The sequence below is a fragment of the Synechococcus sp. UW179A genome (assembly GCF_900473965.1).
Classification (GTDB): domain Bacteria; phylum Cyanobacteriota; class Cyanobacteriia; order PCC-6307; family Cyanobiaceae; genus Synechococcus_C.
Window position 1 is genome coordinate 165,180 of sequence record NZ_UCNJ01000025.1, and the last position, 115,343, is coordinate 280,522.

Consider the following 115,343-nt stretch of genomic DNA (forward strand, 5'->3'; position numbering starts at 1 on the left):
CTGGTGTTTGAAGGCGAATTGTTGCCGCCGTGACCGCGCAGGAGTCACGTCTTGACCTGGAGCGTCGTCGCCGGCTTGGGATGGTCGAAGCCGTTTGGGGTGAACACAAGAGCGTGGATCAAATTGTGGCGATCTTGTTGTCCATGCAGACAGCCGGGGAGCTCGCTCTGGTGACAAGGGTTGATGCAGCAAAAGCGGCTGCCGTTCAGGAACGCTGTCCTGCTGTTGAGGTTCATGGCCAGGCGGCCTGTCTCACCCTCGGTGAGATCCCAGCCACGAGGCATGCCGCTCAGGTGGCAGTTCTCAGTGGTGGGACCAGTGATCGTCGCGTGGCTGAGGAAGCCGCTCTGGCTCTGAGCGTTCATGGGGTTGCCAGCGAGTCTTTCCTGGATGTGGGGGTTGCTGGTTTGCACCGTCTGCTGGATGTGCTGCCTGATCTCACACCGATGTCGGTGCTGATTGCCTGTGCGGGGATGGAGGGAGCTCTGCCAACGGTGCTAGCAGGTCTTGCCCCTCAGCCGGTCATCGGTGTGCCGGTGTCTGTGGGCTATGGGGTTAGTGCGGGAGGCAGGGCTGCTCTCGATGGCATGCTCGCCAGCTGTGCTCCAGGTCTGAGCGTTGTGAACATCGACAACGGCTATGGCGCTGCGATGGCGGCTTTGCGCATCCTCAAGGGAGTGGATTCTCAGGACTGAGAAGGATGCGGCGGGCTGGGTAACAGCGGTTGCGCCGGTTCACTGGGGTCGATGTCCAGCATCGTTTCCACCCACAGCCGCATCGATCGCGGCAAAAGGTTTTGCTCGTAGCGATGCAGCGCTTCAACCAACACGGTTGAGTTGACCCAATGAGGTGATCGTGCGCGCATCGTTGCTGAGCGACACGCGAAACTTGGATGCAGGTCGCCCTCTCAGCAAGTGGGGACAATTCAGGTTCCGGATTGTTGTCGGTTGAGTCGCTTAGCGGCTTCGATCGATCAAAGGTGCTGGAGATTCGGATACGCCGTGACTAGCTCATCAGCGCTGAGAACATCGCCGACGCCATCCGGCTGCCAGATCACCTCAAGGGCCATCAGATCGCTGGATGCTGTGGAACCAAGAATGCGCAATGACTCCCGAAGCTGTTCGCCGTTATCTGCCTGCTTCAGTTTCACCGCGCTGCGGCTGGCCACCAGCACAGTGACAACGATGAATTCACTGGTGGCGTCCGCATCGCCGCGCGATGCGAGGTCGCTGCCGGCGGATTGAACACCACCCACATTGGTGGTGAGTTCTTCGCGCAGCTTGCTGCGCTCGGTCATCGACAGTCGGTTGAAGGTTGATTCCGCTGCGTTGAATGGCACACTGCCAGACTCAACGTTGGCGTAGACCCACAGATCGGGCTGACGCAGAAGTGCAAGTGTGGTGTCCTGCAGCACCCGTTGCAAACCGCTGGAGCTGCTGGTGTCAGCGCTACTGGCGAGTTGACGCAGATCGCTCTGTAGGTCTTTGGCGCTGGCAAGCAGACCGATCTGGAGCTGCAGCAGAGACACTGGGCCCATTGCAATCTCACGAGGACGCTCGTAGCCGCCCATCGCTGGACGACCAGATCCTGCTCCAGCGCCACGGAAGGCATTCACAAGGACTCCAACAAACGCCATCAGGACCATGAAGCCCAAGAGACCGCCACCACCGAATCCGAAGAACGGAATGATGAAGGGGAATCCAATGCCACCGCCGTAGCCACGGTTGTAACCACCTCCCATACCGCCACCGCGGTATCCGCCGGTGCGGGGCATGGAGGGTGCCCGGAAACTGCCGCCCCCAATCCGCCCGCCGCGTGCTGCGTCACTCGGCAGCGGATGAAAGATCAGCAGCCCAATCATCAGCACCGGCACCATGAGGCCGGAAAGCCAGCGTCGCAGCTGAACCAGGGTGGAACGTTTCGGCAATTGGGCCAAAGTGGCGTTGAAGACTGAGTCGATCCTAGGAACCCCCGCCAACGATGGTGACGATCTCGAGGCTGTCACCGTCGTTGACCTGCTGCTCTGCCCAGCGATCAGGGGTGAGGATCAGTCCGTTGAATTCCACCACCACCAACTTGGGGTGATGGCCGAGCGCTTCAACCACATGATCAAGCCGGTTGAGACCTGCTTTGAGCTGGCGCTGTTCGCCGTTCACCGTGAGCTGCATGGGCTGAACCGAGATGAATGAAACCAGACCATCAATGTTGAAGATCAGCTGAGCAATTCCAACAGCTGCAGACTGGCGGCAGCTGGATTATTGGCCCCCATGATTGCGCTCACCACAGCAACACGGGACGCGCCTGCAGCCAGCACCTCGGCAACGTTGCTGCTGTTGATGCCACCTATGGCAAACCAGGGAACTCTGGCTGAATCCTGGGCTTGCCGCACCCAATCCAATCCTGCCGGCTTCCGATCAGCCTTGGTGGCGGTGGCATAGACAGCACCGACCCCCAGATAGTCGGCACCCTCCTCCTGGGCCACGAGCAGTTGTTCGAGTCGGTGGGTGCTGCGACCAATCAGTTTTTCGGGACCCATCAACTGACGTGCCTCTGAATAGGGCACGTCCCCCTGGCCAAGATGCACCCCATCGGCATTCACGAGCAATGCCAGATCAATGCGGTCGTTGATGACCAGTAGTGCCTGGTGGGCCTGGCACAGCCCGGCAAGCTGACGTGCTTCTTGCAATCGCAGAGCATCAGCTCCGTGCTTGCGCCGGTACTGCACAAGCGAGACGCCTGCTTGCAGGGCTAATTCCACCCGATTCAACATCTCAGCACTTGCCTCTTTCCCGCCTGGATCGGTAATCAGGCAAAGCCGTGCGCGTTCCAAGCGCTGCTGCCGTTGGGTTTGCCCGCAGGCCTCCAAGATGCGCACTTCATGGTCGTAGAGCGCATAACGAACGAGCGCAGCTGTCTGGGCCAGTTCGGTATCACCAGTGCGCGCGAATTCTTCAATCACCCGTAAGGCTTCTTGGACCCTGCTGGCATTGGCTTTCAAGATTTGGGTGCTGTCGGTACGGTTCTGCTGAGCGGGATGACTCAGCCCTGCAGCCGTATCGGTGGCCGTGGAACGTGCCTGTCTGTAGCAGTCGGCGTGCAGTTGTCCCAGCTGTTGTCGCCAGTCCTTGAGCGGCACCACCAGGTCTTGTCGGTCCAGTCCGAAACGACACCAGTCCTCGATCACCCGCAAGCCTTCCCGGGCTCGGTCGAGGTTGGCATCGATCAGCCTGGCGATACGCGTGTCAGTGCAGGGGGCGACGGGCATCGATTCCATGGCACTGTGGGCAGGATCTCATGTCTGGTGTGGCGATGGAGAACGGTGGATCAGAAAGCACGATGCACGTTCTGGTGTGGGGCATTGGTCTTCTCGGTGGCATCGGCGTTTTCATCGTGTGGGGCTTGACCAACGCCTATCCAGCGGTGTCTTGAAGCCGAGCTCTCGCCTGCTGGGCATCACGACTGATCTGGGCACTGAGTTCCTCCAGGCTTGAGAAGCGTTGTTGGCCGCGCAGGCGCTCCACGGGTTCCACCCGCAGAATTCGGCCCACCAGTTCGCGGCTGGCGTCGAGCAGATGCACTTCCACCGCTGAAGGCGATGCTGGATCCACAGTGGGTTGAGGGCCGAGGTTCATCACGGCAGGGAGTGCAAGCGTCTCGTCGTCGACCCAGGCTCGCGCGGCATAGACCCCCAATCCCGGCAGGAATTTTCTGCCATCTACTTGCAGGTTGGCGGTAGGCCATCCAAGCTTTCTGCCGAGGCCGCGGCCTTGAACCACCTCGCCTTGGAAGCGGTAGGGCCGTTGCAGGAGTTCACTGGCTGTTGTGAGGTCGCCCTCTGAGAGTGCCTCACGGATCCGACTGCTGCTCATGCGACCACCAGGGTCTTCCAGAATCGGCAGCACGCTCACCATCACACCAGCGGCCTCCGCCAAGCTGGTTAGCGTGTCAGCCCCCCCCTCGCGTCCTCGCCCAAAACGGAAGTTGGCGCCAATGGCGATGTGACGTGCCTGCAACGTGCCAACCAGAATCTGATCAACAAATTCGGCAGCACTGAACTGGGCTAGTTGGCGGTCGAAGGGAACCAGCACCAACTGCCTGATGCCAAGTGGTTCGAGCAGATGCAGCTTTTCGTCAGGCAGATCCAGGCGGAGTCTTGGTTCGCCATGCAAAACCTCGCGCGGGTGTGGCCAGAAGCTCACCACCGTGGGGACTCCACCTGCCGGGTGCTGGCACACGGCTTCGATGACCCGCCGGTGGCCAGCATGTAGCCCATCGAAGCTGCCCAACGCCAGGGCGGTGGGCATGCGGGCCTCCTCAGGGGAGCAGAGAGGAATCAACGGGCCGTGCACGGTGCAATGGTTGATGGCAAGTTTGGACGACAGACCTCCTCGCCCGCATGGCCGATCGGCTCGACTTCCAGCTGCTGGCCCTTGGCCTGCGGCGCACTGCCTGGATTCGTTTCTGGATTCAGACCGCTCTCGGTGTGGTGGTGGTGGGGGTGCTGTTGTTCAACAACATCGGCGGCAGCCTGTCCCGCAATGCAGATCGGGCCGTTGGCTTGAGCCCGGGCCTGTCGCTGACCACGCTTTCGTTTTTAGTCCTGTTATTCAGCCTTTGGCAAGGGTGGTTGATCGTGCGTCTTGGCCGTGCGCTCGATAGTGGCGCCCGCCCCAGTCGCGGCGAGGCCAGCCGTCTGCTCAAACGCGGAATCCTGGCTGACCTGCTGGGGTTGGTGTTCGCGTCGATCGGGTATCAATCATTGGCCGGAGCCCTGTTTGTTCAGGCGTCGTCGCAAACACCTGGTATTGCCATCGGTGGTGCTGGTGCAGCAGAAAACCTGGCGATCACTTCACTGGAGATGCTCTCGGTGTTGAGCAACACCCAGGTGCTGTTCGCCCATCTGATCGGCTTGCTGTTCTCCCTCTGGATGCTGCAGCGGATCTACCGGACCCGTTGACCATCAATTTCAACCTGTGGCAGGCCACTGAGTGATCCACGCCAGAACAGTTCCGGTTCAATCGGTGTGAGCGAGGGTGAATTGCTTCCGATCTGGGCTACATCCGTGGGCCAGTCGCGGGGACCATCGCCCCCTGACTTCAGGTCTTCAACCAGTTTCCCCGCCAGCCAGTAATACGAACGACCCTGCGGATCTGTTCGCGGACTGAACTGCTCCCTGTATCGACGAATCGACAGCCTGGTCCAGCGCATGGGGCCCATGGTTTCAGGCTTGCAAGGGGGCAGGTTCAAGTTGAGCAGCAGATTGCTAGGCCATCCCTCCCGCAGCGCTGATTCGGCCGTATCCATGGCGAGCACAGCGGCCCCCTCGAATTCCCGCCATTTGAAGCAGGCACTGCTCACCGCCATGGCCGGACGGCCTTCCAGGGTGCCTTCCAACGCCGCTGCCACGGTGCCTGAGCAGAAGATGTCGGTGCCGAGATTCGGGCCGTGGTTGATCCCCGACAGCACCAGGTCCGGCGGGGTCTCTAGCAGTTCGCAGATGGCCAGTTTCACGCAATCGGCAGGGGTCCCACTGCAGGCCCAGGCTGTAATGCCCTGGCCGAACAGCTGGTCGGCCCGTTCAGCTCGGATCGGGTGCTGAAGGGTGATGCCATGGCCGGTTGCCGAGCGTTCTTTGTCGGGACAGACCACGGCCACCTGATGGCCTCGGGTCGCGGCGGCCAGGGCCAGGGCCTTGATTCCGTCGGCGAAGATGCCGTCGTCATTGCTGATCAGAATCCGCAGCGGGGCCATGGGGTTGCGTACCGGTGGGGCGAACCTAGTCGTGATCACTGCTTACAGTCAGCTGTCGTGATGTCAAAGCCTTGAGCGCCACCGTGTCCCTGCAGCAGCTCACCGACCAGCTAGAGGCGCTTGAAGCTGAGGCTGCTGAAGCGATCTCTGCAGCGGCTGATGCTGAGGCCCTTGAGCAGCTTCGGATCGGATTGCTCGGCAAGAAGGGTCGCCTCTCAGGAGTGCTGGGTGCCATGGGCAAGCTTCCTGGTGAAGAACGGCCCTTGGTTGGTCAGCGCGCCAACGTGCTCAAATCCCAGGTTCAAACTCTGCTGAGCGACCGACTGCAGGCGGTGAAGCAGGCGGCGATGGAAGCCCGGATCGCGTCTGAGACCCTCGATGTGACCGCTCCTGCCCAGGGGATTCCCATGGGTCATCGCCATCCCCTGGTCACGACCACCGAGGAGATCGTTGACCTGTTCTGCGGCCTTGGATACCAGGTGGTTGAAGGCCCTGAAGTGGAAACCGATCACCACAACTTCACTGCTCTGAACATCCCGCCGGATCATCCCGCCCGGGATATGCAGGACACCTTTTACCTCAAGGACAATCTGCTGCTGCGCACCCACACCTCGCCGGTGCAGATTCGTCACCTCGAAAACCATGCGCCGCCGGTGAGGATTGTGGCGCCTGGTCGTGTTTATCGCCGGGATGCGGTTGATGCCACCCATTCGCCGGTGTTTCATCAGGTGGAGGTGCTCGCGATTGATGAGAACCTCGATTTCAGCCATCTGCGCGGCACGGTGATGGCTTTCCTCAAGGCATTTTTCGGGGATCTGCCCGTGCGCTTTCGCGCCAGTTATTTCCCGTTCACGGAGCCGTCTGCCGAAGTGGACGTGCAGTGGCGCGGCCGCTGGTTGGAAGTGATGGGCTGCGGCATGGTTGATCCCGCCGTGTTGGAGGGTCTGGGTTTGGATCCCGAGCGTTACAGCGGTTTTGCCGCTGGTGTGGGAGTGGAGCGTTTCTGCATGGTGCGCCACGGAATTGATGACATTCGCCGTCTCTACACCAGTGATCTTCGTTTTCTGGAGCAGTTTTGATCAGGCTGCAGTAACCCCTGCAGACGATTGATGTTCGACTTTGCGCGTCGCTCTGCGGTCGCTGATCCCGTTTATTCCGTATTGGCGGCTCAGCGCTGACGCTCTTTCGCACAGGGCTCAACATGCGGGAACTGTTTTCGCTCGGCGTCAGGCATGTCCGTGCTCTCTGTTTTCGACGGTTCCACGCGGGCGGTGGAGATCGTGCGGATCGTCAGTCGCCATGAATGGTCATTTCTATCCCAGTTGCTGCGCCGCGGTCATGCCGCTGAGACGCGTCTGCCGTTGCCCTCAGTGCTGTGCAATCTGCTCACCGAGCTCGGGCCTGTTTATGTGAAGTTGGGCCAGCTGCTGAGCACGCGTCCCGACCTGCTGTCGGATGACTACATCGAGGCTCTCAGCCGGCTTCAGGCCAATGTTCCTCCGGCGGCCTGGCCAGAAGTGCGTGAACAGATGGCCCAGGAGCTCGGTTCCGACGTCAGCTCGGTTTTCGGCAGTTTTGAGGAAGAACCCATTGCCGCAGGCAGTGTCGGCCAGGTGTATCGCGCCAATCTCCAAAACGGGCCGAAGGTGGCGGTGAAAGTGCTGCGGCCTGGTATCGAATCCCAAGTGCAGGAGGATGGTCGTCTGTTGCGTAAAATCGCCGCAATGGCGTCGGCGACCGCGCTCGGTGGCCAATACGACTTCGTGGGGCTTGCCGACCAAGTCCTCGAAGCTCTTGGTCGCGAGCTGGATTTCCGGATTGAAGCTGAAAACACACTTCGGCTACAGCGCTGCCTGGCGGCTTCCAGCTTTGTGCCCAATGGAAAGCTGAGGCTTCCAAACGTGGAGGAAAACCTCTCCGGTCAGCGGGTGCTGGTGCTCGAGTGGATTGATGGTGACTCGATCCTGACTGCAGCAGCGAGACAGTTCCTTGAGGCTGGTCCAGGCATTGCCTCCACCACCAGCGCCATGCTGGGTGCCTTTGTCGAGCAGTACTTCGTTGAGGGTTTCTTTCATGCCGACCCTCACCCCGGCAATCTCAAAGTTCAGGCTGATGGCACGGTGATCCTGCTTGATGCCGGCATGGTGGGTCAGTTTGATCCACGCACCCGCAGCAACCTGCTGGATCTGGTGCTGGCGCTCATCAATCAGGATGCTGCGCGCGCCACTGATCTTCTTGAGCAGATTGCGCCGCCTGCACGTGGCGTGCGGGTGGATCGCCAGCAGCTGCAGCGACAGCTCGATCAGTTGATTTCTCGCAGTTTTTCCAAGCCGCTGCAAGAGCTGAATTTCGCGCTGTTCTTGGCGGAGCTGCTGCAGTTGGCCAACCGCACAGGTCTCTGTGTGCCAGGCACTCTGGGATTGTTTGTGAAGTCGGTCACCAATTTGGAGGGCGTGGGCTGTTCGCTCAATCCCGCATTCAGCTTCACCGGTGAGATGCAGCCTCTTGTGGCCAAACTGCTGGCGAGATCGGTGATGTTGCCGCAGCAGCGTTTGATGCAGTTCGGCCTTGACCTGCGCAACCTCTCAATTGACTCACCCAGACAACTGAGTCAGTTGTTGCGTCGTTTTAGCAGTGATGAGCTGTCATTCGCCCTGCAGATCGAGGGCCTCGAATCCCTGCGCAGAACCCTGGATCGTTTGTCGCGACGGGTGTCTTTGGCGATTCTGGTGGCGGCTCTGCTGCTCAGCGCCACACTGATGGCCACCCTTGCTCAACAGCAGCTGCTGCGCAACGTGAGTGAGGCGCTATTCATTGTTGCGACCGTGTTCGGGATCTGGTTGATCGTGTCACTGCTGAAACCCAGCAGACGCTGATCAAAAAGTCTCCACACGCGTGTTAAGGCAGGATCCTTCTCATAAAGTGATCGCAACGTTGCATGTAGCGATCGGTGCCCCGTGTCGGACTGATCGTCAATGACGGCAAGCCGCTGGCGGTAGAAATCGCGGGCAAAATTCATTCGCGTCTTGAGCTGGTTGGTCACGAGGTGATCCGTGCCAGCAGCTCAGGCGGGATGGTTGGGTTCGCGAATCCCGATCAGCACCTACGCATGCTGGGGTACAACGCCTGCGTCCCAGAGGGCTTTGATCACTCGATGGTCTTGGCAATCGTGCTGGGTGGCGACGGCACGGTGTTGTCCGCAGCGCGTCAGACCGCTCCTGTGGGAGTACCGATTCTCACCATCAATACAGGACATCTCGGCTTCTTGGCAGAGGCTTATCTCGATGATCTGGATCATGCTCTGGATCAGGTACTCACCCAGCAGTGGACCATCGAAGAGCGGGCCAATCTGGTGGTGAGTGTGATGCGCGGTGATCAGCGCCGTTGGGAAGCGTTGTCACTCAATGAGATGGCGTTACACAGGGAACCGCTCACGAGCATGTGTCATTTCGAGATCGCCATCGGTCGCCATGCTCCTGTGGATATCTCTGCCGATGGAGTGATTTTGTCGACCCCGACGGGGTCTACCGCCTATGCACTCAGTGCCGGGGGACCGGTGATCACGCCGGACTGCCCGGTGCTGCAGCTCACGCCGATCGCTCCCCATTCGCTGGCTTCAAGGGCGTTGGTGTTCAGTGATGCTGAGCCTGTCACCGTTTTCCCCGCCACACCTGAACGCCTGATGATGGTGGTGGACGGCTGTGCAGGTTGTTATGTGTGGCCGGAAGATCGTGTTTTGATTCGCCGCAGTGATCATCCCGTTCGCTTTGTGCGTCTCAGGGACCATGAGTTTTTTCAGGTTCTACGCAACAAACTGGGCTGGGGGTTGCCCCATGTGGCCAAGCCCGATCGTTCATGACCGTTGTGCATGGCTCCATGGCAGGCAGCTTTCAAGATGCCGTTGTTCTGCTGGTTGGCCCCGAGGCGGCAGCACTGGCGGAACGTCTGAGGGCTTCGGGATACGCTCCGATTAACTGGACCGTTGGTGCTGAAAGCGATCTGGTCAACGGTTCCGACCCAGCCCCGGTTGCTGCGATCCTGGCTAGCGACCAGGGATCAAGGGTTCTCGAGCTGCGCTCTCGTTTTGAGGCACTGCCGATTCTGATCGGAGTGAGCGACGACAGTATTGCCGCCCGGGAGTCGGTGTTGGCCTTCGGTGCGGATGATTTTTGGTTCACTTTCAGTGCCCCGAGCGATTTGCTGCAGCGGTTGCGCTTGCATCTTTCGATTCAATCCCGCAGTGCACTGAGACCTCCGCTGCTGCAGCTCGCTGATCTCAGCGTGGACATCAGTTCCAGGCAGGTGCGTCGCGGTTCTCGGTCTCTTGTCCTCACGGCCAGGGAATATGCGCTCTTGGTGCTGTTGCTGGAGGAGCGGGGCAGGGTTGTGAGCAGAGATCGCATCCTCCGGGATGTCTGGAAGGATGACCAGGGTTCCTCCAGCAACGTGATCGAGGTGTATGTCCGTTACCTGCGCCAGAAACTCGAGGAAGGCGGGGAGCCTCGTTTGATTCATACGATCCGTGGTCGGGGCTATTGCCTCAACGACGGCTTCCCGAGCCTGCGCCACATGTGATGGATCAGCCACCTCTGCCTCCTCAGATCTTGCCGATCGAAGCGCGTTGGTGCCTGGAGCAGCGCCCTGCGAGTTGTATTGCTCTGGAAGTGGCTGATCAGCCTGAAGAGCAGCGGAAGGGACTCATGCAGCGCCCTGCCCTGCCGCCCCTCCGAGGGATGTGGTTTCCGGCCCGATCGGCTCAGCCGCTGCGTTTTTGGATGCGTCATACCCTCGCTCCCCTGGACATGGTGTTTATCCGTGACGGCAGGGTGCTCGACATCGCAGCCAACGTGCCGATTTGTGCGGCATTGCCTTGTCCTTCCTATTGGGCTGATGCTGATGGCAATGGTCGAGCGGATTTTGTTGATGGCGTGATCGAAATTGGCGCGGGTGAAGCACTGCGCTTGAACATTCGTTCGGGCGATGCAGTGACGATTGAAGCAGTCAGCGCCAATTAACGTCGCTCTCATAACTTTATCTGCTGAAAATCGCGGAAATTGATGAACTCAGAATCCCTGAGTCATGACTGCTTGATAAGACGTGGAAACAGCTGTTCTTTTAACCGAACCTTGGATGACGGTTATCCTCCCTTTAGGGATGGATGTCGGGGCAATAGACCAAAAAAGTCCTTTGAAGAGGCGGTGATGAACACACTAAAAATTCAATCCTCGACTCAGACGAACCTCGAGGCGGCTTTCGGTGGTGAAAGCATGGCGAGCCGCAAGTATCTGTTCTTTGCCGATGTTGCGAAAAAGCTCGGTAATCAGGAACTGGCGCGTTTGTTTCGAGAGACTGCAGCACAGGAAACAGAACATGCATTTGCACACTTTCGTCTGTTGCATCCAGAACTGGTGTTTGACAATCCTGAGGACCTCAGTGAGGACTTCAAACAGATGTTGCTAGCCCGATGCCTCGAGTTGGCGATTGAAGGTGAAGTGTATGAATACACCACGATGTATCCAGCATTTGCAGCTGAAGCTTTTCAAGATGAAGATCATGCTGCAGGTGAGGAATTCCAAGAGCAGGGTGAAGAATCAAAAGAGCATGCAAATATGTTCCATTCAGCTGCTAAGAACTTTGGACTCCTAACTGCGATTGAAAAACATCACGCTGAACGCTACGGAGTGGCTCTTTCTGCACTGAAAGGTGATGGAGAGCCTGGCGAGTCGGAGCAACCAGTATCCAATCAATGGATCTGTAAGAAATGCTCGATGATTTATGATCCTGTCGCTGGTGATCCTGATTCAGGCATTGCTCCAGGTACGCCATTTGAAGCCATCCCTGATGATTGGAGTTGTCCAATCTGCGGTGTTACAAAAGCAAGTTTTGTTCCTTATCGCACTGCTCAGTTGAAGGCTGCTTGAGTTTCCTTGATGTTGAGAGCCGTTGATGATCCTGCTGGTAGCTGGCAGCTCCAGCAGAACGGCATTTATCAGTTGTACTCTTTTGGCGGATGATGCAGCTTTGGCTCAGCAGAGCTATGTTTAAACTGCTTGGAGTTGTAAAAAATGATCTCCTGTTATCTGCAGAAACTTGTTGCTCAAATCAGATCAAAGCCCAATGAAGAGTGGCTTCATCTCAAGGATGTGATTGAGTCTGGTGGTAATGCGGGTCTAGAGGCCTGGCTCAAGGAAGTAGCATCTCTTGCATCAGATCTTGAAACCAATTTCGAATCTGCCTCCAGAGGCAAGAAGACCAAGTACTGCCTTAAAAAAGTTCAGGCTCTTGAAGATCGCTACAGAAGACAGGCTGCCGCTTATAAAAAAGCGATTGATGTTGGTCTGATTCATGACAACAAACTGCCAAGGCTTTACAGCTCGAACATGACCATGTTGATTAATCGTTACGCGCGCTAGAGATAGTGGGTTTTGGCGATTGACACTTCGATTGATAACAATTAAAGGCAGCCCCGCTTCATGTGATATTGGCTATTGTGATAAATCATGCTTGTGCGGCTTGCGGTCCGAGCAATTATCTGCCAAAGCGCCTAAGTCATGATATCTCCCATGTCATCCTTTTTCTATGAGGCGGATGACCATTATTGCCGTGAGGTTGAGCAATGGTGGCAAGAAAGGATTCGATATTTGATCGGTAATGGCCAGGCTTATGATGCTGCAGCTCTGTTTGAGGATTTTGAACTTGAACGAAAACTGACGATTGTTAAGCCTGAAAGTGATGAAATCAGGTGAGCGTCTTCGGCTTTTTGATGAGAGCTGATTGATATCAAGTCAGGATTTGCTGATTAAAGAGTCTGATGCAGTTGTCAAATATTATGGGTGTCGCGATTGATTGGCCGAAGAATCGCTGGGATAAATGTTGCTTGATATTATTGATTGGAATGGGTTCTCAAAGGTTTAGGTGCTCTCTTTGGTAATTTGTTTTTCACTGCGATTTTAGAAGTGAATTGGCTTATTCATCACTTCTGTATGGCTTTTTGGGGTGCCGGTCTTTGGCTTGTTTGATCTGATTGTGCATGCAGTTATTGCGCATTCTGGCTTGTCCGCTGATTGAGCCCAGTTGAGCTAGGGCCACAGCTCCACCCAGGACAACCAAGGTCTTGAGTCAAGGTCGTTGAAGCGTTCTTCCAGTCAGGATTCCAGTTTCTTGCCTGCTGCAAGCGCCGTTCCCTGGTTCACCATGCTGCCTCAGTGTCAGTCCAGCCGTATTGCTTGAGCTGGAACCACAGAGCAACGGCGTCTTCATATCTCATGCTTCGCCGGGTTTTCAGAAGAGCGGGCTCATCGCCAGGCATGGGTCTCCCATTGTCCACAACGACTCCTGCATTCAGTGCCCAGGCTTTTGGATCTCTGTGAAACCTGGCGTACCAGCATCCTTTTGGATCCTTCAGCCATCCATCCATCGCTTTTTGCCCTCAGCGGTCAGCACTGATAGTAATAGTACAGGCGTACTGTTTCTAGTTCTTGTGGGGTTCGCAGAACGCATCGATCCCGCTAAGACCGCCGTTGTAGTTGTCTGGGGCCTCTGCATTGATGCCAAGTCGTTTCCAGTAACCAGCGAAGTGCTCCAAGCTCTCATAACCATTAGGGAAAGGGTTAACGAGCTATTCAAGGCAGAGGTCTCGTTTCGACTAGCAGCCAGCGATCAGTAGAGAGGCAGTGGTAGTGGCTGTGATGGTGGAGAAGCATTTCATGGTTGTGATTGCGACATCAGCGGTACTGGTAACCCTTCAATACAGAGCTCTGAATGTTTTGCACCCATCCGGCGATGACCGCAGTGCCCACCAGTCGGAGCAAAGCTCGGTGTCAAGGTTTTTGAATCGCTTTAGCTGCTTGAAAGCAAAAAAGACAGTAAGCGCGAGTGCCCAGGCTGAAGATTTGACTTTGCCAAGGGCATTGCTTGGAACTTTGAATGAAGCCAGCAGGCCAAAGACAGTATGAGTCGTGAGTTGGCTTGTGAGTGATCACCCTGTTCTGAGCTGTCTTGATATCAATCCTCTAGACGGATTCCTGATTCTCTAAAATTGATGAGGATTGAGTCAGAATATCGCGCACGTATTTTGACCAACTCATGCGTGATCAGTGCTTTTGGATGACATTCTTTGTACATATGATCGGCCTTGGCTTTGTCGTCGAGTCAGATATCCTGCGTCCGCTTTGATTGGGCTGTTCCCACCCCTATGAATACTGCTGAATATCTAACGGTGCAGTTGCTGTTCCCCCTGGCCGTTACAGAAAGGGATGTCTGAGCCTGTATCAATGCCTCTCCTTCATGCATTGGTTCAGACATGCTTCTGATGCCTGGTTTCCATCGTCCTATGTGATTGTTTGGGCTTGGAGTAGATGCATTGAACGCTCTTTGTTTGGGAAAGCACAGCTGGATAGTCAATGGAATGCCGGCTCAAGATTCAGGCATCGATGTTGTCTTTCGGGATGGATCGATCATCGGTGTCTATGAGCAGATCTGCGTTGCTCGATCCAGAAGAACGAGTCTTTGTCTTGATCAAGCTTTTATGGAACAGTTTGTATCGGAAGTGATGACCCGATCACTTGTCGCTCTGTTCGGAATAGAACTGGTTATGTCGAACTCCTGTAAGTTCCTTGACATGACCTTCACATGGATCTGCACATCAGCGTGCTCCTGAAGGCAGTGGCCGAGGCGCTGGGTCTGGATCAGTTGCTGAATGCTTGGCATCCACTTAAAAGCAACCGAGACGGTGATGGTCGGTCATTCAGGTTTATAGGCATGCCCAAGCAGGATCCTGGAAGCCAATCTGACTCGGAAAGAATCAGTCCAGTGACCTTTGTCAGCCATCGAGATGACTTCCTTGATGAAATAGGTGTTTGCCTCTTTCTTTGTCATCTTCTGTGCTCCAGCTCACATCTGTCTTACACGAGGTTCTGCTGGTCATTCAAGGGGTTGACGTCAATGCGTCTTGCTGTTGTGCTTTAAGGCTTCTTGTAAAGCCTCAAAGCGCTCTCTGAACGTTAAAAAAGATCCTGGTAGAGGTTAATCAGAGTCCATCAGGTAAGAAACTTCATCAACTTATGGTCTGTGGCTTCTTTTGAGAGCTTTCCTTGTCCTGCTCGGTTATGAAGTGTGGGTGCTTCCAGCCGATGCCGATCCATCAGGGCTCACTAGGTCGCCTCGTTTAAGGGCTCCGTGTGCTGATAAACCTTTTCTTGGTCATGGCAAATCAGCGGATGTCAGCCAAAGAATCTCATCGGTTGATAGAACTTGATCATGCATGTATGGGACAGGATTTTATTGTTTTAGAGATTCATCTAAGAACTCACTTTCGGGGTTGCCAAGCCACTTCAGCCAAGGTCCAGCCATCGCCAAGGTCCAGCCATGTGACTAGAGGTATTAATTGCTGAGAAAATGTGGATTGCCATTGCACTCGCTTACAGCGACAGCATGGGAGTGAGGCTCCGCCAACCCTTTCGCCATCAGTGCCTTCTTGCTGATGGACACACAGCGGTTGTGGTCCCTGGACTGCTGGGCCACCTCATTGAAAAGAAGAAGAAAGGCTGCTCCACCAACCGCAAGCAACAGGATCAAAACATTCATCTCTGACACCCTTCGGATCATGTTCCCAATGTCCTGACGCTCCATAAGCGTTCATAGCCTGATCACCAGGTGGTGTCACAGGATGTCCAGCCATAGCTTTTGAGCTGAAACCACAGAACAACGGCGTCTTCGTATCTCATGCTTCAACGACTCTTGAGGAGGGTCTGCACGTCACCTTCCCTTGCTCGTTGGTAGCGAACGACTAATCAACAGATGGCGAAAGAAAAATGACAGATCAGGACTAAGCACTTGAGCAGCGCTCCCTGAAGATCAATAAAAGGGGCCTTAGGGCTTTCAGCGTCCTTGGAGGTAAGTCATAGGGCTTCAGAAATTTCGGCTGGGTCTTGGGGGATCAAACCAAATGGCTGATCTACTTTGGTATGCCTGCATCTCACAACAGAAAGGACTGCTCCCCTTGAGCCATGGCGTCATAGGCTTCCGCGAGGCTGATTCCCAGTCGGGCGATGGCGTCGGGGTGATCTTATCTGCCTTGGCAAATACGTTTTAAATGTGGGCTATCAGGCCATTTTGTACTAGCTGTTCTCCATGCTCCCCAATGCCATGGTCCCCAATTTCCTTGATCACTTTTTAAGCGCTTATAGTTTCTCCATCCCATGCTGCCGTCTCGACAATTCCAAAGATATTGACTTTTTGTGATTTCCAAATATTCGTAACGGGGCTCTCCCTTTTCGGATACTCTATCTGTAACTACAATGTCACCTTTTCTTGATACAATGCGGTCGTAAGTACATACGTCTTCGAAGCAAAAGTCGTCTTTTATAAATCCTTCGGGAGTGTTTGTCCGCCAAGCACGTGGTGCAGCTGAGCCAGGCATTGTTCCTAATCGTTCGTCTGCTGCGATTGGCTGAAATGCTGTACTAACTGCCAATCCAAATACCAGCAAAAAATAGACTCTCAAAAGTTTCATCTCAGGGAAAAATTGTTAATGGTCTTTTTAAGGGCTTTGCTCTCATCTATAGCTGTCATCAGTTCGTTAGCCCATCCTCTGAGCAAGAATGTGGGTCACTAGATCAGCGTTGACCACACAGATCAGGCCAAAGTCTCATCGCGTTGTCGTGATCTCTTGTGCCTAGTGACTCTCTGTAGGTCTTGCCATCGTCTGTTCTTTAGACGGCACACCTGGAGCCCTCTGATCCGTGAAGCTGCCTAGGTCTAACTCGCTTCCTTCCTGTAAGGATTCAGAAAAGCACTTCCTTAAAACTCAATTCTCCTGAAAAGCCTTACTAGCAGAGCAATTCAGTGGATATCAGCCAAAGAATCCTTTGGATTGCAAAAACAGGCCAACGGCCAGCAGTGGACCGAATCCAGCGATCAGCAGTGTGATTTTCATCCGCAGGGGTGACACCTGCTTCTCCTTCTGCACCGGCATTGATCTCGATCGGGATGGTCTTGATTCTGCTTGTCAGCTTTGGCTTTTGGTGCCACTGAGAATCAGCACTGGGTTCATGGGCGCCATTCGGGTGCCATCGGCCAGAGGTTGTCCGCGATAGGCCTGTTGCTGACTGATCTGGATCAACCAGCGGGCGTTGTCCAGGATTGGCCGCAGTTCCGCCAGTGCTTCAACGTTGGCCATTGGAATCACCACCACCCCACCTGGGTTCATGCGATCGATCACAGCCTGGAGCAGCTCAGCTCGTTGGCGACCACCTCCGCCCAGAAGCACGCGATCAGGTTTCGGTATCTGATCAACAACAGTGAGGGCATTGGCTTCGATCACGTCTGCTGGTTTCACACCCAGGCGTTTGGCATTGGCCTGAATCAGCGTGCCGCCGCCGCTGCGCTGCTCCACGGCAAACAATTGCAGTTGCGGCCGGAGCCTCAGTGCTTCCAACCCCACGCTGCCGGTGCCAGCGCCCAGATCCCAGAGCACTCCTTGTTGTGGCAGCTGTAGATCAGCCAGCAGCTGGATTCTCACTTCACGCTTGGTCATCAAGCCAGGACGGTCCTGGTGTTGCAGAAAAAGGCCGTCGTCCAGACCGAACAGGGGTAATGACTCTTGGATCGGGTCGGCTGTTGGCTCTGCCACCAACACAACCAGGTGCAATGGATTGAGGTCTGAGGGGATTGGCTCAGCTGCACTCAGACGCTGCACTCGCTCATCACCATGGCCCAGCGCTTCAAAGAGCCACAGTGCATAACTGGCCTTCAGCCCGCTGCTGCTGAGGATGCGCCGCACTTCTTCAACCCCGCCGCGCTTGGGATCCGTCAGCACAGCCAGGGCTGATGGGCGTTTCTGCAGCCGCTGAATCAATGGGGCTGAATCACGCCCATGCAGGCTGATCCATTCCGCGTTCTGCCAGGGCATGCCCAGCCTTGCAAAAGCCAGTTGCAGTGATGAGGGGCCTGGATGAAAGCGCAGACTCTCTCGCCCCACACGTTCGATCAGGATCCGGCCGATCCCGAACCAGAGCGGATCGCCACTGGCCAGCACCACACCTCGTTGGTCTGAGCCGAGAGCTCTCAGGCTCTGGCAGAGGCTGATCGGATCGTCGCTGTTGATGCACCTTGCTGAGGAGCAACGTTCCAGCCACTGCTTCAGTGCTGGTTGCATCCTTTGTGGAGCAGCGATCAGATCGGCTTGTCGTACCAAGGCCTGGAGTGCTTCTGGCAGCGAGTCAGGGGCACCGGCATCGGTACCGATCACATCAATCATGGTCTTATTCTCACGCCAGTGCCGAGCCTCTGCAGTTCAGAGCTCGGTGGCAGTCTTCACCACAGAAGCGGCCCAGGCCCCGGTCGCTGAGGCCATTTCACTGACATCAGTCCGTGCAGTGTGATCCCTTGCTGTTGTGCTGGTCTCTCATTGTTCCCAGAACGATGGCTGACATTGACTGCGGAGTGTATTGCTGCTGCTTTTTATGGTTTTGGGGAACAAATACTCAATCACTTCTCCCAGATACATTTTGGTCTTCTGCACAGCAACAATTGATCAAGGTTGACTGAAAGTTGCCTGCATTATTCTCCCAGATTTTGTGGCGTAATGGATCTGAGATTAATTCAATTCCTGTCTGAATGTCGCGATGAAGAGCATGAAGCGATTGATCGTTGGTTCCATGCTTTTCAGCCAATCTCAATGACAATGGCCGGTGCGATCAGTTTTGCAAGAGACACCACACGCTTGGCTGAGCTTCTCGGAACAACCGAATCTGCTGCCCATAACGCTTGATCAGTAATCATTTGATCAGCGTTAAGTTGATGGCTTGATGCTTGCCATGTTGAGCATGGCCGTAGTGGTCAATTGTGCCCCAAGCGTCCGCATCAATCACTACTCGCCATCGATGCATTCAACTTTAAGTCAATGTTCTGAATTCTTATAATAAGCTTTTGCGATTGATCTCGAATGACATCGAGTCGAGTCGATCGGATTTCCAGTGTTCACTGGTGGTTGCCTCATAAAGATATTGGTGTGATGTTGAGACAAGCTCACTCCACGTTTAGTGATGATTTTCAGGGCGAAGAAATTCAAGAAATGATGGAAAAATGGGTTGAAAATGTCTGCCGATTGTCAGAGGGAGATATGCGTGATCTTCTGAGCCTGGTAAAAGAATTTTCCCTGGATTAAAGGCGTATTCATTGTAATTCAGATTTTTATTTTGAATCATCAGGGCGCTAGCAATGCTGATGCTGATGACTCATGTCGTCAGGCCTTGCGTTGCCGGCGACCAACAGCATTGCTAGTAGGTCCTTAGTTCCTACAACGACTGTCTGTGAGCAAGTCTTTACGCCGCGGAGCCTCGCTTCTTTTTGCTTCAGCTATGGGATGCGCTGCCTTGGCAGGGCTCAGCGGCCAAGCGGGTACCGTCAGGTTGGCGTCGAGCGGCCAGAGCTGCCCTGAAGCTGCTATTGAACAGACCGCCACGGTGGTGACTCCGGTCACGAAGGCCAACTATGCCTTTGCGGAAACCGAAGTGATCCTTGCCGATTATGTGCGCAAGATCGCCAAAGGCACCTGTAGTGATGGCGTTGGTGTGTTCTTCCACCAAAAGACGGCCCAGGATCCAAAAGAACGTTCGATTCTGCGGCCCAATTTCGACACGCTCTATTCCTTCGCTGTGCTGGATCTCAACAGTCCGGCCACTGTGGTGTTGCCCGACACCGATCGCTATCAGATTCTCGAGGTCGTAGATGATGAACACTGGATTCCGCTGATCAGTGATCAGCCGGGGAGCTACACCCTCACTAAGGACTCTATGGGTAGTCGTTATGTGTTCGCCTTCGTCCGGACTCAGGTGAACATGCAAGATCCCGAAGATCTCAAGCGGGCAGCAGCTGTGCAGGACCAGATCAAGCTTGAGCAGAGCGAGAAGGGGTCTTTTGTTGTGGGTCATAAGTACGACATGAAGCAAATTCTGGCCTTGCGAGCTGACTACAACGCGCGACGGCAACCAGAGGGGATCACATCGGAAATGGCTTTTGGTAAGAAAGGGCAGATCAGTCCTGAAATGCGTAACTTCGGGGTTGCCATCGGCTGGGGTGGCCTCCCCAAGGAAGGCGCTGTTTATCCATTCCCAAAGGTGGTTGATTCGACAGAACCTCAGACGCTGACTCTGAAAAACGTTCCGATTGATCCGCGGGCGTTCTGGTCAGTGACTATTTATGATAAGGATGGGTTTTCTGTTGGTGAAAAATATAATATCAACAGTGCTTTTGCTAAGCAGAATGAGCAAGGCGAGTATGTGATTCATCTTGGTGGTGATAAAAATCAGGACAATTATCTTGATATTTATCCGGGATGGAATGCTGCGATTCGCATCTACTCACCAACTAAAGCATACTTTGATGGTTCGTGGACTTCTCCTCAATTCGAACCTGCAAAATGAATGATCTCATAAGGCTTTGCGTCATAGCTTTTTTCTTCTATCGACGCAGTTTCTAGTGAGTTGGGCCCTTGTTACTGGTGGAAAAACCAGCTAACTCAGCGCGTGTGGGCTTGGTCCGCACGCGTTTTTTGTGGCTGTGTGCAATCGGTTGAAAAGCGGCAAAGATCTGTCTGATCCCATTTGGGCGAATTTCTTTTTGCTGCGCAGTCGCATCACCTGATTTTCTTTAAACAAAAAAAGAACGCTCCGTATGGCAGTCAATGAAAGGATTTGCGAGCAATCTGCGCAAAAAATCTTCCGCTGTTTTTCTTGCTTCAGCTTTTGCTGCCAGTTTGTGTGCGCCAGTTCTGGCCCAGAGCACGGCCAACAGCTCTGGTTCTGTCCCCAAGGGTTACACCACTCCCATTCCCGCTGAGCTGTTCACGCCTGATCAGGTCGAGACCAGTGTTGGCACATTTCGTTTCTTCGATGGCATGCCGGATGCCGCCACGGTTGATGCCAGTTTTGACTACCTCAAATTCATCCGCGCCTATGAAACGTTTCTCACGCTGATGCCGGCCGCCAGCATCGAGATGATGCGTGTCGGCCATGCGCAGCAGGGGGTCGACGACTACACGAAGGTCATGTTGATGGCCCCGCTGAATTCCAACCCTCTGTTTCTGACCGGAAATACCGATACGGTGTATGGCTCCGCCTTCTTCAATCTGAAGGACACGGGGCCGATGGTGATTGAAATCCCAGCCGGCCTCGGCCCTGGCACGATCAATGACGCCTATTTCCGATTTGTGGCCGATACAGGTGCTCCCGGCCCAGATCGGGGCAAAGGCGGCAAGTATCTGATCCTTGGTCCCGACGACGCAGAGCCCGCGAACACCGAGGGCTATTTCGTGTTTCGTTCACCCAGCTACTCCAACTGGTTGATCATGCGTGCTTTTCTCGATGATCAAGGCAAGCCTGATCAGGCGGTTGCCAACTATGAAAATGGCGTACGTCTTTATCCCCTCTCACTGAAAGACAACCCTCCGGCGATGACTTTTGTGCAAGGAGGCGATCTCGTCTTCAACACGGTGCATGCCAATAATTTCCACTTCTTTGAAGAGCTGAACACGGTGATTCAGCGTGAACCGGTCGATCTGTTTGACCCAGAACTGCTCGGACTGGCTTCGGCGATCGGACTCGAAAAAGGCAAACCCTTCAATCCCAGTGCTGAGGATCGCAGGATTCTCGAGGAAGCTGTGCAGGTTGGAGTCGCCTATGTGCGCTCCGACATGGGTAAGCCTCGTAATCGCGACGTCTACTTCTATGAGGACAAGCAGTGGTTCAGTCCTTTTGCCGGCGGGAGCCATGAATGGCTGATCGATGGCGGCAGGGGCGGCAGAAACCTTGATGCCAGAAGCAACTTTTTCTGGGGTTACACCGTCAACACCCCTGCCATGGTGCTCAAGATGGTCGGTGCCGGATCTCAGTACGGGGTGGTGGCGACTGATGCTGATGGCCTCTATCTCGATGGCAGTAAGAACTACAAGTTCACGGTGGATGCCAACGTGCCTGCCAAGGATTTCTGGTCGATGGTGGTCTACGACCCCCAGACGCGCTCTGAATTGCAAACGCCCCAGATGCTGCCCAGCAAAAACAGCAAGCGCAATAAAGACATGGTGGTGAACGCCAATGGCAGCATTGATCTCTACTTCGGTCCCACTGCACCGCAGGGCAAGGAAGCTAACTGGATTCAGACCATTCCCGGTAAGGGATGGTTTGGAATTTTCCGTTTTTACGGACCGCTGGAGCCTTGGTTCGACAAGACCTGGCAGCTCAACGACATTCAGCCTCTCGGTTGAGACCTGAACCCATCAACACCACGATTCATTCTCAACCATGACTCCTCTGACTCGTTTCCCATCCGCTGTCCTTTCCGCATTGTTGCTTGCCTGCAGTGGTTCAGCTTTGCAGGCCGCTGATGTCGTCCCCAAGGGCTACAACACCACCATTCCTGAGGATGTATTGACGCCTGACAGGGTGAAGACCCGGATCGGTACATTCAATTATTTCGATGGTTTCCCCGACGACGACACCATGGCCAAGGCCCGCCGTCAGGTGGATCTTGGCCGTGGCGTGCAGACCTTCCTGAACTTCATGCCGGCGGCATCGCTCGAGATGCTCTACGTGGGGCACCGTGATGGCTACGGCATGCGTGAGAACCGGGATATTGGCTTGTTTGAAGAGCTGATGAGTTCCAAATCACTCTGGCTAACCGGCAATACCGACACGGTTTACGCCACTGCCTTCCTGGATCTCTCCAATGGTCCCATCGTGGTTGAGGTGCCGGCTGGCACGGGCCCCGGCACGGTCAATGATGCCTTCTTCCGCTTTGTGGTCGATATGGGTGGCCCCGGCCCCGATAAAGGTAAGGGCGGAAAATATCTGATTGTTGGTCCAGGGCAAGCAACCCCGGCCAACACCGATGGCTATTTTGTGGCCAACACTCCAAGCAAGATCAATTGGTTGATCCTGCGTGGTTTTCTGGATGAGGAGGGCAAAACAGACACCGCCAGAAATGCTTTCAAGGGTGGTTTGAAGGTTTATCCCTACGCAGAGCGTGCCAATCCCCCTGCCAACAACTTCAAAAACCTCACGGATTGGGAGACGAACACTATCCATGCCAACAACTTCAAGTTCTATGAGGAGCTTGATGAGGTGATTCAACGGGAGCCTTCCGATCTGTTCTCGCCTGAGCTGCTCGGTATGGCATCGTCGATCGGGATTGAGAAAGGCAAGCCGTTTAACCCCTCGCCTGAGCAGCAAGCTTTACTCACTGAAGCCGTCGCTATCGGGAATGCCACGGCGCGTTCGATTCTGTTTGGACCTAAGGATCCCAAGAACTACATCTACCCCGGCAAGGCGGGTTACTGGCAGACCGGTTTCCCCGGGGGTAGTCATGAGTACCTGGTGAATCAGGGCAATGGTGGTCGTGACATGGATGGCCGCACGTTGTTCTTCTATCTGGCAACGGTGAACACACCGGCCATGGCTCTGGAAATTCCGGGTGTGGGGTCTCAGTACGCCTTCAGTTCAAGGGACGGTAGTGGCGCCTATCTCAACGGTTCCAACACCTACAAACTCAATATTCCGGCGAATCCGCCAGCAGAGAAATTCTGGTCGTTTGTGGTCTATGACCCGCAGACCCGTTCGATGCTGCAGAGCGGCGACATGCCCTATCCCAGCAAAAACAACAAGCGCAACGCTGACATGGTGAAAAATGCTGATGGCAGCATTGATCTCTACTTCGGCCCGCAAGCACCTGCTGGGATGGAGGCTAACTGGGTGAAGACCGTTCCTGGCAAGGGATGGTTCGGCATTTTCCGTCTCTACGGCCCGGGGCAGGAGTGGTTTGATCGCACCTGGAAACTTGGCGATATCGAAAAGGTCTGACCTTGTCTCGACCTCAAACACTGTGCTGATTGATTTGGGGCGGGTTCCTTCCGTTCGACCTCATTTAGGAAGACCACTGACTGATTTTTGGAGTCGTGATCATGAAGACTGTTGATGTTGTGGTGATCGGTGGTGGTTTCGCCGGCGTGACCACTGCCAGGGATTTGCAGAAGCGTGGATTCAAGGTGCTTGTGCTTGAGGCGCGCGATCGTTTGGGTGGTCGCACCTGGAGCACCGATCGCAATGGGTTCCATGTGGAGCTTGGTGGCACCTGGATTCACTGGACCCAACCTTTTGTATGGGCCGAAAAGGAACGCTACGGGCTTGAAATTCAGGAAACCCCCGGTTGTGTTGCCGAGCGGGTAGTGATCAAGGTGGATGGGAAGGTTCAGGAGTTGCGCGAAGATCAACTTGGTGAGTTTGTCTCAGGGTTTGAGCAATTCTTCGCTGAAGCTCAACAGGTGTGGGAGCGCCCCTACGACTCCCATTACAACTGGCCCGCGATTGAGCAACGTGATTCCTTGAGTGTGGCCGATCGTCTCGCTGCTCTGGATCTCACGCCATTACAGCGCACCAGTATTGGTGGCTTTCTTGAGATTCTGTCGATGAATCAGCCGGAGAATGCCTCCTATCTGGAGATGATGCGCTGTTGGTCGCTCACGGGGTGGAACTATTCCCTGTTCAATGACTCAGCAGCCCGCTACAAACTCAAGCGTGGCACTGGCGCACTGGTGCAAGCGATGGCCAGTGATGGTGGCTTTGATGTGATGCTCGACACCACAGTGGCATCCGTTCAACAAACGGCCAACGGGGTCACGGTGACGACGGCAGCTGGTGAGCAGGTGAGTGCCAAGCGCGCTGTGGTCACCGTGCCGCTGAATGTGCTTCACAACGTGGCGTTTGATCCACCGCTGAAGCCAGTGAAAGTGGAGGCTTCAAAGCTCAAGCATGTGGGCGGTGGAGCCAAGGTGTTTTTTGAGGTTGAAGGAGATCCAGGTGCGGTGATGACTCTGGCCAGATCAACCGACTCTGATCTGATTGGCAGCTTCACCTATCAGCGTGGTTATCAGCATTCTGTGTTGGCTGGTTTCAGTTTGGAGCCGGATGCACTCGAACGATCAGTTGCTGATTGGCAACCTGTTCTTGAGGAGTTTGTGCCCGGTATTCGGCTGCTGTCGACCTTTGGGCATGACTGGGGTAGTGATGCTCTCTCCCAGGGGAGTTGGTGCACGTATCGACCAGGCACCTTTGTGCGCTTCGCTGATGAACTGCCTAAGCAAGACAACAATCTATTTTTTGCCTCAGGTGATCATGGCGAGGGTTGGCGCGGCTTCATCGAAGGCGCCATTTCCAGTGGGTCCAAAACCGCAGTGTCTGTAGCAGCGAGCCTCAACCACTAACGACTCCTATCTTTTTAGCAACGACAATCAATCAAACAGCCAGCGCAGGCCTAGGTTAACTCCGCTCTGATAGGAACTGTAGCCATTATTTTCTCTACCTCCTTCAAAATAAGCAATTCCAAAGTATTTATAGGAAAGTGAAATTTGTGCAGAATTTCCAAGTGCATAAGCAATCCCGGCCTGGGCTGTTCCACTAAGATCCTCACTGCCACTGAGTCCAAACCCGCCTGCATCGAGATAAGCGAAAGCTTGCCAATCTTCGCTGATTGCGTAAGTGCCAAACATTCCCACCATTGGCTGTACCCAAGTGTTGCCCCAGCTCACATTTGACGATTTTTCGAGTTCTCTAGAGTTTGATTTATTGACTCTGACTCCTTCAACAGTTACATCTGACTTGCCTTTGATATTAAAATCTGTCGATAGATTTGCATCAATAAATCTTGCGCCCACTAAACCCAGGAAGCTTGTGCTGCCTTTTTTCATGCGTGGTTTTTGGATTGCACCAGCTCGGTACCGCATCGCAAGGTCAAAAATTGTTTGACTGGCATCAACGTCAACGTCTAAATCTCCTTGAATACGAATAGTGCTTTTTCGAAGTGGTGAAGCAATGCCTAGCTTGTTTCGTAACGGGTTTTGTGTTTCTAAAAAGGATGATCTTGAAGTGGATGAAGATATGGTTGCATAATTGATTGCAGCTAAAACTCCCAATCGACCGTATTCAAATTGAGCTTTTAAAGTCAACGCTTCATCGATTGACTTGATCACATCCGAAAGGGGAAGGTCTACCTTTGTTGTGTTGCCATCAATTGTTGATGTGCTGCGTGTTATTGGAGGTAAGAAAGCGTAAAGGTCGAGATAAACACGCCAACTGTCTTCTTCGTCTTCTTGCTGCGAGGCGTCAGTTGCTTCTTCGCTGGCCTGACTAAGCACAAGGGGCGTCATCAGGCCAGGCTTGCTTTCAGCGACTACGTCGCTGGGAGTCATCTTTTGGTTGACGTCAGATGTGCTGGATTCAGCTGTGATCACGTCTTCTGATGGTTTTGCAACTGCCTCAGCGCAAAGTGTGCTCAGTGTTGCGATGAGAGCTAGGGGCAGGAGGCGTGTCACGGAGCCGGATGAAGAATGGCTGAAACGTAGGTGGCGTACGCCCTTGATGCATGTAAATCTGATCCCATTCGTGCTGAATTTTGTTGAGTGGGCTTGGCTTTTCCTCTAAATGCAATAAAAAGCATACGTTTTGCACTTTTTCGATGGCTGCGCGTTCTTTGAAATGTATCGGACCTGCGTGGCTGCTTGCATTTGCTGCTCTTTTAGTCCCTTCAACTGTTGAAGCTCAGGAACAGTCTCGATTCCTGGTTGATGAGGCAGTTGAATTTGATTTCACCCCTCTGGTGTTGGGTGAGCTTGAAATTGCACAGGCCCCATCAGACTCACAAGAGCCTGGTACCGATAATCAACCGGTTACGGTGACTCCTGGGGAGTCAGCTTCTGCTGAGGACGCCTCGTTGGCCAAGGCGGCACAGAATCCGATCGCCAGTTTGATCAGTCTGCCCATTCAATGGAACAGCACTCCCGGTAGCCAATGGGCTCCGAATTTGCTTGATCCGAGTGCCAAGCACAATCAGACTCAGAATGTTGTCAATGTGCAGCCCGTTGTTCCCTTCAAGGTGAGCGATGGGCTGACATTGGTCACCCGAACGATCGTTCCTTTCATCTCTCAGCCATGGGCACGTGGAACCAATATCCAGGCCATGGGTGATATCAATCCTTCGGTCTTTTTCGTACCGACTCTGAAGGGGAACTTCACTGTCGGGGTGGGACCAACCCTGATTATCCCCTCGGCGACCGACTCCAGGCTGGCGTCGGGTCGTTGGAGTGCAGGTCCTACGGGTGTTTTGGTTTATAGCAAAGGTAAAATTGTTGCCGGTGGTTTGATTAATAATGTTTGGTCATTTGCCGGAGGAGGTAGAAGCGATGTCAATAAGATGTTGATTCAGCCTTTCCTGAATTACAACTTGCCGAAAGGTTGGTATCTCACCAGTTCGCCAATTATTACCGCCAATTGGATGAATGAAGATAATAAAGGTTGGATGGTTCCTATTGGTGCTGGCGTGGGCCGTGTTTTTAAACTCGGCACTCAGCCTATCAATACCTCGCTCAGTGCTTATTACAATCTTGTCAAGCCTGAGATTGCTGGTGAAACCCTCGCCGGAGACTGGACCTTCCGGCTTCAAGCACAATTCCTATTCCCAACTGGTGGTTGAATTTACCTGAATATTTGACTGTTCGATCACTAGGCATCTTGTTGGAGTCATAGTGACTCAAGCAGGGTGCTTTTCTTTTGAAGAGGATTTAAGTCTGCTCACAAAATGTGATTTTTGCTGCTCTCTGATCTTTGCCTCAATACCCTGATTTCATTGATTGACTGACATGACTGACCAGCGCGATCAAATGATCACGATCCCTGCGGGTGAATATGCGATTGGATCTGATTCTTTTTATCCGGAGGAGGCCCCGGTTCGTTCAATCGAGATCCGCTCATTCTTGATCGATGTTGCTCCGGTGACCAACGCCGAGTTTGCGCGTTTCGTGTCGGAGACCGGCTACGTCACTGTCTCGGAAAAGCCACCCGATCCGGTGCTGTATCCGAATCTTCCGCCGGATCAGCAGAATCCGGAATCGGCAGTGTTCATTCCGCCGCCACCATCTGTTGATCGCAATCAACCGATGTCGTGGTGGGCCTTGATTGAAGGCGCCGATTGGCGCCACCCCCAGGGCCCTGATACAGGTATTGACCACCTGATGGATCACCCCGTGGTGCATCTCGCCTACGACGATGTGCTGGCCTATGCCCATTGGGCCGGCAAACGTTTGCCCACCGCTGAAGAGTGGGAGGTTGCTGCTAGAGGTGGTCTGGTGCAGCAGAGCTACTCCTGGGGTGAAGAGATGATGCCAGATGGTCAGTGGCTGGCCAATGTCTGGCAGGGTCCGTTCCCCTGGACGAATGAGCAGACGGATGGGTGGTTCTGGACGTCCCCGGTGGGCTCATTCCCACCTAACGGCTACGGACTGGTCGACATGTGCGGCAATGTGTGGGAGTGGACTTCCACACTGTTCCCAGTACCCAAGGGTGAACAGGAGAGACGAATCATCAAAGGTGGATCCTTTCTCTGTGCTGAAAACTATTGCCATCGTTTTAGGCCGGCGGCATTGATGGGGCAGACCACCGATACGGCCACCTGTCATATGGGTTTCCGATGTGCAACCGATTCAGCCTGAGGAATTGGCCAGCTGGTCGCGAATCATCAATAGGCCAAGAACCACGTGAATGAGAGCACCGGCCCAGACCGCTGCCCCGCCCGATAGTTCCTGTGAGCCCAGGATGATGAGAAGCACTGCGGCGCTGCAGTTGTAAACCAACAGTCCACGTTTTGCTGGTAACGGACAGGGGGATCCCCAGCAGGCCACGCCCAGTCCGATCAGCGCCAGGCCGTACAAACGTGTCAGTTGTTCGCCAGCATCGCTTGCTGGCGAGCTGAATAGCTGTTGCATCACGATGGCTGGTAGTAACAGGAGAGTGACTCCCGTGATCAGTTCAATCGCGCTGGCCAGGCGGTAGAGCGTGGAACGAACAGGCAAGGCGTCTTCCTCAGCCAATGGTTTGCAGGAAAGCTAGGCAACCCTCGTTCGGCCAGCCGCAGATGGCTGATGGTCTGCGACATCAGCGACTCCGCTCGGTCTGTTGGTCCCAATTGTGCAGATCTGTGCTGCGACTAATTCGCCACCCCAAACCCGCAGCTAGCAGAGGGTGTTGAGGTTGTTGTCATGTTCTTTTGTGAGTCACGCCTATGTAGAGGCTCCTCAAGCCGTCAGTGCACGCTGAGTTGAATGTGAGGCATTCATTGGCCTCTACGCCTGTTCACTTTTTCATTCGCTTTTTCCGCATGCTTGATCAAGTCAAAGTGTCCAAGCTGATCCGCCACCTAGCTGTGGGTAGTGGATTGCTGTTGCTCTCTGGCCTTTCCACCTCCTGCACGGATCAGAAGCAGGCGTTAGGCGGAAACCTGGATCGCACGAATTTACCGATTGCTGAGCCAAAACCTGAAAAGGTCACCAAAGTGCTGCCGGCCGATGTGCCCATGCCCAAGCAATGGGAGGTCGCGGCACCAGCCGATGCCCCCAATGTGGTGATCATCCTTCTTGATGATGTGGGTTTCGCTGCACCCTCCGCCTTCGGCGGTGCGGTGAACATGCCGACGGCGGAAAAGCTGGCTGATAATGGTTTGCGCTACAACAAATTCCACACCACTGCCCTCTGTGCGCCGACCAGGGCGGCTTTGAAATCCGGACGCAATCACCACAAGGTGAATATGGGGTCGATCCCAGAGATCGCAACTGGTTATGCGGGTAATTCCACCGTGGTTCCCGACTATGCCCAGCCGGTTGCCGAGATTCTGAGATTGAACGGCTACAACACCGGTGCCTTTGGCAAGTGGCATGAAACGCCTGGTCGTGAGACTACGGCAGCCGGCCCTCAGACCCGTTGGCCAACGCGGCAGGGATTCGAGAAGTTCTACGGCTTTGTTGGGGCCGAAGACAACATGTGGGATCCAACGATCCACGATGGTGTCACCGTTGTGGATGCACCGAAAAAAGATGGGTATCACTTCACCGAAGACATGACCGATCAGGCGATTGGTTGGATGCGGCAGCAGAAATCCATTAAGCCTGATAAGCCGTTCTTTATCTATTACTCATCCGCTGGTTCCCACTCCCCTCACCATGTGAGCAAGGAATGGATTGCTAAATACAAAGGTAAGTTCGACGAAGGCTGGGATGTTCTTCGAGAGCGCAATCTTCAGAATCAGATCAAGGCAGGGATTGTTCCTGAGGGCACTCAGATGGCTGAAGCGCCAGACAGTATTCCCAAATGGGACAGCCTCACGCCACAACAGAAAAAAATCTATGCGCGTCAGGCCGAGGTTTTTGCTGCCTTCACGGAGTATTCTGATTATGAAGCCGGTCGTTTGATCCAGGCGATCGACGATCTTGGTGAGCTTGATAACACATTGGTGATCTATATCACCGGAGACAACGGCGCCAGTGTTGAAGGGGATAGGACTGGTCAGTGGAATTGGAACCACTACCTCAATGGAGTTGAAGAAACGCCTGACGAACAGGAGGCCAAGCTTGATGAGTGGGGCGGGCCTACCACCTATCCCATGTATCACATGGGCTGGGCGATCGCCTTCAACTCACCCTTTGCTCTCTCCAAGCAAGTGGCCGGTGATTTCGGTGGAACACGCAACGGTACGGTGATTCATTGGCCGAAACGCATTAAACAAGGTGGTGGTCTACGCACACAGTTTTCGCACGTAAATGATGTGGCCCCAACAATTCTTGAGGCGGCCAATCTGCCGATGCCCAACACAATTAATGGCATTGATCAGATTCCAATGCAAGGAACCAGTCTGATGTATACCTTTGATGCTCCTGATGCCAAAGAAAAGCACAATACGCAGTATTTTGAGGTTATTGGCAACCGAGGCATCTACCACAACGGTTGGATGGCGCGAACCACAGTGATGTATCCCTGGATGGCGCCGGAAAGAATGAATCCAGTTGCCGACGATAGTGGTTGGCAACTTTATGACACCACCAAGGATTTCAGCCTCTCGAATGATCTCGCTGATCAGGAGCCGGAACGCCTTGTGGCCATGAAGAAGAAGTTCATCGAAGAGGCCACTGCAAATCAGGTGTTGCCGCTTGATGATCGTCTTCTCGAGCGTCTAGTACCTTCTGTTGCCGGTCGGCCGACACTTTTGGGTGATCGGACGTCCATGGATTTGTATCCCTATGCCTGGAACATGGTCGAGGATTCGATCCTTAATGTGAAGAATACCTCCAGCAGCATTACGGCTCAGTTGGACATCAAGCCTGGCCAGAAGGAGAGTGGCGTGATCTTCTCCCAGGGCGGTCGCTTTGGTGGCTGGTCTCTCTATGTGGAGAATAATGTGCCTGCCTACACCTACAACTATATGGGTAAGCCTTACACCTTTACCAGTAATGAGCCATTGCCAATTGGTCAGTCTGAACTTCGCTTTGAGATCGACTACGACGGTGGCGGTGTTGGCAAAGGCGCCGATGTGCGGATGAAGATCAACGATAAAGTTGTTGCCCTTGGTCGACTTGACAAGACCATCGCATCACGTTTCTCCATTGATGAAGGTGCTGATGTTGGTCTTGATCGTGGTTCGGCGGTCACCGTCAAGAACATCGGACCCCAGCGTTACAGCGCCTATGGCGGACAGATTGACAAGGTCACGCTTGAGATCTATCCCAAGGAGACTGATGCCAAGAAGATCTGATTGAGTCGATCATCAGCTGTTGGATGGTGATGTTGTTCCTCTGAGCAGTATCACCATTTTTTATGAGTTGTGAGTGTATGAATTGTGATTTGCAGCGTTGGCTTGTTGTCATGAATGAGAGGGCTGTGGTGTCTGTGCAATCTCTCTTTTGGTGGCCGTCTGCTCTGGTCAAGCAAAGTGTTGCTGATCAGCTGCTTCGGATTACTGATCCGATGTTTCAGCGATTGGTTCTCTTGGCACTATGCGTTTCAGCTGTGCCGGGGTACAGAACAACGTTGGATCTGTATCGAAGGGCCTTTAAAAGCATCCAGCTCTTCATCAAGTATGTCTCAAAGATCCACGCAGCATCATGGTCTTGATGGCTTGTGGTGGGATCAATGCGGTTGATTGCGTTGGTAAGTTTTCAAGCGATGGCTGATCCAGCCAGGCCCAACCAGGCCGAGAATGATGATGGTGAGTGTTGTGGTGAGACGACTGGAGAGAGTTCTTGCTTCTTCCAGTCCGTTGAACACAAACGCAATGGCGACCAGAACACCGAAGACTCCTGTGAACGTTCCACTGAGGGACCTGAGCAGGTCACCGATCGAGCGGCCCTCAACAGCATCAGGGTCGATGCCGACATGGCGACCGGCCAGAACACCTGTGATGCCCAGAATCACGATCAGAGCTAGTCGCTCCCAGGCTGAGTAGGCAGATCCAGTTTCGCCGGCTCGCTGCATCACATACACCATCGAGGATGCTGTTCCTAGGAAGCTGCCGGAGCAAAGCCCGATGCTGCCCCACCACTGCGCTGGTGTTTTCAGGCGATTGCGCAGCCTGCTCAGCAGGATCAAGAAGATGCAGCTGACCGTGACATCTGCGAGCAGCGGCAGACTCAGATTGATGGCGTAGCCAACCCCGGCGCCGAGCAGCAAAGCAGCCATATCGGCTCCCTTGCGAGGGTTCTGTTTCAGCAGCAGCTTCGGATCTGATGGGGTTTTCATGGACTCGCTCTAAGCGTCTCCTGTGATCTGATCCTGGTTTGCATTGGCTTGACGCCATTTCATGAACGGTGCCGTACCCACGGCCGTCACGACGACGTACCCAACCACAGCCGCTTTGATGTCAATTGCGTTAGGAGCCATGCCTTGAATGATGAGCAGGGCAAGGCCTGGATTTCGCATAGACAGCACCAAAGGAAGTGTGCTGCGTTCATCGTGGTCGTTTCCTGCAACGACATATCCAAGCCCAATGCCGACCCAGGTGAGGATGAACATCAGTAAGGCTCCTCTGAGGTTGCCGATCAACATCGGCGTCACTTTCGGCAATGCCACGAACAGGATCAGGGCCAGCAGCACCAGTAAGAGGATGCTTGCGCCTTTCTGAATCACCGGATTCCAGCGTTCAGCCCACTCCTTACACCAACGCCGCAATGACACGCCCACAAGCAACGGAATCAGTTGCACGGTGAAGACCTGGAAGGCGACGTCTCTGGCGGACACGCTCCAGATCGTCTCCCCCGATTCCAACGGCAGCTGAGTGACCCACAGCGGCACACTGATAATGGCTGCACAGGCTGACCAGAACTGCAACCTTGTTGCCAGTTGAGGGTTTTCCGCCAGCTTCCTGCTCTTCAGAGCGATCATCGGCGCGCTGGGACAGATTGCCATCAGCATCACCGCTGTAGTGATGGCAGGAGACAGACCTTGTCCGAGTGGGGTCCGCAGCAGCAGCAAAGCCGCCAGTGGCAGGACCACGCAGGTTGCCAATAACACGCGCACGATCAGTGCTGGTCTGTGTTTCAGCAAGTCGAACTGCAGGCTGGGCAGATTCAGGCCCAGAGACACCATGATGAAAAACAGGGCCAGTGAGATCAGCAGTGACATGGAAAGAGAGAGAGATTTGACGGTGACGCGGGAGAAGCCGTCGGCTCAGATAAACCCAGCGAGGAGTAAGAAAAATGCAATTACCCCGATCACTAGCACAGCGGTTGCTGTAGCAATCGAAAGCGATGGCTCATCGCGGTAGAGGTATGGGTCATTGCGCAAGCGGACCAATTCACGTTTGTGCTGCCTCATGGCAATCAGCAACGTGAAAATGCCAACCCCGATGAATCCCATCGACATCAGTTGCACACCCATGTCGTTGCTGGAGTTGGCTTCGCCTCCTGCATCGCGAATGGCGCTGATGATTTTGTCGAGACCGAATCCAAAACTGATCAGAGCCAGGGCTGTGCGAATCCAGGCCAGGGTTGTGCGCTCAGCTGCGGCGCGATTTCGGGTTTTGGCCAGCTCCGTATTGGTATTGCTCATCCGTGTGGGAAGGGCTGACCGCTGTCGACAGGGTAGAAATTGCCGTGATTGACGTCAGCCTGAACTGCTCCCGATTGTGCTGGATTGCAGCGTTTTGCGATTCACCAACTGTTGATCGTTGTCTTTGCCATTCACAATCACCCCAAACGGCAAGCAATTATTGATGGAATGGGCTGAACATCTTCTGACGCATTCAGCCGAAGCATTGCGCTTGATCCTTGAGTGCCTGTCGGTGCTTTCTGTTGGGGTTGGTTTGATTGCGGTGTTCAGTCGCGGCGGGCCGCTGCGCTTACGGGCCATTCCACCTCATCTCATGCAACGGGGACCGCTCACCGCAGCACGCCTGACCTTCGGTGGATGGGTGGCTCTTGCGCTGGAGTTTCAGCTTGGCGCCGATGTGGTGCAGACCACAATCAGCCGCGAAGCATCGGCATTGATTCAGCTGGGAGCTGTGGCATTAGTGCGTACATTCCTGAATTACTTTTTAAGCCTGGAGCTCAAAGAAAAAGAGCAGACTCCTTGATGAAGTCTGCTCTGAATCAGGAATTCGGTTGAAATATCTTAATCAAATTGTCTTGGATTGTTCTCCCTGCCAATACAGGATTAGCTGACTTATTTGAGATACTCAACCTGCATGGTGTGGATTGTTCCGTTGAACTTAAACGGTGCACGCTCCCGGTAGTCCAGGGAAACCGGGGATCCGAGAGCCTGACCAACATCAAGACAGTCATTGGCGGTGAATAGCAGTGCTGCCGGTCTGGGCACAATGCCCTCGAGGAGTCTGTTGCCATTGAGGGTGCACTTGATTGACAGCGGACCCCTTGGATTGTCGTCGGTGTGTTGGGTCACGATTTCCAGTTTGTGGCGACCGGCCGGCAGCGGCTGAGCGGAGCTCAGCTTGGTGCGTTCGATCAGGAACAAGTTGTATTCATAGGTGAGAATTCCTTCATCCATGAATGCGGTGAGACCGCCTGAATTGGCACCCAGCTTGTAGAGCACACCACTGGCATGCTCAGGTGTTTCCATGTCAAGGACCACCCTGTTGTTAAGAGCTCCGAGTCGTGGTGCGCAGCCCTCTGGAATTCTGGTAATCGTGCCTGGTAATACCCAGGACGTTGCAACGGGGGCTACCTTCATCTCGGGGTGGAAGATTGTCGTCCAAAGTCCACCGCCAATCGGTAGATTCTTGTATTTGGCCGATTCCACCAAGAACAGATTTTTGAGCGCCTGCAGTTTCTCGGGATGTTGATCCGCGATATTCCTGCTCTGGCTCCAGTCTTCCTCTAAATTGTAAAGCTCCCATTCGTCAGTGTTCGGCGACCAGGTGAGGATGTCGGGGTCGACACCCTTCACCCAGGGCAGGCGAGGTCCTACGGCGCCTGCCATCCATCCTTCGTGGTAAATGGATCGTGATCCAAAGATGTCGAAGAACTGGGTTGTTAGTTGACCCGGTGCATCAGGAGCATTGAACGCATAGGCAAAGCTGGTGCCGTGAATCGGATCTTGCGTGACGCCATTCACTGTCTTGGGTGGCGTGATTCCCACCAGCTCGTAGATCGTTGGCACCAGATCGTTGCAGTGGTGGAACTGCGACCGCGGTTTGGGATCTGGCTTGATGCCCTTCGGCCATTTGATCGCCATCGGATTACGAGTGCCGCCGAGGTATGACCCCATCAGTTTCAGGCCTTGGTAAGGCGTGCTGCCGGCCCAGGCCCAGCCTGCGTGATACATATTGTCGACCAGCGGGGAGCCAAGGGCATCCAGTCCTCCGAGTTCATCGAGCACTTTGATGTGCTCATCGATCTCTGTGCCAATCGAGTTCTGTGCAAGTAGCTCTGAGATGGTGCCATCTTGCCCCTCGCCTGAGGAGCCGTTGTCTCCCCAGATGTAGACCACCAGCGTGTTTTCCTCGTATCCAAGCCGTTCAACCTCAGACAGGATGCGACCAACCTGATGATCAGTGTGTTCGCCAAAGCCTGCCAGCACTTCCATCAGACGCGACTGGAAGGGTTTCTGGTGATCAGGAATGGAGTCCCAGGCCGCCATCCGTGGATGGCGAGGTGTGAGCTGTGCATTTTCCGGAATCCAGCCTTTAGCTTTGGCATTCTTGAAGGCACGCTCGCGATAGGCATCCCAGCCATCGTCGAATTTGCCTTTGTACTTATCCGCCCACTCCTTATTGACATGGTGGGGACCATGCAGGGCTCCGGAGGCCCAATACATGTAGAAGGGCTTGTCGGGGCGGAGAGCTTTATGCGTTTGCAGCCAGTTGATCGCGTCGTTGGCCAGGTCTTCGCTGATGTGATATCCCTCCTCTGGGGTGCTTGGTGGCATCACCACCGTGGTATTACGCACCAGATGCGGTTCATATTGGGAGGCCTCACCTGCCAGGAAACCGTAGAAGTATTCAAAGCCGAGTCCGGTTGGCCAGTTTTCGAAAGGACCCGCAGCAGTGATTTCAGTGGCTGGTGTGTTGTGCCACTTACCCCATGCAGCTGTGGCGTAGCCGTAGTTGCGTAGAACATCGGCCTGCATTGCACAGCTTTTTGGAATCTTGCCTGAATAGCCGTCCCAGTCGTTCGTTAATTCAGTGATCTGGCCGTTGCCCACGAAGGTGTGGTTGCGACCGGTCAATAGGGAGGCGCGTGTTGGTGAACACATCGCTGTAGTGTGGAAGCGATTGAAGCCAACGCCGGCGTCTTTGACCGCCTGAAGCGTGGGCGTGTGAACATCTCCTCCTAGGCAATCCGGTAGTGCGGGGCCGGCGTCATCAATTAGCACCACCAGGATATTGGGTGCATCGTCTGGAAGGTACTTGGGATCAGGCAGTGGGCTGTACGTCGACTCCTGCATCGTCGTTCCAGCCTTGCTTCCCGACGGTTTGGCGGGAAACGGCAGGATCGAACCATCAACGGGTTGGCTAGTGCTCATGGAGAGAGGGGTGCAGTATCGATGCCATCCCTTTGTTGATAGCGGCCTGATTGTTGCCTGCCTCTGGTTGGCTGGTCAGGTGTGCACAAACGGGACCTGAAACAACTGCTACTGGTTCGCTGATTTCAACCAGGTTTCACTGGGGCTTTCGGCAAAAACTTGCTGATAGGCTTTGGCGAAATGACCTCGACTTTGAAAACCGTAGTGTTGGGCAATCTCTGAGATCGTTCGAAATCTTTTGTCTGCGCGTGCATCTGGCGAACGCAGAATCCAATTCACTTGCTCGAGTCGCACCCGTTTCATCATCTCCATTGGCCCCATGCCGAATGATTCTTTAGTGCCTTGGATTAATGTGCGCCTTGATGCGAAAAGTGATTCGCTAATTTGGTCGAGATTATAGTCTTTATCTGTATTTTTGAAGCCCCAGGATACAAATTCTCTAACTAATCGTTGTCTTGGTGAAGGCGTATAGGATAAATATTTGGAGCTTATTTTGTTAGAAATTGCTTCCAAGAATGAGCCGTACAGATGATTTGTTGTTTGCCTGCGTTGCTGGGGTGTAAGTGGTTGGCACTCAAGAAAATGTTGAAACTTTTTTCGGAGCTGAGCATGCAGCAAAGGGTCGATTTGCAGCGCATTATTAGTTTCTAGTTGTTCGATGATGTCTTCGGAATCGCAGTGACCTAGGAATGCGTTGAAGCGACTTGTTGAAAGAATTGCCAGATAAATTGTGGAATTAGCTGAAAGTTGAAAATGCGATTCGATTTGCCCTTGGCGAAAGCCGTTAAGTGAATATCGTGCGATCGGAATATTGAAAAGCCGACACTCTTCTGCCAGGCCTGTGGCCTCCAGGCAGAAGCTCATGCAGTCGGGGCCCCTCTCACCATTCAGCAGCAAGTGCTGATTGGTTTGCAGCTCGATTAGAGCCATGCTGCCTAGGTTGGCGAGCCTGAAGCGCCCCTGCAGACGCCCCTGGCTGAGTTGAACCGCGTCAAAGGTTTTGCCAATCAGCTTGAACAGTTGTTTGAGCTCGCTGGCGGAATGAAAGGGTAAATCCAGGCTCTGCTGAGGCTGAGCACCTCCAAGCTGATGGCTCTTGGCTCCAGTGCTGGCAATGATTGTGGCCACATCTTTGCAGAAGTCGATAGCAATTTATACCTTTTTCAGTGGTTAAACTGAAATTAGTGAACGTTCGTGTATGACCGATGCGTCGCGGCGTTGATCGACAAGTAGCCGGTGGCTGTATCACGCCCCGCACGCTGGCTGCAGCTCTGGTGATGACTCGACCTGCGCCGAATCGATTGTTTCGGGGTCTGCAGCTCGGCTTAGGCGGATTGTTGCTTTTTCCGTTCGCCTGGTTGCAGTCTGTGTTTTGGGGTCGTGCCCTGAAGCGTCTTGACTTACCTGATGATCCGGTCATCGTGATTGGCCACTGGCGCAGCGGTACCACCTATCTCCATCAGCTGATGGCTGCAGATCCTGGTGCGGCTACTGCCAGGAATGCACTTACGGTGGCTCCGCAGGTATCTCTGCTACTGAAGCCGTTGATCATCGCTGTTCTCAATCGCCTGATGACGGCAACACGTCCGATCGATGCTGTGCCCTGGAGTGCTCTGGATCCACAAGAGGACGAAATCGGACTGGCTCGTCTCACTATTGACACCAACATGGCTGGAGTGGCATTTCCTCAGGATTACCTCAGGCATTTTCATCGCTGTGTCCTCTCAACCACCCGAGACTTTCAGCGACAGCTGTTGCACTTTGTTCGTCTTACCTGGGCCCATGATGGGGAGGGAAAGCGACATTTGTTGATTAAAAATCCAACCCACACAGCACGGGTGACCTTTTTGTTGGATTTGTTCCCGAAAGCACGTTTTGTTTTGATGAAACGAGAGCCTGTTGATGCAGTCCGATCTTTGACGTTGGTGAAGCAGAAACTTGCCGATCTGGTCGGTCTGCAGCCGGCACCTGATCAGCAGCGGCAGGTCGAAGAAACGGCGATGGCCCATCGTTTGTTGTTGGAAGCCTTTGAATCCGCCCGTCCACAGATTCCCGCTGGTCAGCTGGTGGAGGTGAACTATGGCGAACTGGTGGACTCACCGATGAACACTGTTGAAAGGATTTACCGCGAACTTTCCATTGAAGGCTGGGATCAGGCTTGTGATGCTGTGCAAGCCAGGGTGGAACGTGCGCAGACCTATAACCCTTGCCAGGTGCTGTTGGAGCCCAAGGCGGAGAAGCGTCTGCAGGAGCTGATGGCACCTGCAAACGCCTCAACCACCGATTAGCCCTTACTGGCCAAAGGCCACCTGACAGGCGGCATTCAGCAGCTGGGCTTCGTTGCCGTTGTTGGGCGTTCCACCGTTGATGGTTCCTTGCCGGCAATCGGCATAGAACCTTGCTGTGGAGTTGCCGTCATCGGCCTCGAACGTCACCGTGTCGCCGGTGGCGGTGACGCTGGGGTAGTAGAGGGAGTACTCCGAGTCGGGCACAACGATGTAACTCACTTCGTTGCTCTGGGCTGTGTTGACCAGACTGTTGATCACTCCGAAGGTGGCCATGCTTGCCACGCCCCAGGCGGCTGCCCGGCCTGGGTACCAGCCCCAGTTGTTGTAATAGGAACCGCCGTACCAACCGCTGTTCCAAGGGCGGTTGTTGTACCAGTTGTTGCCGCTGTACCAACCGTTCCCGTAGCGATCCCAGTTGTTGACCGCTTTGCGCCGATTATCTGAGCGGGTATTGAACCGATCGTTGCGATTGTTCTGGCGTGTGTCGAAGCGATCGTTGCGATTGTTCTGCCGGTTTGAGCTGTTGTTCCGCACCTGACTTTGGCGATCGCTCCTGGTGTTCTGACGGTTGCTCTGGCGGTTCGTGCTGTTGGTGCGAGCTTGACCTTGGCGACTGCTTCGGGTGCCCTGCCGGTTGCTCTGACGACTTGCGCTGTTAGATCGGGCCTGACCTTGACGGTTGCTCCGCGTGGTCTGCCGGCTGCTCGAACGGCTACCTGAGCGACTGCCGCTGTAGTTGCTGAAGCCAGTGCGGGCACCACTTCTTGAACTGCTGCGTGAACTGCTTCTGGAGCTGCTGCGGGAACTGCTTCGAGAGCTTCCCCGTGAGCCGCCACGCGAACCACCGCCACCGCCGCGACGCTGGGCCAGCTGGATGCTCTCACTTGTGCTTGTGGTGGCTGCTGATTCAGTGCCGATGGCTGCTAGCCCAGCGGCTGGTTGCAGTGCCAGAACCAGGCCCAGCAGGCCAGCGAGACGATGTCTGGAGGATCGGCGAATATTGATTGTCATTGTCTGATTGCCTCCTTCAGTCGATCACAGCCGTTGTCGAAACACGCCACATCCACGCGGCCATTGGCAGCGAAGACCATTCCCACCTTGGTGCGGCCCTGCATGGCATCACCGCTGCCGACCAACACATCGGCGAGATACTTGGGATTTTTCACACAAAAGGCGTCGTTGTTGAAACAGAGCTCCTCAGTTCTGAAATCGATCGTGGCGTTCTTCACCGAGCTCCAAGGTGTCGTGTCGCTGGCTCGGCCTTCAATACGCACATAGGGATCGTCGATCACGCGATAACTCACGGTCTTGGATCCAAATTGGTGAACGTATTCAGTGGTGTCGTCGACATTGGATGCCACGACTTTGCAGGAGTAGGTTTGACCTGCGCTTCTGCAGGTGGTCTCCAGGCTGTAAAGCTCCTGGGCCACCGCTGCGGATGCGCTGAGGCTGCCGAGCAAGACCGTCAGGCCCGTCAGCACCCTGCAGCGAAAGAAGCTGTGCATGGGTGTAGGGGGTCGCGGAGGATTGCAATCCTCCATTTCGACACCATGACCATGAATTGATCAGCAGGCCGTGGTTCTGCCTGATCGGGATCAGCTCGGTTTTTCGGAGGTAACTTGACGCTATTGATTCTTCCCTCTGTTGTGCTCCGCCCCCTGGTTGTTGCGTTGGTGCTGTCACTGTCGTCTGCCGGTTCTGTTCAGGCCCTGGAGGATTGCAGCCTGATTAAGAGGCTGATGAACACACTCGGCGCCTCGATGGCTCGCAATCGGATGTTGATCGCGGCTTCGCAACAGACTGGAGAAAACAAAGCCCAGGCCGAGCAAGCGAGTGAATTGCTTTCGCGTCAGACCCGCAATTACAGGGATTTGAGGGAGGATTATGAACGCAACAGGTGTGGTCGTGACTGGGAATGATGCACAGATAGAGCGCCGTCAGCGACTGCATGAGCTGCTTCTGGCACTCATCGCTCGCCAGGAGGATTTGGAGCTGATGGATGCTGATGGCCCTTCCGGATTGACCAGCTGCGGCGCTGGTGAGGGGCCAGAGGAAGCGGCGCGCTGGTTGGACCGCAACAGACGTGTGTTGCAGCACTACCAATCGCTGGTGCGCACGGCGGTGACGATGGATGCCCTGCTAGACGCCGAGCAGGTTCTGCCCTCCAGGGAGATCTGAGCCATCTGCGCAGAACCATCAGAACAGTGCCATCTGCTGAGAAGGATGGTTGTGGCAACGGCTGGGACGTGCGTTGATCAAACCGCATTCACCATTGCCATTCCGGGATGTTCCTTCTGGCATTGAGCACAGACCGTTCAGGTCTGGCAGGCTGGGGCGACTTTCCGCCTTTCCATGGCTCCGCTTGGACTGACTGCTCTGCGTTCGCTGCTGCGCCGCAGGTCCCGTCCTGAATCCTGGAGTGCACCACAAGCCAGCTGGAGCAGGCCCTTTGGACTGGGTTGGGATCAGCCCTACACCGTCCGTTATGCCAGCAATCTCGATGACGGTCCCAATCACGGCATGCCCCTGGGTGGCTTCGGGGCTGGCTGCATCGGCAGGGCTCCGGATGGCAATGTCAACCTTTGGAATCTCGATGGTGGCGAGCACTGGTTTGGGGTGCTTCCCGACTGTCAGTTCGCCCTTTTTGAGAGCAATGGCAGCAGCCAACGTGCCCATGCTCTGGCGGTGAAGCCGCAGGCGGATGCCTCTAGACCGGAAGCGGCTGATCCACTTCAGGCCTGGGACTGGTACCCCGCCAGCACGCAGGAGCGCAGCACGGGCACCTACGCCGCCCGCTATCCGCTCAGTTGGACGCAGTACGACGGTGTTTACGACGCCGATGTGCGTTGTGAGGCGTTCAGCCCGATTCTTCCCGGCGATTACCAGCGCACCAGTTACCCGGTGGCGGTGTTCGTGTGGACCTTGCGCAACCCCACCAAGAATCCTCTTGATCTCTCGCTGATGCTGAGCTGGCGCAACAGCTGCGGTTGGTTCACCAACACCGATGCCTCGGCTGAAGTGCATTTCCGCGATGACGGCAGCCCGGAGCACAACTATGCCCCAGCGATCGGCCGAACCGAGGGGCAACGCAACCGATATGTGGATGAAGGCAAGCTGCGGGGAGTGCTGCTTGAGGGCAATGTCTCTGCACCGATCGCTGAAGGCGAAGGGCAGTGGTGCATTGCAACAGTCGAGCAACCTGGCGTGAGCATTCAACGCTGCAGCCGCTGGAACCCTGCAGGTGATGGCAGTGAGCTGTGGAACAGCTTCAGCGATGACGGCTCGATTCCCAACAGCAACAATGATCGGCACAGTGGCAATGATGATCCGCTCAGCGCAGCTCTAACGATGAGTTGTCAGTTGGCTCCCGGGGAGAGTATCGAGATCCCCGTGGTGATCAGTTGGGATCTACCGGTTACGGCCTTTGCGACCGGCAGTAAAGCCCTGCGTCGTTACACCGATTTCTTTGGCACTGGTGGCAACCAGGCCGCGGCAATTGCCGCCGAAGCACTACGTGACTGGAAGCAATGGAGGGCTCAGATCGACGCCTGGCAGCAGCCGGTGCTGCAGTGCAGTGAGCTGCCAGAACCCTTACGGATGGCGCTGTTCAATGAGCTCTATGACCTCTGCAGTGGTGGCAGCCTCTGGAGTGCGGCATCACCGGAGGATCCCCACGGTCGTTTCGGCGTACTCGAGTGCCTCGACTACGCGTGGTACGAAAGCCTGGACGTGCGCCTGTATGGCTCCTTTGCTTTGCTGCAGCTTTGGCCGGAGCTGGATAAATCGGTGCTGCGCAGTTTCGCGCGGGCCATCCCTGCGGCGGATGCCACCCAAAGGCCGATCGGTTGGTATTTCACCCAGGGCAAGGGCCGGGTGGAAGCTGATCGCAAGGTGAAGGGCGCAACCCCGCATGATCTCGGTGCGCCCAACGAGCAGCCCTGGGATGCCACCAACTACACGGCCTATCAAGACTGCAACCTTTGGAAGGACCTTGGCAGTGACTTTGTGCTGCAGGTGTGGCGTACCTACAAGCTGGCCCCCAGCGGCGAAGATCTGAGTTTTCTTGCGGAGTGCTGGCCAGCTGCCGTGGAGGCGCTGCGCTATCTCAAAACCTTTGATGTGAATGACGATGGACTGCCCGATAACGGTGGAGCACCCGATCAGACCTTCGACGACTGGCCCTTGAAGGGTGTGAGTGCCTATTGCGGTGCACTCTGGATCGCTGCGCTGGAGGCCGCATTGGCCATTGCTCAAACGCTGCAGCTCAAAACCGGTCTGGAGACCTCCGCTGAGCAGCATGAGTTCGGCGCCTGGCTGGAACAATCGCGCAGCAATTTCGACAAGCTGCTCTGGAACGGCGAGTTTTACGACATCGATGCCGAAAGTGGCACGCCAGTGGTGATGGCGGATCAACTTTGCGGTGATTTCTATGCCCGTCTGCTCGGCCTAGAGCCCGTGGTGAGTGAAGCCAACAGCCGCAGCACGCTCAAGGCAGTGAAGGAAGCCTGCTTTGAAAAATTTGAAGGCGGAACCCTGGGCGTAGCTAATGGTCTGCGCCGTGATGGCACGCCGTTAGACCCCAACGGTACCCATCCGCTTGAGGTGTGGACCGGCATCAATTTCGGCATTGCCAGCTATTTCCAGCTGATGGGTGAAGGGCAAACAGCGGAAGCAATCTGCTCAGCGGTGGTGAATCAGGTGTATGCGGGTGGGTTGCAGTTCCGCACACCGGAAGCGATCACGGCTGTGAACACCTTCCGTGCCTGCCATTACCTGCGAGCCATGGCGATCTGGGGATTGTGGGCAACGCACACGAATTGGCAGGTGATTCCCGGGGCTCAGCGCGGTTGAGGATTTAAACAGCATCGAGACTTTGCTTGTGGAAATTGATGGATTTGAGCAATGCTTGCGTTGTTGGCTTCGTTTTAAGCAGCTTGCGAAGTTATCTGGGCGATGTAATTGCGTGCCATCGTTAAGTGCAGAGAAACTGCAGGCAACATATCGATATAACGAAAGAGTCCCGTGCGTCCGCAAAAAGTGATGTTGGCTTCGGCAGCTGCAAGTGTTTGATAACGTTTGAGCAATTGTTCGGAATCTTTTGTCTTAACCGGGTAGTAATATTCGCCTGGATTCTGTTCAACGCTGCAGGGTTCTTCAAAAGTGATTTGATGAGGGCCAGTCTTGTTGTCTGGGGAGTTGGGGAGCAAAGACCATTGCGTGACACGCGTGAATCGACCATCATCTGTGAAGTTGATCACGGGAGCTGATTGCTGGCTATTGGTGTTGCTTTGATGGAATAGGATTGACCGATAGGGTAAGCGGCCAAAGCAATGGTCGAAATATTGATCGATTGGTACTGAAAGGAAACAGTGCTCGTAGTTTTGTTCCATTGTTTTGCAGAATGTGCGCTTCAGCTCCACTTGGATTAGTGGGTGATCCAGCAGCTGTTCAAATAACGACGTATAGCCGTGGCTAGGTAGTGCTTGAAACGTGTCTGTGAAATAACGATCATCGCGAGTTGTGCGAACAGGCAGTCGAGCGCCGATTCCAATGCCGAGCTTGCTTGCATCAACACCCCACATTTTGCGCGTATAAGGCCGAAAGAATAAATTTGCTAGTTGTTCTCCAACATTTGCCAGGAATAGTTGATCGGAATTAGTAGGCTTGATCTTTGTTTGGCGTAATGAGTCCAGAAAGGTTTGAGTTTCATTGTCATTAGATAATTGAATTTTGAAGATGTCTTCTAAAGTTGTGCGGTTGACCGGTAGAGGTGTCGTTTCTCCGCTTGGAAGTAAGGCGCGAACTCGATGTTCATAGGGAGTCCAACAGCAGAAGCGGCTTAGGAAGGCAACAGCCTCTGAATTTTTATTGCCATGAAGAAGATGCGGGCCATAGCGATGAATGCGCTCGCTCTGCTCATTCAGTTCATCAAAAGCGTTGCCCCCGATGTGGTCTCGCTTGTCGATTAAATGAATGGGTATGCCATTTTCTGCAAGAACTCGTGCAATTGTCGCGCCAGCAAAACCGGCACCAACGACTAAAACTGTCATTCAGCTAGCCACCGCATGTTCCAGTTGTGCGTGATCTTGCTCGTTGACAGCAAATCCCATTGCCAGCATCAATCTCTGTCGCACTAACAATTCTTCTTCCTTGCTCTTTAGTCCGTTGCTGAATCGTTGCTCCACCGAGCCCAAAGGGCGCAGATGACTCATCGGAGCACAATCGATGGCAGCAAATCGCCAATCGCCCAACTCAGCCGCGCACAACGGCAATGCGAAGCGGTCATAGCCGTAGGCGGATTTTGTGGAAACAAGAAATGGCATGGATAGGTCTAAAAGATCGCGGCGAATGAAAGGTGCTTGGTTTTCGACAATCGGCAATCTGTGCAGTGATGTGCAAGCACGCTGCCTTAACCAGGGATATTCACGGCTGCTGGGGCTGTTGAGGCTCAAGGCAGGCTGCGCTGCCAACAGATGATGCATTCGAGATAATGCCAGTACTGTATTGATATCGCTTGTTCTCAGGCAAAGATCATCATCTAAAAATGCAACATAGTGATCTTCTTTGGGCATGTCGAGCTGACGCCATGCTGACTCCATCAACTCACCTTTACACTCCGTCTTCTCACTGATCACATGCCAGTTTTGTGGATTATCCGATTGGGCAATTCCTTGGCCTGTCCAGTCGAAGAGCACAACACGGCAGCCAAGAGGCTGATCCACAATTACACCGTGTTGGCCTTGCTTGCAGGTGATGACGACTAGGTCATCGCTGTAGGCCCCTGGTGCAATCACTGGATCGCCTAATTCGACCGGCTTTTGCTGATTCAGTTGCTCCACAGCCGCTGCCATCTCTGGCAGGAACTGATCACTGTGACTTCCCAAAACCCAGCGTGCCCAGCATTGACGTTCAGCCTCTGATCGATCGCGCAGTAGCTCTGGTAAAACGTTCTTCACGCTGCCCGCTGATCAGATCTCTCTGTGCTCAAAACTGTTTGAGCGAGTTCAAGAAATGCCCAGTCGGCCGCATAAAATTGATGTAGCGCTCTGAGAGCCTCATGAGTGAGATGTTCACGCTTCAAACGTCGCCAGGGATTTTCGTCTTTTAGATCTCTGGAAATATGTTGAGATGTTGTATCGATCTCCATTCCGCTGACTGTTTGCCAGTGCTGCATCAGTTCATTAATATTTTCCATCCCTTGCAATGAGTAATAACAGCTGGGATCACCGCCCAGATAGGCCACCTGAGGAATCGTGTGATGACTCCAGTCGATATGGCAGGGGATCCACTGGCGCAGTTGCAGTGCTACAGCATTCATGACGTAGACGGGGTCGGAGTCATCAGCAAAGCTGGCGACTCCATGCCGCACAAAGAGGTCTCGGTGATACTCCAGGGCTTCTTGATAGGAGGCCTCGTTTTCGGTGTTTGTGCGTAATTTTTGCTCGATTTTGAACCGTGTTAGTTCTACAAGGTGGCTTCTGCAGGCCGATACGAATCGGTCAACTGGGTCTCGCCAGATGGCGATCAGGCCTCGGTGCTGAGCGACGATTTTTAATTCTTCTGGGGTTAGCCAGTAGGTGTGATGGAGTGCTGAACTGTGTGGATCACTGACCAGTTGCTGTTCACGGTATCCCTGCAATTGCAGCCAGACCCGTTTGATCGTGCTGCAACCGTTTTTGGGAACCCAGACGATGGCTGCGTCGTTGCCAAGGGGCAGCAATGGTGTAAGTGTTCCTCCAGCCTGTAAGTGGGTTTGAACGCAGACCCAATCGCTTGTGCTCCTGATCCGCAGACCAGGCATCTGGCCACTAGCCGGGTCTGTCTGGTTCATGCCGCTATAGCTTGATCGCTCTCGCCAATGCCGATCGTTGGGCTGATCGCACTCAAGGGAAGTGGGCGAATGCAGGATGGTTGCTGGCCAACATCAGGCCGCTTGCGACAGATCGTTTCCACTGCAACCTGAAAAGCTTGCGCAACACTCGTGTCTTGGAACAGCTGCTCTTTGCGTTCATTGATCGCAGCACGCATGTCCTGATAGAAGCCCTTATCCTCCAGCAACCGGCAGGAGATGGCGATGTAGTCGTCGACGCTGCTCGCAATCAACTCGGGTAGCTCGAGAACATCGAGCATCGACACCGTATGGCGTCCGCGCATGAAGGCTGTCGGCAGGGTGACCACAGGGCAGTCAAGCGAGAAGGACTGCATTGAGCTGTTGCCACCGTTCCAATCAATCGTGTCGATGGTGTGATGACTGATCGAGAACAGTCCCATGAAGTCTGCGTAATCCAGTCGGGGCAGGATGCGCAGATGGTTCTCAATTTCAAGGCCTCGATGCTCAAAGTGGGGACGTAGGCGCTCATAAAGCCGTTCGGCGATGCTGCCGTTACCCATATGGCCCACCAACACGATGAAGGCTTCGGGATGGCGCTGGGCGATTTCGGCGAAGGTCCAGTCGTTGCGGGGCAAATATTTGAAGGTGCTCTGCAGCGAATTGAGGATCGGCCTGTCGCGGGGTAGATCGAACTTGTCGAACAGCAACTGCCCATCGTGGATGGCAGCAGGTTTCTCGTAGTTCAGGCCTGTTTTGGGCAGGCGGTAGAGGGTTTCGCTGTAGTGAGCCTCATTGCCCTCAGGCTCCATCCCTTCACCGGAGAGGTAGTAGTGAATCGTTTTGGATCCACTGCTGATCGGGTGTCCCCAGCCCTGTGCCTGCACTGGAGCCAATTGCAGAACGGATGTGGCCTTGCTGGCTGGATGCATGCCGATATCGGTATAGATCAGCAGATCCAGCTGATCGTCGAGGATCTGCTGCAACATCGTCTCTGGATTGTCCGCTCGCAGTGGCAGATGGCGGTAGGTGCCGAGATCTGCAAAACGTTGGCTGCCACTGTCTTCGCTGTCGGCAATGTTGTAGCTGAAGATCTCGTATCCAGGATTGCCGGCAATGCCTTCCAGCCATCCCAGAGCCCAGATCGATCCGTTGTGGTTGACCAGATGCGGAGAGATCACACCCACGCGTAAGGGTGTGGTGTCGGCCGGATCGCGTTGGGGCAGGGGTTGCATGAAAGCGCCGAGCTTGGGGCGCAGGATGCGATCGAGGATGCCGGCGTAGAGCTCCTGGAAAGGCCGATCATCTTCCATCTGGTAGGCGAGATAGAAGTTGGTGAGCGACCAGGCATGCGCGTAGAGCTGCTCCCAGGCTGGATCCTCTTGGGTGATGCCTTTCAGAAGCTTGTAAAGCTCCTTGGCATCTTTCTTCCAGCGCTTTCGCACTTTGATGACTTCTTGATCAGTGGAATACAACACCGGCAGCACATGCAGCCTTGTCATCAGCTGAACCCGCCGATCGTCACTGCAGCCGTCAGCTACCTGCAGACCGTCGTCGTAGCGATCAAGCTCTGTCAGGCAAGCAATACGGCCTTGAATGCCCACCACCGCTTCCATTGGTGAGATGTCCTGGCATTGGCAGAAGCGTTCAAATTCTCCAAGTGCCAGATCATGCTGTTTCTTCTGAATCAGAGCCTGCGCCAAGTTCTGGCGGGAGGGTCTGAACTCTGCGTTAATCGAGAGTGCCTGCCGGTAACTGGAAATTGCTGCATCGATGTCGCCGGTGCTGCCCTGGGCCAGTCCGAGGTTGTTCCAGGCATCCGGATAACTTGGAGCATGCTGGAGGCAAAGACGGAAGGCTTCAATGGCCTCTGGATCACGTTTGTGATCACGCAGCAAATTGGCGAGGCAGAACGCAGCAGAGAAACAACTGGGTTGATCGCGAAGTAGCAGGCGCAGTTCGCGTTCGGCATCTGCTGGTTGGCCCGCTTCGAGGAGGCCGAGCGCCAGGTTGTGGCGACACTCACTGAAGTCAGGATGCATTTCAAGGGCTTCTCGGTAAAGGCGCAGACCTTCACCGCTGTTGCCGAGTGATCGGCAGGAGTTCCCGCCGTTGAACAGCACATATGGCGTGAGAAATCCGCTGCTTTGTGCTTTCTCAAAGCAACGCAGAGCTTGCTCGTGGTTGCCGAGTGATGCATGGCCAATCCCTTCGAGGTAAGCCACTTCTCCCGCATGTGGGTGCCCTTGAAGTGAGGCTGCTTGTTCGACGACTTCCTCGGAGCGGTTCTGGCTGATCGCCTCATAGAGATGAGCTAGTCCTGCTTCGGGAGTGTTGTGGTCAGGCCAACTTCCCTGCGGATTCGAGATTGGAGGTAAAGGGGGTTGGGCGAGATCTTGCTGAGCTTTGGCGAGTTGCTGCTGCAGCTCAAACAGTTGTTGATGCAATCCGGCAATCTGGTGATGGCGATCACGAAGTTGTTGCAGCGGATCCACCAATGCGTCTTGATCGACAGCCGCCAGAGGTTTCACCTTGTCGGTTCGCCGGCGAGGCAATGAGTACTCAAACGTCTCAAGATCTTCGCCATAGATGGTTTGGAGTAGAGCAAAGCCTTCTTTTCCATAGGCTTCTTCCCAGCGCTTACCCAGCCGTTGCCGGCAATGGGTGTCGTAACTTTTGAGTTCCTGATTCAGACGCTGAAGCCGTTCAGCCGGTAATAAAGATTTTAATTTTTTTGGCAGCTCTTTCACCAACTGATGGCGATCTAAGCGCAGGTTGAAGAGGTTGCTCTGACCAAGAAAGCGATGCTGTGGCATCAAGTGGCCATCGCTTTGAAGCAGTTCCCAGTGATCACTGAGGTAACTGAGAAAATCCGAGAATCGGCAGGGATCTGACTCATCTTTGCGGCGGGCTGCCTGAACCGAACCGTTCAGGGGCGCATAGGCCGGATCAGCAAGATGCAGTTTGTCGTGCCAGAACGACAGCAAGCGTTCACCGGGATGGCGGGTGACTGCCAATCGCAAAGCATGGGGATCGTTGGTCCAGCTCTCTTGATCTGCCTCGGTTAACTCGCTCAGCGTTTGAAGGCCGTGATTCTGAGCCTGGTGAATCGCCAGTGCAGGCTTGGTTTCACCGAAGGCTGCACCCTCAAAAGGCTCTCTGCCATCTGCGATGACAGCCAAACGTTTCAGCAGAGTGGAGGCCACCTTCGGGATTGGCAGCAGCATCCAACGGGCTTGTCCCACCAGCAATGTGCTGGAAGCAGTTCTCGAATTCACTGCCATTGGAGTTCAGCCGGGGCCTTTAAGGGGGTGACTGTAAAGGGAATTGCTTAAACAGATGTTGTTTATGAAGCAATTGTCGGTTGTTCTTTCGATGGCATTGCCAGAGAGATTGATTCTGATGCTTCTGTGCGTCGATTTGAACACTTTTGACGGCAAGGTCGTTGCGGTTTTTTGTTCAAGTGGTAGCTGACAAGCGAATGGATCGCTCGCAAGTGTGATGACGTCCCTGTGTGTCGAGGTCCATTACCTGATCAGCGTCTTTTCGATGCTGTAACGATCCCATACGGGCAATTTTCGCCTAAAAGCTGTTACAACCCTGAGCGCTTTGAATACGAACTCAGCAAATTCTCATAATTAACTGAATTTGGCTCAGTGGCTCCTTTGAAGGACATCCTTTTCCTAGGAATGCTGCTGAAAGTTGCTGGATTCCGGCGCGGCACTCCCAAACGACGAAGCAGCCGTAGTAAACGCTGGAGCCGATCGGCGCAGACCCTGTTTGCCAGTTGGGCGGTGCTTGGCCAGCTCGGCGCTATCGGCGTGCTCGTTGGCGAAGCCCTGGAGCCGCAGCTCGCGAAGGCTGATATCACCAACATCCCAGGTGACTATGGCAGCGGCAGTCTTAGTGCCACCGCCACTGGTGTTGGTGCTTTTGCGATCGGCAGGGGAGCAGATGCGAATCGCTTGTGCTCGATGGCCATTGGCTCTGGCGCGACTGCCGAGGGAGTGAATGCCACCGCAATTGGCGCTGGGGCAACTGCGTCTCGCGCCAATCAAATGATGTTGGGTGCAAGCTCAACCGACGTCACCGCGGCAAGCCTTTCTGGAACAGGTAAGGAATTAATCCTTGCCAATGAAGACGGCACGCTCAAGCGTGCAGATGGCCTTGTAGCCAGTAATAACTCTCTGACTGTTGCCAACAATTTGTCGGCAGGCGGCGATACATCTTTGAAGACGCTGACGACATCTGGAGCCGCAAATCTTCAGAGCACGCTGAATGTTGAAGGAGAGACAACTTTAAAAAACACCACCGTTGCTGGCACTCTCAGCGTGAGCGGTGACGAGTCTGTTGCTGGAAACTCAGCCATTACAGGGAATCAAGCTGTTGGGGGCTCGATCAATGTCACAGGTGCAGCAACGCTGAACGGCGCCTCAACCATCAACAACAGCCTTGCGGTAACGGGCTCAACCACGCTTAAAAACACCACCGTTGCTGGCGATCTCAGCGTGAGCGGTGATGAGTCTGTTGCTGGCAACTCAGCCATTACAGGGAATCAAGCTGTTGGGGGCTCGATCAATGTCACAGGTGCAGCAACGCTGAACGGCGCCTCAACCATCAACAACAGCCTTGCGGTAACGGGCTCAACCACGCTTAAAAACACCACCGTTGCTGGCGATCTCAGCGTGAGCGGTGATGAGTCTGTTGCTGGCAACTCAGCCATTACAGGGAATCAAGCTGTTGGGGGCTCGATCAATGTCACAGGTGCAGCAACGCTGAACGGCGCCTCAACCATCAACAACAGCCTTGCGGTAACGGGCTCAACCACGCTTAAAAACACCACCGTTGCTGGCGATCTCAGCGTGAGCGGTGATGAGTCTGTTGCTGGCAACTCAGCCATTACAGGGAATCAAGCTGTTGGGGGCTCGATCAATGTCACAGGTGCAGCAACGCTGAACGGCGCCTCAACCATCAACAACAGCCTTGCGGTAACGGGCTCAACCACGCTTAAAAACACCACCGTTGCTGGCGATCTCAGCGTGAGCGGTGATGAGTCTGTTGCTGGCAACTCAGCCATTACAGGGAATCAAGCTGTTGGGGGCTCGATCAATGTCACAGGTGCAGCAACGCTGAACGGCGCCTCAACCATCAACAACAGCCTTGCGGTAACGGGCTCAACCACGCTTAAAAACACCACCGTTGCTGGCGATCTCAGCGTGAGCGGTGATGAGTCTGTTGCTGGCAACTCAGCCATTACAGGGAATCAAGCTGTTGGGGGCTCGATCAATGTCACAGGTGCAGCAACGCTGAACGGCGCCTCAACCATCAACAACAGCCTTGCGGTAACGGGCTCAACCACGCTTAAAAACACCACCGTTGCTGGCGATCTCAGCGTGAGCGGTGATGAGTCTGTTGCTGGCAACTCAGCCATTACAGGGAATCAAGCTGTTGGGGGCTCGATCAATGTCACAGGTGCAGCAAATCTGCAGAGCACTCTCGCTGTTGGTTCGCTTGCCAAATCAGACCAAGGAGCTGATGCCATTGTTGTCGCCGATGCTGATGGAAAGGTTGCAAGAAAGGAGGTTGGGGCAGGTGTTCTTGATTCTTTAACGTGTGAAGGGGAAGGCAATAATGCTGTCTGTTATGGACCCGGTGCTAACGCCACAGGAATCAATGCCACGGCGATTGGTGCGGGTGCATCAGCAGCAACAGGAAATAGTTCATTTGATCTTGGAGCAACAGCGATTGGATCTTTTTCCACGGCATCTGCGGAAAAAGCCACATCACTTGGCTTTGATGCCAATGCCTCAAACATTTCAGCATTAGCGCTAGGAACTGCCGCTAGCGCATCGGGAGAACGTTCAGTCGCCCTTGGTGGCAGCTCTAAGGCAAATCAACGTGGAGCAGTCGCTCTGGGAATGGGGGTCGAAACTAATCGACAAGATCAGGTCAAGCTCAGAGATTCTGCTGAGTTGACAATTCCAAAGTTAAAAACGGGACAGTCCCTTAGCCAACTCTCTGGTGCAACCCATGGCCTAATTATCGCCAATGGAGATGGAACTCTTTCCAGGGCGACTGTGCCTAATAGTTATTTTATTTCCTTGTTATGTAATGCAGACTCCGATTCTTCTGTCTGTCTTGGTTACAACTCTGATGCATTTGGAAATCAATCTTCAAGCTTTGGAGCTTTAAGTCAATCAGGGAAAGATGGCGATTCCGCGACTGCGATTGGCTATGCATCGAATGCTGCAAAACTAAACAGCACGGCGATTGGGTCCAGCGCGTTTGCGAACGGCTCTCAATCACTCGCTATTGGTGTTGACAGTCAAGCTCTTGGAGCTCAAAGCATTGCTTCCGGTCAAGGGGCAAGAGCTGAAGGAACAGGTTCCACAGCGGTTGGTACTGGATCAAAATCGCGAGGAGTCAATTCCATTGCGATTGGAGCAGGCACAAATGCAGTCAACGTCAATGCAATAGCAATTGGTGGTGGAGCAAAAGCTTCAGGAGTTAATGCCATTGCTGTTGGCCAATCAAGCTTGTCGGTCTATAACCAAGCCGCTGTCTTCGGTATAGGGGCAGAAGCTAAGGTCAAGGTTGCAGAGCAAAGCAAAACATCACTAACGCTTGGCCAAGCTCGAAATTCCCAAACTGGAGCTGGAACAGATTACTTTTTGCCAGGTTTGTCAAATCTGCAATCTGGCGGAACTCGCTACTTAACAGTTGACCAAGACGGATTGCTTCAAGTTCAGCCAAGTGCTGAGATACTTGATCCTGTAACCATTGCATATAATGGTACTAATTGTGATGTATCAGAAGCTTCGTCGATCTGTCTTGGTAATGAATCTAAGGCTTCAGGCACCAATGCATCTGCTTATGGTCAAAGCTCTTCAGCTTCCGCGATGGGAGCTACTGCATTGGGGGCTTATGCGAAAGCAAATCAAGAATATACGACTGCTTTAGGCGCTAATTCCAGTGCGACCAACACCTCTGCTTTAGCTCTAGGCCGTGATGCAAAAGCGAGTGGTCGTTTCACGATTGCCAAGGGAACCAATGCCTCAGCCTCCGGTAACAATTCTCAGGCATCCGGAACGAATTCCTTGGCGAATGGGAGTAACGCAATTGCCACAGGAACATTATCCATTGCCTCCGGTGGTGGATCAACTGCGATTGGTAAAAGTTCTAGATCATCTGGTAGTTGCTCAATTGCTATAGGGGTCTCTTCCAGATCCACAAATATCAGTTCAATAGCGATTGGATCTTGTGCACGAGCCACTGGTAATTATGCAATCGCTGGCGGGGACGACTCCCTTGCTAATGGTGAGCAATCTGTGGCATTTGGCAAAAACAGCAACTCTGCGGGTAAATCCAGTCTTGCATTTGGTGCCACATCTAACGCTTCAGCAAATAACTCTGTTGCAATCGGTCTTTCTGCCAACGCGAAATCTACAAACTCTATTGCCATCGGTGCAGCAGCGAGCTCCACTGGAACGGAATCACTCTCTGTTGGAGCAGGTTCTCAAGCATCAAAGACAGCCTCAATTGCTTTTGGTCGGCAGGCAAAAGCAACTGGGATTAATTCCATCGCGACGGGTAAGGGTGCGAAGGCTTCCGCCGCCAATAGTTATGCCATCGGAGCTTTGGCGAATGCGAATAATTCAGAAACGATTGCACTAGGAAGCAGCAGTTGTGCTCTCGCGAATGGAGCTATTGCGACAGGTTCAGGGGCAAAAGCTTGCGGTCAAAACTCAACAGCTTATGGCCGTGCATCAATTGCCAATGGATCAGCCAGTATTGCCATTGGTGCGAATGCCTCTTCCGGAATTCAGAAGGGAATTCAGGTTCAAATTGGTACTAACACTCAGTCTGGAGAACCGATTTTTGAAACACAATCTCGTCATACAGAGAACACTATTAGCATCGGATATAGGGCTTCTACTGGCTATTATGATTCGACTAATCAATCAGCAATAGGCAATAATTCAATTGCTGTCGGTACTGAAGCACAAGCTTTGTCTGATGGTGCAACCGCTCTAGGCTTCTCGGCCAACGCAGCCGGCACTGGCGCCCAGGCATCGGGGTATCAAGCAAAAGCATTGGCTAATTACTCCCAGGCATTGGGGTATCAAGCCACTGCCAACAGCTACTCCTCCCTGGCGGTGGGTCATAAAGCCACAGCTACTGGTAGTAACTCCACGGCATTGGGTGTAGAGGCCAAGTCCTCTCGTGATAATTCGCAGGCATTGGGTTATTACGCCGAAGCTTCGGGTACTAACTCCATGGCATTGGGGTCTGTAGCAAAAGCATCGGCTAATTACTCCCTAGCGTCGGGGTATAACGCCAACGCCTCAGCCGAATCTGCAATTGCTATAGGTCCGAATGCGGGAGCATCTGGAGCATCGTCGACCAGTATTGGAGCCTCTGCCAAATCAGCAAAACAAGGGTCAATAGCAGTTGGCCATTTGGCGAATGCTAATGCTGATCGATCCATTGCTATTGGATCAGGAAGTACTGCGAATGGATCATGCTCAATGGCACTTGGCTGGAATGCCAATGCCACTGCTACTAATTCCATCGCAATTGGCCACACAGCTAATGCAGTTGGAATTAACTCCACCGCAGTTGGTACATCTGCTCAAGCAGAAGCCGACTATGCCAGTTCTTATGGAACATTGGCGAACGCCAGTGGCATTGCCTCGATGGCTTTTGGAGCAGGTGCCAGTGCCAGCGACACTGCTTCCATCGCCCATGGTGTGAATTCAACAGCCTCCGGTGCAAACTCATCGACCTTCGGCACAGCAGCCAATGCAACAGCAGAAGATGCCATCGCCGTTGGTCATCTTGCGAACGCTTCTGGATCGGATGCCATTGCCATTGGTAAGTCTTCAGTTGCAAGCGAAAGCAACTCAACAGCTATTGGTACTGATTCACAAGCAAGTGGAGAGAATTCCACTGCTTATGGAGATAGTTCAAAAGCTACTGGGAAGAACAGTTCGGCATTTGGCTTTAAGTCCATAGCCTCCGGGAACGATTCCACCAGCATCGGTATTACGTCCAGTGCGACACAACAAGGTTCCACAGCAATCGGTCACTTAGCGCAGGCAACTGGCGTTCGCTCAACAGCTTTAGGCACAGGAACTAAAGCCGATGGCCGCTGCTCATTGGCTGTGGGTTGGAAGGCCAATGCCACAGCCATCAATGCAACTGCAATTGGCTACACAGCGAACGCACTAGGAATCAACTCCACAGCAGTTGGTACCTCTGCTCTGGCACAAGCCAACTATTCCAGTTCCTATGGAACATTGGCTAATGCCAGTGGCTTGGCCTCGATGGCCTTTGGTGCAGGAGCGAATGCCAGTGAGACTGGTGCCATCGCGCATGGCGTCAATTCCATAGCTTCTGGAGCTAATGCATCAACTTTCGGAACAGCATCCACCGCCACTAAAGAGGATGCCATCGCTTTTGGATATTCAGCATCAGCTTCAGGACTGGATGCGATTGCTATTGGTACATCCTCAGTAGCAAGTGAAGCCAACTCAACAGCGATTGGTACGGAAGCCAAGGCAACAAAGGTCAATTCCAGTGCTTTTGGTGATGCCGCTGAAGCGTCAGGCAATCAAGCAACTGCATTTGGTGCTGGCTCAGCAGCAACGCAAGAAAATGCCACAGCAATCGGAGAGAAGGCGAAGGCTTCTGGCACTCAATCAACGGCGATTGGCAGGCAAGCTTTAGCCAACAAGCACGATGCCACCGCTCTTGGCACAGTCAGTAAAGCAACGAATGAGCGATCTACTGCAATTGGTGTCTTAACAAAAGCCAGTGGTAAGTGTTCATCTGCTGTTGGTGCCTTAGCCGTTGCTAATGGGTTCCTTTCCCAGGCTTTTGGTGCCAATGCCACCGCTTCTGGTGAGAATTCATCTGCCATCGGTAGCTATGCCACTTCAAGCAATGACAGATCCACGGCGATTGGCACCGGTGCAGCTACCACGCGTGATGATCAAATACTGCTGGGTAAATCAGCAACAGAGGTAACTGTCGCCAACCTCAGTGGTACCGGCACCGCACTCATTGTTGCCAATGGCGATGGAACACTTTCTCGTTCCTCTATTAGTGATAACGGGCTTGAATCTCTTAATTGCGAGAGTAATGGTGCGAATGCTGTTTGTTATGGCCCTGGCGCTAATGCCACTGGCAAAAACACAACAACGATTGGTGCCTACGCCAACGCAGCGGCTTTGAGTAATACAATTGAATTTGCCGCAACGGCTATTGGAGCGAATTCAAAAGCAGCTGAAAGTCACTCCACCGCGATCGGAGCCAATGCCAAGGCACAAGACAACAGAACAACAGCTGTTGGTGCTGGAGCATCAGCCAGCAACAACGCATCTTCGGCATTTGGATTTAACGCCACTGCATCTGGCTACCGAAGCCAAACATTCGGTGCTTACACAGAAGCCACCCAAAACGCGACGACTGCCTTGGGATATTCGGCCAAGGCTTTGGGCAACCGCTCAATTGCACTCGGCAGCTTTGCGAACGCATCTGAAAATGCTGCCATAGCCATCGGTGTCTCCGCCAATGCCTCGGCCCTTCAATCACTAGCTATTGGTTCCAATGCCTCTGCGTCCTGTCAGAAAGCAACTGCGATAGGTCGAGGATCGGAAGCCAGTGGTTTTAGTGCAACGGCCATTGGTGTCGACAGCATTGCCAACAAGGGGAATGCTCAAGCCATAGGCCACAGCGCCGTTGCATCTGGCATCAACGCGACTGCCATTGGCACAAGTGCCGAAGCCAGTGGCAAGCACTCGAGTTCCTTCGGAACAGAAGCCAATGCCACAGCAGAAGATGCCATTGCTGTTGGTTTCCTGGCTAGTGCCTCAGGCGACGATTCGATTGCCATAGGCACATCAGCTGAAGCGAATAAAGCCAACACAACTGCGATTGGCACCGAAGCTCAAGCAACAGCAGAAAACTCGATTGCAATCGGTGATTCCGCCAAGTCATCTGCTGGTAATTCCACTGCACTTGGAACCAATTCCAAAGCTTTAGCCTCTAACGCGACGGCTTTGGGCGTTAGTGCAAACGCCTCTCAAGCCAATTCAACTGCATTAGGTCGCTTAGCTCATAGCAATGGGGTTAATTCAACTGCAGTTGGATCACGCGCGAATGCCAATGGTTCTACATCTGTGGCAATCGGCCGTGGGGCTGTGACCGAAGGCTTTGGATCTGTTGCGTTAGCTGCCTGCTCTAATGCGGCTGGAAATCGCTCTATTGCCATTGGCGTGTATTCCAATGCCACAAAAGTATGCTCCATGGCTATAGGTTATGGGGCGCAATCAACAGCTGAAAATTCAATCGCGATAGGAGATTTGGCAAATACATCGGCTGCTAATGCCACCGCTGTTGGAACACTGGCTGTTGCTAATCAAACTTCTTCAAGTGCTTACGGAACAGAAGCTGCCGCCACGGGTGAACGTTCCATGGCCTTCGGTGCATCAACTTCAGCTAATCAGCAAAACACCACTGCTATGGGCACTTTTGCGCGGGCAACTGGTGCCTATGCCAGTTCCTATGGAACCAACGCTAATGCGAGTGCCACAGCTGCCATGGCGTTTGGCTCGGGTGCTAAAGCCACTGCTACAACGGCGATCGCCTTCGGAACCAATGCAGCTGGTTCTGGTCCCAATGCAGTGGTGATGGGTACGAACGGTATTGCTTCTGCCGAAGATGCCACTGCTTTGGGCTACGGAGCGCAAGCCACAGGAAATGATGCCATTGCCGTAGGTAAATCGGCTATTGCAAGTGACAGTGATTCGATTGCGATTGGATCTGATGCGAAGGCCTCGACCGCAGGCGCAATAGCCTTAGGAGATAACGCAAATGCTGCTGGCACGTCTGCAACAGCATCGGGTTATCGAGCTACTGCGAGCGGAGCAAACACCACAACGATTGGTGCAGATGCCTCTGCTAATCAATCAGGAGCATCTGCTTTTGGTGCAAATGCCACCGCTAATGGCGAGGGCTCTCAGGCATTGGGTAGGAATACCTTCGCGAATGGCAGCAACGCCGTTGCGATTGGCACTGGCGCTGAGACGCAAGGCATCTCCACCGTTGCTTTGGGTTCTGGAAGCAAAGCGATTGCTGATCGCACCATGGCACTGGGCCGCAATGCTCAATCGACCAAAAATGAATCCACTGCAATTGGTTTTAGTGCTAACGCACTTGGTGAAACCTCATTAGCAATCGGTGTCCGTGCACAAGCTTCAGGTGCCAACTCGGTTGCCATTGGCAATGGAAGTTCAGCTACTCAAAAATCTTCGCTTGCCATCGGTACTGGCGCTCAATCGCTTGCTGACAATGCAACTGCCATTGGTGTTGGAGCTGTTGCTGAAGTGGCTCTCGGAGGATCGGAAACATCCGTGACCCTCGGCAAGGCGGGCAATGGCTCTACCGATTACTTCTTGCCAGGATTAGAAAACAAGCCTAATTCTGGCCAACGTTATCTTTATATCGATAGTGAAGGGAAAGTCGGTGTTGGGATTGCCAAAGAATCTCCAGGCTATGAAATTATTGCGCCATCTTTTAATTGCAATGGCTCAGGAACTGGGTCAACTTGTTTTGGAGATCAAGCAGTAGCTATTGGTGATTACACCTCTGCATTTGGCTCAACTGCTAATGCAACTGGTCTAGGTGCTACTGCAATTGGATCTAATGCAACTGCTTTAAGAAGAGCTGTAGCAGTCGGTGCTTTCTCGAATGCTGCTGGCAACGATTCGATTGCCATTGGAGGCTTGGCTAACGCGACAGGTGACAGCTCTCTTTCCATTGGGGAAGAGGCTCAAGCTCTTGGTGATCGATCGTTTGCCTTCGGCTATCAGGCCAATGCTGCTAAGGACAATACGCTGGCTCTCGGTAGTGGCGCCTTTGCTAATCACTCCAGCTCTGCTGCATTGGGTCAGAACGTCGAAACCACCCGGTCCGCTCAGGTTGCTCTTGGCTCTGCTAGTGCTGAAATCACAATCGCAAATGTGGGGGGAACAGGTCAAGAGATGATCTTTGCCAATGGCGATGGCACGCTCAAGCGTGCTGTCGGGATTGGAGTCAACGATGGCTCGCTTTCGGTTTCCAAGGATCTAACAGTTTCTGGTAGCCAGTCCGTCTCTGGTGATTCCACGATTGGAAAGAATCAGACGATCGCCGGAACGTTGGGCGTGGCTGGAGCCACGACGCTGAGCAGTGATCTAACGGTTAATGGCACCACCAATCTGAAAAACACGAACGTCACCGGCACGTTGGCAGTCACTGGCGATCAGACGGTGTCAGGTGATTCAACGATTTCAGGTAATTCAACGATTGGAAAGAACCAGACGATCGGCGGAACGTTGGACGTGACCGGAGCTACGACGCTGAACGGAGCGACAACGATTAACAACTCGTTGACAGCGACTGGTGCAACGAGTTTGAACACGCTGACGGCGAGCGGAGCAACGAATCTGCAGAGCACACTGGATGTGCAGGGAGCCACAACGCTGAACGGAGCGACAACGATTAACAACTCGTTGACAGTGACCGGTAATCAGTCAGTTGGCGGTAACCAGACAGTTTCTGGTAACTCAGTGATTACCGGTGATCAGAGTATCGGCGGCACGTTGAGTGTGACTGGAGCCACGTCGATGAACGGTGCCACGACTATTAATAACAGCTTGTCAGTTACAGGAGCGACGAACCTCAAGGACACGACGATTGATGGAACATTGACAACCACTGGAGCAGCAAATCTGCAGAGCAAACTCACTGTTGGATCTTTGGCAAACAGTTCACAGCAACGTGATGCACTTGTTGTAGCCAATGCCGATGGAACGGTTTCGCGTCAGGAAATTGGTGGGGGTGTTTTGGATTCACTCAATTGTATTGGTAACGGAACCGCAGCTGTTTGTTATGGTGAAGGAGCGAATTCCACTGGTAAATACACAACAGCTATTGGTGCTCAGGCAAATGCGTCTGCGGCTACAAATTCCATAGATTCCGGCGCGACAGCTGTGGGTTTCCTTGCCACGGCAACAGCTAAAAATGCCGTTGCCATTGGTCGTCGTTCCTTGGCAAGTCAAATCAATACAACGGCGGTTGGTGTGTATGCCAATGCCACTGCAAAGTTTGCGATTGCTCTCGGCTATGCATCAACAGCGAGTGATGATTATGCAACTTCTTTGGGATTTAAGAGTGAAGCATCAGGGCTTTCTTCGGTTGCATTAGGTCGTTCGAAGGCAACAGATGCTAATTCGATTGCGATTGGCAATCAGGCGAAGTCAATCCAAAAAGGGGCAATTGCTATTGGCTTTGAGGCTAATTCAGCAGCCAACTATTCACAAAGTATGGGCTTTAGGGCCAAAGCTACAGCGAATTACGCTCTTTCTCAGGGTGTTGATGCCACAGCGTCTGGAAATAATGCAATAGCGACTGGCCGAAGTTCTTCTGCCTCGGGTACAGACGCCATCGCCATGGGCCTTGAAGCCATCTCCTCAGGAGAATCATCAACGGCGATCGGTCGTGGTGCCAGAGCCACGGCCAATTACGGAACTTCGTTTGGTGCACTGGCGAATGCTTCCGCTCTGCAATCAACAGCTGTTGGTTATTTATCCAAATCCTCTAATACGGATAGTTCAGCATTTGGTTCAAATGCTCAGGCCACCGGAGATGAATCAACAGCCGTAGGTGTGAGCTCAGCTGCTTCTGCTGATCGATCAACAGCTGTTGGTTATTTATCCAAGTCTTCTAATACGGATAGTTCAGCATTTGGTTCAAAGGCTCAGGCCACTGGAAATGAATCAATAGCCGTAGGTGTGAGCTCAGCTGCTTCTGCTGATCGATCAACAGCGATCGGTGGAAACTCCAAGGCTTCTCAATCTGGGGCTATCGCCGTTGGCTTCAATTCCATTGCCTCGGGTGCATCATCCACCGCATTAGGACTTAACTCCAACGCGACAGAGTTGCAATCGCTGGCCGTTGGTTATTCATCATTCGCCGCGAAACAGGAAAGTTCCGCGTTTGGTTCAAGGGCTCGTGCAATAGGAGATCAATCCACAGCGATTGGTGTGAATTCCATTGCTTCCGGAGAAGAGAGCTCTGCTTTTGGCCGAGCCTCTGTGGCATCAGGGAAGGAATCAACGGCTGTTGGCTATCAAGCCATCGCTTCGTGCGAAGACAGCTCCGCGTTTGGTAAAGCAGCAAATGCTTCAGGGAAAGAGTCAACAGCTGTGGGTTATGAAGCCATTGCTTCTGCAGAAGACAGCTCTGCGTTTGGTAAATCAGCTGTTGCTTCAGGTGAAGATTCAACTGCTGTGGGTTATGAAGTGATCGCGAAGGGTGCGAATAGTGCTGCCTTTGGATTTAAAGCCAATGCAAGTTTCGATGATTCCACAGCCATTGGCTCCGGTGCTATTACCACTCGCGCTAATCAGATTCAGCTCGGTAGAAGTGGAACAACCGGCGAGACAGTCACCATCGGTCAGTTTAATGATGGTGCAATCAAACTGCTTGCAGCTAATGCTGATGGCACCTTGATGGTTGCCACCGCTGGGATGCTTCCCAATGACACGGTGTTCTGTGTCACCGGTGATGCCACTTCTGCATGCTACGGCCCCAATGCTTCAGCTTCTGGCAGTTTCAGCACAGCCATCGGTGCCAACGCAACAGCCAGTGTGAACAGCACGTCTCAGTCCACCAGTTCTTTGTCTTCTGCTGGATTTGGCGCGGCCTCTGCACCAGCAGTGACTTCACCAGTGACTACTGACTCTGCAACAGCAGTGGGATCTCAAACCGCAGCTGCAGGAAGAGGTTCATCGGCCTTGGGAGTGAATGCTTCTGCCAGTGGAACTGGATCGCTTGTCTTAGGAGCGAATGCGTCCGCTACAGGCTTGGGTTCGATCTCAACCGGTCTGCAAGCGAATTCGAATGCCACGGGCGGAATTGCGATTGGCTACCGCACGGACACTGATGGATCGAATGCCACAGCCATCGGCACCTGTTCCGTTGCCAATGGCACTGACGTGATCGCCGTGGGCAACAGTGCCCAGGCCACAGGTGTGAATGCCACTGCGCTGGGTTCTGGTGCTGTTGCGTCTGGAGATGGTTCCATCGCTAAGGGTGCAGGTGCCTCGGCGACTGGTGTGAACGCTGTGGCAACGGGTTCTGGTGCTGTTGCTTCCGGACAAGGCTCTGTCGCCAAGGGTGCAGGTGCCTCAGCGACTGGTGTGAACGCTGTTGCAACCGGCTTTGGAGCCGTTGCTTCTGGAGATGATTCGATTGCCGACGGCCCAGGCTCATCAGCCACTGGCCATAACGCTGCAGCCTTTGGGGGTGGTGCGTCTGCGACGGCTGAGGCAACGGCGCTTGGTGCGGGATCCAGTGCCGACGGACAGGGTGCGACAGCAATGGGCAGGAGCTCCAGCGCCACAGGCAGAGGTGCGTTGGCTTCCGGTTACTCCGCAACAGCAACAGGTAGCAATGCCATTGCAGTCGGTGCTGATTCCAGCGCATCAGCGGAATCAACAGCCATCGGTGGTTCTGCTACGGCGAGTGGTGAAGGTGCCCTCGCGACAGGTCGGCGTTCTTCTGCGTCGGGAAGAGGTGCTATTGCATCTGGTTTTGCAGCCCACGCTTCGGGGAAGAATGCACTTGCAGTGGGTTCAGACGCCAGTGCCTCCGCTGAAGCGATGGCCGTTGGCAGTTCAGCGAGTGCCTCTGGCGAGGGAGCGATTGCAACGGGTAAGAATGCGTTAGCGACCGGGGAAGGCGCATTGGCGTATGGCCCTAACGCCATCGCCACAAACGACAACACGCTGGCAATCGGTAGTTCTGCTTTTGCCAATGGCACCAACTCCTACGCCATCGGTGCCGATGCGATTGCTAACGGCCGGCAGGCACTGGCCATTGGTGCAGGTGCTCGCGCTGAGGGCTTCAATACAGACCTTGTCGCCGTTGGCACTAAGGCAACAGCGCTTGGCACGAACAGCACAGCTCAGGGAGCCTATGCCTATGCCGATGGAACCAATGCGATTGCGATTGGTACTTCCCGAGCCATCGGAACCAATGTTTTAGCACTCGGCGCAAAAGCGACTGCGACGCATGACGGTTCAAGTGCTGTTGGAGCTGGTGCATCCACCACACGCAACAACCAGATCGTTTTGGGGACCGCCAACACGGAAGTGACCGCCAAAAATCTTGCAGGAGCTGGTACTGCAATGATCGCCGCCAATGAAGACGGCACGCTCAAGCGCACATCGGTGTCATTCGATCAGTTAGATGATGCTGTGAATAAGCACATTCCCAAGCTGGAGTCTGCAGCAAGGGGGCTTGGTCAGGCCGTTCAATCCAGTGGTGCGATTGCTTCTGCGATGTCGGCGATTCCGGAAGTCACCTTGCAGGAAGATGAACCAGCGCGTTGCGGAGTGGGCACGGGTGCCTTTGGTTCCCAATACGCCATTTCTGCAGGTTGCGCAGTGAGAGTGGGGGATCGTTTGCACCTCAACGGTGCACTGTCTTACACCCCTTCAGTCGATTACGAATATGGATCAACGCCTTCTGTGGCCGGCCGTTTGGGTTTCTCCTTCCCCATTGGCAAGAAACAAGAGTCAACCAAGGTGAGCTCTTCAGAGATCTCTGAATACCGCACTGAGATGAATGCCAGCTTCGTGAGGCTCAAGGATGATCTCCAGTCTCGTGATCAGCAGATTGATGCCTTGAAAGCCAAGCTTGAGGCACTGCTGGAGCAGCAAAATGACCCCGAAGCAATCAATGCTCCAGGGTCCGAATCAACCCGTGAGTTGGTGGCCTTATTGCGGCAGCGGATTGAACAGCTCGAAGATGAGAAACGCCAGTCTCTTGCTGAGGACCACCGTCAAAATTTGGTGATCGAAAAGCTTACGGAGCGTGATTCTCAGAGCCAAGAGCAGATCGAGGCCTTAGAACAGAAGCTCGATGAGAGCGACAAGCGTTTCGGCAAACTGAAGCGTCAATTTGACGCGATCATGGAGAAGCTTGGAATGGGCAACAGCGGTAATTCGAATTTGTAAATCTCAAAGAGCATCGGCCTTTAATGGCTGAAATTTTATGACTTTTCTCTATAGTGGTTTCACTCTTAGCAGGTCTAATGCGATTCATTTCTCTGGCTTCTTGCCTTGCAGCAACCGTGTTGATCCCTCAGATTGCTGTGGCACAGACGTCTCAGCGACGGCCTTCCAATGCTCAATTGACGCGTCAATTCAATGATGGTTTTCTGAAAGGATGCATCTCGGGTAAGACTGAAGGTGTGACCAATCAGCGGGGCTACTGCAATTGCATGGTGAGCAGTTATAACTCTCGATACGATGGTCAAACGTTGTCTGCAATTTCTCAAATCGCTAATGCCTCGGGCCAAGGAGGCCCTGCACTTGTGAATTTGATGATGCAGCCAGAAGCTAAAAAGTGTGTGGCGCGATTCTGATTGACAGCCTTGGCAGGCTTTCTTTTGGAAGAGGCAGGCTCTGCTGCCCTTGGTTCAACGGCATCTTGACTGCATCACTGAGTGGCAGCGTTTCGTGATCGATTTGGTTGGTGTCAGCAAACTCAAGATTGAAAGATGATGCTGAAACCTCCACAAATAGTGGACCTGCATGCCTGGTGCCCAGGCGCAGCTTGATGCCTTCGCCGGGGTTCACCTTTAAAAGCCACGCGGCTGAAGCATCCGGCACCTGGCCTTGGGTCTCGGGCTGTGCCAACAGCATCCAGAAGGGTCGGCCTTCGGCGGAGCTCAGACATTGGGTCGCCTTTAAATGGCGTGTCATCGCTGTGATCGGTTGCGGCCGATGCTGGATGCGCATGCACTAGCGCAACTGGCCAGTGCCGCAGGAGTTGAGATGCGGATCCAGCAAGGACCCCGCTTTCAGTGATTCATGACTAATCATGGTCACACCTTCCACGCTTTGTTCATGCTCGCGCTGCGTCGTTTGTTCTGCACGTTGCTGGTTGCCGTCATGCTGCTGCTGCTCACGCCGGCAGCGGTCAGCGCCCAGGTGCATGAGCATCAGGATGAAAACGGTGCCCCGATGCTGCGCAGCCTGGAGAGCTTGCGAGATCTCGATTACCAGAGCTGGCAGGCGGTGGCCTATCGCGTTGGGAAGCCCGGTAGTCCAGTTGTCCTGCGCATCGTTGGCTACCCCGGCAAGATGCGTCTCGAGCATCCCACTTCCCTTTTGGTGCAGGCTGGTGTGAAGGAATGGCAGCTCGAGGACATCACCCTCGATAACGCATTACTGGCCACGGATGGCCGTGAAGCTGCAGCTGAATTTGCCCTCGATCCGTTGCTCAATGATCTCTCTAACAAGCGTCCGTTGCGCCTTTTCCTCCCCGGCGTTTTCAATGAAATGCCCGTACCTCCCTATGTGGTTGCTGAGTGGCGTGATGTACAGACCGAGCCTTTGAGCTGATGGCGGGTCTGGCCACACCGGAGCAGTGCTGGATTCCCTGGATGCGCCGTGCGCTCCAGCTTGCTGCCCTGGCGGAAGGACGCACCAGCCCTAACCCTTTGGTGGGTGCGGTTGTGTTGGATTCAGACTTCCGCTTGGTGGGAGAAGGCTTTCATGCTCGAGCAGGACTGCCTCATGCCGAACCTGGGGCCCTCAAGCAGGCTGGCAAAGCCGCAGAGGGCGGCACGATTGTGGTCACCCTGGAGCCCTGCTGTCATCAGGGCAGGACACCTCCCTGCACCGAAGCGATTCTCGCTGCTGGTATCCAGCGGGTCGTGGTCGCCCTGACTGATCCTGATCCGCGCGTTGCCGGTGGTGGTTTGCAGCGTCTGCGGGATGCCGGTTTGGAGGTGATCAGCGGAATCCTGGCGTCAGAGGCCGCTTATCAGAACCGGGCCTTTGTCCATCGTGTGCGCACTGGTCGTCCCTGGGGAGTGCTCAAATGGGCGATGAGCCTGGATGGGCGTACGGCGCTGCCAAATGGAGCCAGTCAGTGGATCAGCGGTCCGCCTGCGCGGGCCTGGGTGCATCAACTCAGGTCTCAGTGCGACGCAGTGATCGTGGGTGGTGGCACCGTGCGGGCCGACGATCCGCTGCTCACCAGCCGTGGTCATCGCTCGCCAGAACCGCTGAGAGTTGTGCTCAGCCGCAGCCTTGACCTGCCCTTGTCAGCCCAGCTTTGGCGACAGACCACAGCTCCCACTCTGGTGGCCCATGCAGGCTCTGGAAACATGGAAACGGCACCCCAGGCCAACCATGTGGCTGCCTTGCAGGCCCAGGGAGTGGAACTCCAGAAGTTGGATCACTGTGACCCTGAACACCTACTGCGGGAACTGGCCCGCCGTGGATGTAATCGGGTTCTGTGGGAATGCGGCCCGGGTCTCGCCTCAGCTGCATTGCAGCAGGATTGTGTTCAAGAGATCGCTGCGGTGATTGCACCGAAGCTGCTGGGAGGAGAGCTGGCTCGCACGCCACTGGGTGACCTGGGCTTCACGGCGATGGATCAGGTGTTCAGCTTGAACTGTGAGCCAGGCCTGAGCCTTGGTCAGGACATTTTGATGCAGGCGCAAGTCAGTGCTTTCGCAGCTCCGAACTGAAACGGCCGATCAGGATCCCCATCACCACAGCCAGATACAGCTGACCGGCCACACCGGTACTCACCGCCAGCATGCGTGCCATTGGATGCACCGGAGTGATGTCGCCGAATCCCACGGTGGTTAGACAGATGAAGGCGAAATAATTGATCTGTGCAAACGCTGGAGTCCACTGCAGCACGTTGGAGTTGCCCACCACATCGTCCCCAGGGAGACCAACTGGCTCGAAGCTGCCGGGCAGAATCGTTTCAACGCCAATCATCACCAACCCAGAGGTCAGTCCAAGCAGGAGGTAGCCGGCGGCTGCACCCATCAGCACCTTTGAGGTCACACGCTGTTCGTGTGCCAGTCGTTTCACTAGGCGCACCACGCTCCAACCCACCAGCAGGCTCCAGCTCACGACCAGGGGGTAGCCGCTGAAGTGCCACTGAACAGGGGTGAACAACCACATGAGCTGAGTCACAAGAGCAACAATCCCCAGTGCCTGATACATCCGGTCGTGCAGTCTCAGCACCGGTTTGTGCAGCATCACCAGCTGGGTGAGCAGCAGGGCGATTAAGGCATAACCAAGGTTGCCCAACCAAGTGATGCGCGGAAAAGCAAAGCTCGCCATCACCAAGAGGCAGAGCAACAGCAGCAGCTGGTAGATCTTTTCCTTCGTTGGTGTGCGCCCTGATAGCGATTGCATCGTGTTCACCACGCTGAGCTCGAGAATGGCGAGGTTTGCCCGTGATGGCGAGCATCAACGCAATGATGTGTCGTTCGGTTCTCCGCCATCGCGCTGCGACCAGGCTTGGAATCTCGGCTTTAGCCTGATATGAGCACAGGACGTGATTTATGCCGATCCGCGAGGACGACAACCGCCCCAACCGCCGCTTTGGAATCCTCAACCTGGTGCTAATCGGTTTTGGTGTGTTGCTGCTGATCAGCAGCTTCATTCCCAATCAAGGGATGCAGCAGGTTCCTCGCGTGCCCTACTCCTTGTTTATCGACCAGGTGAACGACGGTGCCGTTAAGCGCGCATACATCACCCAGGATCAGATTCGTTACGAGCTCTCCGAAGCCGAAGAGGGAGCACCATCGGTGCTTGCTACCACACCGATCTTTGACATGGATCTGCCTCAGCGCCTGGAGACCAAGGGCGTTGAGTTCGCCGCTGCTCCTCCGAAGAAGCCCAATATTTTCACCACCATTCTCAGCTGGGTCGTTCCCCCGCTGATTTTCATCCTGGTGCTCCAGTTTTTTGCACGCCGCTCCATGGGAGCTGGCGGAGCCCAGGGCGCCCTGAATTTCACCAAGAGCAAGGCCAAGGTCTACGTGCCCGATGAGCAGTCGCGCGTCACTTTTGCGGATGTGGCCGGCGTTGATGAGGCCAAGGATGAACTGGCCGAAATCGTTGATTTCCTCAAGTCGTCGGATCGCTACACCGAAATCGGTGCTCGCATTCCCAAGGGTGTGCTGCTGGTGGGACCTCCCGGTACCGGTAAAACGCTCCTCTCTAAGGCTGTCGCTGGAGAGGCGGGAGTGCCTTTCTTCATCATCAGCGGCTCGGAATTCGTTGAGCTGTTCGTTGGCGCAGGAGCGGCGCGCGTTCGCGATCTGTTTGAGCAGGCCAAGAAGAACGCTCCTTGCATCATCTTCATCGACGAACTGGATGCCATCGGCAAAAGTCGTTCCGGCTCAATGGGCGTTGTAGGGGGCAACGATGAGCGTGAGCAGACCCTCAACCAGCTGCTCACCGAGATGGACGGTTTTGCCTCCAAAGACAAGCCGGTGATTGTGCTGGCAGCCACCAACCAGCCGGAAGTGCTGGATGCAGCCTTGCTGCGTCCCGGTCGCTTCGATCGCCAGGTATTAGTGGATCGTCCCGATCTCTCTGGTCGTAAGACGATTTTGGAGATTTACGCCAAAAAGGTGAAGTTGGCAGAAGGTGTCGATCTCGACCGCATTGCTCAGGCCACCAGCGGCTTTGCCGGTGCGGACCTCGCCAATCTTGTTAATGAGGCAGCACTGTTGGCGGCCCGTGCCAAGCGCACCAAAGTTGAGCAACAGGATCTTGGTGAAGCGATTGAGCGGGTCGTTGCAGGTTTGGAGAAGAAGAGCCGTGTGCTCCAGGACGATGAAAAGAAGGTGGTGGCTTATCACGAAGTGGGTCACGCCATCGTCGGTCACCTGATGCCTGGTGGCAGCAAGGTGGCCAAGATTTCGATTGTGCCCCGTGGCATGAGTGCGCTCGGCTACACCTTGCAGCTCCCCACCGAGGAACGGTTCCTTAATTCCAGAGAAGAACTGCAGGGTCAGATCGCCACGCTGTTGGGTGGCCGATCAGCGGAGGAAGTGGTGTTCGGCAAGGTCACCACTGGTGCATCCAACGATCTGCAGCGAGCCACGGATATTGCTGAGCAGATGGTGGGGACCTACGGCATGAGTGAGACTCTCGGACCACTGGCCTACGACAAACAGGGCGGAGGCCGTTTCCTCGGGGGCGGCAACAATCCTCGCCGCACCGTCAGTGATGCCACAGCTCAGGCCATCGACAAAGAGGTGAGAGCACTTGTCGACACCGCCCATGATCAGGCCCTGACGATCCTGCGTCAGAACATGGCTCTGCTAGAGACCATTTCTCAGAAGATTCTGGAGAAGGAAGTGATTGAAGGTGATGAGCTCAAAGAGATGCTCGATGCCAGCGTCATGCCTGAGGCAATTGCTGCCTGAGGCTTGACGGATTCACTGTTTGTCTCCGATAACACTCCTTTGAACTCAGTCCATGACGTCCGCCACCACCAGCGTTGCTGCCGTCCTTTCGGCACTGAGCGGCAAAGACTTCCTGTCGTCGGCGGACACCACCGCTGAGCAGACAGCGGCATTGCTTGAGCTGGCAAGCCAGCTCAAGAGTGGTGACCGCAGGATTGATCTCGGCAACCGCGTGCTTGGCCTGATTTTCACCAAAGCCTCCACACGCACCCGCGTTAGCTTCCAGGTGGCGATGGCCAGACTGGGTGGGCAGACCGTAGATCTCAATCCCCAGTTCACCCAGTTGGGACGTGGGGAGCCCTTGGAAGACACCGCCAGGGTGTTGAGTCGCTTTTGTGATGTGCTCGCAGTCCGCACCTTTGCCCAGCAGGAGCTAGCTGATTACGCCTACTGGGCCTCGATTCCGGTGATCAATGCTCTCACTGACCTGGAACATCCTTGCCAGGCTCTGGCCGACTTTCTCACGATGCAGGAAGCCTTCGGTGAGCTCCAAGGTCAGACGCTGACTTACGTGGGCGATGGCAACAACGTGGCGCACTCCTTGATGCTCTGTGGCGCTTTGCTGGGCGTCAATGTGCGCATCGCTTGTCCTGATGGATTCGAGCCACTACCAGGTGTGCTTGACCAGGCCCGTTCCCTGGCGATTGGCGGTGCTGAGATCAGCGTCACCAGTGATCCATCGGTTGCGGTTGCAGGCGCGCAGGCGCTCTACACCGATGTTTGGGCCTCGATGGGGCAGGAACAAGAGCAGCTGGAGCGAGAAAAGGCCTTCCAGGGGTTTTGTGTGAATGAAGAACTGCTGGCTAAAGCAGATGCACGCGCCATTGTGTTGCACTGTCTTCCTGCCCATCGCGGCGAAGAGATCAGTGCTGGGGTGATGGAGGGCTCCGCTAGTCGGATCTTTGATCAGGCAGAAAATCGCTTGCATGCGCAACAAGCTTTGCTTGCTGCATTGTTGGGTGGTCTTTAGGTAACGACGCCAAGCCTGTTTGGAGATTTCAAAAAGCTGAATACCGAATTTGAATTCGTTGATTCGTTGTTAGTGAAGCTTGACTATTGGCTTTTGACTGCGCTTTAATGCGCTTAGTTAAGCTGCTTTTTAGAGGCTGATTTGAGCTGTTTTAGGAATAGTTGACTAAAGAACAATTCGCGAAGGAAGGGACTAATGCGATGAAGAAAAATTGTTTAGATTGATCGCAATTAGGGCATGAGTTGGCCCTTGCTCACCACCAAATTATTTGAGTCATAGCACTTGATACAGCCCGCTACACCGCCAGCTATGTGTTCCAGTTCTTGTTCATTGAGCAGGCTTATTTTGTCAGCAGTGAATTCATGACCATGTTCTTTAGCGATGTCTGCGACTTCCTGAGCTGAATTCGCAGCTTTGAGTTTCTCCTGAAGATTGGAGTCGCCTTTGGCTTTGGCAAGGAAGACTTTGAGTTGCTCTAAGGACATGAATCACTGCGCATTGGTGAAATTATAGATCTTGTTTGATGTGCTCGTTAGTTATTTGTTCACTCTCGGCTCCGCTTTGAAAAACATTCTTGCGGAGCCACCACCACTGATTCCTTTTAGCTCTTCATCAGACAGCTCAACTAAGCCCTTCAGTTCTTCCTCTGAGAACTTTTTGCTGTCTTTATTGGGTTGTGCTTTGGCCATTGAGATTTTGGGCTCTATTCAATGGTCATAGCAATAATCTGTAGATCGCACAGAATCGACAGAGATTACAGAAGAAAACTCAGCGCTTGGCGGGGTTGGACACTGGTTTTAAAGCCTGACGAAAATCAACCATCTACGAGATGCTTTCTCCCGAACTTTGTTTGTTGTGATACAGATTCACTTGTTAAAGCTTGATCCGGGCATTGGCTGCCCACTATTTATTTGATATTCAGGATGATTTGACTCATTCGCATTGCAAGAAACTTTGAGCAAGCTTTTCCACAAGTGCTATATGCAGGCACTGGTGAGATGTGGATTAACGACACATGAAAACAGTTCCTACATGTATAAAGATCCTTGTTTTCTTTCATAGCCATTAAGAAAAACTCTCTACAACTGATCCTATTGTCGATGCAAGAATGAAAAAAGTGCTTACAGCAATGAAAATACCAATGAGAACTGTTGGGTTTACGTTGCTTACTGCTTCGTCGTCTAACGCTTGAACAGTGTTGTCGATTACTTTATTTGCCATGGAATTAATTTGTAGTTCTCTCATTTTATGCCAAAAAAGCCTTAGCAATTTCGGGAGACAGAAAAAGCCCTGAAAAACGGGCTTCTTGTTAAAATTAATGTTGCCAAAAGAAGCATTTGTGCTGAATTGATGTTCAATCTTGCGCAGCGCTTCAAGAATTAACAATAAGCCAGCTTATTAAATGTTTAGCGTTCTTTGTCTCGGAGGAAATTGTTGCCCGTAGGGAAGTGGTTTCTGCAGACACTGCGATAAAGCACTTTGATGGTTTTTCATTCTCGCCCAGTTGATTTCTCGTGATTGAATTGGTCAGCAAACTCAGCAAAAGACTTGCTGATGTCGAGTGTTCAGACGACGGGTTCGATCATTTGATTGTGTTGAATTAGCAGGATTCAATTTTTGCTTTGATCAAAGAAAAGCCCAAGGCATCTTCATGAAGCCTTGCCGAATCAGAACCGCTAAATTCTTGCACGCTATGCACTGAAGGATGGTTTCAGCGAGCCAGGATGAATCAAAAAGAGGCTGGTAGCTCCAGCCTCAGGGTGAGTTTGGTTTGGAGTTGTCGTGCCCGATGAATTGGCCGATCGAATCCGCGTTGAGGCCTGCGTTCCTGAGCCGGTCAGCTGAAGAAGCTGAGAAGACCAGAGAAATCGATTCCTTTGGTTGACTCGTTGAAACCCCAGACCTGTTGAATAATTCCTTTGCCGGTTACGGCTTCAACGGCTAGACCAATAACAAGGCCAAGCATAGCTGCTCGCCCGTTGAGCTTTTCGCTAAAAACCTTTTGTGGATCAGGGGTGTTGGAGGATGAAGAAGTCATTGAGATAACAGCCACTGCGCAAATATTAACGAACGTAACGATCGGTTGACGTGCGTCTGGCGATTGTCTGCCTTTGCCAATATTTCAGCCCTTCTCGGCCCTGTTGCTGAGATCGGTTCAGGCGTTGAAGAGCGCTTGCGGGGGCCAGCCCTACTCAAGCAGCAGATTTCAAGGCGACTCGTCTTGTGCTGCAGCTAAGTGGTGATCATCTCTGTTTGCGTCGGGCCTATCGGCTCATGCTGTCGCGTGATGGAAAGCACAAATGGGAGCTGACATGCCAGCTGGTTGTGGGTATTACCCGAGTGTCGCGACACATCTTTGACTGTGATCTGCACTGCTTCGGCCCAGTCAATCGGCACAGAAATTACAGACGGCAAGCGCCAGCCGTATCGAGCACCGGCTTGTTCTTTGAGGGCCATTGATTACGACGAGTCTCAAATGAAGGAAAGCGACGGAGCCAGACGTGAACAGCAGTCGGAGTTGATTTACGACTGTTAGTCAAGCCAGTTCAGGATCCGTAGCGACTTAGAGCAACCACCAGCCAAGCAGTAAGCCCAGGATCAGGCCCTTCAGCCAAATCAGTGCTGCCATCTGATAGTTCGATAGCCCTAGTTTTTTCTGAATCCAGTTGAACGCCTGCTCATCAGCGAAGAAGACTGCACGGATTGGGCGGATAAACCATTCCATCGAGAGAAGCACGGTCGACTCTATTTTCATTGCCGGGATCCCTGTGCAGCAACAGACGGTGGTCAGCCGTTTCGTCTCAACTGATTTCATCAGTAGCTGTTTTTGCCCATGGCAGTGTTTTATGTCTACGAGCGGAGCAAGGCAGAGTTGAGCACTGATCGGGATGATGCAACTTTTGAGAACTTGCGGGTTCATGCCCTGGTGACAACCTTTAAGTCAAATTGACATTCTTCAATCAGCGATGAAATGCGTTGCACTTCTTGCTTGAAGTTCTTTGTGAGGACTCAGGACCTTTGAAGCCATCACTGGAGAATTGAATTCCACTTGGCGGGTTGTGGATCGCTGAAGGCACAGAGCAATAGAAAGTTGAACGTCAAAGATCTCTGTAGGGCCCTTGCGGCTGATCACTGCCTGCTGGCTTTCGCTGATCCATTCGCGATCAGGTTTCGACTTAGCTGTTAGCCATTGTCTGCACAGGAATCTGAGGTGTGTTTCAACGTTCCAGGTTGCACTGCTTGAATCTTTTCTGCCAGTTGTTGCAGAAGATCTGCGCTGCTTGAAAGGGATTGTCCGTAGTCCCTTTCCAGCTCTTCACAGCACCTCTTCAAGGTTGAATGATCTTGTGTGTTCAGTGCATCAAGGGATTCAAGGATCAGAGCAAGATGGCGGCTGGTTTCGCGGCAGCGGTGACTGCTCAGAGCGAGGAGTTCAATGATCAGGTCGCTGTCGTAGACCGCCGCTTGCAGCAGGTCATCTGCTTTCACCTCCAACAGCTCAGCAGGCCCACGGCTCACCGTGACTGTGGCGCTGTGAGTTTGGTCGCCCATCAAGGCCATCTCCCCAGCCATTTCGCCGGGGCCAACCGTGGCGATGAGCCGAGACTGGCCTCCGGCTTCCGTTCGTTTAACGCTTAGTTCTCCAGCAAGCACTACCAAGACGCGTTCCGCAAGAGTGCCCTGTTGCATGACGACTTCTCCGATGGATGGGCGAAGTGTTCTGTGATTGATTGCAGCGAGATGGGTGCTTACCAACATTGGTAAACGAACGCGCATCTTACGGAGTTCTCCAATCTTGCGCTCGTCCACCGACTGTTAGCGGTTGGAGGCATGTTGACTTGCCCAGCCGCAGGAGGCAGCACACTCTTGCTTAGCGTCATGTTCTGATGTGGACCTTCATTGAACTTGCTTAGGGGCTTGCGGTGTAAGGACTTCGGTCTGATTGAAGTGGTGACCATCTCTGTGAGCGAGATCACGGTTCCTGTTGAGCTGGGTGATGAGCTCAGCTTGTTGTTTCGGCGACGGTGGGTGCGTCCAAGCGCATGGCTTTCCACCGCGTTTGAGCACCGATGCTCCAGTTCACTTCTTTCGAAGAAGGTCGCTTTGCAAAATAAATCAATGTAATTAGGACTCAATTACAGCGTTTTGACTTGATGGCGCGTTTTATTGATATTCATTCTATGAATGAGTGAATTGACTCAATAGGAGCTTAGAAGTTGGTGGTACTGGACATTGTCAACCTTGTCTGGCGAATCCATTGATCATGCTGGATGGCATTGATGGGGTTTTGATGAGTGGGCTCTGCTTTGTATTGGTTCTCTGGTACGAGTTGATGTCAACGGCAGTGTCTATTCCAGTGATACATGAGTGGTATGAAATCGGACCTTTGATGTCATCAGTGGAAGTGTGAATGGTTATATTGAATGATAGCATTGGCCAGAATCAGTTCCCCTGTTAAGGCGCAAGTGAGTTGATCTCCGTGGATGTGTTCGCGCAATCTTGGAATCATTTTGTTGATGTGACTAGTAATGTTTTTGATCGGTTTCTAGTTTTTGTGAGTGTTCTGCTTGAGTGAGCTTTAGTTGCAGTGGCTAAAGATCTGATTTCTTGCGCTCCACCGCTACAAGACCACTCCCTTTCTTCAATGGCTCAACACCTGCTCTGTTACCCCTAGGGCTCCGCACTGTCGACATTGTTCACTGCTGTCTCGCGAGTTATTTGCTGGTGCGTTGATGTTGCTGGCACTGAGGTGCTCGTAGACGATGCTCCTTGCGCTGATCGGCCTCTTGCGTTGCCACCATTTTTGTTTTGCTAGCAGGGTGCGCGTTGTTGGGCTTTGTGCGCTCCACATCACTTCTCTGCTCGAGCCATCAAGAAAGCTTTTGCTTCTTGGCTTGGCTCGGCTTGGCTTGGCTTTGGTGGTGGAGCCAGGTCTTCAGTAGCGGGTAGCTCACTCCAGTGCTGCTATGAGCCGAGTTCGGTTCGTCGTGAAATGGTCCTGATCGGGCGTGTTTCACGGCTTATGTGGTGGCATCTTTGACTGATGGTCGCTGTGAAAAGACGCTATTGCTGGAATTGTTGAGGCTTCAGCTCTCGTTTTCTCCAGATCTAGTGTTTTTGGGGAATTTGTAAAGAGCTGCTGGAAATCATTCCCGCAGTTACAAATTCAAGCGGTTGCCCTTTGTGCTCGTTAGAAACCGTTTCCGCTGAACAATCAACTGATGACGGACGGTTGGCTAAAGGATCCACAGAAATACTGGGCTGTGCGCTTTCACAGGGAGCCACAGAGTGGGCATAGGGATGTCCGGGTTCTCGTTGACCATGGCCGGAAGTTGTCTCAAGACCAGCCTGCAATGTTGAAGTCTCGCAGAAATATGCGCTACGAGGACGCTATCTCGCTTTACAAAGAGCTTCAGCACATTGGCTGGACTCATTGTGAAGCGGTTTGGTAATTGCTCTTCTTGAGTGATCCCTGCCGGCTGTTGTGATCCGTTGTTAGCGAATCTGATGCTGGTGTCACTCTTTAATGAGAGGCAAAAGAGTTGAATAATCAAGCGATTGTGATGATCCCTTGAGGAATTTGGTGATCTTCCAATTAAGAATGCTTGCCGCAATATTGAATTGTTTATAGTGCTTCGTGCAATGGCAGTTAATGATCAGGTGACCCATCTGAGACGCGTCTTTGATGACTGAAAATTTTATTGCTTCGATGTTGCCAATGATCTCACCGGTTTGTATTTTGCTGAACTGTAGTAAGTAATCGAGTCCAGAGTTTGCCATGGCAAGATTTACTTTTTTAAATCTTAGCTTCAGTCTTTTGTTTTCGCGCAGGTTGTCCTGGAGTTTGATGCTTGAGCGATCTAAGCGACCACCTCGATATCCATGGATCGATTGAGCTTGCCGTCTTGGCTTCAGCGTTCTTTCAATCAAGCACTTCGATCTCAACAGATGTCTTGCCGTCGTCGACAACGTCGAGGGCTGTGGCTGAGCCATGGGCAAGATCAATCACGGTGCCTTGTTTGAACGGTTTGCGGTCATTGATCACAACAGTCACGGTTTTGTTGTTATCCAGGCGTGTCACTCTCACTTTGGTTCCCATCGGCAGGCTGCTGTGCGCGGCAGTCATCGTTCCTTTTTTGAGAATTTCACCGCTTGCTGTCTTGTTTCCGTAGTGGCCAGGGCCATACCAGGAGGCTTGGCCCTGCACGGGCTGTGATGCTTGCTTGTTCTCTGACGGCGCACGGTCTGAATCGATTGCTTTGCCGCTGACAGCGTTGTCGGCGATGTTTTGTTCAGTGTCTGCTTGGGTGGTGACGGCCTTTTCTGTAGCGGCTTTCTCTGCGCCGGCGTTGTCGCTGACGGCTTCTTTCCCGCATCCAATGGTGCACAAGATCAGCAGGATTGACGCGAGCTTGTTGAGTCGTGGCATGGATTGCATCTGCAGCTGAAACCCCTTGGTTGGAGATAGCAAGAGTGGTGGCTCCTGCCATGGCGGCTTGGACCTCAGTCGCAACGTTGTTGTCCCATGGATGGAGGCTCATGGGCTCGCCAGAATCCAGGCACCGCATTGTTCCCTGAGGTGATGGCCGCTTCTCCTGAACCGTTCTCGATGCCGGGCGGGCCAATCACTGTTGTGTTGTTGCACGGCTACACCGGAGCACCGGCTGAGCTTTCTCTGTTGGCTGAGGCGCTGCATGAGCAGGGTTTTGGTGTGGAAGCGCCTCTGCTTGCAGGCCATGGAACCTGCCTTGAGGATCTGATGCCTGTGCAGCCCAGTCAGTGGTTGGAGCAGGTCGATGTCGTCGTTGACCGGCTGCTCGATCACGGCCAGCGCGTCGTGGTCGCCGGCTTGTCCTTGGGTTCGATCCTTGCGATTCAGGCTGGAATACGGCGTCCGGGCGTTGAAGCAGTGATTGCGTACTCCCCGCCGATTGTGAGTGGTGACCCTCGAGCGCTGATTGCCCCGTTGTTGTCTCTTTTTCTGCCTTCGGTGCCGCGTCCTGCTGATGATTTCGTCGATCCAGCAACCGCTGGGCGTCTTTGGAAGTATCCATGCTGGCCCAGTCGTTGCAGTGTGCGCGTGCTGGATCTAATTGCCTCCACCCGCAGGCATCTCGCCAATCTGCATCAACCCTTGATGGTGATGGCCAGCACGCGCGACAAGGTGATCACGCGCCGTGGTGTGGAGTTACTCCTTCATCGAACCGGCTCTGAGCGTGTACAAATTCACTGGTTGGAGGGCAGCGGTCATGTGATCACCGCAGATGCTGAGTGGCAAATGGTGGCTGATCAGACCCTGATTTTTTTGAAAGACCTTTAGGGTCAACGCATTCAAAAATACGACGAATGGACCAGCAGGAACGAGACAACTGGCAAAAGGTTCTCGACTCCCTTGAAGCTGCCGGCGACACCGAAAGCGCCTTCTATGTACGTGCTCTAGCCATCTGCAATGGTGACCCCGATCCAATGCTGACTTGGGAGGCTGAATCTTGAGCATTGATCCTCTTCAGCAGGGACTTGAACAGTCGTTTGAAACGGAACGATGGGGACGGCTTATTCGCGATTGTGACGACATCGAAACCCTCAGGCAAACAGCACTTTCTTTGCTGCAACAGGTCACACAAATGAAAGTCGCCAGCACCTGGATGGCGTCGAGAGCTTCCGAGTCTGAAAATGCCAAGTTGGAAATTTTGGCGAAACTGATCAAAGAGCGGTCCGAGCGCCCGCAGGAGCAGACAGATCATTGAGCAACCTGGTTCGATTCGGCGCCCTCGCGTTGACCTTCACCCTTGGCAGTGCTGCTGCACGTGCGGAAAGCTGGTCACCGTCTCCGGAACCGCCGATCTGGTCACAGACCCGGCAGACACTGCAGAGTTCAGGCAAGTTGTCCGATCGCACTTGGTTGTTCATGGAGGCGATGGATTCGCCAAGCCTGAAAGCTGGGGAGTACCTCAGTAATCCTGCGCGGACGCCACTCGGCGTGGAATTTGATGCTGCGCTGTTGATGCGGCGTCAGGGCCAGGATGTTTGGAAAGTGCGTGAACTGCGCATGCGTGCACTCTGTAACCAGCAAAGACTGCAGCGCAGCAGCGCTCAGGGGCAATGGCTTGATTACGTCGGGCGTGAGGACACATCGGCCAAGGTTCGTTGGATCTGCGCTTTGCCAGAGCCAGACTGAGCCCTTGCCATCTCCAACAATGACCGGTACACATGTATTGACGAACAAATGAATTGCCGGTGTCTGCTGGAATCCCCGAGCCGCTAACCACTGCTCAGCAAGAGCTCTATGACTGGCTTGCCGACTATATCGGTTGCCATCATCACAGCCCGTCGATTCGTCAGATGATGCAGGCCATGGGTCTGCGTTCACCGGCACCTGTCCAAAGTCGTTTACGGCATCTTCAGCAGAAAGGTTGGATCACTTGGCAGGAGGGACAGGCTCGCACCCTCCAGCTGCTTGGAGGGATTGCTTCCGGAATTCCTGTGCTCGGCGCTGTTGCAGCTGGTGGCTTGGTTGAGACCTTTGACGACATTCAAGATCGATTGGATCTCGCTCCTGTTCTTGAAACCCGTGGTCTGTTCGCGCTCACAGTGAATGGTGACTCCATGGTGGATGCCCACATCGCCGACGGTGATGTGGTGCTAATGGAACCGGTCGTTGATGCGGCTCGTCTGCGCCAAGGCACCATCGTGAGTGCTTTGGTTCCTGGCAGTGGAACCACGCTGAAGCATTTTCATTGCGACGGCCTCACGGTTCGGTTGGAAGCCGCGAATCCGGCCTACGAGCCGATTGAGTTGCCAGCCGATCAAGTGCAGGTTCAGGGCAAACTCGCTGCCGTATGGCGGCAGATGTAATGGATGGCTGTCTGGGGCCGCTGTCGTTGTAAGCTTCCTCACGACGAAGGCAGGGTTTAATCCTCGTCTGAGTTACTGGGGCCATAGCTCAGCTGGTAGAGCACCTGCATGGCATGCAGGGGGTCAGGAGTTCGAGTCTCCTTGGCTCCACTGGATTTTTACCAAGGGGTCCGTCCCGGTTAGTGCACGACTTAATGGAAGGTTGATGCCTTGGCATGGTTTTGCACGAATTGCTTTTGCGGCGGTAGTACAGAGGTGCCTTTCGAAAAATCCCGCTGCACTAAATGAAGCCCACATCAGATCACTGTGACCCCGTAAGCAAGGTCGTGCTCAGCGATGGCTTCGTACGCATGGGCGATGGTCAGATGGTCTGCCCATAGGCATTGATTTCTCTCAGGTTTAAGTGTGGCGACTTCACGCAGGCTGGTTTTGCCGTCGAGGCGTCATGCCAAACAGGGACCGCACACTTGTTGATCGCCATGCACCGAAGAACTGTGTCGGCTGGTTGATGAACGATCAGGAAGGAGAGGTCTGCAGCTTCACCAACGCCAATCCAACAGCTCATGCCCAATGGGTTGTTGCTGAGTACCAGACCATTGCGTGGCAGTGGCCAGCTCGTGGTCAGACGGATGCTCAGGCACAACGCCATCGAGGCATGGGAAACGATCCAGAAGTCAGGCATCTGGAAGCGGTGTCATCCCAGGTGGTGAAGTCAGCCCAATGCTTCGCCGCCTCTCTGTCGGACTGCTTGCTTAAAGCCGGTAATTCAAATGAATAGGCGAATTGTTTCTATAAAGACGATCACCTGCAAAGAGCGGTAAACCCACTTGTTGGCATGCTCGCTCATAGCCAGCTGAGCACCAACAAGTGAGCCAGGAATACTCCCAAGAACCATGGGGATTGCAACCTGCCATTCCACTTTCCCACTTCTCGAAAAGATCAGAAACGTGGCAATGCTGAACAAAAAAATTAATCCTGTTTTTATCGGCACTGCTTGGCGTAAGCTCACTCCTCCGATTAAAACTAAGCTTAGTAACAAAAAAATAGCAGAGTCAACAACAATCAATCCTGCCCAAAATCCGCAGAAGGAAGTCAATAGCCAGAGTTGAGTTGATAAATTGGGATTCCTTTTTAGGTGATCATCGGTGCATTCTTTAAGCAGATGTTGCGGTCGAACGAAAAGAAAGACCATTGCGACAAGTACGGCGACACGTACTAGCAACAAACTGGTTGGAGTATTAATGATTGTGGCTAATTCAGCTCCAAACAAGCTAAAAGGAATAAAGACAATTGCAAGCTGGAAAACCGATCTCCAGGGAATGAGTTTCGCACGCTCAAAAGACCACAACGCTGTCGTACTTCCAAGAAGAATTGGTAATCGGATCGTTGCATTGGCAATATCAGCAGGCATGCCGATTGAAAGCAGGGCTGGCAATATCAGGGTCGAACCACCCGAAGCAACCGCATTGAAGAAGCCAGAGATGGCTCCAAGAACAAGCCCTAGCCCGATCAGTGTCCAATCCAGAGTCATGGCTTGATCAGCGACAGGAAGCGCCACTCCAGTCAACAACCTGACTGAAGAGAGACCAAGGGGGCGAAGCACAATCAACATTTGGTCATGGTTCAACTCACGATCACAACCAGATCAGCTGGTCCGGTGTGGTTCAGCTAGGCCAGGCAGAAATGATGAAGAGTCAGACCTGTACTGCTTTCACTGCCATCAGTGGAACAAGAAGCATGAAAAGGAGAAAGGACCTCATCACCGCTTTAGATCGAACGCCATGACAAGCGCAGCCCTGTAGAGGACGGCATCATGCGCGGCCTGACGACAGCCCTAATGCTCCGCCGTCTCTCCATTGGATTGCTGGCTTCTGCTGTTGCCATCGCTCCGCTCCCGCTGGAAGCTCAGGACGGCAGTGCTGAGGATCTAGGGGTGATGAGTATCAGCCTGAAGGATGTGGTCAAGCCGACCATTGGCTTCCAGGGCGCACTGCAGGGTGCTGGAACACCCAATCAGGCAGGTCTTGGAGGGTTCCTGCCGCTCTCTGTTGGTGATAACAGCGTTTGGTTCGTTGATGCTCTAGCGAACGTCAACTTCGCTGACCGTCAGGGCTACAGCAGCATCCTCAACACTGATGTAGCTGGCTCCACTGTCAGTACCTCAACGCGTGTGGGCTACCGCTGGCTCAATGGTGATCGCAGTTGGATGTTTGGAATCAATGGTGGTTATGACAGCCGCCCGATGAATACAGGGTCGACCGATACAGGGATTGACGTCAGCGGCACAGAGAAGAGTGCATTCTTCCAGCAGGTTGCAGTCAATGCAGAAGCTATTTCCAATGACTGGAACTTCAATGCCTATGCATTGATTCCTATGGGGGAGGTTGATCAAAGACTCAACTTGTTTTACAACGGTGGCGCTCTGGATACTTATGGACTGGATGTTGGCTACTTCATCACTCCTGAACTGAATGCCTCTGCTGGTTACTTCTACCAAAGTGGTGATTCAGGAGAGGCTGATTCTTCAGGTGTACTCGGACGTTTGGCTTATGAAATCAGCAGTGGTGTAACAGCAGGGGCAAATATTACCTACGACGAGGCTTTTGATATAAGAGTTTCAGCTGATATTAAAGTTCAATTCGGTAGTACAAGTGAAACAGTACAGCGCAAAGAAGTTCAACAATTTCTTGTGATTAATGCACTTATATCAACTCCAAGTAATCGCAGCGTTAGGGTTTATGACCACGCCCTTTTTAATGATTGTGCAGAAGGTGCTGGCAAAAACTCAGGCACTTCCTGTACTCCCACCAACAATGCGGGGTTGCCTATACCTTTGCCCCCGGCTCACCTAATAAGAACTCTGTGCAGATACATCATGTGAACTAGAAAGCGATTTGCCCGTGGACGAACGTGATTTTATAAGGCTCAGACAACCTTTACGTCCTCTGCTGCCTTAAATCGGAGGCTGTCCGCGTATAGCTTGACGATCACGTCGGCCGAAGTGGTGAGATTCACTCACATACCCCAACGCATACAAAGGTACCTGGATCATTGAAGGCAAGAATCATCAAAACAGCCACGAGGCTTCCAGCGATCAGCACAACAGGCCAGAATTCCTCTTCAGCACGCATTTCGAGAAGCACCATTAGTTGATTGACAGCTCACACCCTCGCTGAAAGGGTGGTGAAGGCGCATCCCCCAAACGAGCCAAAGACATTTCCGCCCATAAAGCTCGACCCAATCCACCGCGCCGACTTCGCTGGTGAGGAGCTGATGGCATCGTTCCTGTGCAGCAGTGTTCTCCTCGACTGAGTAGAACCTTTCGTTCTCTCGAAGCTTGCTTCAGCAGCCACGCTCTAGAGTTTTCACACTTGCTTGAGTCCAGGCTTTCGGGGGTGGTGGTTGCCTGCGCTGGATCTAATTCTGCAATTGCTGCCTGCAACATTCCCGCTGTCATCCCTGACTTCTCAAACGGATTACTAGGGCTGATCTTGCTCGAATCAATGCCTGCCATCTTGCAAGCTCGATTCAATAATTGAATCTGCTTCGGTGTCATTTTCATGCGGGCTGCAATGTCCCAAATCACTACCCCATTCTAAAAAGTTGGTTTTATCTATCTCTGCTTAACTGCGCTCAATCGTGCCAGGTATTGAAGGCTGATTGTTGGTCTTTTTGGAGTGATTGAAGTAATAAAAAGCCCCTGCGTTTGCAGGGGCTTTGATTCATCCTTAAATATACTAAAGTCGCTAGGCTCTAGTTTACCTTACACCACCCATCACTGAGTTTTATCTTACCCACGCTAGTCCTATAAATACACTCCAGACACCACGCTCCGCCAGCCACGGCTTCCAGTTCCTCTTCACTGAGTTCAGCGATCTTATCAGCAGTGAATTCGTGGCCGTGTTCTTTAGCGATCCCTACGATGTCTTCAGGAGTCTTTGCTGCCTTTAGTTTGTCTTGAAGACTTTTGTCGCCTTTGACCTTCTCAAGAAAGGCTTTGAGTTGTTCTTCTGACATCGGTGATTGAGCAGTGCAAAAGTCATAGCACTGATCTGAATCACCACATAGGCGGGCAACGCTTTCACCCGCCTTACTCCCCCGTTTGGGTAGCCCTCTGCTTTAACCCCTCAACGAATCGGCATTGGCTTAAACGTCCGTACGCCTCCTACATATCGTCTCGGCTTCTCTTCCTTACCCCACATCAGCGGATGCGCTCCACTTCGCTGTGATTGCCGATAGCTGTGCTGACCCTGATTCGCTGCAGGCAATACATACCTGACAGCATCAGCAGAGTGATCAGGCGCCGCCTTCTCCATGTCCTCTGGATTGCGATCATCACTGATGCAATAAGGCAACGTCGCCCACAAGCTCTCGCACCGCTCTGAGATAAACAATCCAGGCTCATCACTGCCTGCCTGCCACAACAAACTTTTCATCAGTTGCCAACCGACAGCCCTTGAACTCTTAGGGCTGCCAGTGACCTGCCATCCGTACTTCTTAAATTCAGTGCTCAGCGTCACTGGATCTCTATGACCGCCAAAGCCAAGCTGTGCAGTAACTGCTGAATCCATAATCACTCTGCGGTGCGGAATCACCCAATCAGTGAACCTATTGCGCATGTAGAGCTTTTTCACTCGCTCCACAAACTGCGGGGTTGTTTGTGATTGATCTGTTCCGCTTCGTGCCATTTTGAGATTTGAAAAAATATGAGTGAGGTTCAATTTATACCAACAATATGCTTTTTGGTTTGTCGTTAATTCTAGTGTTTTTAGATTATGATTCTGCTAGTCTGCACATCTCGACACTTGTAGTGTGATAACTTCTCTATGGACCTTGCTTCGATAAAAACTGGCTTGTTGGTTGTATTAGTTTTGCTAGCATCTTGTTCAGGTAGGCAAAATATCTATTCTCCAAGTACTGGTCCACTGAGGAAAGTGCTTACTCAGGACTTGGACTTTGCAAATCCGATTATCATTATTCCCGGTATTGGCGGGTCAAAGTTTATTGATTCGAGAAATGGAAAAGTTGTTTGGGGTGCTTTTGGCTATAACTCCTACTGGCCGGCTACAGAGCAAGAAAATAAGTTGCTCGCTCTTCCTTTAAACCAATCAGCAAAAAACATACTGTTAGCTGATAACAATATTACTACCCAATCTGTTTTGGATACAGTCAAAATTGAATTCCTCCCGCCTCCTTTTGTGTCGATTGAATATTCGGTTTATCTGAATATTTTTAAATCTCTTACAATGGCTGGTTTTGTGCCTGTAGACGAAAGAGATCATCATCTGCATATGCCATCCTCGAAGGGGAAGCCTGTTTTTCAGTTCGCTTATGATTGGCGAAAATCTAATGCTTCCAATGCAAAGCGCTTGGATGCATACATTAAGGCCATATCCAAGCAATTGACGGAGAATAAAGGTTTAGGCAGCTACCCAAAAATTGATATTGTATGCCACTCAATGGGTTGCCTGATGGCTAGGTATTATCTTCGCTACGGTGATCAGGACTTAGGCACCCTAGATAACCCGCCAGTTCTTGATTGGCGAGGCGCCAGTAAAATAGAAAACTTAGTTATGGTTGCTCCACCGAATAAAGGTTCTATCAACGCATTAAATTATCTTATTCATGGTTTCCATATTTCCCCATTCAAATATTTCAAATATCCATCTGCTGTGGTCGGAACAATGCCCTCAGTTTATGAGTTGCTGCCACGTAAGGACATTGTTAATGCAGTTAACCAGGATGGTTTTCCTGTTAATCTTTTCGATCCTAAATTGTGGCTAAAGATGCAATGGGGCCTCGTTGATCCAAAGCAAAAGTCTGTGTTAAGGCAGATTGCTCCTGAATATCATCGTGAATCTTATCGATATAAACAAGCCAAAGCTCTTCAGCAGGAACTTTTGAAGAAGGCATTTTTATTTCATTCTTTGATTGATGCTCCTGCCACGCCTCCTGACGGCTTGAAGTTTTGGCTATTCGCAGGTGTTGGCACACCCACGGTTTCAAAAATTATGATTAATACATCCAATCGAACATATTCGAAGCTTAAGAATGATGCTGGGGATGGCAGTGTTCTTAGAGAGAGTGCTTATGCCATAAAGAATACTGAGCTTCCAAGAGAGGGCTCTTTAATTCACTGGAATAATGCAATGTTTTTTTATCTTCCACATATAGAACTAGTCAAGAGTAATGATTTTCTGGTAAATTTCTACTATGTTTTGTTCTGGCGTAAGTTTATTCCCGTTGATCGTTAATCTTGATGTAATTTTATTTGTCGTTTGTTGATAGTTCTGTGCTGACACAACCGTAATGATTCTACAATTCAGAGATGATTGTGAGCTCGTTTCCTAAATTCTAAATTCTAAATTCTAACTTCTAACTTCTAACTTCATTGAGCAGCGTATTCTGCGGCAATTTTTTTGGCAGTGCGTTGCATCGGCGACGTAGCTAATATTTTATTTATTAACGGATTCTTAGACTTGACTTTGGAGCAATTAACAGCCATGTCTTCAATAGTCTGACTCTGCATTTTGATTTTGTTTGCAGACATCTTATGCAGGGACTACACCATCTCTGATGTCAAGCGAAGTTTGCTACTTTGATGCTTGTCTAGTAGCCATTGGATATTTGTTGGCGTTTCCATCTTCCATGCAGCTATGCCGAAGCATGCACTGCAGAAGTATGGTCTGTCTAATGCCGTGCGACAACCCATCAGTGCTCAGCGAGTTCTCATTGATTTTCAAGGTCATGGACGGCTAGCCCCCATCAAATAGGAGGGTACGAATAGTGTGTGATGACCAGTGCGATCAAAGGTTTTGGTCCTTCAGACAAAAATCAAGCTTTCAAGTTGATGATTTACGCCGTAGTTTGTGCCTTGGCTTCTCCTTGTATGGTTGCCATTGGCCTCCCTCAAAAATTGAACCTTTGGCCTAAGCAAGAGGCCCCTTTCAAACTATGGTGATGCCTGTACGAAGCTGCTCGTCATTGCCTAATATCCAGCCTTTGTATTCCTTGATATTCGATATTTTGACGTGAGCATAATTTGTTGTTTGGCGGTATGAAGACCCGTCCCAGTAAGACACTGGTTGCTAATTTTATCAAATCACATTGGTATCTTTCCTGGAATGTGTCTCCAAGGATTAAATGGATTCCGTTTGTCACGGAAGCCAAGTCTGACGTTGGTTGTCTTTTAATGCTTTAAATTAAGCCTCATATCTTTTGCTAGGATTTAATCAAATCTCCATCAAAGCTCTCTGTAATTCAGATTAAGAGGTCTTGCTTTGCATTAATTATCAGCATGTCTGTCTCAGCTGTTTACTTCTGGATCAAACCAACTCCGGCATCAATTCAGTGACGTTGGGCATCGGGTCCGGCTTTCCGTCAGCAATGGCTCTTGCACGTAGATAAAACCAACTGTTGGTGTTTCCATTGGCCTCCATCTTCGCTGCGATGGCCTTCCAGTTGTTGATTTCGTTGTGGTCCATTGAAGTGTCTCATTCCATACCATTTTGGAAACTATGACGATGGTTCTGTGACTTCATCAGGTCGTGATGACCGTCACTGAGATCAGATCGGAGCCAAAGCCCTCTGAGCAGCGATCACTCCAGTACTCAACAGCGCCAAGTGGATTGCCAACATCACCAGGAGAGATTATTAGGCGTTTAAACCTGAGTTGACAGTCCTTCTGGCGACATCCTCCGGGGACGTCGTTAACTTAGGCCCCGGGAATAAGCTGACAGCCCTGTTTTGTTTCAACCAATGTCTTTGAGTTGGTAGACATTCTGATGTGCTCGTTCTGATTCGTTCGGTTCTTGCTTGGTGTAGTCGTTGTGAATGCGTAGCTGCAGTCGGCACGTTGCTTGTTTTGGGCTGTAAGCAGATCTGGATGAAGCACGTGGATTGATGCAATCCCTCTTTTGGGTGATGCACTCCGGTGCCATCCCGGACGAGCTTGTGATGGTGGAAATGGCCGATGAACAAGTGCACCAAACGTTTTGCGATCTTCGCGTGTTCTGTAGTCATCGCTGCAGGGGCCGGGGAGGTGATCAGTCCAATCCTCGGAGGTCTGGCTTATGAGGCAAAGATGGATCGGTGTGTTGAGGCGGCTAAGGAAAACGGAGTGATTGCCGGTCCAAACCTGCTGCGTAACTGTGAGAAAGGGGTCTACATCGGTCAATTTGATTACTGATGGAAATTCTCTTCCGGCAAAGAGCTGATCGAAATAGCTCATATGGGGGACAGGTCAGGATTAATCCGGCTGCGATCGTCGAGTACCTTGCGATCCTCTGCAACCCTGCACCGAGGCCCACTCGGCTGCTCGTGAAGTCATTGAGTTCAGCGCTGACATCGATGACATCGGCAGTGGTATCCGATCAGGATTCCGATTCGCGAAGCTTGGCCGCTGCAGCCGAGTGCTTTCCAACCTGCGAGCAGAAGATACCGAGAATATGCGCTGGTTTTGAGCTAGCTCGGAGCCGCTAGCAGAAGTGCTAATTCTCCGGTCCCACAGTGACAGCCGTCCTGTTCACCGTGGCAGGGCTCCATGCTGGGATGTCCCTTTGCGCAAGCCTCAGAGCAAAAGTGCTGACCACCAATCCTGATTGATAGCGATTCTTCAACGCTGCACTTGCACAGTGAGCAGTCGCATAAAAGCAGAGTTTCAGTCATCACAAAACTCTCAACAACGATTCATTTGTTCTACGACATCCAGTGCTCCATTTCTTGAGCGGTTAACCGAACATCCAATCTGTTGGCTCTCTACCGTCTTGTGGATACCTAGCATGTGTTCCATATTCGGCCCTGCTGGTGTTTAGCCAACACCTGAATTGCACGGGTGGCACTGATCCCTGCTATAGGTCTAAAAACAAGGCTGACTCAATTGATGAAGGACCAAGAACGGAGAGAAGCTGCCCTTTCAAGCCTTAAGCATCGGAGGGGACTAGAGAGACAGCTCAGGATTTACGCCATAACCAACATCACGCTTGTGGTGATCTGGGCGCTGTCGGGACGTGGTGAATTCTGGCCAATTTGGCCGATCGCTTTTTGGGGTCTAGCCTTGATCTGGCAAGCCATTTCCTATAACTATCGACCAAAGCCGATTACTGAGGATGAGATCCAAAGTGAAATGAGGAGATTGGACTCTTAATTAGCAATCGGGGTTGATCGTCCCAGATGTCCTTTAGGCACCTCCCCTATTGGAGAATTCACTTGATCAATTTCCTTTGAACACTTTCCAGATGGCTGTTCACGAGGTCTCCTCCATCTGCCTTATGTAGGCTCAAGTGTTTTAACGTCCTTATTGCGTCGATCAAGCATCATCTCAAAATTGTGATCTCTACGATAATCATTGACTTTCGCTTCGACTTCTAAAGCGAGATGCACAAGGTGACCATTTAACTTGCGGAGGTTGTCTGCTGATTGACGAGTCATGGAAATGCTTTTGTCTTAATGAAAAATAAATGAGAGAACCCAGTGGTAAAGACACGCTTAACTCAATTTAAAAGGTGTGCTGTTTGTGTATTTTGCCGAACATAATCTCAAGAGATTTTGGTTGTACTTGATACTAAAACTGCTTGCCGGCTGACGCGATGAATCGGCTTTGTTGGAGTGTTGATGTCTTGCCTATGCATTTGATCCCAAAACAAATCCAGATATTTGTTGATGGATTGGCTGAGTCGTTAGATGCTTCAAGCAGCACTTCAGTATCAAATGGCTACTTTCACTGTCACGATGGTCACGGATGCAGGCGAGCAAGCCTTCAGTTGTGATGACGACCAATACATCCTTGATGCAGCCGAGGAAGCAGGTCTTGATTTGCCTTACTCCTGCAAAGCTGGCGCTTGCTCAACTTGTGCAGGCAAGGTCTCGGAGGGAACTCTCGATCAAAGTGATCAGAGTTTTCTTGATGACGAGCAGATGGAGGAGGGCTTCAGCCTTCTTTGTGTGGCCTACCCCAGGAGCGATTGCAAAATCCAGGCTGAGGCTGAGGAACTTCTCGCTTAGCTGAAGGACAACTGTCCCGCCCGGGCAAGGCCAAAGTGGCTCAAGATCCAGACGATGGCTTGGAAGTGATTTCATCCGAAATGGTGATGAGCTTTAGCTTGTAGCAATGACCCATTCCCATCTCTTTGTTCTGTGCTGTTCCCTAGTCGTCTCCTCGCTGCATGGCCTGCCTGGATCTTCTCAAACGAACGAACGACTTCTTCAGGAGCGCATGATCAGCCCGGCTGTGTATGAGCTTCTTAATCGTCGTGGTGCAACAACCAGGCAAAAGCGCATTGAGGTGCTGCAAGAAGCTTGTGCAGCGGGTGAATTGCCTGCTAGTGACTGCGAACCGATCAGCGGAACAACAAGGTTGTATCAAGACTGATTGATTCGAAGCATGGCTGCTTGGTCAGGACAAAGTCATGGTTTCCAATTCCACTAACCTCCTGCACTGGCGGCATGACAGAGCTCAAGTTCCCGGTGGTTGGCTTAGTCGGCTGTTGCGGGTCTGCTGACCAGAGTTTGGTCGATCTGCAACAGTGAGCGACCGTCTGCACTCACAAGAATTCGTGTCATCACTGAAGGTGAGCCTGCGGACTGTTCCCAACCCGGAGCACCTCCAGGAATCTCGAATTCAAATCCTTCCGGCCCAGCGTGGACAAGGCAGGGATTGTTGGATGCACTTTCATACATGCAGATTCCAGGGCGATAAATTCTCAGGCTGCCATTTCTTCGGGTCGCTGCACCTCGGGCGAGATTCATGGCTCGCCGTGCGGCAAATGGATCGTTGCGTACATATCGATTCACGACTTCTGGATCGGGAGACGTTTCGGCGTACGGGCTTGGTCCGCTACTGACTTCCGGATCTATGAATGGCTGTGCAGCCCCTTCTGCAGAGGCTTCATCAGGCGACGTGATTGTGGCTTCTATCGGAGTGATAAGTTCACAACTCACCTCAGGCGTACTGAGATCGATCAAACTTGCTGCGACTGGGCGTCGAGTCTCCCTGTCGAAGCATTGATAGTTCATGACATCGCTTTGCGCGGTCTGCGCTGTCGTGATCAGCAAAGCGGCCGATCCCAAGCAAAGGCTCAGCCGTTGCATTGACATCCTGGGAGTTGTTTCGTTCAAAACGTAGTGACTTTGAGCTGTTTTGGTCAAAAGCAATGCTGATTGGTATTGCAGCCGTGAAGTCATTCCTCCTGCGGGCATGTTGTCAGCCCCATCGCCTGTGGGTTGCAATGGCTGTTGGGCAACTTTGGCTTTTTGGCAACCGTGGCCGTTTGGCAATGGTGGCTTTTGGATGCTAAAAGCTGTTGCCTGTCAAAGGCTGTTGCAAAAAATGGTGGATGGCATCAGCTCGCTGATCTCAGAAAAGGGCAGGATCAATCTCAGCTTCAGGATTCAGTTTGAGAACCATCCATAGCAGCATCGCGACACAGGCTCTGTCATCGGCTCCATAATCGTATTTCCAGTCGTTCACCATTGCGGTTAGCTCAAGCTGTGCGCTGGTGATGAATTCATCTGTCCATTCCATGGTCACTCCCCTAGTGCTTGGGCCACGATCTCAGGTATTGGAGGAGTTATCCAACACGACTCTGTCAATTGCCATACATCTCTGCTCTGGCCAATCAGGCAAGCGTTTTACGGTCATTGGTCCGTCGCGGTGCCTGTAAGCAAGCCACGGCTGCTTTCGCTGATCCTCCGTTTACATTTTCGCAGTAGGAAGCGTTACCGCACTGATTTAATCCAGCTCGTCCTGTCTTAGAGCGGATGAACTTCAGCAGAGAGGAGCGATCAAGGAGTAAGACTTGATGGATGAACGGTAGCTGCAGAACTGGAAGGCAACCGGATTTGTCTGACTTGCCAGCACTGAGGAACAATGGTTGCCGGCAACTTCCGTCAGCAGCTGTTTCAGCAGGACGATCTCCTCAAGCATCCGCCACCCCATCTGGACACCTTCTCGGCAGAACCAGCCCGGATGGTGTCCGAACCAGGGGTAAGGCATCATGCACGCACTCACCCCAGTCCAATGCTCCGTCGCCTTACCATTGGATTGCTGATTTCTGCAACGGCCATCGCACCGTTTCCATTGAAGGCACAGGACGGCATGCCAGAGGATCTAGGCGATGCGATCAGCATCAACCTCAAGGATGTAGTCAAGTTCAATTGGGGTTTCCAAGGTGCATTGCAGGATGCTGGAGTAACCAATCGAATAGGTGCTGGTTTTTTCTATCCTTTCTCTATTAAGCCCAATAAAATGTGGTTTCTAGATAGTAGATTTGATCTAAACTTGGGCGATTATAATATAAATCCTGAATATCTTAGTTCCAGTATTAATGATGTGCAGGTTCAGGGAGTTTCAATATCAACATCAACTCGTATCGGATATAGATGGATTGATCGTCATTTGAATCGCGGCTTTGGTGTTTCGGCTGGATATGACAGTAGACCTTTGATCGCTGGCTTTCCGATGGATGAATTCATCAAAGAAGCGACAGCTTTCCGTGGAGGACCGCAGACACAGTTTTTTCAACAGCTAGCACTAAGTGCAGTAACAGCAGGTGAAAAATCGAAAGTTTCAGCGTACGGCTTATTCCCAATTGGTGACTATGGAATTGGATCTAATAAGGTCGCGGCTATTTATGGCTTTTACGGAGCGTCACCACTCATGACGACTGGAATTGATCTCGAGTATGAGGTATTCCCATCAATCAAAGTTTTAACAGGCTTTTATTATCAATCGAATGAGTCAGAGCCGCCACTCTATGTTGATCCCGTTTCGGGATTTGGGTTTAAAGCACAACTGACAGGAGACATAAACGACTATTCCAGTATTTATGCCAGAATGACACGCGACTTGAATTTCAAGACAAGGTATTCAGCAGGGTTTATTGTAAGATTCGCGAAAGAGACTGACCAAAATATAAAGAGTGGCCTTGCAGATTTTGCCAATTCTTCCCCTGATTATAGATATGTGAGAGTGAACTGCTCTGAAGCCAATCCAAGTCGTGCAGAAGATGAGCAGTGCGGCGATTAATGATTACATATTTAAAAGTTACTCTTAACGCGGATAAATTGACTCACCATTCGATTTACACGATGTGTGCATCATCATCATCATTAATTCAGTGTAAGTCGTATTTATTATTGGTATAACCGCTATTGATTCATTGATTCATCTTTTGGAGTTCTGACTTGCTAATCTTAAAAAGATAATAAGCTAAAATAACCTATACTCTTCCATCTCTGTTTTGCCATTTTCTGGCAACTTTGGCTGTGTTGATAACGGCTGCTCGTGACCGGTGTTTCTCTCATCTTTTTCAGGATTTTTTTGCTGTGATGTTTGAGTATTCAAGCTCTGCTCGTGATCGGCATCGCTCGCACCTTTTTCAGGAACTTCTTGCTGCGTTGTCGTTGGTATTGCCGTGGGAGGCTGCTTATCAAGGATCACTCCGTTGAAATAAACTACTCCACCAATGATTAATAAAATCAAAGGTGGCCAGTATTCAAGCTTCATTGTGGCTTTTCTGCTTTTGCAGAAGGTTGATTGCGCTTGGGTAACGCTAGATTGCTTATTCTAAGGCAAATATCTTCCGCCATGTAAAGTAGCCTTCAAATGGCTTATTTCATTGTCTGATCTCAAATTTAGCAGTATATGGGATTTTCAGTTGCCGAAGATTCGTTTTTGTAGCTATATTTTTTAAGTGCAAGAGATCGCATAAGTAGTGTTTGAAATACCTTTGCTTAAATTTAGCTGTTGCGATCTGATAACCTTCTTACATGTTATTGCACCAAGCGCCTTCTCTACTTTTTAAATATTCAGAGGTCCCTGTATAGCCTAGCGATGATGCCTTTCTTAAGTCATTGCAGGCGCTTTTATTTTGTCCAAGTTTATGTTTTGCGCGACCACGTGTATCTAAGGTTGCACCATTATTTGGATTTAATGCAAGTGCTTTGTTGGCGTCCCTAAGAGCGCCTCGAAAATCTCCTTGTTTAAATTTAGACCATCCACGATTATTATAGGCAATTGCGTACTTTGGGTTAATTAGGATAGCCTTGCTTGCATCATCAATTGCTCCCTGATAATCTCCTGAATAGATCTTTGCAAAAGCACGGTTGCTGAAAGCAGCGGCATCCCTTCGATCAATCTCAATGGCCTTAGTGTAATCAGATATTGCCCCTTGATAATTACCTAGGCTTCGTTTTAAAATGCCACGATTGCTATAGGCACGACCAAGCTGTGGGTTAATCTCTATTGCTTTGTTGTAATCTGCCATTGCACCTTGATAGTCTTTTAGGTCATACTTTGAAATGCCGCGGTTGCTGAAGGCATCTGCGTACTGCGAATTAATTGCTATTGCTCTATTGAAATCAGCAATTGCTTCCTTGTTATTACCTAATTCGGCTTTGGCATTGCCACGGTTATTGAAGGCAATGGGATATTTCGGATTAATTGCTATTGCTTTGTTGTAATCAGCAATCGCTCCTTGATAATCTTCTAAATCATACTTGACAATACCCCGATTCATGTAGGCGGGCGCATACTTGGGATTCATTGCTATTGCTTTGTTGAAATCAGCAATTGCTCCTTGATAATCCTTGGACTTCTGCTTGGCATTGCCACGGTTGTTGTAGGAAACGGGTTTCTGCGGATTAATTTCAATTGATTTCGTGTAATCAGCAATTGCCTCTTGATATTTATTTAAGTCATATTTGGCATAAGCACGAAGAAAGTATCCCTCAAAACTTGGTCGTAATGCCAGTGCTTGGTTTGTTAGCTTAATTACTGTCTGCTCTCTTCCCTTTCTTGTCTGGGATGCTTTTGCTTGGGCCAGATAATCATCAACACTAGTTGCAGCATTCTTGATAATCACCACAGGCTCGCCATTTGCAAAAAGCTTGTAGTAAGTAATTGGAATACCTTGATTGATCCCTGTTTTCGTAACCAACTCTTTGTCACTGTATGCCTGCTCATCTCGCTCTCCCCTTCCATGCAGTCCTACCAAATCTCCATCAGAATTCAGCAGTACACCTCCACTCATTCCACTCTCCGTTTTGTTGTCATATAGCAATTGATATCCCTGGTCAATTCCGATCTCTGCATTGGCTACAACCTCTCCAGTTTCATAGCGAAGGTTTTGTGAGTTATTAAAGGGAAAACCTGCCACATAAATGGGCTGACCATACTTTACTTTTTTGATATCCCCAACTTCAGCGACCTCATAACTGCTACCACTAGTGAATGACAGTACTGCCATATCAACCTCACCTAATCTTTGGATACTGCCTTGTTGTAATTGGTGCTGCTTTCCATCAGGTGTGTAGATTCCAACCTCTTCTCCAGGTCTATTGCCACTCACCACATGCCATGCTGTCAGCACTGTGTAGCGATTGCCCTCTCGTTGAACGATCACACCTGAACCCTGGGTGCTTCCTTCTATGCGGACTGTGATTGCTGCTGCAATGCGTGCAACAGAAGCATACTGTGCAACTGCAGCACTCTGTTGAAGAACAGCTGCTGTTGTCGCTGTCGAAATACCAAGTGTTCCTACCAGAAGAGGTTGCCCGAACGGCAGCATCGATAGGGCTACCGCTAACGCAGAAACATTCCGGCTCATCTTATAAACCCTGCTGAATAAATGATAGGACCTCTATCCTATTTGACTGTCCAGGTACTGACTGTCCGTTTTCTCTTTACATATCGACGCGCTGATCTATCAGTTTAGATGATAAGCATATTAATAGAGCGTAAATTGCAATTGGGGATGGTTTGTCTTGGCTATTTTGGCCAGTCGGCAATGGTTTATTCAGTGGGCATGAGCAAAGTCTGACTAAAATAATCTATAACTCTCGTATGACTGTGCTTGATTGAATTGATTCATTAACGCAATTAATGCTTGTTTAATGTCTGGGATATTGTTTGATTCAAGAGCCTGGGCAAGTTGTTTGAGTTCTTGCTGTGAAAGGTTGTCTTCTGCCCACGCAAGAAGTGCGTTCAAAGATTCTTTGCCTCCTACAATAGAAAGTATGCTTTCAGCTGATTCACCACTAGACTGTGCTGTTGATTGTGAATTCTGATTCGTAGGCCTAGTACAATAATTCACAAATAAAGATATCACTTCTGAAGCTGGTCTCAGTTCCATATCAAAAGCTTCGAGCTCCATCATCTTGTCCCAGCCATTGTACTGCCGAAGAATCTGTGCATAATGAGGCGCCTGTTCTTTTAAGCCTCTAAGCATTCTTGGGTGATACTCCGCCTTCCATAGCAAACCGCCATTGCAGGCCTGCATGACATGAGCACTTTCATGAGCCAACACTTCCCAAACAGCACTAATATCATTGAAATCAATATTGTTTGAGCAAAAAACAAGCCGATCTCCACCTCCTCCTTCGGTGGGTGCTTGATAAAAACCCAGTGTATTTGAATCACAAGTAGTCTTTTCAACTTTTGTGCCAGTCTGTTGAACGTAAGTAATCAGCAGCTCAATATCTTTTGGTGAATCAGCATAGGCTGTCGGGGGAAAAGCCAATAAATTCGCTGATTGGATGAGAGCGACTGTGGTAATGAAACACTTCAGTTTAGTCATTTTATTCAGAAGAGTGAGTATCCAGGCTTTGATGGTGTAGGCGCTGGAGACATTGGAAGTGGATTCAATGCATCACCCATCTTTTGTTGAATTATTGAGTCAACGTTCACATAGAGTCGTGCTGTGGTTTCTTCAAGTGGCGCAGATCCGGGTTTTCTTTGAATATTGAATAGCTTCTTCAAAGTGGAAGTGGCGTTTTGTCCTGGTTTAAGTGTGTAGAGCAAACCAGCACAGGCTCCACCATCTGAATTGGCAACACAAATAACAGGCAGTCCATTCATTCGGCCAGTCGTAATGTAATCCAAGCTATTTGATGAGTGAAATTGTTGAAAACGCGCTGAGACTTCTTGGCACCGTCGCTCAGGCGTCCAGCCGGACCCAGAGAAGGTGGTACTTTTCCAATAAATAATTGGTACACTTTTGCCAGTTTTTGTTTTTACGACTGTTACCGGGATGCCTTGGTCGATCATGCAAGCGATAGATGATGCCAAAGCTGAACTCGCTTTTGCGTGATGGCCAGCCAAAGCAGTAAAGACAAATACCGCGGGTACCAGGTAAAACACTGCTTAGGACGCTTTAAGTTCTTCTACCCTACATGGAAACTTGATGATTATCATTTCGTCATTATGAAAATTCCTTTTGCTAGACCCCAGACTTGCAGCAAGTGTTTCAGCAACTGCTTGGAAAAGATTCTGTGATACCTGATCAGCTTTTTCTATGTTAGTGAAGAGACCATCCAAAAGCTTCAAATCGGCTTTAACTGAGAGGGGTTTTTTGTATCGTTTACATTGTTTGTTCTAACCTCTGACACTGTCTTTTGAGATATCAGTGAGCTGGCCGTAGGCTTGAATTGATTCAATAGAGTTTCGAAGAATTCTGATGGTCTTGCCGTTGACTTGTCTAAGAGCTGAGCAGCCGTGCGTTCTTTCGCGACACGGATTTGATTGTCTCTTCTCAGTATGCTGGGATTTGTTTTCTAGATGTCAGTGTCTCATAGATCTGATCAAGGGGAGGATTGTTTTGCTCTCCAGCAGTTTTTGATCGTGTTATCAGGAGATCTGAAGCTTGATGTTCATCAACTCGCTTGGTTTAAGGGGCTCATCGCTTCTATTGACACTTACGGCCGCTCTCAGTTCTGAAAGGTTTATTGTCCTATGGATGTGCAGGCCAAAGAAAGAAGATTGGTTGACAGTCCATTGATCGATTAATCAGCAGCACAATTCATAGATTGCGAGAGGGGAAGATGCAGGCAGCTCGCAATAGAATTGTCTTGACAAGTCGAGTCGCCCAAGGCTGGATTGTTCAAATCTCTTTGCGGTGATTTACTACTGATGCTGTCCCGACCCTTGTCTGCTCTGCAGTAGCTCTGCAATCCGGCAGTCATCAGCGCCATTTGCAGGCGACTGGGACTTAGCAGGTGATGCGTGAGGTTGTCTGGATGACCCTCATCGAACTCGTTAACATCCATCTCTTGATCAAGTTCTGGTGAGCCGGTGAGTGACGTCACTCGGAATAAATAAGTCAGCGCACCGGCGCATGGCATCGACGCCAGCCGATCAATTGCATATTTTTCCAAGCTTCCACTGCGTTTGCCGCAGCATGCGTCTCTGGCTTTGTGGGACCGGTGGATGGTGTCTCACCCAGCGCTATGAGCTCAGGATGACCACTGGCCATGCCCTGTTGGGGTGTCGTTGCTGAACTCTCACCAGCAACTGTTCATCACCATTCAGCTGCCAGACTTCTCCTTCAAGTCTTGGTGGGGATTCGTGAGTGGCGCGATAACGATTCGTCAGTTGTTGAGTCTGGTGGTTATCCGGTTGAATCCGGGGCCGAGGACGTCCTTAGGGGAGGTCGCCTTTGCGGTTAATCAGCAATCGGTCGGCTAAATCGAGCTTGTTCATCTCTTTGAGCAGCTGCGCGTAGACAATCTCTGGCCTTGGCCGATGCTTGGTTGATTCCATTGGTTGCTCCAAGTGGGATCCAATCGGTCTACGCCCGCTCGCCCGTGCCTGGTAGTGGGTTAACCGTCCTCTAAGGTTCGGTTTTAGCACCCTTTGTGGATTGGGCTTCTAGAACTCAATCTCTTTAACACGTATCTTGTCGATGTTTTGTCAATTACTGACTCGATCACTTGTGTTTTCCCATATCTTAAAATCTGTATTTGTAGACTTTGTGATGCAGGGAAAATTGGCTATGGATTTTCATTCATTTTGTTTGCTCTGACAGTTGGCTTATGGTTCTTTTATTTGATGGTTGAAGCCAGCGTTGTGGGATGAGCCAGGTCATACTTTTTGAAAGTAAAAGCATCGATGCACGCTGAGTCTTCCCACCTAGGCATCATCCAGCTTTTTCAGTGCGTTTCGCTCAAAGAGTTGTCTGGCCTTTTTTACAATTCGCCATTTTGGCGAATCCCTCAACTAGATCAGCACTCGATTCCATGCAGCTATGGGCTGATCATCGGTCGGTCGCATATTTCTGTCCCTATGAGGCAGAGTCTGTCCTTGGGAGCAGTTCGATCGACATAGAGTTGAATTGTGTATTGAGGCCTTGTCAATAGGCCCTGCATCGTCTTATTCATTGGCGTTTTGGGTCTAGGGAAGGCCTTTCCTCAAGCTGGGGAGACTCGTCTTCAAATTGTCTCAAGGCTTTGAAAAGTGCATTGAAGTAGGGAAAAACCCAGATCACGATTCCGACAATCGTCCCCCAGGCTAGCCAGGTTCCTATTAGGGCTGTAAAGCCCATTCCAGGGTTTCCCTCGTAGAAATGATTGAGAGCTAAGGGCCAGCCAAAAGCTAGTAGAGCAATTTTAATCAGTGCACTTTTCTCTGATTTTTTCATTGAGTTTCAGCAGTTATCCATCTTTCTAGCAAGGTTAGATACTCAGAGCAGCTAGCTTGCCGTCTATGAGAACAAAGAGTTCTCTTTCTTTGCTGCCTTCAAAGGGCTTTCAGTCATGTTGTGCTTGGGGGATGGTAATAATTCCATAAGCTGCTGCCAAGGGCTATGTGCGCAGCAATTGCCAGTTTGAATAACAATTGGTTCGGAGAGTTTAGGCGTCCTCCGTTGACATGCAATTCTCGCATGATCGTTATCTTTAGTTAGATATGGACTGCTTGGTTTGTACTCTGATCATCTTTGCCCTAGAGATTAAACATTTTCCTGCAGTCTCGTAAGGTGATGATGCATTGCACATTTTTTGACTGTGTGTCATAAACTCGATATGTTTTGCCTGTGGCCATGCACTTTGTGCGAGCACTGACAAATGCCTTAAATTCTGTCTTGTATTGGATCTCTGGAACCCACACCTCTTTTTCGGAAGAAGCTTCCTTTAAGCGCTCGATGGTATACATGAAATGATCGCTAGACCTTCATCTTTGCCACTAACGACGCAAATAGGTGAAATTCACAGCTTCTTGTTGGGATCATGGACCCAACCCGTCATGGACTCAGAGCAAACTCTTTGAGAGATGGAATCATAAGTTGGATGCGCTGTGGCTGTGATTGGTATGCCTTTGGATACCTTCTCAATACACACCACAAGCCTGTTAGATCGCCAATCCTGTACACCATCAAGCATGCATCATGCTTCTCGGCAGTCTTTGAAGCGATCCTTGTTTTGAACCGTCGTCTGACCTTCCGACGTTCGTGGCTGAAGCCCCATGTCAGAAGCAGTTCGAGGCAAATGATGGTTTGGTCGACTCATTCACTCTGGTGGGTTTTTTGTTGGCTGCTTTGGCTACTCGTTCCCAGAGGAGGAACCCCCTGAACTTTCAGAGGGTAACTTCTCCTTGTGACGTCCTTCCAATCCGCTCTCACTACAAGCCTTGTGATTGTCGGATTGCCCATGCACTTGCAGCTTGCTGTTGCTGCCAAGCCATCAATAGATCTTTGGCAATCGAACGAAGCTGCTGCACATCTTTGGAGCTGTCGATCTCCCTGGAGAATTTTTCGATTTCAAACTTTTGGCCCAGAGTCAAAGCAATTGGTTCCATAAGAGCTTTCGGCTTGGCGCCCAGAACTTAACCCAGATGGTCCTGTGCAGCAAACCTCAAACGTAGTCGTTGCAACCATTTCGAGAGGTCTATGCTCGAGTGAATACATTGTGTTGATTACAAAGCGTTGCCTGAATTCGCTAATGATTGCCATTTGATCTGCTGACCCGCTTAAAAAGGATTACCCCATCTGAATTCGATGCATCTCTCCTGGCAAAAACATCTTGAACTTTCCAGGATTGTATCGAACGCTGCAGACAAAGATAGTGGTATTGGCCTTGCTCTTATGGGCATTGCACTCACGATTCTCGCTAAAGATCTATTGATGTACGAGACGCGGTCGTCAGTAACCAATACTTGGCGGGAAATTGGTCTCAGCTAAATGACCATGCAGGCCACGCGTTGTGTCCTTGTCCGTGACGTCCGCCTATGAGGTTGTCTCGTAAACAGCAATGATCAAGTACTGGATCAACAAGACAGGCTCATCGACGTTGCTGTCCTGAGCAGTTGGTAATGCCAATCCGCGAATAAGCCTATGCTCCTCTGCAGGCTGTTCATTCAGAGCTGTAGGCCAAGACCATCGGAACCTGATCCTTGCATCATTTCCGTGACCAGTGGTCCTGCTTCTGCAGATCCAGCTGATATCCAGGCAGACGACCAAAGCAGCCTTGTCGAAGGGTGCTTTGCAAGTCGCGCCGTTGCAGCGATAGGTGTTGCAGTTTGGCGTAGACGCCAGGAGATCCTGGCGATACCAGCGGTAACGCATCGGACTTTGAGATTCTCGCGGTGTAAGTTAGTACTGAGTGCCCATGGAGCATCCCAGGGTTAAAGCCAGAACGATCATTCGCATGGATAACGTGAAATCACGACTTTCACCCACCTTGAATCTTTAGATGCGATGGATCGGTTGAAAATTTTTTTCTTACGAGAAGCAATGTATAGCTTGTCTTTTGAGAAGTGTTTTTCGTAGAATAAGATTGATCAACGGCATCAGATGAAAAACAGACATTCTTGGCGCTTCTGGTTGTTGATCGCTGCATCTTTTAGTCTTGGTGCCATTTCGGTCGTCGTTTTTGCTGTATTAGCTTACGTGGGCGCAGGAGCATTCAATAGTGATAATCGGCTGGCTAAGCGAAACAACATTGCACAAGCTGAACTGATTCAGCGTCGGAAGCAGGAGATGGCTGAACTGTTGGAACGCAAGCGAAGGTCTTCAGAACACTTGGTTGATCGAATGTACAGCAGATATTTAGATAATCCAAATGCAACGATGGATTTCTTGGTGATCTCTGGAGGGGGTGAAAATGGAGCCTTTGGATCTGGGTTCCTTGTTGGTTGGTCAACAGTCACCGACAAGACGCAATCAATGCCTGTATTTGATGGCGTGACTGGAGTTAGTGCCGGCTCCCTGATTGCACCTTTTGCGTATATTGGCACGGATGAAAGTCTTGAAAATATTAATCGTTTCTTTCGGAACACCACGGCTGATTTTGTTGTTTTAAGAAAGCCTATCTATTTTTTGCCAAGCAACATGAGTTTGGCGCGAGTTCCAGGCCTGGAAAGGGCAGTTGGCGAAGCATTCGACCAATCAACCGCTCAGAAAATTGTCGAAAAAACCACACCGGGAAGGCTTCTGCTGCTTCAGTCAACAAATCTAGACTTGGCATTTCCAGCTGTTTTTGATTTTGCAGCAGCAGCCAAGAAGTCGGTCGCCGAAAGTAATACAGAATCAATGACTAACATTGTTCTCGCCTCGGCCGCGATTCCAGGGATGTTTCCGCCACGTGAAATGAATGGTTTTCTATATGTAGATGGAGGCGTGGAAGGTAATTTTTATTATGGTGGTCATCCCTCAAAACCAGATAATACTTTTGGTGGGATTTGGAAAAGAAAGCATCCGAACATTCCAATCCCTAAGACTCGTTACTGGGTCATCATCAACGGTAATCTCAGGGAGTCGCCTAAAACTAGTGAAACTGGATGGGTAAGTATTGCTACTCGAAGTCTTGAAGTTTCTGTAGGCTCAGACCAGGTCGTAGCGCTGAGACAGCTTTACTCAATTGCAGAGTTAACTCAACGTCGTGGGCTTGGTCAAGTTGAAGTTCGATGGATTGCGATTGATGAGCCTCTCAAAGATGGTGTTTTTCCAAAAATATTTGATAACAGGGAGATGCGGCGATTGTCTGATTTGGGTGAAAGTTTAGGACGGGATCCGAATTCCTGGAATTTAACTTCACCGTGAACTCTTGAAGTACTGATCGTTGGTTTGAAGGTGGTGGTCTTGAGTCTTGATATCAATACCCCTCGCTTTCAATCTTGTTGTGTGATTATTCAGCAGCCGATGAATCTCTAAAACTGTAGGAATCGTTACGACATGTCCAGGATCGCCGGTGCCATGACAAACAAGTCGTCGCTAAAACGCAATGGATTCCCAAACTCTTCTTGCAAGAACTGCCAGAGGAACCGTACTTCATAAGTACAATGACGGATTTTTGGTTTGCGATCCTGACGGGCAATGCAATTTTTGTGTTGACCTATACAGGGCTGAAGAGTTGGTTCGTGAACTAGACCATGGATTTGATTATCCATACTCCTCAGGTTTTCACGAGATCATGCATTAAGAGCAGCAAGCAGGACGCCCCAATTGTTTAGTCTATGTCTAGGTATCTTCAGGACTTGAGTTTCTGGTAACTTATGCTTTTGCAAAAACAGCAAAGAGCATCTGCAAGAATTGAGTTCTGGTACATTTCTAACAACAACTGATGTCTAGATATGAGCCGATAAGCTATTGGATTAGAAATAATTCTCATATATGGAATTTATCCATTCTTGTCATAATCGTCTAAAAGTGATCTAATGATCTAGCTCCTGACTCAATTCAATTAATAGTCCTTTGTTGATAGGTAAAACGCAGCGAATAGGACTGCAAGCAAGACAATAGGTTCCATGAAGCTTTGTCTGAACTTGGTTATGGTGCAGCTTTATTGATTTTGAATCCGTCACCTATGACACTTTTTAGGAGAGATCCTTCATGCAAGCAAAGGATAGAGGCCGGACAAATCCGGTCTCTATCCTTCCATGAACAAGAGTTTCGCTCGTTAATTTCTGTCTTGCATCGGGCAGGCGGGTTGGGGCTGAGGCATTGGACAAGCTGGTTCTTGTTGTTGGCTCATAAGAAACATCGATAGAAGTTGACCCAACCCTTTGAAACGTAACTGGCAGCTCTTTCAATAGGTAGAAGTTCTGCTTCGACCCTGATTGGCAGATTCTGCTTAGTCAGTATTGGCCGCCGCTTGGATTTCTGGCCACATAGCCGCAAACTCCTTGTCAGAAACTACAGGTGTTATCTCGAATTTGATGCCGAAGCCTTTGATCCAAGGGGCAAGGTGTGCCCAGACTTTGCCAATGTCGCTTGCTACGGCAATGGCCATTCCTCGACCAGCAATTGGATCACATACGCGATACTTCAGTTCAAATCCTTCGAATTTGTCGCCCGGCCCCCCTGCATTGATGTACTCGGCAAAATGAGGGCATGCTTCCCAGGAGCCTCCAACTGTTGGAAAGTTCCAAACGATCAGATAGTGCTGCACGTGGTTTCGTCAAAGACACCTCTTCGTAGCAGATACCATGTTTTTGCAGAGTGGCGGTTGATTCATCCTTGTGTGATCCGAGTTAGGCCTGTGAAATCGACGTCTGCTCCAAGATCAAGCTTGATTTTTTGAATTTGCCGAATTGCCTTGCCCAGCATGATTAATGCAATCATTGGCATTGAATGGTTGTTTTGGTAAGGAGACAGGCCAGCTTGGGCGTCAGCGAAAAATAAATGCTTCAAATAGCAACTTATTTACGGTTATGCTTTTTGGAGATTGAGTATTGGATCCATTCAAGAGCAAATTGAATAGCTACAGCTGCAATGCCTAGAATTAAAATGAGATCAAGACTGTGACGTGAAAGCTGTGCTGTTACAGACGAGAAAATGATAAAGCCTAGGGCGCCGATTGATGTGGCAATCGACCAGGACCGACGTTGTGCATCTTCATTGCAGAGTTGTCCGAGTCGGTCAAATGTTAGTGTGCCAGTCATCATATCCCATACTCCGATTAGGAATATTGAGCTAGAGAGTGTGAAGACATTCTCTGAAACTCCGAAAAGGATAACTCCTATTAATCCAATTATTGAGATTAAAGGCAGGAATAGTCTTGTTGTTAACTTTGAGGGAGCTATTGATGGAAGTAGTCCGCCAATGATTAAGCCGATTCCGAACAGACTGTCGACGCTGCTTGACATCATTGGGGTCAGTCCGACTTGCTTTACGGCAACCAATGGCTCGTAAAGAATTGCAGGCACCTGGCCAACCTGCATCATGGCAAAGCCCAAGATGATGATTAATATGAGTAGTTTTAATTCAGTTCTACCAGTCTTTGTTTGCCCGTTTCGACCAAGCTCTGCAGCAGTTGCACTAACAACTGTTTTCTGTCGTTTGTTGCCTGTTACCAGCTTAAATGTTGGCAGACTGAGAACGATCGTTAATATTGCAAGAATGTTCCAGGATGAGGGTGCAGATGTTGGAGAAAATAAACCGATTGCGATAGCTCCGAGTAATGATCCGACTCCGCCTCCGCACATGATGAATCCTGTTGCTTTTCTTCTCCAATGATCTGGGACACGCTCCAGTGCTAACGTAGGAAGACCTGAGACGACATGTGCAGCCCCCCATCCGCAAAGTAGTCTGAGGATTGATTGGCTCGTAAAATTGATCAATCTTCCTTCCAGAATTATTGAAGTAATGATTGTGATTAGCGCTGCAAATACATACCTGATTGATGCTTCCCGACTTTTCACGTAGGACTGTTGAATGCATCCAGCCAGATAGCCGAACATGTTAATGGCTGCCAGTTTGCCGATGTCTTCGACAGCGATCCATTTTGCGTCTGCCATCAGACTTCCAATGATTCCAAAGTCAAACCGAACCAAACCAAGCGCGATCGCAATGCCGAAGCATCCGCCAAGTAGATCAATCCACCAATGCTCCCAATCGAGTTTCATTTGTTGATGCTCATAGTTTCACTGATGTGAATCTTGAATAATTCATTAGAGCTGATCAGAAATAACAGTTCTGTCCGATCTCGCTTTTCTTATAAATGTCGACAAGATTTGCTTTGCTCCTTGCCCTTTGTTCAGTAAATTTTTACTTTGCCAGTCACGACGATTCGCGTTTGATTGGCTTCGTTTCACCCTTGTTTCATGAGATTGGTTGATGTGCTGCGTCATCAGCTTGATGCAGCGTCTGATCCAATTCCTGAAGACTGATTCGTTGATGCCCTGTCTGTGGTGTTCGGTAGGTGTAGGCCCGTGCTGTCCTGAAGTTGTCGCAGCAAGGTGGCGATCGAGAGGTTCATCTGTCCATCGCGTTCTCCTATTAAGGAAACCTCCTCTACTTCGATGGGCTGAACTGTGTCACTCAGCATCGTGAGGAGTGGCTCCAGCTTCTGCAGCAGAAACAGCCGTTTGGCATCCGAGCCGGATCGTTTGAGTGAGGTCACGAGTTCCTGAAGGCCCTCTGCCTGCGACCTTCCCTGCTCAATGATGGAAGCTGCTGCCCCCTTTGCATCCGCCATCATCGTTTCGCACTCGGATTCTGCGGGCGCGATCACATCGGCTTCGAGCTGCTGCATCACCTGTTTGATCCGCTCCTCTTGGACTGGTAACTCAGCTTCGGCACGAGCTAGTTCTGCGCCCACCTGGGCGTCGACTTCGGCAACAAGTGCCTCGCGACGAGTGAGTGCATCTTTGATGCGCTTTTGAGCATTAGCAGTGGCTACGGCAAGTTCTTTATCGAGACGACGCAGCGAGGTGATGCGTGCATTCTCAGCTTGCTTCACGGCTGATTGAGATGTGGCTTCCGCTTCTGCGATGCGAGAGTCTCGCTTTAGTTCGACCAGTTGTTTGCGACCGATTGAATCCAGATAGCGCACATCATCTGAGATGTTCTGGATCTGGAGAGTGTCAAGGACTAGTCCTAGCTTCTGGAGATCATCCTCAGCTTCCTCTAGCAAGGTTCTGGCAAATGTGATCTTGTCTTCATTGAGTTGCTCCGGAGTCAGGCTTGCCATTACACCACGTAGATTCCCTTCCAGGGTTTCTTTGGCAATGTGGCGAATCTCATCCTGATTTTTGCCAATCAGCCGTTCGATCGCGTTGTGGATGCCTGGTTCATCCCCGGAAATCTTGATGTTGGCGACTCCGGCGACGTTCAATGGGATTCCTCCTTTGGAGTAGGCGTTCTCCACGCGTAGCTCGATGATCATGTTGCTGAGGTCGAGTCGCATCACTTCCTCGAGAACTGGGATGCGTAGAGCACTGCCTCCCCTCACGGTGCGATAGCCCACCTTGCGTCCATCTCCGGTTGTTTTGCCTAAGCCAGCAAAGATCAGTACTTCGCTGGGCTGACAGATGTAATAGAGCTGACGCAGAAGCACGACAAATGCCCAAAGTCCTGCGGCTCCAGTGAGACCAACTGCAAAAAACATCACTCCACTCCAGTTGAGGACAAGGTTCCTATCAGATCAACGCCAAGGATCTCCTTCACTTGCTCGAAGAATTGACGCACGACTTTGTGGTTCAAGGCCACCAGGCTGGCCAGGCTTGACGCGTCATTGCCATCGAGCGCTGTGATGCGTTTCAGCTGCAACTGAGCGGGTAGTCGGGTTGCTTGCTGAAGCACCATCTCAATCTGTTGCAGCAGAAAGACAAGCTCAGCTGTGCTTCCGGCCTCTTCCCAGACCTGAGTGAGCATGTCGTTCACAAGGGCACTGGCTTTGACATCCTCAGCAGTGGCTGCCGCTTGACCACGAGCCCGTAGCTCCTGCGCTTTTTGCTGAGCCTTTGATGGAAGAACCGCCTCAGCTTTCAGGCGTAGACGCTCCAGCTCAGCACGCACCTTCTGCAGTTGTTGTTCTGCACGAGCTCTGGCTTCCAGTTCGGCAGCTTCTGTCCGCTCCTCCTCAGAGCGGGCCTGTTTCTCCATTTGGGCGACTTTGGTGCGAACGTCGTTGTCTTTCTCAAGCACCACTGTGTCGGCTTCGGTACGAACCACCTCAGCCACCTCTTCCATCTCCGCTTCAATCCGCTCTGCCTGACCGATAGCCTCGGCTTCAGCGATTTCAGCGTCTCGCACGATCTGTGCCACTCGCCTGCGGCTGATCGAATTGAGATAGTCCACATCGTCGTACACACTCTGAATCTTCAGGGTGTCGAGCTGCAGTCCTAGCCTGCGCAGATCCTCACCGACTTCATCGGCGATCTGTTCAGCAAACCGAAGGCGGTCTTCATTGACCTGCTCCGGGGTTAGCTGCGCCAGGACACTGCGCAGGTTGCCCTCCAGATTTTCTTTGGCGACCTGCACGATCTCCTTGTTGTCGCGGCCCAGAAAACGTTCGATCGCGTTGTTGCGGACCTCTGGGTCAGTGCTGACCTTCACATTGGCGATTGCCTGAATATTGAGAGGAGTCCCGCCCTTTGAATAGGCGTTGTTCACCTCCACCAGCACTGGCAGCAAGGTCACGTCCATGCGGCGGGCTGTTTCAAGAATCGGTTTCACAAAGGTGCAGCCGCCATTGGCAACGACGCGGTAGCCCTTAACGCCCTGATTTCCCTGATTGGATTTGGAGCCGGTCACCACCAGCATTTCATTGGGTCTGCAGATGCGGATCATCCAGCGGCTGATCAGGGTGAGGGCGACGATCACCACAAAGACGCTGGAACCGATCGTTACCACTGCCGCGGCAGGGTTACTGCTGGGTTGTCGTTGGGCAAGAACCGGGACCGGTTCGATTGCCAGGCTGTTGTGCATGCCTGGGAATGCGACTGACCTTCCTTAGCCAGGCTGCAATCAGCTGACCATGTCCATGGCATCCACAACTAATGTATTGCCCTCACAACGCAAAATCACCACACTCTGGCCCCGCTCTAAAGGACCACAGGCACTTCGTGCTGCTCGTCGCACCAAGCTACCGCGCACCGATGTCTCCACAAACCCACGCTGACGTTCACTCAGGGGCAAGGTCACTTTGGCTTCCAGTCCGATCAGATCGTCGGCGAGCACGACAGTATTGGCTTCGCGTCGAGCCAGGAAGCGCAACGCAAACGAAGCACACAACCCCAGGCTGACTCCTAGCAATAGCGCTATGGGCAGGTTGAAGCGGGAAGCCGTTGTTTCTTCAAACAGCTGCAGTAGTAATCCGCAGAGCCCAAACCCGGCCAGTGAAAAAGACCAGAACGATGTGCTGAGCAGAACAGCCGGGTTGCCACCTTCAGCGATTCCGCTTGCAGCATCGCCATCAATCATGCTGTCCGATTCACCAGCGATCGAAAGCATGATCAAGACTCCGCCTGCGATCAGGCAAAAGAGATAGGTCCAGGTCATCGCCATCGACTGGAAGAAGTCTCATCATGAGCGTGATTGCTATTCGGCAACAGGAGGTTGTTGCTCATTTCAGGTTTTTCGTTGGAGGATCTGGCTTGTGCCTGACAAAAGCCCCGCTCAAAGCGAGGCTTGTTGCTGAGCTGAGAGATTGATCAATTGATCAGCCTTCGAGCTTGGCGGGTTCGGCTTCGCCTTCCCTGAGTTCAGCGTCGATGATCATCACCGCAGCAGGGTTGCCGGCAGCGAACTTGACGCGGCCCAGCAGATAGGCGGCCTCGTGCTCAGAGAGACGCTGAGCATCAACGATTGCGTCGAGGAACACGGTGGTGCGGCGGTCAATGTCCTGTTCAGCAGTGCCGTAAAGCTGCAGCACCGAGGCAGTCACGTCAGCTTCCATGCGGAAAACATTGGCGATCACCTGCTCCACATCAGTCCACTGCTGACGCGGTGGTTCAACGGTGTCGAGCACCGGGCGCTGGCCTCTGGAGATCAGATAGTCAGCAAACTTGGCAGCATGCTCCTGCTCCTGCTTGGCTTCATCACGCAGATGCTCGGCAAAGCCGACCAGTTCACGTTCAGCAAACCAGATGGCAGCAGCGAAATAGTCGGCTGAGGACTGACGCTCAAGGTTGAGATGAGCCTGCATGAGATCAAGCAGTTCGCCTGACATGGGCTCGGCCATGGCCCGGCCTGCAGGACCGACGGGAATGGTGATGGTGGCTTGGGTGGCGGAATTTGTCATTGCCTTGTCCTCTTGGGGGGATGCATCAGTTCTACATCACAAAACAGCGAAAGATATGCGTAAAAACCGAACATTAGTGGATCAAAATATGCTCTTGAGAATCACATTCAAGTGCTGCAAATATGCTCTTGAGAATCACAATCAGAAGCGCAAATCTGCTGATGAGAATCAGTTTCGTTTGTGCGCCAGCTGTCTTGGGTGCTGCTGCGACGCCTAGCTGCGCCTGTATCCCCCCCCTCCCAAGGCAGGGCGTCGGGGTGCGTTCGTTCACGTCTCAGCGAGTCAGGCGGCTCTTTGTTGCCTCCTTGGGCCATGTCGTCTGAGACCTATGGGGTTTCAAGGACTCACCGTTTCGGTTATGGGTAATGATGCTCATTGTTTTCCACTCACTGAATCATTTCAGCTTGATAGAGGTTAAGTCGCTACTTGTTCGACTTCAATAGCAAAAGCCCGGGTATCTTTTGTGCTTGATGAGTCACTCGAATGCATGGCGTAAACACGAAAAATCTGCTGACATTTATTGATATTGGATTAAGTGATAGGGAACACATGATTGAGAGGATTCAAAGTGGTATCGCCAATCGAGGCAAGTCATTTCTTGCGTCAATCGTTTTGGCTCTGTTTGTCTTCGGTGTTGTTCAGATGCTCACTAGCGCTTGACCAATAGCTGTCTTCTCTGATCTACCAGCCTGCATGCAGTGAGGTGTGACCCGTCTCATGGTTCAGGTTGACCAATTGCAGGGCCTGTGGCTCTCTGGGGTGATCACATCACCGTAGGCACTGCTCCGACCGCAAAAAGGACATTGTTTGTATGGCTTCATCCCCAATCCAGGAGGCTGTCAACCCTGCAACGTTGGTCACTCTGTTTACAAGGCGTTTCAGCGTGTTGAGCAATTGAATGAAAGTCTGTTTGTTGAGCAGATCTGCTGCAGAGTTGGTGAGATTATCAACTCCAACAAGTCGTGCACGAAGTCTTGCTGATTGCTCAGCTGATTGCCTCGGATGATTCAATTTTCCAAGCTTGGGTTGACAGTCGTACACCTGAAGAGCTCTGTGAAATCTACAGAGACGGCTTGATTCCCGCCAACATGTTGCCGGGAGGCCGTGCTGAAACACCCTGTAGTTTCGGCAATGTTGATGATCCTATGGACTACATTCCGCGATGATTTATCATTTGGATGTTTTCGTTAGAGCACTGGCGCAGCGCATCGGCGCCATCCAACTTTGATCATTTGCTTCCAAATTTCACTGGCATTTTGGTTTGATAGCTTTCGTCTGGACTGAGGAACCGGCGGTTGGGGACGAATCCAAACGTAGGTTCTCAACTCAACCCAGTGCCCATGGGTCAACGAAGAATCAGGCTTGAATTGCACAATCAGTAGTTGGTCACCATTAACAAGCCAGCCTTCTCGGCCAGCCTTTTCGCTGGGGTCAACCGTGCTTGGGCCGCAATTCAACATGAGGCAGAGTATGGCCTCGACTGCTTCTCAGCTGTCGTCGAATGTCACCAAGTCAGCACTCGTTGGCCCATTGGTTGTAGCCAACGAATTTGGCTTGTGCTTCTGTTTCATCGATCGAATCAGCTGCTATTTCCAGCTATCAAGGGTGTAATCGCCATGAAGAGATGGAAACCCTTCTGCTAATTACCCTTTTGATGGTTGCCGTCGATGGGCCGGTTACCCCTTCTGAACTCAGCAACGACATCCAGAATGGAATCATGGCTGAGGATTTCAGCCCGAGCCCATCTGCATGGACTGGTGGTCCAGAGGTCAACATGTGGACAGGTGGTGCGAATCAGCCCTCCAATGATTTCTTTGACAGTCGTCAACCTGTCGCTAGGTGATCCAATCAGCAAAGATCAGTCGCTGGGTCACTGCTAGGTGGGGGTTCGATTGCCAATTTCAGCCGAAACAGCACAGTCTGATGCCATAATCTGAGGCCATAAGAATAATTATATGGCAAAAGATTTTATACTCCAATCATCGTCGTTGGTTTGTAGAGAGGTCATGATGATGGTTTCTCTTGAATATCTTTGGATGTAATGCTTATCGAGTCTTGGATATGCAAGGTTCTCTGTGGAAATGGTATTTCGATCGAGTTCTCTTGCAATGTTTTCCAAATCATCAGATTCACTTCGCTTGTTACACGAATACCCCCCATCACATCCTGGATAAAGAATTTCACATAAAAATCTAAGCTTGAATCCCCATAGGCAATGAACATGGTTGATGGTTCTGGATCTTCGAGAACCTCTGGATGTGATCTCACAACATTGGTAATTAATCGAATAACTTGATTTGGATCACTTCCATAACTAACTCCAAAATATGATTTTCTTGCAATGATATTGTGGTTTTTGGTATAGGTTGTGATTTGGTTGCTGAAAAACAGGTTGTTCGGAATGATTCTCTCAGAATGGTCATTCACGTTCGTGACTGTTACAGCTCTTAGTCCACAATCTGTTATTTTAGCGATTTGAAAGGCTTCTCCTGAGCTATCAAGAAGGTTGAGATTAATCACATCACCGGGTTTGGTTGAGCCTTCTATTAGCAACCAGATTCCACTGACAAAGTTACTGATAATTTCTTTAAGGCCGAGACCAATGCCAACAGAGAGTCCGCCTGTAATCAGACCAAATACAGTTGGATTAATACCAATTGCGCCAATGATAATAAAAACACCTAAACCAACAAGCCCATAACGAATTAAAGTGAAAATTGCTTTTGATACTTCGCGGTCTTGGATGCTATTTGATCCAAAGCTCCATTCGAGTATTTGCGTGATGAGCGATGACAAATTGACCCATAAATAGAGACCAATGGTTATCAGCAACGCATCCCCAATGTTGAAAGGTGTGCCAAAGAGTTGGATAATAGTTGATCCAAGTAATGATAAAGGGTCTCCAAATATTTGAATGACCTCGAAGAGAAGATATCCAATAAAAATAGGTATGAAAAGCCTGGTCTTGTATTTCTTGATTTGTTCAGCTTTGTCTCTGTTAACTGAATAAATCAGCACTTGGAATAAAATTGTCAATATGATGTAAACCAGTAATAGAGCCCATGCGTGTTGAATAATTCCATTGGGTCTTCTGATGATCTCCATTAATGCGTAGATCATTGATAGTAAGACAAGCGCCAGAGATGCGGCTGTAGCCTTGGGTTTGATTGGGGCTTTTAATAGTTTTAAATTGATCTTTGCTTTGGATGCAATAGTCCATCCAGTTAGTAAGCAGATAATGATAATTAGAACTTGGGTGCTTACAGCTGTTCGGCTAAAGGCGTGCCAAAGCTCATTACAAAATTGAATAACGGGCTCCAGATTGATTTTGCTTGATGTTGTCATTGGGGACTCTCAAGCAGCTCAATAATTTCATTACTGGCTTTCACGGGATCGATCAAGCCCGCAGTTGCGTCTTGATAAAGTTCCTGGATTAGGTTGAAATTCAAAAACATAGTTTGCAACTCTTTCTCTGTCAGCTCAGATGAATTGGCGAAAGACTTTTCTGATGTATTATGTACCGGCAACAACTGTTTATTGAAATCGCTATTTTTGTTTATCGGTAATAGTGAGTTCCAATTGATTGCGATCTGTTGCTGTTGATCAACACTAATCGCATAATTACTAAATCGTAGAGCCAGTTTTTTCTGGTTTTTGCTTGCAAAGGGATTTACCGCAAAAGAAGCTCCAGTAAGCCTTGGCGCTGAGTTTTTGCCATTAATAGTTGGCAACTCACCAATCCCCAGATTTTGCGTCCCAAGCTTATCTCTTAGTAATGGTAGGTCAATTGATTCACAATTAATAATACTAATCTTGCCCTCAGAGAAATATTCAGTCATCAATGATGAATTCTTGAATATCGCCATGTTGGGCTCTTCATCACTTTTTTTAAGCAACTTAATCCAATCACTCAGTCCATCTTTGAGGACCTGGCTGGAGCTCTTGTTCGTTCCAAACAAGTTAGCATTAAACCCCGGAAGTCCCCAGATTGTTTCAAGAAAGTTTCCGCCTATTGCTATTGAAACTCCTGACTTAGAAGTTTGGATTAATTCATCAAAAGTCTCAGGTGCTCTGTTGACTTTTTGCTTGTTGAAGCAAAGTAATTGAACATTAATGATAAAAGGTATTGCATAGAGAGACCCATTAACCTTCATGGATTGTAGAAGCTTTGGTCGGATTTCTTTAAGCCTCACACTTTTGGGTGGAATTGCTTCAATTTCATTCTTTTTGCTAAGTGCCGGGATCATAAAATTATGCACAAGTAACAAGTCTGGCCCCAGTCCATCCTTTACCTGTTCCGAATATCTTTTGTAGATACTTGAGTCTGAGTATTTTCTCCAAATAACATTGACCATGCTGTATCTTTGTTCAAATCGCTTGATAAGTTCTTTCAGGGTTTGATCAATCTTTTTCTGTATCAGTGGGTTCATCCCCTCGTAGTTTGGTGTCCAGATGGAAAGTGATCCTGCTGGAGGTGTTTGATTTTTCTTTTCTCTAGATTCCAATTCAAACCAGGGCCCTCCCTGAATTTGACTGCTGTAAGCAGAGAGGTTTGGAGTTGTTGTTGATGTCTGATCATTGCAGCCCTGCAGAAGTAGGCTTGCAGCCAGGAGTGTTGATGCGGCTAGAGCTGAGTTTCGAATCACTTCTCCTCAGATCTCTATTTAAATTGTGCTGGTTTATGCAGAGATAGTCGTGAATTACTTAATTATTTTCGGTTGTGACGCCAGTTAATAGCACAATTGAGCTTTCTTCTCGACTTTTCAACTGACTTTAGACCTCAGTCAACTTTCTACGCTTTTAATATTGCCATCGATTGATCTGTTTGACTGTGTTCGAACACTTTCATAATTTTCATTGAATGTGTCATTTGCTGCTGACAGTTTTGAAGTCGCTAGCTAAAGAGAGCCTAGAGAAATAGGTTACTCGTGACAAGTGAAGAACTTGATGGCCTTGATAGTCAGTCTGTCAGCGATTCAGTCAGTGCCCAGTCTCTGGAGACTTCATTAGTCTGGACACCTCAGACCGTTGCTTTATCGATTCTTCTCTTCATTGCTGCTGGGCTTCTTGAAGTCGGTGGCGGCTGGCTCGTTTGGCAAACAATCAGAGAGGATAAAAATTGGACTTATGCAGCGGCCGGAGTTATCGCACTGATTGGCTATGGATTTGTACCTTGCTTGCAGCCTACCTCTGATTTCGGTAGGGTCTATGCGATTTATGGTGGGTTTTTTATTGTTTTGGCATTTGCCTGGGCTAGGCAATTTGATGGATACTTGCCTGACATGGGTGATTTGGTCGGAGCCGGTATAGCTCTCTCTGGAGTTCTAGTTATTATGCTTTGGCCACGTTGATCTCATCAACTCTATGTCTATTAATCAATCTGTGAATATAATCTTACTGCTTGTTTCTTGCGATATTTGAATTGTCTATAAAACATACTTGTCATGATTAATGTGAATTCACAATCTACATCCTTTTCGCATCCTGATCCAGGATTGACACTTTCCATTCCTGGGATGGATTGCACCAGTGAGCAACTAGAAATTGAGGCTGCATTGGATGGGATTGAGGGCATTAGCACCCAACTCTTTAACCTTTCCAAACGTACTTTGGTTCTGTCAGGTAAGCCCCAAGCTTTGACTGCCGCACAAGTTTTGATTCAGCAACTTGGCTATAGGGTTGAGACAATTTCTGACGCCGATAAGGCTACGGATGTTCAGAAGAT

The 115,343-nt window shown here is 51.7% G+C and carries 106 protein-coding genes and 1 tRNA gene (2 of these 107 cut by a window edge); 52 read left to right on the top strand and 55 right to left on the bottom strand.

The features are described 5' to 3' along the window. Together DXY31_RS12575 and larB are read left to right on the top strand one after the other, a co-directional pair. Window positions 1–33, top strand: the 3' end of a protein-coding gene (locus DXY31_RS12575; protein ID WP_114994077.1) for a TIGR03792 family protein. It extends 414 nt beyond the left edge of the window; only the last 33 of its 447 coding nucleotides appear in the window; its start codon lies beyond the left edge, outside the window; its stop codon occupies window positions 31–33. Next, window positions 30–695, top strand: coding sequence for a nickel pincer cofactor biosynthesis protein LarB (gene larB / locus DXY31_RS12580; protein ID WP_114994078.1), 666 nt, complete (start codon window positions 30–32; stop codon window positions 693–695). The genes DXY31_RS12575 and larB overlap by 4 nt, the downstream gene beginning before the upstream one ends. On the opposite strand, the gene DXY31_RS12585 is transcribed toward larB, so the two are convergent. The 4 genes from DXY31_RS12585 to DXY31_RS12600 all read right to left on the bottom strand — a co-directional run bounded on the left by DXY31_RS12585 (window position 686) and on the right by DXY31_RS12600 (window position 3,274). After that, on the bottom strand, window positions 686–865 hold the full coding sequence (locus DXY31_RS12585; protein WP_114994079.1) for a hypothetical protein: 180 nt from the start codon (window positions 863–865) through the stop codon (window positions 686–688). The two genes, larB and DXY31_RS12585, sit on opposite strands and share 10 nt — an antisense overlap. Window positions 866–973: 108 nt before the next feature. Next, the gene (locus DXY31_RS12590) at window positions 974–1,936 is read right to left on the bottom strand and encodes a DUF1517 domain-containing protein (protein WP_371639445.1); all 963 of its coding nucleotides are present in this window, start codon (window positions 1,934–1,936) and stop codon (window positions 974–976) included. Window positions 1,937–1,961: 25 nt separating this feature from the next. After that, window positions 1,962–2,168, bottom strand: a complete 207-nt coding sequence (gene thiS, locus DXY31_RS12595) for a sulfur carrier protein ThiS (protein ID WP_114994080.1) — start codon at window positions 2,166–2,168, stop codon at window positions 1,962–1,964. 44 nt (window positions 2,169–2,212) lie between these two features. Beyond that, window positions 2,213–3,274, bottom strand: coding sequence for a thiamine phosphate synthase (locus tag DXY31_RS12600; protein ID WP_114994081.1), 1,062 nt, complete (start codon window positions 3,272–3,274; stop codon window positions 2,213–2,215). Between the two features lie 20 nt (window positions 3,275–3,294). Here DXY31_RS12600 and DXY31_RS17730 point away from each other — a divergent pair, with 20 nt between their 5' ends. Continuing rightward, on the top strand, window positions 3,295–3,429 hold the full coding sequence (locus DXY31_RS17730) for a hypothetical protein (protein ID WP_255355638.1): 135 nt from the start codon (window positions 3,295–3,297) through the stop codon (window positions 3,427–3,429). On the opposite strand, the gene DXY31_RS12605 is transcribed toward DXY31_RS17730, so the two are convergent. After that, window positions 3,411–4,337, bottom strand: coding sequence for a bifunctional riboflavin kinase/FAD synthetase (locus DXY31_RS12605; RefSeq protein ID WP_114994226.1), 927 nt, complete (start codon window positions 4,335–4,337; stop codon window positions 3,411–3,413). The two genes, DXY31_RS17730 and DXY31_RS12605, sit on opposite strands and share 19 nt — an antisense overlap. A gap of 59 nt (window positions 4,338–4,396) precedes the next feature. Between DXY31_RS12605 and DXY31_RS12610 the strand changes: the two genes are divergently transcribed. Continuing rightward, the gene (locus DXY31_RS12610; protein WP_114994082.1) at window positions 4,397–4,957 is read left to right on the top strand and encodes a DUF3611 family protein; all 561 of its coding nucleotides are present in this window, start codon (window positions 4,397–4,399) and stop codon (window positions 4,955–4,957) included. Here the strand turns inward: DXY31_RS12610 and surE are convergent. After that, entirely contained in the window at window positions 4,942–5,751 is an 810-nt protein-coding gene (gene surE, locus DXY31_RS12615; protein WP_114994083.1) for a 5'/3'-nucleotidase SurE, read from the bottom strand. The genes DXY31_RS12610 and surE overlap by 16 nt on opposite strands. 71 nt (window positions 5,752–5,822) lie before the next feature. On the opposite strand from surE, the gene pheS reads away from it, so the two are divergent. The 8 genes from pheS (at window position 5,823) to DXY31_RS12655 (ending at window position 12,497) form a co-directional block, all read left to right on the top strand. Continuing rightward, the gene (gene pheS, locus DXY31_RS12620) at window positions 5,823–6,830 is read left to right on the top strand and encodes a phenylalanine--tRNA ligase subunit alpha (RefSeq protein WP_114994084.1); all 1,008 of its coding nucleotides are present in this window, start codon (window positions 5,823–5,825) and stop codon (window positions 6,828–6,830) included. A 153-nt stretch (window positions 6,831–6,983) separates the two neighbouring features. Continuing rightward, on the top strand, window positions 6,984–8,627 hold the full coding sequence (locus tag DXY31_RS12625) for an AarF/ABC1/UbiB kinase family protein (RefSeq protein ID WP_114994085.1): 1,644 nt from the start codon (window positions 6,984–6,986) through the stop codon (window positions 8,625–8,627). A 74-nt stretch (window positions 8,628–8,701) separates the two neighbouring features. Continuing rightward, window positions 8,702–9,610 carry an NAD(+) kinase gene (locus DXY31_RS12630; RefSeq protein WP_114994086.1) on the top strand — a complete coding sequence of 303 codons (909 nt, stop codon included), beginning with the start codon at window positions 8,702–8,704 and terminating at the stop codon, window positions 9,608–9,610. Continuing rightward, window positions 9,607–10,326 (top strand): winged helix-turn-helix domain-containing protein, encoded by a 720-nt coding sequence (locus DXY31_RS12635; RefSeq protein ID WP_114994087.1) that lies wholly within the window; start codon window positions 9,607–9,609, stop codon window positions 10,324–10,326. The genes DXY31_RS12630 and DXY31_RS12635 overlap by 4 nt, the downstream gene beginning before the upstream one ends. After that, the gene (locus tag DXY31_RS12640; protein WP_114994088.1) at window positions 10,326–10,766 is read left to right on the top strand and encodes a DUF192 domain-containing protein; all 441 of its coding nucleotides are present in this window, start codon (window positions 10,326–10,328) and stop codon (window positions 10,764–10,766) included. The genes DXY31_RS12635 and DXY31_RS12640 overlap by 1 nt, the downstream gene beginning before the upstream one ends. A 186-nt stretch (window positions 10,767–10,952) precedes the next feature. Beyond that, complete coding sequence (locus tag DXY31_RS12645) at window positions 10,953–11,672, top strand: rubrerythrin family protein (RefSeq protein ID WP_114994089.1); 720 nt, start codon at window positions 10,953–10,955, stop codon at window positions 11,670–11,672. 144 nt (window positions 11,673–11,816) lie between these two features. Beyond that, entirely contained in the window at window positions 11,817–12,164 is a 348-nt protein-coding gene (locus DXY31_RS12650) for a hypothetical protein (RefSeq protein ID WP_114994090.1), read from the top strand. Between the two features lie 150 nt (window positions 12,165–12,314). Then, window positions 12,315–12,497, top strand: coding sequence for a hypothetical protein (locus DXY31_RS12655; RefSeq protein ID WP_114994091.1), 183 nt, complete (start codon window positions 12,315–12,317; stop codon window positions 12,495–12,497). Window positions 12,498–12,940: 443 nt separating this feature from the next. On the opposite strand, the gene DXY31_RS12660 is transcribed toward DXY31_RS12655, so the two are convergent. Continuing rightward, on the bottom strand, window positions 12,941–13,168 hold the full coding sequence (locus DXY31_RS12660; RefSeq protein ID WP_114994092.1) for a DUF1651 domain-containing protein: 228 nt from the start codon (window positions 13,166–13,168) through the stop codon (window positions 12,941–12,943). Between the two features lie 1,979 nt (window positions 13,169–15,147). Between DXY31_RS12660 and DXY31_RS16510 the strand changes: the two genes are divergently transcribed. Beyond that, window positions 15,148–15,342, top strand: coding sequence for a hypothetical protein (locus DXY31_RS16510; protein ID WP_137024986.1), 195 nt, complete (start codon window positions 15,148–15,150; stop codon window positions 15,340–15,342). A gap of 475 nt (window positions 15,343–15,817) precedes the next feature. On the opposite strand, the gene DXY31_RS17435 is transcribed toward DXY31_RS16510, so the two are convergent. The 3 genes from DXY31_RS17435 to cbiE all read right to left on the bottom strand — a co-directional run bounded on the left by DXY31_RS17435 (window position 15,818) and on the right by cbiE (window position 18,010). After that, window positions 15,818–16,264 (bottom strand): hypothetical protein, encoded by a 447-nt coding sequence (locus DXY31_RS17435; RefSeq protein ID WP_137024987.1) that lies wholly within the window; start codon window positions 16,262–16,264, stop codon window positions 15,818–15,820. 339 nt (window positions 16,265–16,603) lie between these two features. Then, window positions 16,604–16,726, bottom strand: coding sequence for a hypothetical protein (locus tag DXY31_RS17735; protein WP_255355636.1), 123 nt, complete (start codon window positions 16,724–16,726; stop codon window positions 16,604–16,606). A gap of 33 nt (window positions 16,727–16,759) precedes the next feature. Beyond that, window positions 16,760–18,010, bottom strand: coding sequence for a precorrin-6y C5,15-methyltransferase (decarboxylating) subunit CbiE (cbiE, locus tag DXY31_RS12685; protein ID WP_114994096.1), 1,251 nt, complete (start codon window positions 18,008–18,010; stop codon window positions 16,760–16,762). 687 nt (window positions 18,011–18,697) lie between these two features. Here cbiE and DXY31_RS12695 point away from each other — a divergent pair. From DXY31_RS12695 to DXY31_RS12715, 5 genes are all read left to right on the top strand, one after another. Beyond that, window positions 18,698–18,919: a hypothetical protein gene (locus DXY31_RS12695; RefSeq protein WP_114994098.1), complete on the top strand. Its 222-nt coding sequence runs from the start codon at window positions 18,698–18,700 to the stop codon at window positions 18,917–18,919. A gap of 193 nt (window positions 18,920–19,112) precedes the next feature. Beyond that, on the top strand, window positions 19,113–20,177 hold the full coding sequence (locus DXY31_RS12700; RefSeq protein ID WP_114994099.1) for a DUF1254 domain-containing protein: 1,065 nt from the start codon (window positions 19,113–19,115) through the stop codon (window positions 20,175–20,177). 260 nt (window positions 20,178–20,437) lie between these two features. Beyond that, window positions 20,438–22,015 carry a DUF1254 domain-containing protein gene (locus DXY31_RS12705; protein ID WP_114994100.1) on the top strand — a complete coding sequence of 526 codons (1,578 nt, stop codon included), beginning with the start codon at window positions 20,438–20,440 and terminating at the stop codon, window positions 22,013–22,015. Window positions 22,016–22,052: 37 nt separating this feature from the next. Then, window positions 22,053–23,606, top strand: coding sequence for a DUF1254 domain-containing protein (locus DXY31_RS12710; RefSeq protein ID WP_114994101.1), 1,554 nt, complete (start codon window positions 22,053–22,055; stop codon window positions 23,604–23,606). 101 nt (window positions 23,607–23,707) lie between these two features. Then, window positions 23,708–25,006 (top strand): NAD(P)/FAD-dependent oxidoreductase, encoded by a 1,299-nt coding sequence (locus tag DXY31_RS12715; RefSeq protein ID WP_244279757.1) that lies wholly within the window; start codon window positions 23,708–23,710, stop codon window positions 25,004–25,006. A gap of 27 nt (window positions 25,007–25,033) precedes the next feature. On the opposite strand, the gene DXY31_RS12720 is transcribed toward DXY31_RS12715, so the two are convergent. Further along, entirely contained in the window at window positions 25,034–26,113 is a 1,080-nt protein-coding gene (locus tag DXY31_RS12720; protein WP_114994102.1) for a hypothetical protein, read from the bottom strand. Window positions 26,114–26,256: 143 nt separating this feature from the next. On the opposite strand from DXY31_RS12720, the gene DXY31_RS12725 reads away from it, so the two are divergent. Both DXY31_RS12725 and DXY31_RS12730 read left to right on the top strand, forming a co-directional pair. Then, the gene (locus DXY31_RS12725; RefSeq protein ID WP_114994103.1) at window positions 26,257–27,270 is read left to right on the top strand and encodes a neuromedin U; all 1,014 of its coding nucleotides are present in this window, start codon (window positions 26,257–26,259) and stop codon (window positions 27,268–27,270) included. A gap of 166 nt (window positions 27,271–27,436) precedes the next feature. Next, a complete protein-coding gene (locus tag DXY31_RS12730) occupies window positions 27,437–28,285 on the top strand; it encodes a formylglycine-generating enzyme family protein (protein ID WP_170953693.1) in 849 nt (282 codons plus the stop codon). Here the strand turns inward: DXY31_RS12730 and DXY31_RS12735 are convergent. Continuing rightward, a complete protein-coding gene (locus DXY31_RS12735; protein WP_114994230.1) occupies window positions 28,277–28,645 on the bottom strand; it encodes a hypothetical protein in 369 nt (122 codons plus the stop codon). The genes DXY31_RS12730 and DXY31_RS12735 overlap by 9 nt on opposite strands. A 323-nt stretch (window positions 28,646–28,968) precedes the next feature. Here DXY31_RS12735 and DXY31_RS12740 point away from each other — a divergent pair, with 323 nt between their 5' ends. Further along, on the top strand, window positions 28,969–31,374 hold the full coding sequence (locus DXY31_RS12740) for an arylsulfatase (protein ID WP_244279758.1): 2,406 nt from the start codon (window positions 28,969–28,971) through the stop codon (window positions 31,372–31,374). 374 nt (window positions 31,375–31,748) lie between these two features. Here the strand turns inward: DXY31_RS12740 and DXY31_RS12750 are convergent, their stop codons facing one another. The 3 genes from DXY31_RS12750 to DXY31_RS12760 are packed head-to-tail and all read right to left on the bottom strand — an operon-like array spanning window position 31,749 to window position 33,665. Further along, window positions 31,749–32,357: a hypothetical protein gene (locus DXY31_RS12750; protein WP_114994106.1), complete on the bottom strand. Its 609-nt coding sequence runs from the start codon at window positions 32,355–32,357 to the stop codon at window positions 31,749–31,751. 9 nt (window positions 32,358–32,366) lie between these two features. Then, complete coding sequence (locus DXY31_RS12755; protein WP_114994107.1) at window positions 32,367–33,239, bottom strand: bile acid:sodium symporter family protein; 873 nt, start codon at window positions 33,237–33,239, stop codon at window positions 32,367–32,369. A 45-nt stretch (window positions 33,240–33,284) separates the two neighbouring features. Then, window positions 33,285–33,665 (bottom strand): YidH family protein, encoded by a 381-nt coding sequence (locus DXY31_RS12760; RefSeq protein WP_114994108.1) that lies wholly within the window; start codon window positions 33,663–33,665, stop codon window positions 33,285–33,287. 118 nt (window positions 33,666–33,783) lie between these two features. Between DXY31_RS12760 and DXY31_RS12765 the strand changes: the two genes are divergently transcribed. Next, window positions 33,784–34,188, top strand: a complete 405-nt coding sequence (locus DXY31_RS12765; RefSeq protein WP_371639422.1) for a DUF1622 domain-containing protein — start codon at window positions 33,784–33,786, stop codon at window positions 34,186–34,188. Window positions 34,189–34,277: 89 nt separating this feature from the next. Here the strand turns inward: DXY31_RS12765 and DXY31_RS12770 are convergent, their stop codons facing one another. Together DXY31_RS12770 and DXY31_RS12775 are read right to left on the bottom strand one after the other, a co-directional pair. Beyond that, window positions 34,278–36,596 carry an arylsulfatase gene (locus DXY31_RS12770; RefSeq protein WP_114994110.1) on the bottom strand — a complete coding sequence of 773 codons (2,319 nt, stop codon included), beginning with the start codon at window positions 36,594–36,596 and terminating at the stop codon, window positions 34,278–34,280. Window positions 36,597–36,704: 108 nt separating this feature from the next. After that, complete coding sequence (locus DXY31_RS12775) at window positions 36,705–37,724, bottom strand: helix-turn-helix domain-containing protein (protein WP_114994111.1); 1,020 nt, start codon at window positions 37,722–37,724, stop codon at window positions 36,705–36,707. A 77-nt stretch (window positions 37,725–37,801) separates the two neighbouring features. Here DXY31_RS12775 and DXY31_RS12780 point away from each other — a divergent pair, with 77 nt between their 5' ends. After that, complete coding sequence (locus DXY31_RS12780; RefSeq protein ID WP_114994112.1) at window positions 37,802–38,884, top strand: sulfotransferase; 1,083 nt, start codon at window positions 37,802–37,804, stop codon at window positions 38,882–38,884. 3 nt (window positions 38,885–38,887) lie between these two features. Here the strand turns inward: DXY31_RS12780 and DXY31_RS12785 are convergent, their stop codons facing one another. Together DXY31_RS12785 and DXY31_RS12790 are read right to left on the bottom strand one after the other, a co-directional pair. Continuing rightward, window positions 38,888–39,895 (bottom strand): hypothetical protein, encoded by a 1,008-nt coding sequence (locus DXY31_RS12785; protein ID WP_114994113.1) that lies wholly within the window; start codon window positions 39,893–39,895, stop codon window positions 38,888–38,890. After that, window positions 39,892–40,389: a hypothetical protein gene (locus tag DXY31_RS12790; RefSeq protein ID WP_114994231.1), complete on the bottom strand. Its 498-nt coding sequence runs from the start codon at window positions 40,387–40,389 to the stop codon at window positions 39,892–39,894. The genes DXY31_RS12785 and DXY31_RS12790 overlap by 4 nt, the downstream gene beginning before the upstream one ends. Window positions 40,390–40,503: 114 nt before the next feature. Between DXY31_RS12790 and DXY31_RS12795 the strand changes: the two genes are divergently transcribed. The 3 genes from DXY31_RS12795 (at window position 40,504) to DXY31_RS12805 (ending at window position 43,735) form a co-directional block, all read left to right on the top strand. After that, window positions 40,504–40,803 carry a hypothetical protein gene (locus DXY31_RS12795; RefSeq protein WP_114994114.1) on the top strand — a complete coding sequence of 100 codons (300 nt, stop codon included), beginning with the start codon at window positions 40,504–40,506 and terminating at the stop codon, window positions 40,801–40,803. Next, window positions 40,769–41,062: a hypothetical protein gene (locus DXY31_RS12800; RefSeq protein ID WP_114994115.1), complete on the top strand. Its 294-nt coding sequence runs from the start codon at window positions 40,769–40,771 to the stop codon at window positions 41,060–41,062. The genes DXY31_RS12795 and DXY31_RS12800 overlap by 35 nt, the downstream gene beginning before the upstream one ends. 174 nt (window positions 41,063–41,236) lie before the next feature. Next, window positions 41,237–43,735: a GH116 family glycosyl hydrolase gene (locus DXY31_RS12805; protein WP_114994116.1), complete on the top strand. Its 2,499-nt coding sequence runs from the start codon at window positions 41,237–41,239 to the stop codon at window positions 43,733–43,735. A gap of 74 nt (window positions 43,736–43,809) precedes the next feature. Here DXY31_RS12805 and DXY31_RS12810 read toward each other — a convergent pair whose 3' ends face one another. The 4 genes from DXY31_RS12810 to DXY31_RS12825 form a co-directional block, all read right to left on the bottom strand. Next, entirely contained in the window at window positions 43,810–44,934 is a 1,125-nt protein-coding gene (locus tag DXY31_RS12810; protein WP_114994117.1) for a UDP-galactopyranose mutase, read from the bottom strand. Continuing rightward, window positions 44,935–45,723 carry a hypothetical protein gene (locus DXY31_RS12815; protein WP_244279760.1) on the bottom strand — a complete coding sequence of 263 codons (789 nt, stop codon included), beginning with the start codon at window positions 45,721–45,723 and terminating at the stop codon, window positions 44,935–44,937. Between the two features lie 113 nt (window positions 45,724–45,836). Next, window positions 45,837–46,715: a sulfotransferase family 2 domain-containing protein gene (locus tag DXY31_RS12820; protein ID WP_114994118.1), complete on the bottom strand. Its 879-nt coding sequence runs from the start codon at window positions 46,713–46,715 to the stop codon at window positions 45,837–45,839. Next, entirely contained in the window at window positions 46,712–49,996 is a 3,285-nt protein-coding gene (locus DXY31_RS12825) for a tetratricopeptide repeat protein (RefSeq protein ID WP_114994119.1), read from the bottom strand. The genes DXY31_RS12820 and DXY31_RS12825 overlap by 4 nt, the downstream gene beginning before the upstream one ends. Window positions 49,997–50,368: 372 nt before the next feature. Between DXY31_RS12825 and DXY31_RS12830 the strand changes: the two genes are divergently transcribed. Beyond that, entirely contained in the window at window positions 50,369–64,780 is a 14,412-nt protein-coding gene (locus tag DXY31_RS12830) for a YadA-like family protein (RefSeq protein WP_170953694.1), read from the top strand. A gap of 384 nt (window positions 64,781–65,164) precedes the next feature. Here DXY31_RS12830 and DXY31_RS12840 read toward each other — a convergent pair whose 3' ends face one another. Continuing rightward, on the bottom strand, window positions 65,165–65,566 hold the full coding sequence (locus DXY31_RS12840; protein ID WP_179949442.1) for a hypothetical protein: 402 nt from the start codon (window positions 65,564–65,566) through the stop codon (window positions 65,165–65,167). Between the two features lie 108 nt (window positions 65,567–65,674). On the opposite strand from DXY31_RS12840, the gene DXY31_RS12845 reads away from it, so the two are divergent. Together DXY31_RS12845 and ribD are read left to right on the top strand one after the other, a co-directional pair. Beyond that, entirely contained in the window at window positions 65,675–66,172 is a 498-nt protein-coding gene (locus DXY31_RS12845) for a DUF3122 domain-containing protein (protein WP_170953708.1), read from the top strand. After that, window positions 66,172–67,308 carry a bifunctional diaminohydroxyphosphoribosylaminopyrimidine deaminase/5-amino-6-(5-phosphoribosylamino)uracil reductase RibD gene (ribD, locus tag DXY31_RS12850; RefSeq protein ID WP_114994122.1) on the top strand — a complete coding sequence of 379 codons (1,137 nt, stop codon included), beginning with the start codon at window positions 66,172–66,174 and terminating at the stop codon, window positions 67,306–67,308. The genes DXY31_RS12845 and ribD overlap by 1 nt, the downstream gene beginning before the upstream one ends. Here the strand turns inward: ribD and DXY31_RS12855 are convergent. After that, window positions 67,283–67,993: a potassium channel family protein gene (locus tag DXY31_RS12855; RefSeq protein WP_114994123.1), complete on the bottom strand. Its 711-nt coding sequence runs from the start codon at window positions 67,991–67,993 to the stop codon at window positions 67,283–67,285. The genes ribD and DXY31_RS12855 overlap by 26 nt on opposite strands. Before the next feature lie 149 nt (window positions 67,994–68,142). Here DXY31_RS12855 and ftsH point away from each other — a divergent pair, with 149 nt between their 5' ends. Together ftsH and argF are read left to right on the top strand one after the other, a co-directional pair. Beyond that, window positions 68,143–70,020, top strand: a complete 1,878-nt coding sequence (ftsH, locus tag DXY31_RS12860; protein WP_066907070.1) for an ATP-dependent zinc metalloprotease FtsH — start codon at window positions 68,143–68,145, stop codon at window positions 70,018–70,020. A gap of 52 nt (window positions 70,021–70,072) precedes the next feature. After that, the gene (gene argF, locus DXY31_RS12865; protein WP_114994124.1) at window positions 70,073–71,029 is read left to right on the top strand and encodes an ornithine carbamoyltransferase; all 957 of its coding nucleotides are present in this window, start codon (window positions 70,073–70,075) and stop codon (window positions 71,027–71,029) included. 230 nt (window positions 71,030–71,259) lie between these two features. On the opposite strand, the gene DXY31_RS12870 is transcribed toward argF, so the two are convergent. The 5 genes from DXY31_RS12870 to DXY31_RS12890 form a co-directional block, all read right to left on the bottom strand. Beyond that, window positions 71,260–71,514 carry a Nif11-like leader peptide family natural product precursor gene (locus DXY31_RS12870; protein ID WP_114994125.1) on the bottom strand — a complete coding sequence of 85 codons (255 nt, stop codon included), beginning with the start codon at window positions 71,512–71,514 and terminating at the stop codon, window positions 71,260–71,262. Window positions 71,515–71,565: 51 nt separating this feature from the next. Next, window positions 71,566–71,718, bottom strand: a complete 153-nt coding sequence (locus DXY31_RS17065) for a hypothetical protein (RefSeq protein WP_170953695.1) — start codon at window positions 71,716–71,718, stop codon at window positions 71,566–71,568. A 1,148-nt stretch (window positions 71,719–72,866) separates the two neighbouring features. Beyond that, a complete protein-coding gene (locus DXY31_RS17585; RefSeq protein WP_244279762.1) occupies window positions 72,867–73,082 on the bottom strand; it encodes a hypothetical protein in 216 nt (71 codons plus the stop codon). Between the two features lie 510 nt (window positions 73,083–73,592). Continuing rightward, entirely contained in the window at window positions 73,593–73,949 is a 357-nt protein-coding gene (locus DXY31_RS12885; RefSeq protein ID WP_114994127.1) for a hypothetical protein, read from the bottom strand. Window positions 73,950–74,212: 263 nt separating this feature from the next. After that, on the bottom strand, window positions 74,213–74,806 hold the full coding sequence (locus DXY31_RS12890) for a cyclic nucleotide-binding domain-containing protein (RefSeq protein WP_137024990.1): 594 nt from the start codon (window positions 74,804–74,806) through the stop codon (window positions 74,213–74,215). Between the two features lie 1,445 nt (window positions 74,807–76,251). Here DXY31_RS12890 and DXY31_RS12905 point away from each other — a divergent pair. Beyond that, on the top strand, window positions 76,252–76,482 hold the full coding sequence (locus DXY31_RS12905) for a DUF1651 domain-containing protein (RefSeq protein WP_114994131.1): 231 nt from the start codon (window positions 76,252–76,254) through the stop codon (window positions 76,480–76,482). A 64-nt stretch (window positions 76,483–76,546) separates the two neighbouring features. Here the strand turns inward: DXY31_RS12905 and DXY31_RS12910 are convergent, their stop codons facing one another. Beyond that, window positions 76,547–76,960, bottom strand: coding sequence for a hypothetical protein (locus DXY31_RS12910; RefSeq protein WP_114994132.1), 414 nt, complete (start codon window positions 76,958–76,960; stop codon window positions 76,547–76,549). After that, entirely contained in the window at window positions 76,953–77,501 is a 549-nt protein-coding gene (locus DXY31_RS12915) for a septal ring lytic transglycosylase RlpA family protein (protein ID WP_244279764.1), read from the bottom strand. Before DXY31_RS12915 ends, DXY31_RS12910 begins: the two co-directional genes overlap by 8 nt. A gap of 54 nt (window positions 77,502–77,555) precedes the next feature. On the opposite strand from DXY31_RS12915, the gene DXY31_RS12920 reads away from it, so the two are divergent. From DXY31_RS12920 to DXY31_RS12945, 7 genes are all read left to right on the top strand, one after another. After that, window positions 77,556–78,350 carry a carboxylesterase gene (locus DXY31_RS12920; RefSeq protein WP_244279766.1) on the top strand — a complete coding sequence of 265 codons (795 nt, stop codon included), beginning with the start codon at window positions 77,556–77,558 and terminating at the stop codon, window positions 78,348–78,350. Between the two features lie 26 nt (window positions 78,351–78,376). Next, window positions 78,377–78,523 carry a hypothetical protein gene (locus DXY31_RS17070; protein ID WP_170953697.1) on the top strand — a complete coding sequence of 49 codons (147 nt, stop codon included), beginning with the start codon at window positions 78,377–78,379 and terminating at the stop codon, window positions 78,521–78,523. Continuing rightward, window positions 78,520–78,777, top strand: a complete 258-nt coding sequence (locus DXY31_RS12925; RefSeq protein ID WP_114994134.1) for a hypothetical protein — start codon at window positions 78,520–78,522, stop codon at window positions 78,775–78,777. The genes DXY31_RS17070 and DXY31_RS12925 overlap by 4 nt, the downstream gene beginning before the upstream one ends. Then, entirely contained in the window at window positions 78,774–79,208 is a 435-nt protein-coding gene (locus DXY31_RS12930; RefSeq protein WP_244279767.1) for a hypothetical protein, read from the top strand. The genes DXY31_RS12925 and DXY31_RS12930 overlap by 4 nt, the downstream gene beginning before the upstream one ends. Window positions 79,209–79,261: 53 nt before the next feature. After that, complete coding sequence (lexA, locus tag DXY31_RS12935; protein WP_114994135.1) at window positions 79,262–79,885, top strand: transcriptional repressor LexA; 624 nt, start codon at window positions 79,262–79,264, stop codon at window positions 79,883–79,885. Window positions 79,886–79,962: 77 nt separating this feature from the next. After that, a tRNA-Ala gene (locus tag DXY31_RS12940) sits at window positions 79,963–80,035 on the top strand. A gap of 295 nt (window positions 80,036–80,330) precedes the next feature. After that, complete coding sequence (locus DXY31_RS12945; RefSeq protein ID WP_244279768.1) at window positions 80,331–80,663, top strand: hypothetical protein; 333 nt, start codon at window positions 80,331–80,333, stop codon at window positions 80,661–80,663. On the opposite strand, the gene DXY31_RS12950 is transcribed toward DXY31_RS12945, so the two are convergent. Then, window positions 80,652–81,443 (bottom strand): sulfite exporter TauE/SafE family protein, encoded by a 792-nt coding sequence (locus tag DXY31_RS12950; RefSeq protein WP_170953698.1) that lies wholly within the window; start codon window positions 81,441–81,443, stop codon window positions 80,652–80,654. The genes DXY31_RS12945 and DXY31_RS12950 overlap by 12 nt on opposite strands. A 279-nt stretch (window positions 81,444–81,722) precedes the next feature. On the opposite strand from DXY31_RS12950, the gene DXY31_RS12955 reads away from it, so the two are divergent. Continuing rightward, window positions 81,723–82,766, top strand: a complete 1,044-nt coding sequence (locus tag DXY31_RS12955) for a carbamoyl-phosphate synthase (RefSeq protein ID WP_244279797.1) — start codon at window positions 81,723–81,725, stop codon at window positions 82,764–82,766. A 130-nt stretch (window positions 82,767–82,896) separates the two neighbouring features. On the opposite strand, the gene DXY31_RS17740 is transcribed toward DXY31_RS12955, so the two are convergent. The 3 genes from DXY31_RS17740 to DXY31_RS12965 form a co-directional block, all read right to left on the bottom strand. Continuing rightward, window positions 82,897–83,031, bottom strand: coding sequence for a hypothetical protein (locus tag DXY31_RS17740; RefSeq protein WP_256359633.1), 135 nt, complete (start codon window positions 83,029–83,031; stop codon window positions 82,897–82,899). 607 nt (window positions 83,032–83,638) lie between these two features. Next, window positions 83,639–83,902, bottom strand: a complete 264-nt coding sequence (locus tag DXY31_RS12960; protein ID WP_114994137.1) for a Nif11-like leader peptide family natural product precursor — start codon at window positions 83,900–83,902, stop codon at window positions 83,639–83,641. Window positions 83,903–84,012: 110 nt separating this feature from the next. Next, a complete protein-coding gene (locus DXY31_RS12965; RefSeq protein ID WP_244279769.1) occupies window positions 84,013–84,573 on the bottom strand; it encodes a hypothetical protein in 561 nt (186 codons plus the stop codon). A gap of 138 nt (window positions 84,574–84,711) precedes the next feature. Here DXY31_RS12965 and DXY31_RS12970 point away from each other — a divergent pair, with 138 nt between their 5' ends. Continuing rightward, a complete protein-coding gene (locus tag DXY31_RS12970) occupies window positions 84,712–86,139 on the top strand; it encodes a hypothetical protein (protein ID WP_114994138.1) in 1,428 nt (475 codons plus the stop codon). Between the two features lie 1,071 nt (window positions 86,140–87,210). Here DXY31_RS12970 and DXY31_RS17075 read toward each other — a convergent pair. Then, on the bottom strand, window positions 87,211–87,369 hold the full coding sequence (locus DXY31_RS17075) for a hypothetical protein (protein WP_170953699.1): 159 nt from the start codon (window positions 87,367–87,369) through the stop codon (window positions 87,211–87,213). A 488-nt stretch (window positions 87,370–87,857) separates the two neighbouring features. On the opposite strand from DXY31_RS17075, the gene DXY31_RS12980 reads away from it, so the two are divergent. Continuing rightward, window positions 87,858–88,073 (top strand): hypothetical protein, encoded by a 216-nt coding sequence (locus tag DXY31_RS12980; protein WP_114994140.1) that lies wholly within the window; start codon window positions 87,858–87,860, stop codon window positions 88,071–88,073. Between the two features lie 275 nt (window positions 88,074–88,348). Here the strand turns inward: DXY31_RS12980 and DXY31_RS12985 are convergent, their stop codons facing one another. After that, window positions 88,349–88,552: a conjugal transfer protein TrbI gene (locus DXY31_RS12985; protein ID WP_114994141.1), complete on the bottom strand. Its 204-nt coding sequence runs from the start codon at window positions 88,550–88,552 to the stop codon at window positions 88,349–88,351. Window positions 88,553–88,766: 214 nt separating this feature from the next. Between DXY31_RS12985 and DXY31_RS12990 the strand changes: the two genes are divergently transcribed. The 3 genes from DXY31_RS12990 (at window position 88,767) to DXY31_RS13000 (ending at window position 90,254) form a co-directional block, all read left to right on the top strand. After that, a complete protein-coding gene (locus DXY31_RS12990) occupies window positions 88,767–89,030 on the top strand; it encodes a 2TM domain-containing protein (RefSeq protein WP_244279799.1) in 264 nt (87 codons plus the stop codon). Window positions 89,031–89,593: 563 nt separating this feature from the next. Next, a complete protein-coding gene (locus DXY31_RS12995) occupies window positions 89,594–89,887 on the top strand; it encodes a 2Fe-2S iron-sulfur cluster-binding protein (protein WP_114994237.1) in 294 nt (97 codons plus the stop codon). A gap of 106 nt (window positions 89,888–89,993) precedes the next feature. After that, the gene (locus DXY31_RS13000) at window positions 89,994–90,254 is read left to right on the top strand and encodes a hypothetical protein (RefSeq protein ID WP_114994142.1); all 261 of its coding nucleotides are present in this window, start codon (window positions 89,994–89,996) and stop codon (window positions 90,252–90,254) included. A gap of 104 nt (window positions 90,255–90,358) precedes the next feature. Here the strand turns inward: DXY31_RS13000 and DXY31_RS13005 are convergent, their stop codons facing one another. After that, window positions 90,359–90,952: a hypothetical protein gene (locus DXY31_RS13005; protein WP_170953700.1), complete on the bottom strand. Its 594-nt coding sequence runs from the start codon at window positions 90,950–90,952 to the stop codon at window positions 90,359–90,361. Window positions 90,953–91,238: 286 nt separating this feature from the next. Further along, window positions 91,239–91,406: a hypothetical protein gene (locus DXY31_RS17440; protein WP_206749817.1), complete on the bottom strand. Its 168-nt coding sequence runs from the start codon at window positions 91,404–91,406 to the stop codon at window positions 91,239–91,241. A gap of 345 nt (window positions 91,407–91,751) precedes the next feature. Between DXY31_RS17440 and DXY31_RS13020 the strand changes: the two genes are divergently transcribed. After that, a complete protein-coding gene (locus DXY31_RS13020) occupies window positions 91,752–92,909 on the top strand; it encodes a carbamoyl-phosphate synthase (protein ID WP_137024994.1) in 1,158 nt (385 codons plus the stop codon). Between the two features lie 183 nt (window positions 92,910–93,092). Here the strand turns inward: DXY31_RS13020 and DXY31_RS13025 are convergent, their stop codons facing one another. The 4 genes from DXY31_RS13025 to DXY31_RS13040 all read right to left on the bottom strand — a co-directional run bounded on the left by DXY31_RS13025 (window position 93,093) and on the right by DXY31_RS13040 (window position 96,929). After that, window positions 93,093–93,389 (bottom strand): hypothetical protein, encoded by a 297-nt coding sequence (locus tag DXY31_RS13025; protein WP_114994147.1) that lies wholly within the window; start codon window positions 93,387–93,389, stop codon window positions 93,093–93,095. Between the two features lie 259 nt (window positions 93,390–93,648). After that, a complete protein-coding gene (locus tag DXY31_RS13030; RefSeq protein ID WP_114994148.1) occupies window positions 93,649–95,490 on the bottom strand; it encodes a serine protease in 1,842 nt (613 codons plus the stop codon). 213 nt (window positions 95,491–95,703) lie between these two features. After that, a complete protein-coding gene (locus DXY31_RS13035) occupies window positions 95,704–96,402 on the bottom strand; it encodes a hypothetical protein (RefSeq protein WP_137024995.1) in 699 nt (232 codons plus the stop codon). Window positions 96,403–96,464: 62 nt separating this feature from the next. Further along, entirely contained in the window at window positions 96,465–96,929 is a 465-nt protein-coding gene (locus tag DXY31_RS13040; protein ID WP_114994150.1) for a COP23 domain-containing protein, read from the bottom strand. 1,066 nt (window positions 96,930–97,995) lie between these two features. Here DXY31_RS13040 and DXY31_RS17590 point away from each other — a divergent pair. Then, window positions 97,996–98,157: a hypothetical protein gene (locus DXY31_RS17590; RefSeq protein WP_244279770.1), complete on the top strand. Its 162-nt coding sequence runs from the start codon at window positions 97,996–97,998 to the stop codon at window positions 98,155–98,157. Window positions 98,158–99,033: 876 nt separating this feature from the next. Here DXY31_RS17590 and DXY31_RS13055 read toward each other — a convergent pair. Together DXY31_RS13055 and DXY31_RS17445 are read right to left on the bottom strand one after the other, a co-directional pair. Beyond that, window positions 99,034–99,297: a hypothetical protein gene (locus DXY31_RS13055; RefSeq protein ID WP_114994153.1), complete on the bottom strand. Its 264-nt coding sequence runs from the start codon at window positions 99,295–99,297 to the stop codon at window positions 99,034–99,036. A 1,753-nt stretch (window positions 99,298–101,050) separates the two neighbouring features. After that, window positions 101,051–101,269, bottom strand: a complete 219-nt coding sequence (locus DXY31_RS17445; RefSeq protein ID WP_137024996.1) for a hypothetical protein — start codon at window positions 101,267–101,269, stop codon at window positions 101,051–101,053. Between the two features lie 176 nt (window positions 101,270–101,445). Between DXY31_RS17445 and DXY31_RS13075 the strand changes: the two genes are divergently transcribed. Beyond that, window positions 101,446–102,693, top strand: coding sequence for a patatin-like phospholipase family protein (locus DXY31_RS13075; protein WP_114994157.1), 1,248 nt, complete (start codon window positions 101,446–101,448; stop codon window positions 102,691–102,693). A 1,030-nt stretch (window positions 102,694–103,723) separates the two neighbouring features. On the opposite strand, the gene DXY31_RS13085 is transcribed toward DXY31_RS13075, so the two are convergent. From DXY31_RS13085 to DXY31_RS13110, 6 genes are all read right to left on the bottom strand, one after another. Further along, window positions 103,724–104,041 carry a DUF3303 domain-containing protein gene (locus tag DXY31_RS13085; protein ID WP_114994159.1) on the bottom strand — a complete coding sequence of 106 codons (318 nt, stop codon included), beginning with the start codon at window positions 104,039–104,041 and terminating at the stop codon, window positions 103,724–103,726. A gap of 250 nt (window positions 104,042–104,291) precedes the next feature. After that, on the bottom strand, window positions 104,292–105,497 hold the full coding sequence (locus DXY31_RS13090) for a YbfB/YjiJ family MFS transporter (protein WP_114994160.1): 1,206 nt from the start codon (window positions 105,495–105,497) through the stop codon (window positions 104,292–104,294). 224 nt (window positions 105,498–105,721) lie between these two features. Next, window positions 105,722–106,981, bottom strand: a complete 1,260-nt coding sequence (locus tag DXY31_RS13095) for a flotillin family protein (RefSeq protein WP_114994161.1) — start codon at window positions 106,979–106,981, stop codon at window positions 105,722–105,724. Next, complete coding sequence (locus tag DXY31_RS13100) at window positions 106,981–108,303, bottom strand: flotillin family protein (protein WP_114994162.1); 1,323 nt, start codon at window positions 108,301–108,303, stop codon at window positions 106,981–106,983. The genes DXY31_RS13095 and DXY31_RS13100 overlap by 1 nt, the downstream gene beginning before the upstream one ends. Window positions 108,304–108,342: 39 nt before the next feature. Further along, window positions 108,343–108,882 carry an NfeD family protein gene (locus DXY31_RS13105; RefSeq protein ID WP_244279771.1) on the bottom strand — a complete coding sequence of 180 codons (540 nt, stop codon included), beginning with the start codon at window positions 108,880–108,882 and terminating at the stop codon, window positions 108,343–108,345. Between the two features lie 154 nt (window positions 108,883–109,036). After that, a complete protein-coding gene (locus DXY31_RS13110) occupies window positions 109,037–109,618 on the bottom strand; it encodes a ferritin (RefSeq protein WP_114991252.1) in 582 nt (193 codons plus the stop codon). 962 nt (window positions 109,619–110,580) lie between these two features. On the opposite strand from DXY31_RS13110, the gene DXY31_RS17450 reads away from it, so the two are divergent. Further along, complete coding sequence (locus DXY31_RS17450) at window positions 110,581–110,784, top strand: hypothetical protein (protein WP_114994164.1); 204 nt, start codon at window positions 110,581–110,583, stop codon at window positions 110,782–110,784. A 21-nt stretch (window positions 110,785–110,805) separates the two neighbouring features. On the opposite strand, the gene DXY31_RS13125 is transcribed toward DXY31_RS17450, so the two are convergent. After that, window positions 110,806–111,078 (bottom strand): DUF1651 domain-containing protein, encoded by a 273-nt coding sequence (locus DXY31_RS13125; RefSeq protein WP_114994165.1) that lies wholly within the window; start codon window positions 111,076–111,078, stop codon window positions 110,806–110,808. 164 nt (window positions 111,079–111,242) lie between these two features. Here DXY31_RS13125 and DXY31_RS13130 point away from each other — a divergent pair, with 164 nt between their 5' ends. Next, complete coding sequence (locus DXY31_RS13130; RefSeq protein WP_114994166.1) at window positions 111,243–111,461, top strand: hypothetical protein; 219 nt, start codon at window positions 111,243–111,245, stop codon at window positions 111,459–111,461. Between the two features lie 161 nt (window positions 111,462–111,622). On the opposite strand, the gene DXY31_RS13135 is transcribed toward DXY31_RS13130, so the two are convergent. Further along, the gene (locus tag DXY31_RS13135) at window positions 111,623–112,963 is read right to left on the bottom strand and encodes a mechanosensitive ion channel family protein (RefSeq protein ID WP_114994167.1); all 1,341 of its coding nucleotides are present in this window, start codon (window positions 112,961–112,963) and stop codon (window positions 111,623–111,625) included. After that, the gene (locus DXY31_RS13140; protein ID WP_137024997.1) at window positions 112,960–114,264 is read right to left on the bottom strand and encodes an extracellular solute-binding protein; all 1,305 of its coding nucleotides are present in this window, start codon (window positions 114,262–114,264) and stop codon (window positions 112,960–112,962) included. Before DXY31_RS13140 ends, DXY31_RS13135 begins: the two co-directional genes overlap by 4 nt. 282 nt (window positions 114,265–114,546) lie before the next feature. Between DXY31_RS13140 and DXY31_RS13145 the strand changes: the two genes are divergently transcribed. Both DXY31_RS13145 and DXY31_RS13150 read left to right on the top strand, forming a co-directional pair. Beyond that, a complete protein-coding gene (locus tag DXY31_RS13145; RefSeq protein ID WP_244279772.1) occupies window positions 114,547–114,969 on the top strand; it encodes a YnfA family protein in 423 nt (140 codons plus the stop codon). A gap of 144 nt (window positions 114,970–115,113) precedes the next feature. Beyond that, window positions 115,114–115,343: the start of a cation-translocating P-type ATPase gene (locus DXY31_RS13150; RefSeq protein WP_244279773.1), read on the top strand. It continues 1,882 nt past the right edge of the window; 230 of the gene's 2,112 nt are visible here — the first part of the coding sequence; the start codon lies at window positions 115,114–115,116; its stop codon lies beyond the right edge, outside the window.

Coding starts and splice junctions, on each gene's coding strand:
- DXY31_RS17440 (WP_206749817.1), bottom strand. CDS start 91,406: ATGGAATGGACAGATGAATTCATCACCAGCGCACAGCTTGAGCTAACC.
- DXY31_RS12825 (WP_114994119.1), bottom strand. CDS start 49,996: ATGGCAGTGAATTCGAGAACTGCTTCCAGCACATTGCTGGTGGGACAA.
- DXY31_RS12985 (WP_114994141.1), bottom strand. CDS start 88,552: ATGACTGAAACTCTGCTTTTATGCGACTGCTCACTGTGCAAGTGCAGC.
- DXY31_RS13030 (WP_114994148.1), bottom strand. CDS start 95,490: ATGAGCCGGAATGTTTCTGCGTTAGCGGTAGCCCTATCGATGCTGCCG.
- DXY31_RS12655 (WP_114994091.1), top strand. CDS start 12,315: ATGTCATCCTTTTTCTATGAGGCGGATGACCATTATTGCCGTGAGGTT.
- DXY31_RS13105 (WP_244279771.1), bottom strand. CDS start 108,882: ATGGCGATGACCTGGACCTATCTCTTTTGCCTGATCGCAGGCGGAGTC.
- DXY31_RS12755 (WP_114994107.1), bottom strand. CDS start 33,239: ATGTCACTGCTGATCTCACTGGCCCTGTTTTTCATCATGGTGTCTCTG.
- DXY31_RS12805 (WP_114994116.1), top strand. CDS start 41,237: ATGGCTCCGCTTGGACTGACTGCTCTGCGTTCGCTGCTGCGCCGCAGG.
- DXY31_RS12695 (WP_114994098.1), top strand. CDS start 18,698: ATGACATCGAGTCGAGTCGATCGGATTTCCAGTGTTCACTGGTGGTTG.
- DXY31_RS17740 (WP_256359633.1), bottom strand. CDS start 83,031: ATGGTGCTTCTCGAAATGCGTGCTGAAGAGGAATTCTGGCCTGTTGTG.
- DXY31_RS12585 (WP_114994079.1), bottom strand. CDS start 865: ATGCGCGCACGATCACCTCATTGGGTCAACTCAACCGTGTTGGTTGAA.
- DXY31_RS12635 (WP_114994087.1), top strand. CDS start 9,607: ATGACCGTTGTGCATGGCTCCATGGCAGGCAGCTTTCAAGATGCCGTT.
- surE (WP_114994083.1), bottom strand. CDS start 5,751: ATGGCCCCGCTGCGGATTCTGATCAGCAATGACGACGGCATCTTCGCC.
- ribD (WP_114994122.1), top strand. CDS start 66,172: ATGGCGGGTCTGGCCACACCGGAGCAGTGCTGGATTCCCTGGATGCGC.
- DXY31_RS12885 (WP_114994127.1), bottom strand. CDS start 73,949: ATGAACCCGCAAGTTCTCAAAAGTTGCATCATCCCGATCAGTGCTCAA.
- cbiE (WP_114994096.1), bottom strand. CDS start 18,010: ATGATTGATGTGATCGGTACCGATGCCGGTGCCCCTGACTCGCTGCCA.
- DXY31_RS12965 (WP_244279769.1), bottom strand. CDS start 84,573: ATGGCACGAAGCGGAACAGATCAATCACAAACAACCCCGCAGTTTGTG.
- DXY31_RS17065 (WP_170953695.1), bottom strand. CDS start 71,718: ATGGCCAAAGCACAACCCAATAAAGACAGCAAAAAGTTCTCAGAGGAA.
- argF (WP_114994124.1), top strand. CDS start 70,073: ATGACGTCCGCCACCACCAGCGTTGCTGCCGTCCTTTCGGCACTGAGC.
- DXY31_RS12650 (WP_114994090.1), top strand. CDS start 11,817: ATGATCTCCTGTTATCTGCAGAAACTTGTTGCTCAAATCAGATCAAAG.
- DXY31_RS12715 (WP_244279757.1), top strand. CDS start 23,708: ATGAAGACTGTTGATGTTGTGGTGATCGGTGGTGGTTTCGCCGGCGTG.
- DXY31_RS12730 (WP_170953693.1), top strand. CDS start 27,437: ATGACTGACCAGCGCGATCAAATGATCACGATCCCTGCGGGTGAATAT.
- ftsH (WP_066907070.1), top strand. CDS start 68,143: ATGCCGATCCGCGAGGACGACAACCGCCCCAACCGCCGCTTTGGAATC.
- DXY31_RS12780 (WP_114994112.1), top strand. CDS start 37,802: ATGCGTCGCGGCGTTGATCGACAAGTAGCCGGTGGCTGTATCACGCCC.
- DXY31_RS12625 (WP_114994085.1), top strand. CDS start 6,984: ATGTCCGTGCTCTCTGTTTTCGACGGTTCCACGCGGGCGGTGGAGATC.
- DXY31_RS12810 (WP_114994117.1), bottom strand. CDS start 44,934: ATGACAGTTTTAGTCGTTGGTGCCGGTTTTGCTGGCGCGACAATTGCA.
- DXY31_RS12955 (WP_244279797.1), top strand. CDS start 81,723: ATGCTCCGCCGTCTCTCCATTGGATTGCTGGCTTCTGCTGTTGCCATC.
- DXY31_RS12960 (WP_114994137.1), bottom strand. CDS start 83,902: ATGTCAGAAGAACAACTCAAAGCCTTTCTTGAGAAGGTCAAAGGCGAC.
- DXY31_RS12600 (WP_114994081.1), bottom strand. CDS start 3,274: ATGGAATCGATGCCCGTCGCCCCCTGCACTGACACGCGTATCGCCAGG.
- DXY31_RS17435 (WP_137024987.1), bottom strand. CDS start 16,264: ATGAAACTTTTGAGAGTCTATTTTTTGCTGGTATTTGGATTGGCAGTT.
- DXY31_RS12610 (WP_114994082.1), top strand. CDS start 4,397: ATGGCCGATCGGCTCGACTTCCAGCTGCTGGCCCTTGGCCTGCGGCGC.
- DXY31_RS13135 (WP_114994167.1), bottom strand. CDS start 112,963: ATGACAACATCAAGCAAAATCAATCTGGAGCCCGTTATTCAATTTTGT.
- DXY31_RS13095 (WP_114994161.1), bottom strand. CDS start 106,981: ATGTTTTTTGCAGTTGGTCTCACTGGAGCCGCAGGACTTTGGGCATTT.
- DXY31_RS12700 (WP_114994099.1), top strand. CDS start 19,113: ATGGGATGCGCTGCCTTGGCAGGGCTCAGCGGCCAAGCGGGTACCGTC.
- DXY31_RS13130 (WP_114994166.1), top strand. CDS start 111,243: ATGGAAACCCTTCTGCTAATTACCCTTTTGATGGTTGCCGTCGATGGG.
- DXY31_RS12645 (WP_114994089.1), top strand. CDS start 10,953: ATGAACACACTAAAAATTCAATCCTCGACTCAGACGAACCTCGAGGCG.
- DXY31_RS17070 (WP_170953697.1), top strand. CDS start 78,377: ATGGACCAGCAGGAACGAGACAACTGGCAAAAGGTTCTCGACTCCCTT.
- DXY31_RS13125 (WP_114994165.1), bottom strand. CDS start 111,078: ATGTTGAATTGCGGCCCAAGCACGGTTGACCCCAGCGAAAAGGCTGGC.
- DXY31_RS12790 (WP_114994231.1), bottom strand. CDS start 40,389: ATGCACAGCTTCTTTCGCTGCAGGGTGCTGACGGGCCTGACGGTCTTG.
- DXY31_RS12710 (WP_114994101.1), top strand. CDS start 22,053: ATGACTCCTCTGACTCGTTTCCCATCCGCTGTCCTTTCCGCATTGTTG.
- DXY31_RS12770 (WP_114994110.1), bottom strand. CDS start 36,596: ATGAGCACTAGCCAACCCGTTGATGGTTCGATCCTGCCGTTTCCCGCC.
- DXY31_RS13090 (WP_114994160.1), bottom strand. CDS start 105,497: ATGAAACTCGATTGGGAGCATTGGTGGATTGATCTACTTGGCGGATGC.
- DXY31_RS12855 (WP_114994123.1), bottom strand. CDS start 67,993: ATGCAATCGCTATCAGGGCGCACACCAACGAAGGAAAAGATCTACCAG.
- DXY31_RS12640 (WP_114994088.1), top strand. CDS start 10,326: ATGGATCAGCCACCTCTGCCTCCTCAGATCTTGCCGATCGAAGCGCGT.
- DXY31_RS13100 (WP_114994162.1), bottom strand. CDS start 108,303: ATGCACAACAGCCTGGCAATCGAACCGGTCCCGGTTCTTGCCCAACGA.
- DXY31_RS17075 (WP_170953699.1), bottom strand. CDS start 87,369: ATGGACCACAACGAAATCAACAACTGGAAGGCCATCGCAGCGAAGATG.
- DXY31_RS13025 (WP_114994147.1), bottom strand. CDS start 93,389: ATGAAGCTTGAATACTGGCCACCTTTGATTTTATTAATCATTGGTGGA.
- DXY31_RS12750 (WP_114994106.1), bottom strand. CDS start 32,357: ATGAAAACCCCATCAGATCCGAAGCTGCTGCTGAAACAGAACCCTCGC.
- DXY31_RS12840 (WP_179949442.1), bottom strand. CDS start 65,566: ATGCGCATCCAGCATCGGCCGCAACCGATCACAGCGATGACACGCCAT.
- DXY31_RS16510 (WP_137024986.1), top strand. CDS start 15,148: ATGTGGATTGCCATTGCACTCGCTTACAGCGACAGCATGGGAGTGAGG.
- DXY31_RS13075 (WP_114994157.1), top strand. CDS start 101,446: ATGAAAAACAGACATTCTTGGCGCTTCTGGTTGTTGATCGCTGCATCT.
- DXY31_RS12990 (WP_244279799.1), top strand. CDS start 88,767: ATGAAGGACCAAGAACGGAGAGAAGCTGCCCTTTCAAGCCTTAAGCAT.
- DXY31_RS12785 (WP_114994113.1), bottom strand. CDS start 39,895: ATGACAATCAATATTCGCCGATCCTCCAGACATCGTCTCGCTGGCCTG.
- DXY31_RS17730 (WP_255355638.1), top strand. CDS start 3,295: ATGTCTGGTGTGGCGATGGAGAACGGTGGATCAGAAAGCACGATGCAC.
- DXY31_RS13110 (WP_114991252.1), bottom strand. CDS start 109,618: ATGACAAATTCCGCCACCCAAGCCACCATCACCATTCCCGTCGGTCCT.
- DXY31_RS17445 (WP_137024996.1), bottom strand. CDS start 101,269: ATGCTCCATGGGCACTCAGTACTAACTTACACCGCGAGAATCTCAAAG.
- DXY31_RS12705 (WP_114994100.1), top strand. CDS start 20,438: ATGAAAGGATTTGCGAGCAATCTGCGCAAAAAATCTTCCGCTGTTTTT.
- DXY31_RS12920 (WP_244279766.1), top strand. CDS start 77,556: ATGGATGGAGGCTCATGGGCTCGCCAGAATCCAGGCACCGCATTGTTC.
- DXY31_RS13020 (WP_137024994.1), top strand. CDS start 91,752: ATGGTTGCCGGCAACTTCCGTCAGCAGCTGTTTCAGCAGGACGATCTC.
- DXY31_RS12970 (WP_114994138.1), top strand. CDS start 84,712: ATGGACCTTGCTTCGATAAAAACTGGCTTGTTGGTTGTATTAGTTTTG.
- DXY31_RS12800 (WP_114994115.1), top strand. CDS start 40,769: ATGAACGCAACAGGTGTGGTCGTGACTGGGAATGATGCACAGATAGAG.
- DXY31_RS17590 (WP_244279770.1), top strand. CDS start 97,996: ATGGCATCGACGCCAGCCGATCAATTGCATATTTTTCCAAGCTTCCAC.
- DXY31_RS12660 (WP_114994092.1), bottom strand. CDS start 13,168: ATGGATGGATGGCTGAAGGATCCAAAAGGATGCTGGTACGCCAGGTTT.
- DXY31_RS17735 (WP_255355636.1), bottom strand. CDS start 16,726: ATGCCGGTGCAGAAGGAGAAGCAGGTGTCACCCCTGCGGATGAAAATC.
- DXY31_RS12995 (WP_114994237.1), top strand. CDS start 89,594: ATGGCTACTTTCACTGTCACGATGGTCACGGATGCAGGCGAGCAAGCC.
- DXY31_RS12870 (WP_114994125.1), bottom strand. CDS start 71,514: ATGTCCTTAGAGCAACTCAAAGTCTTCCTTGCCAAAGCCAAAGGCGAC.
- DXY31_RS12845 (WP_170953708.1), top strand. CDS start 65,675: ATGCTCGCGCTGCGTCGTTTGTTCTGCACGTTGCTGGTTGCCGTCATG.
- DXY31_RS13040 (WP_114994150.1), bottom strand. CDS start 96,929: ATGATCGACCAAGGCATCCCGGTAACAGTCGTAAAAACAAAAACTGGC.
- DXY31_RS12820 (WP_114994118.1), bottom strand. CDS start 46,715: ATGAACCAGACAGACCCGGCTAGTGGCCAGATGCCTGGTCTGCGGATC.
- DXY31_RS12760 (WP_114994108.1), bottom strand. CDS start 33,665: ATGAGCAATACCAATACGGAGCTGGCCAAAACCCGAAATCGCGCCGCA.
- thiS (WP_114994080.1), bottom strand. CDS start 2,168: ATGCAGCTCACGGTGAACGGCGAACAGCGCCAGCTCAAAGCAGGTCTC.
- DXY31_RS13055 (WP_114994153.1), bottom strand. CDS start 99,297: ATGAAAAAATCAGAGAAAAGTGCACTGATTAAAATTGCTCTACTAGCT.
- DXY31_RS12905 (WP_114994131.1), top strand. CDS start 76,252: ATGACGGACGGTTGGCTAAAGGATCCACAGAAATACTGGGCTGTGCGC.
- DXY31_RS12890 (WP_137024990.1), bottom strand. CDS start 74,806: ATGCGCGTTCGTTTACCAATGTTGGTAAGCACCCATCTCGCTGCAATC.
- DXY31_RS12725 (WP_114994103.1), top strand. CDS start 26,257: ATGGCTGCGCGTTCTTTGAAATGTATCGGACCTGCGTGGCTGCTTGCA.
- DXY31_RS13000 (WP_114994142.1), top strand. CDS start 89,994: ATGACCCATTCCCATCTCTTTGTTCTGTGCTGTTCCCTAGTCGTCTCC.
- DXY31_RS12980 (WP_114994140.1), top strand. CDS start 87,858: ATGAACAAGTGCACCAAACGTTTTGCGATCTTCGCGTGTTCTGTAGTC.
- DXY31_RS12945 (WP_244279768.1), top strand. CDS start 80,331: ATGCCAAACAGGGACCGCACACTTGTTGATCGCCATGCACCGAAGAAC.